The sequence below is a fragment of the Leptospira kirschneri serovar Cynopteri str. 3522 CT genome (genome assembly GCF_000243695.2).
Classification (GTDB): domain Bacteria; phylum Spirochaetota; class Leptospiria; order Leptospirales; family Leptospiraceae; genus Leptospira; species Leptospira kirschneri.
Genome location: NZ_AHMN02000007.1, coordinates 230686 through 322500 on the forward strand (window position 1 = coordinate 230686; position 91815 = coordinate 322500).

86 protein-coding genes and 1 pseudogene (2 of these 87 cut by a window edge) are annotated in these 91815 nt (G+C 36.8%); 33 read left to right on the forward strand and 54 right to left on the reverse strand.

Annotated elements, in window-relative coordinates:
* The 10 genes from LEP1GSC049_RS216365 to LEP1GSC049_RS216320 form a co-directional block, all read right to left on the reverse strand.
* Positions 1–1214, reverse strand: partial view of a BatD family protein gene (locus LEP1GSC049_RS216365; RefSeq protein WP_004756509.1) — the 5' portion only. Its footprint begins 430 nt before the window's first position; 1214 of the gene's 1644 nt are visible here — the first part of the coding sequence; it begins with the start codon at positions 1212–1214; the stop codon falls past the left edge of the window.
* Positions 1211–1909: a TPR repeat-containing protein BatC gene (batC, locus tag LEP1GSC049_RS216360; RefSeq protein WP_004756308.1), complete on the reverse strand. Its 699-nt coding sequence runs from the start codon at positions 1907–1909 to the stop codon at positions 1211–1213. Before batC ends, LEP1GSC049_RS216365 begins: the two co-directional genes overlap by 4 nt.
* Positions 1906–2949, reverse strand: a complete 1044-nt coding sequence (gene batB, locus LEP1GSC049_RS216355) for a VWA domain-containing protein BatB (protein WP_004756439.1) — start codon at positions 2947–2949, stop codon at positions 1906–1908. Before batB ends, batC begins: the two co-directional genes overlap by 4 nt.
* The gene (gene batA, locus LEP1GSC049_RS216350) at positions 2946–3884 is read right to left on the reverse strand and encodes a VWA domain-containing protein BatA (RefSeq protein WP_004756478.1); all 939 of its coding nucleotides are present in this window, start codon (positions 3882–3884) and stop codon (positions 2946–2948) included. The genes batB and batA overlap by 4 nt, the downstream gene beginning before the upstream one ends.
* A complete protein-coding gene (locus LEP1GSC049_RS216345; RefSeq protein WP_004759955.1) occupies positions 3881–4750 on the reverse strand; it encodes an LB_053 family protein in 870 nt (289 codons plus the stop codon). Before LEP1GSC049_RS216345 ends, batA begins: the two co-directional genes overlap by 4 nt.
* Entirely contained in the window at positions 4747–5577 is an 831-nt protein-coding gene (locus LEP1GSC049_RS216340) for a DUF58 domain-containing protein (RefSeq protein ID WP_016560689.1), read from the reverse strand. Before LEP1GSC049_RS216340 ends, LEP1GSC049_RS216345 begins: the two co-directional genes overlap by 4 nt.
* A gap of 5 nt (positions 5578–5582) precedes the next feature.
* Positions 5583–6557: an AAA family ATPase gene (locus tag LEP1GSC049_RS216335; RefSeq protein WP_004756283.1), complete on the reverse strand. Its 975-nt coding sequence runs from the start codon at positions 6555–6557 to the stop codon at positions 5583–5585.
* A 209-nt stretch (positions 6558–6766) separates the two neighbouring features.
* Complete coding sequence (locus LEP1GSC049_RS216330) at positions 6767–7381, reverse strand: LIC20036 family protein (RefSeq protein ID WP_004756277.1); 615 nt, start codon at positions 7379–7381, stop codon at positions 6767–6769.
* A gap of 650 nt (positions 7382–8031) precedes the next feature.
* Entirely contained in the window at positions 8032–9351 is a 1320-nt protein-coding gene (locus tag LEP1GSC049_RS216325) for an LIC20035 family adhesin (protein WP_016560698.1), read from the reverse strand.
* Positions 9352–10202: 851 nt separating this feature from the next.
* On the reverse strand, positions 10203–11273 hold the full coding sequence (locus LEP1GSC049_RS216320) for a DUF1574 domain-containing protein (RefSeq protein WP_004757459.1): 1071 nt from the start codon (positions 11271–11273) through the stop codon (positions 10203–10205).
* Positions 11274–11445: 172 nt separating this feature from the next.
* Here LEP1GSC049_RS216320 and LEP1GSC049_RS2000000228935 point away from each other — a divergent pair, with 172 nt between their 5' ends.
* Positions 11446–11580, forward strand: coding sequence for a hypothetical protein (locus LEP1GSC049_RS2000000228935; protein WP_269745910.1), 135 nt, complete (start codon positions 11446–11448; stop codon positions 11578–11580).
* Positions 11581–11596: 16 nt separating this feature from the next.
* On the opposite strand, the gene LEP1GSC049_RS216315 is transcribed toward LEP1GSC049_RS2000000228935, so the two are convergent.
* From LEP1GSC049_RS216315 to LEP1GSC049_RS216305, 3 genes are all read right to left on the reverse strand, one after another.
* Entirely contained in the window at positions 11597–11968 is a 372-nt protein-coding gene (locus LEP1GSC049_RS216315) for a hypothetical protein (RefSeq protein WP_004756380.1), read from the reverse strand.
* A 62-nt stretch (positions 11969–12030) separates the two neighbouring features.
* A complete protein-coding gene (locus LEP1GSC049_RS216310) occupies positions 12031–12453 on the reverse strand; it encodes an SRPBCC family protein (protein ID WP_004756301.1) in 423 nt (140 codons plus the stop codon).
* Positions 12454–12462: 9 nt separating this feature from the next.
* Complete coding sequence (locus LEP1GSC049_RS216305) at positions 12463–13266, reverse strand: SDR family NAD(P)-dependent oxidoreductase (RefSeq protein ID WP_004757449.1); 804 nt, start codon at positions 13264–13266, stop codon at positions 12463–12465.
* 240 nt (positions 13267–13506) lie between these two features.
* Between LEP1GSC049_RS216305 and LEP1GSC049_RS216300 the strand changes: the two genes are divergently transcribed.
* The 3 genes from LEP1GSC049_RS216300 to LEP1GSC049_RS216290 all read left to right on the forward strand — a co-directional run bounded on the left by LEP1GSC049_RS216300 (position 13507) and on the right by LEP1GSC049_RS216290 (position 14897).
* Entirely contained in the window at positions 13507–14115 is a 609-nt protein-coding gene (locus LEP1GSC049_RS216300) for a hypothetical protein (RefSeq protein WP_016560716.1), read from the forward strand.
* A 178-nt stretch (positions 14116–14293) separates the two neighbouring features.
* Complete coding sequence (locus LEP1GSC049_RS216295; RefSeq protein WP_004767390.1) at positions 14294–14536, forward strand: hypothetical protein; 243 nt, start codon at positions 14294–14296, stop codon at positions 14534–14536.
* Positions 14517–14897, forward strand: a complete 381-nt coding sequence (locus LEP1GSC049_RS216290) for a PIN domain-containing protein (protein WP_004756211.1) — start codon at positions 14517–14519, stop codon at positions 14895–14897. Before LEP1GSC049_RS216295 ends, LEP1GSC049_RS216290 begins: the two co-directional genes overlap by 20 nt.
* 79 nt (positions 14898–14976) lie before the next feature.
* On the opposite strand, the gene LEP1GSC049_RS216285 is transcribed toward LEP1GSC049_RS216290, so the two are convergent.
* The 4 genes from LEP1GSC049_RS216285 to LEP1GSC049_RS216270 all read right to left on the reverse strand — a co-directional run bounded on the left by LEP1GSC049_RS216285 (position 14977) and on the right by LEP1GSC049_RS216270 (position 18057).
* Positions 14977–16245: an NAD(P)/FAD-dependent oxidoreductase gene (locus tag LEP1GSC049_RS216285; protein WP_004756416.1), complete on the reverse strand. Its 1269-nt coding sequence runs from the start codon at positions 16243–16245 to the stop codon at positions 14977–14979.
* 28 nt (positions 16246–16273) lie between these two features.
* The gene (locus LEP1GSC049_RS216280; protein ID WP_004756179.1) at positions 16274–16825 is read right to left on the reverse strand and encodes a low molecular weight protein-tyrosine-phosphatase; all 552 of its coding nucleotides are present in this window, start codon (positions 16823–16825) and stop codon (positions 16274–16276) included.
* Positions 16801–17547 carry an SDR family oxidoreductase gene (locus LEP1GSC049_RS216275; protein ID WP_004769407.1) on the reverse strand — a complete coding sequence of 249 codons (747 nt, stop codon included), beginning with the start codon at positions 17545–17547 and terminating at the stop codon, positions 16801–16803. Before LEP1GSC049_RS216275 ends, LEP1GSC049_RS216280 begins: the two co-directional genes overlap by 25 nt.
* 150 nt (positions 17548–17697) lie before the next feature.
* A complete protein-coding gene (locus LEP1GSC049_RS216270; RefSeq protein ID WP_001093846.1) occupies positions 17698–18057 on the reverse strand; it encodes a cyclic nucleotide-binding domain-containing protein in 360 nt (119 codons plus the stop codon).
* Positions 18058–18152: 95 nt separating this feature from the next.
* Between LEP1GSC049_RS216270 and LEP1GSC049_RS216265 the strand changes: the two genes are divergently transcribed.
* From LEP1GSC049_RS216265 to tcmP, 3 genes are all read left to right on the forward strand, one after another.
* The gene (locus tag LEP1GSC049_RS216265) at positions 18153–19307 is read left to right on the forward strand and encodes an acyltransferase family protein (protein WP_016560717.1); all 1155 of its coding nucleotides are present in this window, start codon (positions 18153–18155) and stop codon (positions 19305–19307) included.
* Positions 19308–19570: 263 nt separating this feature from the next.
* Positions 19571–20362, forward strand: a complete 792-nt coding sequence (locus LEP1GSC049_RS216260) for a DUF5131 family protein (protein WP_016560739.1) — start codon at positions 19571–19573, stop codon at positions 20360–20362.
* Positions 20363–20371: 9 nt separating this feature from the next.
* Entirely contained in the window at positions 20372–21661 is a 1290-nt protein-coding gene (tcmP, locus tag LEP1GSC049_RS216255; RefSeq protein ID WP_016560724.1) for a three-Cys-motif partner protein TcmP, read from the forward strand.
* Positions 21662–21828: 167 nt separating this feature from the next.
* On the opposite strand, the gene LEP1GSC049_RS216250 is transcribed toward tcmP, so the two are convergent.
* The 5 genes and pseudogenes from LEP1GSC049_RS216250 to LEP1GSC049_RS216235 all read right to left on the reverse strand — a co-directional run bounded on the left by LEP1GSC049_RS216250 (position 21829) and on the right by LEP1GSC049_RS216235 (position 26663).
* On the reverse strand, positions 21829–22587 hold the full coding sequence (locus LEP1GSC049_RS216250) for a hypothetical protein (protein ID WP_016560747.1): 759 nt from the start codon (positions 22585–22587) through the stop codon (positions 21829–21831).
* A gap of 123 nt (positions 22588–22710) precedes the next feature.
* Positions 22711–23463 (reverse strand): annotated as a pseudogene (locus LEP1GSC049_RS2000000227890) (hypothetical protein).
* A gap of 880 nt (positions 23464–24343) precedes the next feature.
* Positions 24344–24946 carry an NADPH-dependent FMN reductase gene (locus LEP1GSC049_RS216245; protein ID WP_004756285.1) on the reverse strand — a complete coding sequence of 201 codons (603 nt, stop codon included), beginning with the start codon at positions 24944–24946 and terminating at the stop codon, positions 24344–24346.
* A 99-nt stretch (positions 24947–25045) separates the two neighbouring features.
* Positions 25046–25753: a ParB/RepB/Spo0J family partition protein gene (locus LEP1GSC049_RS216240; RefSeq protein WP_004756366.1), complete on the reverse strand. Its 708-nt coding sequence runs from the start codon at positions 25751–25753 to the stop codon at positions 25046–25048.
* The gene (locus LEP1GSC049_RS216235) at positions 25746–26663 is read right to left on the reverse strand and encodes a ParA family protein (RefSeq protein ID WP_004756215.1); all 918 of its coding nucleotides are present in this window, start codon (positions 26661–26663) and stop codon (positions 25746–25748) included. The genes LEP1GSC049_RS216240 and LEP1GSC049_RS216235 overlap by 8 nt, the downstream gene beginning before the upstream one ends.
* 208 nt (positions 26664–26871) lie before the next feature.
* Between LEP1GSC049_RS216235 and LEP1GSC049_RS216230 the strand changes: the two genes are divergently transcribed.
* Together LEP1GSC049_RS216230 and hemH are read left to right on the forward strand one after the other, a co-directional pair.
* On the forward strand, positions 26872–27969 hold the full coding sequence (locus tag LEP1GSC049_RS216230) for a putative porin (protein WP_004756377.1): 1098 nt from the start codon (positions 26872–26874) through the stop codon (positions 27967–27969).
* 69 nt (positions 27970–28038) lie between these two features.
* Positions 28039–29136 carry a ferrochelatase gene (gene hemH, locus LEP1GSC049_RS216225; RefSeq protein ID WP_080593319.1) on the forward strand — a complete coding sequence of 366 codons (1098 nt, stop codon included), beginning with the start codon at positions 28039–28041 and terminating at the stop codon, positions 29134–29136.
* 340 nt (positions 29137–29476) lie between these two features.
* Here hemH and hemG read toward each other — a convergent pair whose 3' ends face one another.
* From hemG to LEP1GSC049_RS216175, 10 genes are all read right to left on the reverse strand, one after another.
* Positions 29477–30745, reverse strand: a complete 1269-nt coding sequence (hemG, locus tag LEP1GSC049_RS216220; protein WP_004756505.1) for a protoporphyrinogen oxidase — start codon at positions 30743–30745, stop codon at positions 29477–29479.
* A gap of 98 nt (positions 30746–30843) precedes the next feature.
* Complete coding sequence (locus tag LEP1GSC049_RS216215) at positions 30844–31827, reverse strand: LA_0442/LA_0875 N-terminal domain-containing protein (protein WP_004757532.1); 984 nt, start codon at positions 31825–31827, stop codon at positions 30844–30846.
* 80 nt (positions 31828–31907) lie between these two features.
* Positions 31908–33257 carry an oxygen-independent coproporphyrinogen III oxidase gene (gene hemN / locus LEP1GSC049_RS216210; RefSeq protein WP_004756405.1) on the reverse strand — a complete coding sequence of 450 codons (1350 nt, stop codon included), beginning with the start codon at positions 33255–33257 and terminating at the stop codon, positions 31908–31910.
* A complete protein-coding gene (locus tag LEP1GSC049_RS216205) occupies positions 33254–34276 on the reverse strand; it encodes a uroporphyrinogen decarboxylase family protein (protein WP_016560740.1) in 1023 nt (340 codons plus the stop codon). Before LEP1GSC049_RS216205 ends, hemN begins: the two co-directional genes overlap by 4 nt.
* Positions 34266–34958, reverse strand: coding sequence for a response regulator transcription factor (locus LEP1GSC049_RS216200; protein ID WP_004756331.1), 693 nt, complete (start codon positions 34956–34958; stop codon positions 34266–34268). Before LEP1GSC049_RS216200 ends, LEP1GSC049_RS216205 begins: the two co-directional genes overlap by 11 nt.
* Complete coding sequence (locus LEP1GSC049_RS216195; protein ID WP_004756346.1) at positions 34955–35872, reverse strand: sensor histidine kinase; 918 nt, start codon at positions 35870–35872, stop codon at positions 34955–34957. Before LEP1GSC049_RS216195 ends, LEP1GSC049_RS216200 begins: the two co-directional genes overlap by 4 nt.
* Positions 35872–37203: a glutamate-1-semialdehyde 2,1-aminomutase gene (gene hemL, locus LEP1GSC049_RS216190; protein ID WP_004756514.1), complete on the reverse strand. Its 1332-nt coding sequence runs from the start codon at positions 37201–37203 to the stop codon at positions 35872–35874. The genes LEP1GSC049_RS216195 and hemL overlap by 1 nt, the downstream gene beginning before the upstream one ends.
* Positions 37200–38153 (reverse strand): porphobilinogen synthase, encoded by a 954-nt coding sequence (gene hemB / locus LEP1GSC049_RS216185; protein WP_004767887.1) that lies wholly within the window; start codon positions 38151–38153, stop codon positions 37200–37202. Before hemB ends, hemL begins: the two co-directional genes overlap by 4 nt.
* Positions 38122–39750: a type 2 periplasmic-binding domain-containing protein gene (locus LEP1GSC049_RS216180; RefSeq protein ID WP_004762681.1), complete on the reverse strand. Its 1629-nt coding sequence runs from the start codon at positions 39748–39750 to the stop codon at positions 38122–38124. Before LEP1GSC049_RS216180 ends, hemB begins: the two co-directional genes overlap by 32 nt.
* Positions 39735–40604, reverse strand: coding sequence for a glutamyl-tRNA reductase (locus LEP1GSC049_RS216175; RefSeq protein WP_004757652.1), 870 nt, complete (start codon positions 40602–40604; stop codon positions 39735–39737). Before LEP1GSC049_RS216175 ends, LEP1GSC049_RS216180 begins: the two co-directional genes overlap by 16 nt.
* Positions 40605–40712: 108 nt before the next feature.
* On the opposite strand from LEP1GSC049_RS216175, the gene LEP1GSC049_RS2000000226145 reads away from it, so the two are divergent.
* Entirely contained in the window at positions 40713–40931 is a 219-nt protein-coding gene (locus LEP1GSC049_RS2000000226145; protein ID WP_078131353.1) for a hypothetical protein, read from the forward strand.
* On the opposite strand, the gene LEP1GSC049_RS216170 is transcribed toward LEP1GSC049_RS2000000226145, so the two are convergent.
* Both LEP1GSC049_RS216170 and LEP1GSC049_RS216165 read right to left on the reverse strand, forming a co-directional pair.
* Positions 40902–41762: a Cof-type HAD-IIB family hydrolase gene (locus LEP1GSC049_RS216170; protein ID WP_025175974.1), complete on the reverse strand. Its 861-nt coding sequence runs from the start codon at positions 41760–41762 to the stop codon at positions 40902–40904. The two genes, LEP1GSC049_RS2000000226145 and LEP1GSC049_RS216170, sit on opposite strands and share 30 nt — an antisense overlap.
* A 504-nt stretch (positions 41763–42266) precedes the next feature.
* Positions 42267–42797, reverse strand: a complete 531-nt coding sequence (locus LEP1GSC049_RS216165) for a DUF1564 domain-containing protein (RefSeq protein ID WP_004419442.1) — start codon at positions 42795–42797, stop codon at positions 42267–42269.
* A gap of 1103 nt (positions 42798–43900) precedes the next feature.
* Here LEP1GSC049_RS216165 and LEP1GSC049_RS216160 point away from each other — a divergent pair.
* Positions 43901–44725, forward strand: a complete 825-nt coding sequence (locus tag LEP1GSC049_RS216160; protein WP_016560709.1) for a 1,4-dihydroxy-6-naphtoate synthase — start codon at positions 43901–43903, stop codon at positions 44723–44725.
* A gap of 281 nt (positions 44726–45006) precedes the next feature.
* On the opposite strand, the gene metF is transcribed toward LEP1GSC049_RS216160, so the two are convergent.
* The 5 genes from metF to LEP1GSC049_RS216135 form a co-directional block, all read right to left on the reverse strand.
* Positions 45007–45888: a methylenetetrahydrofolate reductase [NAD(P)H] gene (gene metF / locus LEP1GSC049_RS216155; protein ID WP_016560688.1), complete on the reverse strand. Its 882-nt coding sequence runs from the start codon at positions 45886–45888 to the stop codon at positions 45007–45009.
* 10 nt (positions 45889–45898) lie between these two features.
* Positions 45899–48415, reverse strand: a complete 2517-nt coding sequence (locus tag LEP1GSC049_RS216150) for a discoidin domain-containing protein (protein ID WP_016560756.1) — start codon at positions 48413–48415, stop codon at positions 45899–45901.
* 25 nt (positions 48416–48440) lie between these two features.
* Positions 48441–49331, reverse strand: coding sequence for a helix-turn-helix domain-containing protein (locus LEP1GSC049_RS216145; RefSeq protein ID WP_004756173.1), 891 nt, complete (start codon positions 49329–49331; stop codon positions 48441–48443).
* 473 nt (positions 49332–49804) lie between these two features.
* Positions 49805–50650, reverse strand: coding sequence for a ParB/RepB/Spo0J family partition protein (locus LEP1GSC049_RS216140; protein WP_004756357.1), 846 nt, complete (start codon positions 50648–50650; stop codon positions 49805–49807).
* Positions 50634–51386 (reverse strand): ParA family protein, encoded by a 753-nt coding sequence (locus tag LEP1GSC049_RS216135; protein ID WP_004756497.1) that lies wholly within the window; start codon positions 51384–51386, stop codon positions 50634–50636. The genes LEP1GSC049_RS216140 and LEP1GSC049_RS216135 overlap by 17 nt, the downstream gene beginning before the upstream one ends.
* Positions 51387–51621: 235 nt before the next feature.
* Here LEP1GSC049_RS216135 and LEP1GSC049_RS216130 point away from each other — a divergent pair, with 235 nt between their 5' ends.
* The 6 genes from LEP1GSC049_RS216130 to LEP1GSC049_RS216110 all read left to right on the forward strand — a co-directional run bounded on the left by LEP1GSC049_RS216130 (position 51622) and on the right by LEP1GSC049_RS216110 (position 58927).
* Complete coding sequence (locus LEP1GSC049_RS216130) at positions 51622–52986, forward strand: helix-turn-helix domain-containing protein (RefSeq protein ID WP_004756350.1); 1365 nt, start codon at positions 51622–51624, stop codon at positions 52984–52986.
* Position 52987: 1 nt separating this feature from the next.
* On the forward strand, positions 52988–53998 hold the full coding sequence (locus LEP1GSC049_RS216125; protein WP_004756352.1) for a hypothetical protein: 1011 nt from the start codon (positions 52988–52990) through the stop codon (positions 53996–53998).
* A gap of 80 nt (positions 53999–54078) precedes the next feature.
* Complete coding sequence (locus LEP1GSC049_RS216120; RefSeq protein ID WP_016560705.1) at positions 54079–55068, forward strand: hypothetical protein; 990 nt, start codon at positions 54079–54081, stop codon at positions 55066–55068.
* Between the two features lie 48 nt (positions 55069–55116).
* On the forward strand, positions 55117–55491 hold the full coding sequence (locus tag LEP1GSC049_RS216115) for a phosphatidylinositol phospholipase (RefSeq protein ID WP_004756421.1): 375 nt from the start codon (positions 55117–55119) through the stop codon (positions 55489–55491).
* Positions 55492–56160: 669 nt separating this feature from the next.
* Positions 56161–56376, forward strand: coding sequence for a hypothetical protein (locus LEP1GSC049_RS0205890; protein WP_016747924.1), 216 nt, complete (start codon positions 56161–56163; stop codon positions 56374–56376).
* 1102 nt (positions 56377–57478) lie between these two features.
* A complete protein-coding gene (locus LEP1GSC049_RS216110; RefSeq protein WP_004756231.1) occupies positions 57479–58927 on the forward strand; it encodes an MBOAT family O-acyltransferase in 1449 nt (482 codons plus the stop codon).
* Here LEP1GSC049_RS216110 and LEP1GSC049_RS216105 read toward each other — a convergent pair.
* Positions 58898–60463 (reverse strand): hypothetical protein, encoded by a 1566-nt coding sequence (locus LEP1GSC049_RS216105; protein WP_004756257.1) that lies wholly within the window; start codon positions 60461–60463, stop codon positions 58898–58900. The two genes, LEP1GSC049_RS216110 and LEP1GSC049_RS216105, sit on opposite strands and share 30 nt — an antisense overlap.
* Positions 60464–60982: 519 nt before the next feature.
* Here LEP1GSC049_RS216105 and LEP1GSC049_RS216100 point away from each other — a divergent pair.
* From LEP1GSC049_RS216100 to LEP1GSC049_RS216080, 5 genes are read left to right on the forward strand one after another with little or no spacing between them, the layout of a single operon-like run.
* Complete coding sequence (locus tag LEP1GSC049_RS216100; RefSeq protein ID WP_004762659.1) at positions 60983–62575, forward strand: hypothetical protein; 1593 nt, start codon at positions 60983–60985, stop codon at positions 62573–62575.
* A gap of 51 nt (positions 62576–62626) precedes the next feature.
* On the forward strand, positions 62627–63676 hold the full coding sequence (gene asd, locus LEP1GSC049_RS216095) for an aspartate-semialdehyde dehydrogenase (RefSeq protein WP_025175976.1): 1050 nt from the start codon (positions 62627–62629) through the stop codon (positions 63674–63676).
* 12 nt (positions 63677–63688) lie between these two features.
* Positions 63689–65650 carry a hypothetical protein gene (locus LEP1GSC049_RS216090; RefSeq protein ID WP_004756266.1) on the forward strand — a complete coding sequence of 654 codons (1962 nt, stop codon included), beginning with the start codon at positions 63689–63691 and terminating at the stop codon, positions 65648–65650.
* A 38-nt stretch (positions 65651–65688) separates the two neighbouring features.
* On the forward strand, positions 65689–67149 hold the full coding sequence (gene pyk / locus LEP1GSC049_RS216085) for a pyruvate kinase (protein ID WP_004756489.1): 1461 nt from the start codon (positions 65689–65691) through the stop codon (positions 67147–67149).
* Positions 67146–67544, forward strand: a complete 399-nt coding sequence (locus LEP1GSC049_RS216080; RefSeq protein ID WP_016560743.1) for a hypothetical protein — start codon at positions 67146–67148, stop codon at positions 67542–67544. The genes pyk and LEP1GSC049_RS216080 overlap by 4 nt, the downstream gene beginning before the upstream one ends.
* Positions 67545–68294: 750 nt before the next feature.
* On the opposite strand, the gene LEP1GSC049_RS216075 is transcribed toward LEP1GSC049_RS216080, so the two are convergent.
* The 5 genes from LEP1GSC049_RS216075 to LEP1GSC049_RS216055 form a co-directional block, all read right to left on the reverse strand.
* Entirely contained in the window at positions 68295–68735 is a 441-nt protein-coding gene (locus LEP1GSC049_RS216075; RefSeq protein WP_004769382.1) for a DUF1761 domain-containing protein, read from the reverse strand.
* Positions 68736–69161: 426 nt separating this feature from the next.
* Positions 69162–69629, reverse strand: coding sequence for a cytochrome oxidase (locus LEP1GSC049_RS216070; protein WP_016560757.1), 468 nt, complete (start codon positions 69627–69629; stop codon positions 69162–69164).
* Between the two features lie 194 nt (positions 69630–69823).
* Positions 69824–70084: a hypothetical protein gene (locus tag LEP1GSC049_RS216065; RefSeq protein ID WP_004756401.1), complete on the reverse strand. Its 261-nt coding sequence runs from the start codon at positions 70082–70084 to the stop codon at positions 69824–69826.
* Positions 70081–70455, reverse strand: a complete 375-nt coding sequence (locus tag LEP1GSC049_RS216060) for an LBF_4227 family protein (protein WP_004756296.1) — start codon at positions 70453–70455, stop codon at positions 70081–70083. The genes LEP1GSC049_RS216065 and LEP1GSC049_RS216060 overlap by 4 nt, the downstream gene beginning before the upstream one ends.
* A gap of 16 nt (positions 70456–70471) precedes the next feature.
* Entirely contained in the window at positions 70472–70750 is a 279-nt protein-coding gene (locus LEP1GSC049_RS216055) for a DUF883 family protein (protein ID WP_000157329.1), read from the reverse strand.
* A gap of 231 nt (positions 70751–70981) precedes the next feature.
* Here LEP1GSC049_RS216055 and LEP1GSC049_RS216050 point away from each other — a divergent pair, with 231 nt between their 5' ends.
* The 4 genes from LEP1GSC049_RS216050 to LEP1GSC049_RS216040 all read left to right on the forward strand — a co-directional run bounded on the left by LEP1GSC049_RS216050 (position 70982) and on the right by LEP1GSC049_RS216040 (position 73186).
* Positions 70982–71395, forward strand: a complete 414-nt coding sequence (locus LEP1GSC049_RS216050) for a hypothetical protein (RefSeq protein ID WP_001104042.1) — start codon at positions 70982–70984, stop codon at positions 71393–71395.
* Positions 71396–71454: 59 nt separating this feature from the next.
* A complete protein-coding gene (locus tag LEP1GSC049_RS0205900; protein WP_016747928.1) occupies positions 71455–71856 on the forward strand; it encodes a hypothetical protein in 402 nt (133 codons plus the stop codon).
* A 339-nt stretch (positions 71857–72195) separates the two neighbouring features.
* The gene (locus LEP1GSC049_RS216045; RefSeq protein WP_004757537.1) at positions 72196–72504 is read left to right on the forward strand and encodes a 4a-hydroxytetrahydrobiopterin dehydratase; all 309 of its coding nucleotides are present in this window, start codon (positions 72196–72198) and stop codon (positions 72502–72504) included.
* 145 nt (positions 72505–72649) lie between these two features.
* Entirely contained in the window at positions 72650–73186 is a 537-nt protein-coding gene (locus tag LEP1GSC049_RS216040; RefSeq protein WP_004757534.1) for a hypothetical protein, read from the forward strand.
* A gap of 418 nt (positions 73187–73604) precedes the next feature.
* On the opposite strand, the gene LEP1GSC049_RS216035 is transcribed toward LEP1GSC049_RS216040, so the two are convergent.
* Entirely contained in the window at positions 73605–74330 is a 726-nt protein-coding gene (locus LEP1GSC049_RS216035; RefSeq protein ID WP_000849259.1) for a response regulator transcription factor, read from the reverse strand.
* A 227-nt stretch (positions 74331–74557) separates the two neighbouring features.
* Between LEP1GSC049_RS216035 and LEP1GSC049_RS216030 the strand changes: the two genes are divergently transcribed.
* The gene (locus LEP1GSC049_RS216030) at positions 74558–74953 is read left to right on the forward strand and encodes a DUF4279 domain-containing protein (protein ID WP_004756229.1); all 396 of its coding nucleotides are present in this window, start codon (positions 74558–74560) and stop codon (positions 74951–74953) included.
* A 425-nt stretch (positions 74954–75378) separates the two neighbouring features.
* Here the strand turns inward: LEP1GSC049_RS216030 and LEP1GSC049_RS216025 are convergent, their stop codons facing one another.
* Entirely contained in the window at positions 75379–75708 is a 330-nt protein-coding gene (locus LEP1GSC049_RS216025) for a hypothetical protein (protein ID WP_004757397.1), read from the reverse strand.
* A gap of 241 nt (positions 75709–75949) precedes the next feature.
* Here LEP1GSC049_RS216025 and epmA point away from each other — a divergent pair, with 241 nt between their 5' ends.
* From epmA to LEP1GSC049_RS216010, 3 genes are all read left to right on the forward strand, one after another.
* Positions 75950–76906: an EF-P lysine aminoacylase EpmA gene (epmA, locus tag LEP1GSC049_RS216020; protein WP_004757536.1), complete on the forward strand. Its 957-nt coding sequence runs from the start codon at positions 75950–75952 to the stop codon at positions 76904–76906.
* 193 nt (positions 76907–77099) lie between these two features.
* The gene (locus LEP1GSC049_RS216015; protein WP_004762754.1) at positions 77100–78248 is read left to right on the forward strand and encodes an OmpA family protein; all 1149 of its coding nucleotides are present in this window, start codon (positions 77100–77102) and stop codon (positions 78246–78248) included.
* Positions 78249–78519: 271 nt separating this feature from the next.
* Entirely contained in the window at positions 78520–80793 is a 2274-nt protein-coding gene (locus LEP1GSC049_RS216010) for an aconitate hydratase (protein ID WP_004756434.1), read from the forward strand.
* A gap of 51 nt (positions 80794–80844) precedes the next feature.
* On the opposite strand, the gene LEP1GSC049_RS2000000228940 is transcribed toward LEP1GSC049_RS216010, so the two are convergent.
* From LEP1GSC049_RS2000000228940 to LEP1GSC049_RS216000, 3 genes are all read right to left on the reverse strand, one after another.
* Entirely contained in the window at positions 80845–80973 is a 129-nt protein-coding gene (locus LEP1GSC049_RS2000000228940; protein ID WP_004762692.1) for a hypothetical protein, read from the reverse strand.
* A gap of 677 nt (positions 80974–81650) precedes the next feature.
* Positions 81651–82340: a TetR/AcrR family transcriptional regulator gene (locus tag LEP1GSC049_RS216005; protein ID WP_004756379.1), complete on the reverse strand. Its 690-nt coding sequence runs from the start codon at positions 82338–82340 to the stop codon at positions 81651–81653.
* 425 nt (positions 82341–82765) lie between these two features.
* Positions 82766–83368, reverse strand: coding sequence for a lytic transglycosylase domain-containing protein (locus LEP1GSC049_RS216000; protein WP_016749789.1), 603 nt, complete (start codon positions 83366–83368; stop codon positions 82766–82768).
* A gap of 55 nt (positions 83369–83423) precedes the next feature.
* Between LEP1GSC049_RS216000 and LEP1GSC049_RS215995 the strand changes: the two genes are divergently transcribed.
* Together LEP1GSC049_RS215995 and LEP1GSC049_RS215990 are read left to right on the forward strand one after the other, a co-directional pair.
* The gene (locus tag LEP1GSC049_RS215995) at positions 83424–85739 is read left to right on the forward strand and encodes an ATP-binding protein (RefSeq protein ID WP_004757490.1); all 2316 of its coding nucleotides are present in this window, start codon (positions 83424–83426) and stop codon (positions 85737–85739) included.
* Complete coding sequence (locus tag LEP1GSC049_RS215990; RefSeq protein WP_004756452.1) at positions 85740–86396, forward strand: LIC_20245 family lipoprotein; 657 nt, start codon at positions 85740–85742, stop codon at positions 86394–86396.
* A 1115-nt stretch (positions 86397–87511) separates the two neighbouring features.
* Here LEP1GSC049_RS215990 and LEP1GSC049_RS215985 read toward each other — a convergent pair.
* Genes LEP1GSC049_RS215985 through alr form a run of 4 tightly spaced genes read right to left on the reverse strand, consistent with a single transcriptional unit; the run spans position 87512 to position 91561 of the window.
* The gene (locus LEP1GSC049_RS215985; protein ID WP_004759944.1) at positions 87512–88300 is read right to left on the reverse strand and encodes a magnesium transporter MgtE N-terminal domain-containing protein; all 789 of its coding nucleotides are present in this window, start codon (positions 88298–88300) and stop codon (positions 87512–87514) included.
* The gene (locus LEP1GSC049_RS215980) at positions 88297–89208 is read right to left on the reverse strand and encodes a hypothetical protein (protein WP_016560694.1); all 912 of its coding nucleotides are present in this window, start codon (positions 89206–89208) and stop codon (positions 88297–88299) included. The genes LEP1GSC049_RS215985 and LEP1GSC049_RS215980 overlap by 4 nt, the downstream gene beginning before the upstream one ends.
* Positions 89209–89228: 20 nt before the next feature.
* On the reverse strand, positions 89229–90371 hold the full coding sequence (locus LEP1GSC049_RS215975) for a 1-acyl-sn-glycerol-3-phosphate acyltransferase (RefSeq protein WP_016560737.1): 1143 nt from the start codon (positions 90369–90371) through the stop codon (positions 89229–89231).
* A 50-nt stretch (positions 90372–90421) separates the two neighbouring features.
* Positions 90422–91561: an alanine racemase gene (gene alr / locus LEP1GSC049_RS215970; protein WP_004769402.1), complete on the reverse strand. Its 1140-nt coding sequence runs from the start codon at positions 91559–91561 to the stop codon at positions 90422–90424.
* Positions 91562–91674: 113 nt separating this feature from the next.
* Between alr and LEP1GSC049_RS215965 the strand changes: the two genes are divergently transcribed.
* Positions 91675–91815, forward strand: the start of a protein-coding gene (locus LEP1GSC049_RS215965; RefSeq protein ID WP_004750172.1) for a DUF2505 family protein. Its footprint extends 348 nt past the window's final position; the window shows 141 of its 489 coding nt (coding positions 1–141); the start codon lies at positions 91675–91677; its stop codon lies beyond the right edge, outside the window.

The following is a 91815-nucleotide window of genomic DNA, read 5'->3' on the forward strand; positions in this document are numbered from 1 at the left end:
ACAGAAGGGATCTCAAAAGAAACCGTCCGATACGTTCTCGCATCTGGATCGAAAAAAATAAAATCCTTCGGTTCTTGTTTCCAAACTCCCACGGTTCTCATCGGAATGCCATATTCAAAACGGGCTACGGAATAAAAACCATATCCTCCGTTTTCCAGCTCAGTGAATTTCCAAGAACGAGAAGTGTCATACAACGTTACTTCTGGAATACAATTTCTTCCTTCTTTACAATTGGAAATCGGTTCCGTCACAGAAGAAAGATTCCCCTCTCCTTCGATCGTCAGTTTTAGATACAAGGTTTCTCCTTCTTGGATCGTCTTTGGATCGTTTTCGATCTTTACATGAGTTTTAAACTTACCTACCGCTCCGCTGAACTTCCCCTCAAATTTAGGAAGTTCTTTTACACGGATTTGATTGGGAGTCGTAGGAATCGTTTTTACGTTGAAGTAGGATTGAAGCTGACCTTCTAAAGCGAAGGTGGTTTTACCGAGTTGAAATTCTCCCGCTCTCAAAGGAATTAAAGAATAAACTTCTTTGTTATATACCGCAATATCATATACGTTTCCTTCATATAAAACCTGATCTGGAACTTTTACCGCAACTCCGGAAATCACCTCACTGCGAAAATACGGAAAACGAATGGAGTCAGCAGGATTTCGATCGAAATAAGGTTTACGCACGTCCCTATAATACAAAGTAAAATAACCGATAAGAGGTTCTCCGACCCAAACCTCTTTTTTACTCGTTTGAAAGAGTACTTTCAAATCCGCGTTTTCAGGTACAGCTTCTTCTTCAAAACGAAAAAAACGATCAAAAAAAGAACCTCTTCCTCTTTTTGCAGTTTTAGATCTTTCTAATACTTGAATCTTTAAAGGAGGAGGAGAAAACGTTTTACCGTCCACTTCAATGCTGAGAGTTGGAAGTGTAAACACACCTTGTTTGGAAGCCTGGATTCTAAACTTCAAAAGCCTTTTTCTAAAAACTTGAAAATTGATAAATGTAGTGTTCTCTTCCGAACCCGTGTAAAACACAGAAACGTCCGAATTGGAATAAGATTTCTGAAGGATCGAAAATCTGGAATTCATATCCAATTCAAAAACGGCATAAGATTCTTCTCCGAGAGGGAACGTGTTTCGCGTAACGTAAAATTTAGCCTCTTCTGCAGAAAGAGAACCGATCCAAAATAAAAAAAGGATAATCCAAAATCGGTTCACCAGAAAACCTCTCTGTCTTTGGTTCTTCCGCTTTTTCTGCGTACCTTATTTAAATCTAAAGAATCCAAAATCCTTTCCGTTTCTTCTTTAGTAAGGCGATCTTCTTTATTAGGTGAACCATCCGTGTTCTCCTTTCCGTTCTGACCGTTTTTCTGTTTTTTATCGGAGAAGGAATCCGTTTGATTTTTAGAACGATTTTCCTTTTTAGAGTTAGGATTTTGCGGATCTGAATTTTTAGAATTTTGAGAAGGAGGTGGGGTTTTACGAAGATATTCTAAATTTTTTCTGGCTTCCTTTAAATCCGGATTGAGTTTTAAGGCCTTGATATATTCTTCTGCTGCTTTTTTACGATCTCCGGCGCGCATATAACTGTTTCCTAAATTAAACCTGGATTTCCATTGAACTTCGGGAGAAGTGGAATCTGCGGACTTCTCAAAATGACGAATCGCCTTATCGATGTTACCCGATTTGAATTCTGCAGTTCCACGGTTGAATTCTAATCTAGAATCCTCAGGAAAATAAGGTTCTGCTTCCTGATACCTTTTCAAAGATTCCAGGTATTCTCCCTGATTATAATATTCTAAACCTTCTCCGACTCGATTCCCGCCCGGATCCAATTCGATCGAATACAAAGATGCCGTTAGACTTAAACTAATTAGAATTATAAAATATTTAAATATACGAATTTGTTTCATGTCACAACTTTCGATTTCCGTCCGGAAAACAGAAAAAATTCCACTAAAATCCAATCCAATAATAAGAAAAAAACGGCAGCGAATAAAAATTTACCAGAACCTTCCGCACGTTTTAGATCCTTTTTTCTAGAATATAAATTTTCTTCTAAAGAAAAGATTTCTTTTTGTAAAATTGTAGAGCTGGGCGGATTTGAATCCAGTGAATAAAAACTTCCGTCGTTTTTATCCGCGAGATTTTTTAAAAAAGTTCGATTCATTTTAGAATGAATGATTTCAGGGGAATTAGAGTTTGAAGTTAGAGTTCCGTCCTTCAAAAGAAAACCGTTCAAACCAGAGTTTTCATCGTTATAAACAATCGGACCTCCGCCTTCCGTTCCGGCCGCCCAAACTTGAAAACTCGCCGGAAAGGAAACAGTCTGTGGATCGTTTTGATCTTCTCCATCGGTCACTAAAATCAAAATTCGATTTCGAAACACTTTTTCGGAATGAAGCAACGCTTCCGCCTTTGCAAAAGCCTGACTCAAATCGGTTCCACGATCCCCTACCATATCCACATCCAATCCCCGCACATAATCCGAAAATGCGGACACGTCCGAAGTCATCGGGCAATATAAAAACGGACTTCCGGCAAATACGATCATTCCAAATCTGTTTCCGGACAAAGAAGGCAACATCCTAAGTAATACTTCTTTAAACTTAGCCAAACGAGTGGGAGAACTATCTACCGCCTGCATAGAAAGACTTACGTCCACTAAAAAGAGTATATCCACTCCTTTGAAAGATTCTTCCTTTTTTTCGTCCTTCATTTCCGTTTTTAAGCCTGCAAAAAAGACGCAGACTAAAACCGCAAAGATCAATAAAATTCTTATCAATACCAAACGAGTATCCGGAAACAAAGAGGAACGCTCCAAACCTGGATAAAAAATTCTCCATTCCTTTATTTTAGAAATTATAAATATTCTAATAACCGAATATATTGCCCATACAACCACAAGAGCAAAAAAAACGTTCTTTAAATTGGCAGAAAACTCTTGATTCATACGTAATATCTCAGAAAAAATGCGCGTAATATCAGATCTAAAAGTAAAACCGCCAAGGCTCTGTAGAGCCAGATTTCATATTCAGTTTCTCTTATTTCTTTGGGAGGACTTTGCAGAGGGTCTTTTTCAAGTGAATCGATCGAAGAAAGAACTGCTTTCATTTCCTCCGGATCTTCTGCCCTAAAAAATCTACCTCCTGTGTTGGCAGAAAGTTCCTGTAAGATTTGGAAATTAATTTCATAAGAACCGTCTTCTTTTCCAATTCCGATAGAATAAATTTTTACTCCGATTTGCTCCGCGAGATCAGTCGCTGTCACCGGATCGATTTTACCCGTATTGGAAACTCCATCGGTGATGAGTACGATCACTTTGGAACGAGCCTTAGAACGTCTCAATCTATACGTAGAAAGAATGATCGCATCTCCGATCGCGGTTCCTTGCTCCGTTACGGTTTCTTCTTCTATGGTTCCTAAAATTTCAATCAACGATTCACGATCACCAGTGAGAGGAGCTTGTAAATAAGCAGCGCCTGCAAAAACCACTAAACCAAGACGATCGTTATTTCTTTTTTCGATAAATCTTCTTAATAGTTTTTTAGAAACTCCTAATCTAGTTTCCGGAAGAAAATCCCTACTTCTAGACATGGAACCTGAAACGTCCAAAGCGATTATTATATCCACTCCTTCTTTTTCGTCGGGTAGAAAGGTAATTTTTTTACCTGGTCCGGAAAGAGAAAGTATCATCAGACTAATCGCGATCGGGCGAAGTATCGGCAAAAATTTTCCTAAGTTCTCGAATTTGGAAAAAGCGCCCTCTCTTCTTCCCGGAAAACGGATCTCCATTCTTTTTAAGTATATTTTATTTTTATAATATATAAATGTCCAGGCCCAAACTGGAATCAAAAGCAGAAGCGCGTAAGGATATTCAAAATTCATTTTTGATCCCAAATCCCTTTCCAATATAAGAATTTCGTTTGAGCTTCTTCCTTGGATAAAAGAACGTCTTCGGGTCTAAACTTTTTTTCGGTTAAAAATTCCTTCCAAACCATAAGTTCTTGTTTTTCAAAAGGGAATTGATCGTATAAAAAACGGAACAGCTCCGTTTCCGTAAAAGAAGAGGTTTGTTTTCCGGAAAGATTAGATGACTTTTCTCGAATATAATAAGATAATAATCTAGAAAAGTCTCGGGCCGAAATCGATTCCCGTTTTAAAAGTTCGTTCAATCGAATCTCGTAAATTTCAACCTTTTCCAAAGTTGGCTCTACTTGAATAATCGCATCCAAAGGAAATTTTTTACTCGTATAAATATGATAAGCATAAATACCAAATCCTATCAAAAAACCGATCAGGGCCAAAAGGATAGACAATCTTCCCCAATACGATCCCGAAAAGGTCAGAGGTGGAATTATATCCGCGGGTCCCGTATCCGAAGACGGAATCGAAGACTCGATCAGAATTTCCTTTTTAGAAAACTCTTTTTTTCCGTTGGCATCTGTCCAAAAAATCGGAACCGTAAATTTTCCCGTAACATAGAAAACGAAATCCACAACAAGGGAGTTGTCTTTTTTCTCGGAATATAAAATTTCAAACCAAGGTATATCCGGAGAATCTTCTAAAAAATGGATTCCCATTTCCGGAATTTGAATGTCTTTTACTTCTTCTAAATTCCATTTTAATTGGTATCGGATCTTTTCAGCGACCAAACCTTTTTCCGGAAAAACGGATTCTACGGACTCCGCAGCCAAATGGAAAGAAAACATTAAGATATAAAAATATACTATAATTCGAATTTGTTTTTTCATTTCGAAAAATACCGGATCAAGTCTTTGGTTTTTAATTCGTATTCCGTCAGATTTAACAGAGAGGTCTGAAAAAAAGAACGTAACGATTTTAATTCGAATTCCGGAGAAAGACTTTTTCCTAAAAGGCCTCCGCTGGATTCTTCCGGATCTCTAATATAAAAAAAAGATAATAGTGATTTAGGAGGATTTATCTCTAAAGGATCTCTAAAACGAACCGCGTGAAGAGAATAGTTTTTTTTAAGGCTAGAACATTTTTTTAAACCGTGGATTCCTATAAAGTCGCTTAACAAAAATACGTCCGCGTATCTATGAACTCTATTTTTCAAATACCGAAATGGTAAAAGAGGTTCCGACTTTCGAGGAATCAATTCTTTAGAAGAAATTTTTCGTAACACAGGAAGCAGTTCGTTTCTGGAACGTAAAAAATCAGTTTCCCATTCCACCCGATCACAATAGAGAACGATCTTAACCCGATTTCCCTTTTGTACATAAAGTAAAGAGATAAGAGCTAAAACCTGAAAAGCATTTTCTGCTCTAGAAAATTCTCCCGAACCCCATTCCATAGAAGAAGATACATCGTAAAAAACGATGGCTTGCCTTTCCTTTTCTTCGTAGAATTCTCTTACATACAATTCCCCAAAACGAGATGTTACGTTCCAATCGATCAGTCTTGTATCGTCCCCAAAATCGTAGAGTCTTACATCTTTAAAATCCAGTCCCCTTCCTCGTTTAGAGCTTTCCGCATTTCCGGCCTTTACTTTAAAAGAACGGGATTTACGTTCCAACTCCAAATTTGATAAAATTGATAAGAATTCTTTACGGATCATACAAACTAAGGAACCGGAGTCGCCTCTACAACGGTCCGGATCAAAGATTCTACATTCAATTCTTCTGAAATTGCTTCGAAGGTGAGTAGTATTCTATGTCTTAATATTTCCACAAGAGACATTTTTACGTCTTCCGGAGTCACGTACGTCCTGCCGCTCAAAAGGGCATTTGCTTTAGAACTTTTTAATATACTTAAAGAAGCTCTCGGAGAAGCCCCGTGTCGGATATACGGAATGAGTTCCGGAATGGTCCTTTCCTCCGGTCTTGTATTTCGAACCAATCGAACGATGTAGGACTTGATCTTTTCTTCGATGAATACTTCGTCGAGCATAGAAGATAGCCGTAAAATTTCGGAGGAAGAAACGGTTTTTTTGATCTTTCCGTTTGCCGAGCTTAGTTTTCCGTGTTGATCCAAAATGGAAACTTCCTCTTCCAAAGTGGGGTAATCTACGTTGATCTTCATCAAAAATCGGTCCATCTGAGCTTCGGGAAGTGGATAGGTTCCGTCCTGATCGATCGGATTCTGAGTTGCGATTACTAAAAACGGTTTATCTAGTTTATAAGTTTTGTCTCCAATCGTAACGGTCTTTTCTTCCATACTTTCTAGAAGAGCAGACTGAACCTTAGCCGGGGCTCTATTGATTTCGTCCGCGAGTAAAACTCCGGTAAACACTGGTCCCTTTCTAGTTTCAAATTCTGTAGTTTTTGGATTGAACACTACTGTTCCGACAAGATCGGCAGGTAAAAGATCCGGTGTAAATTGAATTCTTTTGAAATTTAAATCCAGCGCACTTGCAAGTGATCTTGCAAGTAATGTTTTTGCGAGTCCGGGCATCCCTTCCAAAAGTACATGCCCTTGACAGATCAGACAAACCAATACGTTTCGAATAACCTCATCCTGTCCTGTAATTTCTTTTCCCAGCTCTTGTTTAAGAGTTTCCAGTTTAATCCTGGCGTCTTCCAGTGTTTCTTTTTCCATAAGGTAAGAATTCGATAACCTAAGATCTGCTTCAAGCGAATTCAGAGATCTAAGAACAGTGTCACCACGATGTAGCTCCTACAGAAGACAGAACTGCAACACAAAATTTCCCAGCGATACCAATCCATTATATCTTAATTTTTTAAAATATAGATCCGCTACTTATTTTTCGAAGGGGAAGATTTGATCCTTTAGTCATTAATTTTGTGTCATTTTTTTGCATCCCAATTGCCGGAACTATTATTACCTCGGTAAGTGCCTGAAATCGATCTGCCTTCTAAAACTCCTATGTATCTTTGAGAAAATGGAACGTTGCTACCTATCTCGGAACATTTTATACCTACACAAGAACGAACGAATTGGATTTGATTTCCTTTCGTAAAAACTCCATTCAAAAATTCTGATTTTCCTTTTCCCCAGTTTGAGAATTTTAGAACCCCGTAGAGTTTTCCGTTTTTTCCGCCAAAAAATTGAAGGGTTCCTTTGTGAGGACCTACGTTCAATTGATATGTGCCTACGAATAATTTATCGTTTGCGGAAAGTTCGGCAGAGTCGGAAGATTTTTCTTCAGCTATAAATTCTATCTTTTCGATTAGATCCGTCTGAATTTCCTGATCCGGTTCGGTGATTTTTAAAACCTTAGAATCTATAGAAACCAATATACCTTGCGTAAAAGATCCGTTATACGTCACCTTTGCGGTTCTTTGAATCCCCGAACCACAGTTTCTCAAATAAAAACCCAAAATAAAAAACAAAATCGCTGTGGGGATAAAAATCACCAAGTCTCGTTTCCAAAAGGATCGAAAAGAATTTTCAGTGTTCATACGACATTTATCGGTAAGTTCTAAAAAAACGTTCTCCCCTAAAATCCGGTTTTTGTTTTAGGAAATTTTTATCAAGAGATTACTGGAAAGCCTAAAACTAGGAACTACTGTATTTTTAGGTTTTAGTCGGAACTATATACAGAGCAACCAATCCAATAATTTAACGTGAGTAGGACGTAAGAAATCATGATTCTGAAAAAAGTGAAATCTGAACTTTATAAATCGATTCCTTAAATGTGGGAACTACCACGATTTAAAAAAGAAGTTTATAACTGTCGTATTCAAGTGTGGGAACTCATACTTTTAGAAAAATCTTTCTCAACTGAACTCACATTAAAACGAATTTTAATGATGGTCGCAAAACAGCGGTTTTGTGCAAAAATTGGATTGGACAATGATTCTTTTTGTATTTTATAGTAGTTCCCACAATTTTCAAAGTTTAATTGGTATTTGTAAGAGTTCCCACAGATTCAGTCGCATTACAAATATTTATTTTTTACGAAAAACAGATATACCGAAGTCACATAATTAAATGAGAATATATAAATTCTTGAATATAAAAAGCTCTCAAATACAATAAGACGGTTGTTTAGAAAACGCCTTTGAACTTAAAAAAAATAAGACGTTTTCTAAACTAAATCGTCGATTGGTTATTTACAACCCTGCATCTCCCCCATTCTTTTGTTTTCGTTTCCGTTGATGTAATATACTTTTCCAGAACCAACCGTCCAACAGCCGTTTTTCTTATTCGTTCCGATCATGATGGCCCCCTCTCCGATTTTAGAACCGTTGTCGTCGTATTCGATTGCCTTAGAATCGCTTACGATTTCGAATTGTTTTTTACCATCCTTATAATACGTAAACGGAATGTCTGGTTTATAGCTCGCTTTGAGTTCGTTTGTAGCCTCGTCTATGTTCATAATCGAAAACTGAAGTTTTCCTTTTCCGATCAACTGTCCTTCTTTGTTATACGCTTCGGCGGAGGACATCATAAACTCGTTCATCATCTCGCCTTTATAGGCGGGATTTCCATTGCTCCAGTTGAATTTCCAAACTCCTTTCCGAGTATGTTCTCTCTGGCCTTCTGCAAATACATTTCCATTTTTATAATATTCTTTCCAATAACCGGAACGAAGCGCTTTTTTTTCTTTCGGATCTTTTTCTTTTTCGGTTCCGGGTTCTAACTTAGGTTTGTAACCTCCTTCCATCTGAATTGAACCGTTGTCATAATAGGTTTTCCAAGTGCCAGTCTTCAGATCGTCTTTGTAAGAACCTTCACTTTGAACCGTACTTCCGTCCTTATGATAAGAAGTTTCCTGACCTTGTTTCAAGCCGTTGGAATAGTTAGAAATTTTTTTCTTAGCGCCGTTCTGACCGGGGTCCGCATAATATTCCGTCCAAAGACCATCTTTTAGATCATCCTTGTAAGAACCTTCTTCGTCCATTAAACCTTCGTTATTCTTTTTCCAATAAGGTCCGTTTTTTTTATCAGCTTTATAAGTAATACTCTCTGTTTGAACGCCATCTCTTTTGAATTTTTTTTCTTCTCCTTCTTTTACACCACCTACGTAAGGAGTGTCACGCAGAACCTCACCGGTTTCGTAAAGAGTTTTCCAAGAACCTTCTCTTTTATCATCCTTATATTCACCGGTTCGAATCAGAACAGAAACTTTCTTTTTCGTAGCGGAATCTTCTTTTTCCTGATATTCTTTCCAAGTTCCGTTCTTTTTAAACTTTTTGATTTGATCCGGTTTTAAACCGTCCAACTGTTCGGGGGAACAAGGTTTACCACTACAATCAGTGACAACCGGACCTTCCGCTTTCATGTTGAAAGTTTCTTTATACTTTTCCACACGAATATTTGGAGGAAGAATTTGAACTTCTAAATCTTTACCTTTGTTTTCCACATTGGGAGTGGAGTTACAATAAGAAATCGCAATCGCAAAAATAGCCAAACAAAATCGTTTCATCATTATTCCTTAAAAGTTTGAAAACTTCTCACAAACGTAAAAAAATAGAATTCAAAAGTCAAGAAAATCCGAAGTCACAAACGAAAGTGATCCATTTATAAAACTATAAGAGGCTTTACGAAAATCATACCCAAAAAACCGTACATTCTTACAAAAATGTAGAATCACACTATTCTACTGATCTCTATAAAATTGAGTACCTTTAATTTTATCACAAAACACTGATCCCATACAAAATAATAGGTACTATATTATATAGTTATGAGTCAGAGAGTTCAAAGACTTTAGTTACTTCGATCGCCCTAGAGAGTTCGACGGCTTTAGTTTGAGAAAGTATTCTTGAGTTCCCTCGCATCGACCCTTTCGCATTAATTCACGTTATTTATGCGTCCGAGTAATATCGGTTAAGAATCTCATATTTTAACTTTTATTCAAAACTGAAACCGTGGATTGATTCTACTTAACGTGAGCAGGGCGTAACGCGAAAGGGATCGATGCGGGGTCAATAAATTGAATCTAAAGACGATTGTTGTATTATGTTTCCTGTATGCAATTTATTGACCAGAGCTAAGAGCCCGGTCCGGCTGCCTGTGGCAAGCCGGATTCGCCCCGGTTTTCTTATGTCGAACTCACGTTACTTAGAACTACGTAATAAAATACTTATTTAATAGTTTAAACTTTAATCATGTGAATTTAGGAAAAAGAGAATCTTGGCAAATTAAAAACTCAGGTGCAACAATTTTCTAAACTCAACAAAACTCTTCTCTTTTAACTTACCACAACCCAGTGACGACTATACTCAGTAAAATCGCTTCCGCGAACAGAAGCTCATACTTTTAGAAATTCAATTTTTATTTTGGATCTAAATAGTAATGAAGCAAAATAAATCGAATAAAAGGACGATAACAATCCAAAGAGATATGTCCGCTGTCTGCGTAAGAATTACAAGCGTAGTAAGGATCTTTACTCATATCGATAAGAGGAACTTTCCAATCGTCATGAATCGGTTTTATTCTCTGCAACCAAGTTTCAGGAATTTTTAATTCCTCTAAAACCTTTTCCATAGGAGGAGAAACCCCAGGCTTTACGAATAAGATCCTTAGATTTTCTTCTCTTTGTAGTATAAAAATTTTCTTATAAAATTCATACTGCATTGGAGAAGGAGCATAAGAAGGATAGATCCAACCGATCGTTTTACGTGCAGACTCTTGAATTTTACCAAAATCTTTTTCCACATAAGCGCCCGCCGGAGAGATTGCATTTCCTTTATCAGACTTTAGAGTGGCGATCGTCATCGTTTTTAGCAATTCACCCATTGCAGAATTTTCGTTTTTGAAACGTTTGATAACGTTTCCTATATAAGGTTTATTGTAACTAACTCCGAAAAGAAAATTCGCAAAGTAATAATTCACGTTTTCTTTTCCAAAAGTCCATGCATATTTTAGAATGAAGATAGGATCAAAACTATTTGCTAAATTCGATTTTTTGAATGTAGTGCTGTTCTTATTAAACTGAAACGGATCCGTTTCTATCACGATCAGATCGGGATAAACCCCTCCGTCTTTTACGAGTTTTTCGAGAAAGTATAAATAATAAGCCGGAGTAGTAACCGCGGAAGAAAGATTATAAATATCCCAATCCGGATAAAACGCCAAAAGATCTGAATTTTGAAAATAGAGCATTCTAGAAGATCCCATAAGGATCATTAGCTTTTTCTTCTTTTCGGGGTTTTTAGTATATTCTCCGTTGGGACCATATTTGGAAACGATCTCTTTGAGAAGTTCCTTTTTGACGTCGTAATAGATATAAGTAAATTCTTGTTTTACGTAATCCCGAACCTGGTCCAAAAAGAAAAGTTTATCGAACAAAAAAATCGCAAAAAATAATAGAACTGGGTACCAAAGAAACGGTTTTGATTTCAAGAGATTCTCCAGGTCATAAAATTATACTTTTTGCAACTAAAAATTTTTTGAAACTCATTGTAGGAACTACTACATAGGATTCGACTTCTATTTTTAAAATGTGGGAACTCACATAAAATTATATTCAACTGTAAAATCCTGGTCCATCAATCACTTTCTCTCAGTTACAACAATGAGTTTCGTAAAACCAGACGTTTTTACCTCGCAGAGATCAGTTCTAACAAAGGACGTTCTGGCAAGAAGAGATTGGAGTTTGAAACAAATCACAAAAAAAGAGCCGGTAGGAACACCGGCTCAAATTTTATAGAAAGTGAAAGAATGTCTTAGGCAGTCACCATATCTTTCTGAAAGAATTGTCTGCGTTTCTTTTGCAACTCGGCAAACCATTCTTCCGCGTGTTTATGATAGGCAACCAAACGTTTTACATACATTCTTCTTTCAGGCATCAAAACTCTTCTCGCTTCATGAATGATTTCTTCCACGATCTTAGTATGAAACGTAAAGTGGCTGGAAAAAAGATTGAAGTAATCTCTATCCGAAGTCTCCCAAGGTCTGGAAGTGATGTCCACAAAATATTGTTCTAACTGTCCTATATCAAAATCAAAATCTGATTCGTAAGGAGAATTGACAACCGCAATCGCATCAGTAAGATCAGTGAGGGTTTGAAAGTAAGTCTCTAATTCAGGTAGTTCCACAGGTAAAAATCACCTTTTCCTAATAGGTTCTTTTTACCATCCTTTTAAGAGGCCTTAGGCGTTCAAGATTTTTTCAAATAGTCCTTCAAATGTTTTCCCTCTTCCTCCCAACCTTCAGAGGCAGCTTCTACCCATACGTCATACTTATCTCCAAGCGGATAACCTGAATTTGTAACTATCAATTTAGAGGAATCTTCACCTAAAGAATGAAATTCCAATTTTAATTCTATTTCTCCCGCAGGATGATCTTGCCAAAGTAGTATCAATTCTTTAAAAGGAATTATCTTTTTATAAATACCGTTAGTCGTAAGATCTCCTTCCATTCCGAGTCTCCAAGTCCAAGCAAAATTCGCCCCTTCTTTAGGACGACCAGTCACCTTATCTGCAAGCCAGTGAATCAATTCTTCGTTTACGGTAACCGCATTCCAGACCCTCATAAGAGGATAATCAAATTGAAATTCTTTGACAATACTTCTCGTTTCCATGCTTTCCTTCTAGTGAAAATCTTTATAAAGTTTTTTGAATAGAGTTCTTTCTAAAAATGCGGGTGCAAAATTTCTCAGCCATTTTAGAAAAAAACCGGAACTGTCCATGATGACCAATCTAGATTCTGGATCTTCTACAGAATCGATCATCTTAGACGCGACTTCTTCGGGAGATTTAATCTTGTTATTAGGATGTTGAGATTCGTTCAAAACGTTTCCGTCTCCGTCCAAACCGGAAGAACGTAGTTTTGTTTTAGTATAAGGAGGACAAAAAATGATAAACGACAAACCTTCTTCGGAAAGTTCGATCCTTGCCGCTTCTAAAGCAGAGTGTAACGCGGACTTAGAAGAAGAATAAGCGCTTCTTCCTGGAATCCCGTAGAGCCCGCTTACAGTAGACGTAGCGATTACAGAGCCTCGATTCAGTTTGATCTGAGGTAATAATCTTTGAATGAGATAAATAGGACCGAAAAAATTAATATCGAAGGTTTTGCGAAAAGTTTCAATCCGAGTAGAATCAAAACGAGAATGAGTTGTAATACCAGCGTTTGCAAATAAAACGTCTATCCCTCTATAATCTTTAGAAATTTTTTTAACCGCTTTGTCTATTTCCTTCTCGGAACTTAAATCAGTAGAAATATGAATCAAATCGGCGGCGATACCTTTTTTTTGTTTTAAAAGATTCGGTTCAGTTCTAGAAAGATTGATCAAAGTACAATCTAATTTAGATAGAATCCCTAAAATCGCCTCGCCGATTCCAGAAGAACCACCAGTTAATACAATCGTTTTACCCGACCAAAATGAAGGATTCATATCACGGAGCATTCTCAACGTAAGAAAGAAGGATTCAAGGATTTTTTCAAGCGAAAAGAAGAACATTCCGTTACCTCCTCCAGCATAAAACGCCTTCCTTGTTTTCACTGAAAAAAGAAAAACAGAATCATGGAAAAGACTCTGTTTATCAAATATAAGATTGATGAAATGCAAACAAATCTATTTTATAGAATTGTTATTAACCGACTCAAAAAACTCCGTTTTTAATTTCTAAAAACTATGAAAAAATATAAAATCCAAATTCTTCTATTTTCGTTGATGATCTCAATCGCAGGTCTTTTAATATTTTATAAACTGAATCTGAACGAGATTCCGAATCCTATCGATTCAAAAAATCAAACCGAATCAGAGATACAAAAAGTATGGATCCAATTTGCAAATTCAATTCTTACAGACGATCTCAAAGAAACAAAAAGGCTCTCTACGAATTGCATTTATTGTCCGGAGTGTTTGACCAATACTCCGGAAGAAGAATCCCGATTGGAGAAATATCAGGATTCGAATTATGATAAATTGTATTCCGATCTTTCCTATATATCAATTGATACCTTTTTGGAAAAAGACAAGCCCCTATTCTTAAATGCCGAGATAAAAACAAAACTCTTAAATCCAAACAACTATAAAATCGATTTGGAAGATCCAATTCCAGATCGATTCAATCGTCCTTGCATTCTCTCAAAAGAAGAATTTAATACTACAAAGGTCTATGCTGTTTTAGTAACCGTTCAAAAACCAACTTCCAATTCAGAAGGGGATCTGCAGAGGAAATTTACTTTTATTCGAACTAAAAAAGGATTACGATTTTGTGAGTATTTAAGCATTCCTTAAATCTTTTTTTTCGAATTTATGTTTGTTCAGACAAAGTATTTTATCATTAAAATTTTTGGAAAAGACCTCCGCCTAATAAACTTTTACCGCAAATTGTTTTCTAAAATCGTAAAAATAATCAGCTTGAAACGATTCAGATGGTTCATTCTTAAAATTCGATTTTTATATTGACATTCGTATGTATTTTGATACAGATCGGTTTATGGCCGCGCAAGCATCCGACAAAAGAATCACCGCCAATCTCCCCGAAAAACTTTTAAAAGAGGCTAGGAACGTTACCGGAAAAGGTATTACCGAAACAATTGTGATCGGGCTCGAATTGATTCGAAGAAGCAGAGCTTATGATAAAGCCCAAAACTTAAAAGGTAAGATCAAAATAGAAATCGATTTGGATGTAAGTCGTGAGCGCCCTCGTAATTGATACTTCTAGTTTTATCAGTTATTTTTCCCAGGGAAACGAACACATAGACGAGGCGCTCAAAGAAGGAAGGGCCTATCTTTCTCCGGTAGTAGCCGCGGAACTTTTAAGCGGAATCCGTTCTAAATCAGATCAAGAACGAATGAAGGATTTTTTAGAAGATCTTCCCCTCTGTGGAAACGAAATACAATCCTGGTTCCAAGTCGGGCTTCTCAGATCCAAACTCTATTCTAAAGGACTTTCCGTTTCCGTTGCGGACGCACATATTTGCCAGTGCGCTCTCGAATTGAAAGCGCATCTAATTACGGAAGATAAAATTTTTTCGAAGATTTCAAAACTCATATCCTTGAAGTTAATTCACTAAACAAAGTCGAACGTAGGAAGGATAGAAAGAAGACTAACTCACAAAAAAAGATCACCGTTAAAATATCTAATTTTCATATTCAACCGTTATTCGCGCTGATCTCGTCTTGGATTACTCTTGCCTCTGCACGAAATGCGATATAAGACCAAACCCAGGTGATTAAAATCGTAATCTTATTTTTAAATCCCACCTGATAAAACAAATGAACAAAAAGCCAAGCCAACCAACCGAATAGACCTTTCATCTTCAAAATTCCCACCTGAGCGACCGCGTCCGTTCTACCAATCGTAGCCATAGAACCTTTATCTATATAATGAAATGGTTTTCGTTTTTTATTTTTTAGATCGTTTTGAATCAAAGAAGCGACGTATCTTCCCTGTTGCATTGCAACGGGAGAAACCCCCGGCAACGGACGTTCTAAACCTTTAGAATAACTGGCGATGTCCCCGATTACAAAAACTTCGGAGTGACCTTCGATGTTGCAAAACTCGTCCACGATCACCCTACCTCCTCGGTCCAAAGTAGTGCCTAACGTGGATGCGATACTATTGGCCTGGACTCCTGCCGCCCAGATCACAGTTTGGGTAGGAATCATTTTTCCTTCGAGTTGAACCCCTTGTTCGTTAATATCAATCACTCTGGTGCCGGTCAAAACCTCCACTCCCCTTCTCTCCAGACGTTTTTTTGTAAACTCCCCTAAAGAAGGATCAAAGGTCATCAGTAATCTAGGAGAAGCTTCTATCAAAGTAATCTTAGATAAAGCGGGGTCAATCTTATGAAATTCATCTCGAATGATCTGATGGGAAAGTTCTGCGATAGAACCCGCGAGTTCCACTCCAGTCGGGCCACCGCCTATAATCACGTAATTTAAAAGAGACTTAACCACTTCCGGATCGCCGGATAACTCGGCTTTTTCGAACGAGATCAAAAGTTTATGACGAATTTTTAATGCGTCCTTTAGATTTTTAAGACCTATCGTGTATTTTTCCCAGTGATCGTTTCCGAAATAACTGGACTTAGCGCCTGCGGATAATATTAGATAATCATAATTTGTTGAAGTATTTTGATAATAAACCGTTTTTGTCTTGGGATCTATTTTAGTCGCTTCCCCCAATACCACGGTCACGTTTTTACTTTCTCCTACCAATGAACGTGTAGGAATTGCTATATCCGCCGGGCTTAAAACTGCGGTAGCCACTTGATACAGAAGCGGCTGAAATAGGTGGTGATTTTTTTTATCGATTACCGTAATGTCTAAATTGTCATTTTGAGATAGTTGTTTAACGGCCTGTAAACCGCCAAACCCCGCGCCTATAACGACTACTTTCTTTTGATTGGATTCACCCATTTGTGAATATTCTCTCCCGCTTCTTGATTTAGGTTTTTAAATCCAACTTTCTAGAAAGCAGGAATTCAAGAAAGTCTTCTGCGGCATCCGAAACAATATTTTGTACTTCTTCAAAGTCCTTCAAAGTTCCGTAATACGGATCTGGAACCTCGGAATCTTTTTTTGAATCTTTTTGAAAAAACCGAAACAACTGTACCTTTTTTCTTTCCTCATCCGAAGACGCGAGAGATAAAACGTCTTTCTGATTGGACTTATCCATCGTCAGAATGTAGTCGAATTCCTTAAAGTCTTCTCTTCTAAACTGTCTCGCTCTATGAGTCAGTTCGATTCCTTTTTTTCGAGCGACCTGTCTAGTTCTAGGATCAGGAAGTTCTCCGATATGATATCTAGAAGTTCCACAAGAATCTACGAGGAAGGAAGATTCTAAATTTCTTTTTTGAATCAGATCTAAAAAGGCTCCTTCTGCGGCAGGAGATCTGCAAATATTTCCAAGACAAACGAATAAAACCCGGATGAGGTTTTTACCTTTCGGATTCTGTTTTTCAAAGGGTAAATTTATTTCAGACTGATCTTCGACCATAAAAATTCTGGAATGTGTTTCATAAGATAACCCAGGAAAACCCATGGGAACCAAGGAACTGTAGCCGATAAAACTTTGTTTTCAATTCTTTTAAATATTTTTTGCGCACCTCGTTCTACTGAAATTACAAAAGGGCGAGACTTCATCCGATTGTTGATCGGAGTATCTATAAATCCGGGATGAATTACGCTGACAAAGATCCCATATCGTTTTACTTCTCCTCTAAGTGCTTCCATATAAACGGACAATCCCGCCTTGGAAGAAGAATAACTGGCAGAACCAGGAAGTCCTCTAAACGAGGCGACAGAAGAGATCGCTACAATTTGACCCGATTTCTGTTTTTGAAAAATCGGAAGAACCGCTTCTACACCCGCCATAGCACCAATCAAATTGGTCTCAATCACTGCACGATCCGCTTCAAAACTTCTTCCTCCAAATGAAGAAGTAGTTGAAATGCCCGCATTTAAAACGATCAGATCTAAACCTCCTAGCTCCTTGACCAATTTAGGAATGACCTTAAAATTTTGGTCCGTATCAGATACATCCAAAGTAGCGAAAAGAATTTTACCCTTCGCTCCGGAAGATTTCAATTCTTCTACAATTTTTTTGAGAACGTCCTTTCGTCTGGCCGTAAGGGCTACGTTGGCTCCAGTTCGCGCGTAGAGTTTGGCCAACTCCTTTCCTATTCCGGAACTTGCACCTGTAATGATCACGTTTTTCATAGAAGACAACTTAACTTAGAATTGTAACCCGCTTCAAACATTAATTTCAAGGAAAATCCATTTATTTAATTCTTCTGTAAATACAAAGTTTTATAATTATAGATATACGCCTAATTTGCGTTAGGTTAATAACAAACGAATTTTTAAATGTTACTCTTCCAGTTTTGAACCAAGGATTTCATCCGTATGCGCCAAACGATCCGCAAGAATCCGAACCATCTTGGCAGAAAAATCCGGGTTTTTAACTAGAAATCTTTCTAGCTGTTGCCTACTTTCTATCACGGCAAGTCTACAATCTAAAATTGCTTTTGCGGTCGCGGTTCTAGGCATGGCACGAAACAAAGCCATTTCCCCAAAGAAATCACCTTTTTTCATGACAGCAAGACGTTGGATTGTATTTTTCCGAGTAAAAAAAACTTCGACGGAGCCGGAGAGAATTACATACATCGCGTTATTTGTATCTCCTTCTTTAAAAACGATTCCACCAGCTGGAATCTCCAACGTATTCATTTTTCAAACCGCCTAAAAGATTTACTTCCTTATCATAAAATCGCATCTTGACGTTTAAATATTAATTTTATCTTTAAAAAAAGCACACTCTTTTTATGATTTCTAACCTTTCATTACTTATAGATACATTCGGACTTTGTATACTAGTCCTAATATACATCACCTCAGAAACACCTTCTCAAATCTTACTTTCTTTTCCGAAAAAAGAAACTTCAAATAACAGAAGTCAATCCGTAGATTTCATCCGAGGACTTGCCATCACTGGAATCGTTTTTATTCATGTGAACTCGTATTATCAGTATTTTGGTCCGAACGAAAGTGCCTCTTCATTTACTCTTTTTCTTTCCAACTTATCCAGGTTTGGAGTTCCGGCGTTTATCATTTCTTCCGGGATTTTTTTAAAATTCACGAACTGGAAAGATTACTGGAAACCAAAATTAATTTCTTTTTTGATCCCCTACTTAGGTATAAGCCTTTTGGCTTCTTATATAAAATTAGGAACGTTTCCGGAATTAATAGAATTTCTCAAGGGAATTTTGCTCGGAACCTGGTGCGCTCCTTATTATTTTGTTCCTCTACTAGTTTCCTTTTATGGAATATTCCCTTTTTTGAAACTATTTATATCCAATTTAAAATCTTCAAAAGCAGTTTTGACCTTTCTTTTGATCGCTCTTGTGACAAATTTTTTATCGAATCATTTTTTTCATTACGTTGACAACCCGGTTTTAAAAACCATAGAGCCGATCTTACCCACCGGATTTTTTTTCTTTTTCGTCTTTGGTATGTTCGCCGAAAAGTGGTTTAAAGAACCTAAAAATTTTTTACTACTTTTCGAAAAGACCGGCCCTCTACCCTATTCTTTTAGTAAAATTCTTTTTTCCGGAATTTTGTTGTACTTAGTTGTAGTGGGTATTATAGGTTATTTTTGGAAATTTGATTCTTCCAATCATCTTATCTTTTATCCTCTTGTTATGTTTTTATTTTTATTTTTTTGGGCGGAAAGTTCTCAAGAAAACAACAAACATAAAAGGTTCATTTCCATTTTCGCGTTTATAGGCAAAAATAGTATGGGGATTTTTTTTCTACATCCTATACTGATTCATTGGATGCACGCCCTAAATCCTTTCGATTGGGGCGCCTGGCCTCTGATCTTTATCGTCGGCTTTTTGAACGTAATCCTTCCTCTTGTCACTTGGCTATTTTTTACGAAAACGATTCATTGGGTTCTTCAAAAAATCAAAACATTCTAATACTCTTATAAGTATTTAAGAATGTATGCCGCTAAATTAGAATTGTCAGAAAGATGTGTTTTTATAATACTCAACTATCTATTGTTATCCGATTCAGTGATTTAGAGTTAGGCGTCGCCCTCATTTAAGACGCAAGCCATCCGTGATTGGCTTAGTTATGTATTGCGAGGCTATAAGTTTATTTTTTATTCAATCTAGGATATAGTGTTGAAATTTTATTTAATTCTAAAAATATTAATTATAATATTATTTCGGAAATCAATATGAGTATAGTATCCAATATTGAGTGGACAGATTCTACTTGGAATCCAACTAGAGGTTGTTCAAAAGTTAGTGCTGGGTGTAAAAATTGTTATGCGGAAACTTTTGCTGAAAGATTTAGAGGAGTTAAAGGTCATCCATTTGAGTTTGGTTTTGATCTTAGGATAATAAAAGAAAAACTTTATGAACCTATCAAGTGGATTAGTCCAAGAAAAATATTTGTGAATTCAATGAGTGATTTGTTTCATGAAAATGTTGATGATGAATATATTTATAAAGTATTTTCGGTAATGAAGATTGCCGATTGGCACACTTATCAAGTTCTAACGAAAAGACCCGAAAGAATGAAGAAACTTTTTTCTTCAACACTGAAAGAGTTTTCTAAATGCAAGCATATCTGGTTAGGTGTCAGCGTAGAAAATAAGAAAAGTGGAATAAAAAGGATTAAAACCCTTCAACAGACAAATGTCGTAATGAGATTTTTATCCATTGAACCTTTGTTAGAAGATATTGGAAAACTTAATTTAAACAAAATTGATTGGGTTATAGTCGGTGGGGAAAGCGGCCCCCGCGCTCGTCCGATGAAAGAAGAATGGGTAATTCCAATACTTGAAAGTTGCAAAAAAGCTAAAATTCCTTTTTTCTTTAAGCAATGGGGTGGTGTTCGAAAACATGAGACTGGGCGCACCTTAAAGGGAAGAATATATAATGGATTTCCAAAAATTGAATCTAAAAAAGCTCCTGTCCGGCAAGTTATCGTAGATAAACTTAAGGCTGCAGCATCCTTTATTTAAGAACAATTTATGCATTTAATTAGCAAAGATAATAAAACTTCTTGGTCATCTGATCGGACTAAATATCCAATCATTGAGCCACATACAAAGGAAAAACATTTAATTTTAGAAAGTTATTTGCGGGACTGGATCATTACACTCTGCGCCAATCATCCTGGAAATTCAAGTGTTCTTACCATTGTAGATGGCTTTTGCGGTGGCGGTTTTTATCTTGATCCCGAATCTGATCAGTTCTGGGAGGGGTCTCCAATTAGAATTCTTAGGGTTGTTGAGAGCGCAATGCGTGAAGTTCGTGAAAAACGAGGTAAGCCACGTTTTATTCTCAATATAAAAGTTTTCTTTATAGATAATGAAGATCAGCATACTGAATGTTTAAAAGGTTATCTCAATAGCTTGGAGGATAATGATAAATTCGTTAAATTTCATTATCAAATAATAACAAAAGAATTTTCTGATGTACTTGATTATTGTTTAGACGATATAAAAAAAAGAGGGGGCAGTTCTTTCTTCTTTGTTGATCCTTTTGGCTATACCCAATTTAGCATGTTAGATATACAAAAAATTATGTCTTTGAATAAAAGCGAAATACTACTAACTTTTATGATAGATTTTATTCGAAGATTTTTAAGTAATAGAGAGGATAGTCTTAAGAGTTTTGATAACCGACTTGATGCAAAAGGTTATTTTTTGAAAGCTAATATTGATGGAATAGATACACTGCCACAACAGGCCTATTTGAGAGATGAAACATTAAGGTTATTCCGTGATAAAGGTAATGTTAGGTATGTGTATACTTTTGGAATGCTGAAAACTTCAACAATAGTAACATATTATTTAATTCATTTTGCGAATCATCGCCGCGCTCAAGAAGTTATTAAAGATACCCTTTGGCGCTACAACAATATTGATTTAAGCTATCAGTTTTCATACGGCATATATGGATTAGGGTTTAGGACTCCAGAATATTTTGAAGAGTCACTGCGATTATTTGATATAAAATCAGAAAACCATAAACAATGCGTTATTGATATGCAGAAAGGAATTATTCCTCTAATTTATGAACATAAGGATGGGGTCAGATTTCGCGATTTAGTGGATTTAACTATTCAAATGAACCCGGCCAACCTAGAAATTTATAAGGACTTTATTGTTAAATCTAGAGAAGATATGGAGTTAAAGGTAAAAAGAAATGGTAAGGATTCTAAAGCAAGGCATTTGAAACCTGATGATATTATTATAAAGTCTAATGATAAGCAATATTTTCTTTTTCCTGATATGAAGCAGTTTTATATCAAATGAATAAATTTTAATCTGCTTGTCACAGTTCTTACAATCGTAAACGTAAAAATCGCCCACCCGAACGCTTTGTGATCAGGTGGTTGAATAACCGCTCATGAATTCACTCTGGAGTCAACATCGTATCGCGATCACACTCGGGGCTACGACTTTTTCTCTTAGATCATTTGTCACTGGAACGTTTCGATTTCCCACTTGGTTTCCTGAACAGAACCTTCTCTTTCGGAAGGAGAAGAGATATCTCCATCGAAAACGAACTTTGAAATTGATTCATCCTCTAAGACGAATCGATCCTTGTGAATTTCAAAGTATTGGAAATTCGCACCCCGATAGGATTGTGCCAAAAGATATCGATTTTTTTCCAGGGGAAGAAAATCAAAATCCGAATTGGAAACCGAAAAGCAATCCAAAATCTTCGATTCTCGAACCAAACACAGCTCCCTAACTTCCAGGGTAGTCTCGTTTGAAAAAGCGGAATGCAGAATCATTTTTGTACGGACATCGACAGAATGATCCATAAGCGATCGAATGAAAAATTCAGGATAGGCAGTTGTCCGTAGTTTGATTTGTTTTTTCAATTCCGGATTCAAATCGGATCGTGTTATTTGCGAATCCGACCGAGTCAACTTCCGCCCTTCGTTCGGGAACCAATCCTCCCAAGCGTCGATTCTTCTAACCTCGTATAACGTGCGTTTGGTTAGAATAGGCCTATTTTTAAGTAAAATTTCCGCTTCCGCAACCCGAATCCATTGTCTACACGCCTCACAAGTGGAAAACGTATCCCGATACCAAATCCGGATGATACGAATAGTCCGACCCTCGATCTCTATGAAAAAAGAAAGATCCTTATTTCCGGAAGCGGTAAATATTTTTCTAGAATCGAGATCGATCTTTTGGCAGGAATAAACGAATGAGCCAAACAAAATCATCAATAAAGCGGAATTCCCAATCCAATTCTTTCACATTATAAACCGTCGAATTCCTCAATGAATAAAATAAAATTTAAGGCTTTCAATAATTCCAGAATTTTTTCGAAATCGAGACGTACTATTTCAGCGATCTTTGTTTAATACGATCAAATCTTTTTTGTAAGGACTCAGCAAAGGACCCTCGTGAAAGGACTGAATGTTTACCCCGAGATACAACGCTACGCCGGAATATTTAAGAACGTTCGCTTTTTCTTTCTTTTGTGCGAATAATCGCGCCAGGTTAAAGGCAAGAGCATCAACGGAGATTTTCTCGGGAACCAATTTAAGGGCTTGAAGTTCGTCTTCTTTCATCTGCGTTTTAATGGCAAGTTTTACCGCAGAGTTAGAGATTGTCTGGCTTAAATTAATCATTAAGGAATTTTCCGAAAGAGGCACCAAGGACTGCCATTCACTTACATAAATCTTTAACAATGTTCGACAACTCTGTTGTCGAGGTCATAAAAGTTGTTCAAATAAGTAAGAGCGCATAAAAGATCGTGTGCATTATAGTCTTGTTTCGATTGAACTTAACGGCACTCCGAATGAGAGAAATAAACGATTCAAGATCCAGATCAACATAGGGGTTGAAGCCTCGTATGGATTTCAAAATATCGTTTTCAGATTTTTTTTGTGGATTCGATCGAATGTATTTTTCGAGATTCTCTTTTTTGTCACGGTAAAATTGCAACGCTTCGTCGAATGATAATCCCATTTCGCCAAAATATCTTCAACGTGTTCCTCATCTTTTCCCTGTTTCAGGATTTCCAGCGCCTCCTCGCACGCGGAGATTTCTTTCATTAGGATTTCCGTATCACTGGAGTTCAATTTATCTTCCATTTTTTAAACAAGTTTCTCCCTTTGGGATGATCGCTTTCATAGCCCACATTCTATTTAAAGATCCGGCCTACAATCGTAAAGTTCAAGACGGATTTCGATTTTTCCGGATCGAAAAGAGACGCAAATTTAACTACGAATCCTTTTAATATTACCATTAAAAAGTAATTTAACGTGAGTTCGGCGTAAGAAAAATTTTCTAAAAATATGAGTCCTTATAATTTTAGAATTTATTCGTAAAATCGTGATTTGAGAGAGTTCCCACATTGAAAAAATCGATCTGTAAAGTTCAGATTCCAACTTCCAAAATCGCGAGTTCCTTAACACTGAACTCACTTTAATTTAAGATTATCGTTTGTAAAATAATACTCTTTGGGCTCATGAAAACGGTCCAAAATTAATAGATAATTAGAGTTGTTGAAAAATTCCATAGTGAAAATTCGTAAAATTGCTTCAATTGTTCATTCAATCCAATACAAACAGATCAAGAATTAATTTTTCAACAACTCTATTCTACAAAAATATAGAAGTTCTCAAAAATTATATCTAATTCTGAATTGTTGTTTTTTTGAAAAAGACTTCATATTCTACTTTTAAAACAAGCTCATCATAGTGCTCTTTTCATAGATTCCGAGCAGCAAACGTATTTCTAAAATTAACACTCAAGTCGATAGAGTTATCGGAAATAAATTTTCATTTCGTTGAAATGGGAAATTGAAGCGGTTTTGTTAAATTTCACTATTAAATTTTTCGACAACTCTAATATTAATTACTATCATTCAAATTTAGAAATGAGAACGAGTGGGGCTGGATTCTCAAAGGAACTTCCTTAAGACGGAACCATTAGAGCATTATAAATCCCTTAAGTAGATTTTTTAAAGCTCTACATCCCATTTGAGAATTCTTTCTGAAAAGTCACGCCGGAATCTCGAACTTGTTTCAGAGCTTCTCCATAACCTGCCAAAATTTTGAGTGCAAAATCGATTCGCCTTCTAATATAAGTATCTTCTTGACTTACGGGTTCGGGGCCATTAAGAACGTGTTCCGCATCTCTAACGATAATATGTTCGGGAATGTAACAGAGCCTGGTATTTTTATAACTGCTCATCCTAAGTTCGGCAATTGGATAGGCCCCTCCCCTACTCGCGGAAACCGCACATATCAAAACCGGTTTGTGACCAAGTAGAGTAGAGTTACAATAGAGAAGGAAGTTTTTTAGGCCGGGAGAGGCCATACCGGAATATTCCGGAGTTACAAAAACAAAAGCCTCCGCGTTTTTAAGTTCGGCTTCTATCGGTTTCCAAATCCTATCCCAAAACTCCCCACCTTCCCAAAAGGAATCATCCCAAACCGGAAGTTTATGATTTCCTAAATCAAGAATCCAACTCTGATGACCTAAAGATTCAAGTTTATTTCCTACCCAATTTGCGACCTTAACCGACTGTGAAATTTTTCTATGAGGACCGGCTATAATAGCGAACTTCATGTTTTCTCCATTTAAAGAATTTAATTAAAAATCATTTTAAAATAGTTATTTATCGTTTTTTCTAAAACCATAGCAGACTTTGGCTTTCGAAGTGTTTTTTTAATCTTTGATTCCGTATTTCTTTTTTAAAGAAGAAAGTTCTTTTAAAAATTTTTCCCTCTGTTGTGAAGAAAGTTTCCCGATCTGTAAAACGATCTTAGACTGAACCAATTTACGGGATGAAATGATTTCACCCCCCCTGCCTTCTTTTTGTTTTAAGAGTGCTTCCAGGTTTTTTACAGAAGTATCCTTTCCGGACTTAATCAGATCCGCCACCGATTTCTGATCGAGCCTCGCAATGGAACTCAATTGTTTTACGTATCTTTCGGTAAAACCTAAAATTTTAGAAACTTCTTCCGCCGTTTTTCTTTTTTCTTTTCTCAAAAATTGAATCGCACGTCCTACTTCCCAGGGGTTTAGGCTTTTTCTTTTTTCATTTTCCGCGAGAGCCATTTCAAAACATCTGTCTTCGGATGCCGAGGTTTCAATCGCAGGAATTGTATTCCATTTAAGAATTTTTGCAGCCTGGTATCTTCTTTCTCCCGCGACAATCTGATACTTTTTTCCGGACTTTCGGACTACGATCGGCTCGATCAATCCCAAGCGTTTCATAGATTCCACAAGATCGGAAACTTCTTCTTTTCCAAAAATCCTAGGCTGGGATGGATTGGGCACTATATCGGAAAGTTGTATTTCCGCTTTAGAAGATTCTTTTTCTCCAAAAGCGGTAAGAAGATCCATTCCCGCAAAATCAGATCGTTTAGCCATTTGAAATCCTCTCCATTAATTCCTCCGCTAAAGAAGAAAACATCTGCATAGCTTTGTTGTCGTATTCTCCCAAAAGTTTTTTCTTGGCCTGAGCCTGCGGAATCGATTCTCTTCTATAGACAACGGTATCAAAAACTTCAAAATATTTTCGAATGGCGTCCGCAAGTCCCGCAAGAGCACGCGCGTCTTCATACTGATTTAGAACGGCCCCCAAAAGATTGAGCGATGGATTTGCTTTTTTTTTAATTTTTAAAATTGTAGAATGTAAATCCTTTAGACCTTGAACGCTAAAAGCTCGTGTTTGAATCGGTATCAATACGTGATCGGCGGCGATCAAAGCATTTTCTAAAATCAGACCCAACGAGGGCGGACAATCTATGATAATATATTTATAACTAGAACGAACCGGTTTAAGCGCGTCTTTCAAAAGTTCAAAATCGTCCCTTTCATACGGAGTTGTAAAATTGGCCAGATGGATGGAAGAAGGTAATAAATCCAAATCCGGGGCGAGCCTAATCAACAATTCTTTTACTGGAATCTGATTCTCTCCCTTATAACCCAAAGAATGAAACACGGAATTTTCCACGGCACCAAAAAAAAGTTGAGTGATATTGGCCTGAGCGTCCCAGTCCACGAGGAGCACGGGTGCTGACTTAGAAAGCGCCTCCGCCAAACATACCGAAACCGTGGTTTTACCTTCTCCTCCTTTTTGGTTGGAAACTGCGATGATAGAGGAATCGTAGGTTTGTTTTTCGGTTTTTTGAAAATATTTTTCTATTACTTCACGATCAAATTTTCCTTTTCCGGCAGTCGGAATTTTCCATTCCTTCACCTTGGATAAGAATTCATCTTCCGAGGAAATTTCAAACTCATCTAAAATCTGTCTGATTGTTAGATTTTTAGAATTCATGAACCTTTAGTCTCTCCAGATCAATTTCATTTAGACAGATATACTCTGTCAAATCAAACTATGTCGCATCGATTTCAAAAACACTAAAAACTGTATTGCGTGGGTAGGGTAGGGCGGGTTAATCTGTCTTGATCCGTCAATTCAATCTTTCGGGGTGAAATGATTGCACCCCAGAATTGTCGGTAATTTAAACTTAGATAATAAACCTATGAAAATAAAACAAACTTCCTTTCTAATTTTAGCTTTACACTTTTTTTCGTTTTCACCGATTTACTCTCAAATCTCCACTTCGAACTCGGATGAAACTACCAAACCTTTTTCTACAAAAGAAAAACCCATTATAGCCGAAGAAACTTTTTTTAAAAAACTGATACGACAGTCTTCTTTTACAATACTCGCCGGAAGAAACGGAGGAGACAACATTTTCGAAACCGGTACCAAATACCCAAACCTTTCCGGACTTAAAGGAGGCTCTAGAATCACGTATGCAAGAGACTTCAACTACGCCGGGTTGGGGTTTACTCTTCGTTGGGAAAAATGGGAAGCCGATCTAAATCTAAAAACCACCGGACGTTATGTAAACGCAGGAGAGGGCAGGGACGAAGATTTCTTTTTAGGAGACCCGACGGTAGAAAGAGGAACCAAAATTTCGACGAGGGAATTCTCTTATTATGACACTCCTTATACTTTTATAGGTTCTCGAAATTTTGCGGACGGGAAGGGGCGTCTATCCATGAAAAACAATAGTCAATCTCTCATCCTAAGAAGATACTTCGGAGACGGAGAAGCCGACTATAGAAAAGAAGGAAAAGGATTTTATCTTACCGGCGGATTTCAATATACGTTTATGAAATACATTCTTTATGACGTGTTTCAATTTTTCGATTCTAGTCCGGTTTTTTTAAATAGAATAGGACTGGGTCTCAGTTTTTCATATTCTACTTACGAATTTCCTTTGGGTTTAGGATATAGATATTCAAATGGAGAATGGGTTTTTGAAACTTCTTTTTCCGGAATTTTTTGGACGGGACATTTTCGGGACTTTCACTATCAAAGGGCTCTTAACTTTATCGGAGACGTTTCGGGTTTTGGAATCGACTTCAACATAGGAGCGGGAAAAATTTTCGGGAACTATCTGATGTTTCTCAAACTCAACGAACACAGACTTTTCGGTGACGGACATTTTGTTACCAAAGGTGGACTCAGTGAAAGCGACATTTTATCCCAACATCTAGGCCATTATAAAAATTATATGAATCTAAAAGAATGGAACATAGAACTGTCACTGACCGGATTTTTGTACTAAGGAAATTCCAATTCTAAGTTTCCCGATAAAATCGGTAAAATTTAAAACCAACTTCAAAAGGAAAACGATCTGAAAAATAGAATTCTATTCATCAATCTAGGCGGCCCACGTAACGAATTTGAAATCGAAAAATTTCTAATCGATCTTTTTGAAGACCCTTTTGTTTTTGATCTTCCACTTCCGGAATGGATCCGAAGACCTTTAGGAAAATGGATCGCAAAAAAAAGAACTCCCAAAATCGCAAAGACCTACGAGTCCATGGGATTTGGAGGAGGTTCTCCTTTAGTTTCTGAAACCAACAAACAAGCGGACGCCATCACACAGACCCTCAAAAAAATTACGGGAGAAACCTGGGAAAGTATCGTCACTATGACCTGTGGTCATCCAAATATTAGGGACATACCTAGAGAATTTATGATTCCAAGTAATAAAAATATTATATTTCCATTATATCCTCATTTTTCTAGATCCACCGTTTTAAGTACCGCCAAACTTATAGAACAAAACGTTGGATTTTGTCCGTTAGGCGTCGAAGGTTGGGTTACACCTTTTCATTCTTCTCAAATTTATCTGGAATCGATTTTGAATTTGATTTTGGATTTTTTTCAAGGTAAACTGAATCAGAAAGACTTTTTACATTCCGATTCTTTTCGAAAAGTTCCCGACTGGGAAACGATCGACTTAGTTTTTAGTGCACACGGAATTCCGATCCGCCTAATCCAAAAAGGTGATCGTTACAAGGAAGAAATAGATTCCAACGTAAAAAACCTTAAAAAATTACTCTACGAAAATGGATTTTTAGGAAAATGTCATATTTCTTTTCAGAGTAGGGTAGGGCCTTCCAAGTGGACAGAACCAAACACGATCCAAATGTTAGAAGGATTAGGAAAAAAAGGAGTCAAAAGAGTAGCCATTTATCCGATCAGTTTTGTAAGCGATCACCTGGAAACCTTAGAAGAAATCGGAGAACAATTCAAAAAAGTAGCTCACCAAAATGGAATTTTAGAATACTACCGAATTCCGGCTCCCGGAATTTATCCTAAATTTATAGAAGCGATGGCAAAAATAGCGTTGGAATCTTCCCAGACCTCAAGAAAAGAATGTCTCTGTAAAAAACTGGGAGGTTTTAATTTAAATTCGGCAGAATGTACACGTCTGATTTCTTAAACAAATCTATATTACTCAATCCTAAAATCAAGTCCTCATATAATTGCCGTTTTACGGTAAGTGTCCATTTAAAATTCAAGATGATTTCGTTTTAAATTTTTAGCTTAACGTGAGCAGGACATAACAAATGCGAAAGCGATTATTATGCTGCGATCCATAGAGAGCCATAACCAACCCCACAAGTTGAATAGGATTTTAGAATCAAAATTGAACTAAAGCACAACGCTCTATGAATCGCGTTGTGGGGTTGGTTATGATAGAGAGCAGCACCTTAGTTTGAAAAATTCCGAAAGAATTGGAGCGAAAAGAACTCACTCACGTTAACTTATGTGCGTCCTTATTAATTCCGCATAACGTTCCAGGCTCTTTCCAAAATGGAACCGAGGCCGATACCGTATCTAAAATTCCCTTCTACAAAAATTCCTTCCGGCAGACTTCGATCTAATTCTTTGTTAAATTCAAGAAGAGCTAAATCGTATATCGGAAGAGCCGATTTCCAAATCGTAACATAATGATTGAGTGGCTCTTCATTTTGAATCGTTATCTTTTTTCGATCCTCTTCTAATACGTTTATAATTTCCCTTTCTTTGAATTTTACGATTTCTTGATCTAGAGCGCCTCCGAAAATAAAAGTTTCCGAGTAATGTCCTTTAGAAACTCTTCCCGAAAAAATAGAAGAATTGAACAAAACTCCTCGAGCTCTAAAACCAGAATCGGAAGGAAAAAGAATTCCGAATCCGTTCTTTTCTCCGAGCAAAGGTTGATTACCAAATCGAGTGACGGTTACAATTCCTAGAGTTTTACATAACTTTTCATATCTTTTAAATACTGGAAAACTGGATGATAGTAATTTTAAAGAAGATTCTAAGCCACAAGAAAGAATAATTTTCGAATTAGGATATTTTTTTCTAATCGAGCTTAGAGTAGGGGATTCTTGCGAATAATATATCTTAGAATTTGGAGACGATTTAATTTTCGCTTCCATTGCGTTTAAAAGTTCTCCTAAACCACCCCTAAAACTTACCGTTCCTCTTTTTTGTTTTGGATTTTTTGTTTTTATTTTTTTAATTCTACGAATATTCTTCAGTAAGGAGCCCTTAGAAGTAATCCAACCTCCTAACACAAGTTCGGCGGACATATCCTTTAGATTTCCTGCGTAAATTCCGCCTAGGCCTGGTTCCAATACGTTTTTTACCGCACCTTTCCCCAATACACGAACTCCCCACTGATAAACGGATTCTCCCGTTCGAATCTCGGCGGAGATCACTAAAATTCCATATAACACGCGCAAGGTGTCTAAAAAAGAAAGTGGAAATCTTGTAGGAGATCCATTTTTCCAGATAAATCTTTTTTTTGATTTTTTTTCTGCAGTAAGAATTTTCAAACCAAGCGTGGAAGCAAGCTCCTCGAGTTGATACGAATTTAAGACTCCATTGGCCGCAGTTTCTACAAGTCCAAAAGGTGTTTGGATGGATCCTACCAATCCTCCGGACCGGTTCTGTTTTTCGTAAAGAAACACAGACTTTCCCTCTAAAACGGCAAGAGTAGAATAAAGAAGTCCGGTAAAACCCGCTCCGATGACTATATAATCCGGTGATTGTGTTCTCACGGATCTACTTTGAAAAGAATCGAAAGATTGTAAATCAGCAATCGTAAATTCTTTTTAGTATTCTTAAAAGAATTATTGAGTTCTAATATAATCCAATCTTAGAATTGATACCTGTATCCGAATGTGTATTTGGACTCAAAGGTAGGCCCATTCGTAAAACCGCCGTTTGTCGTTCCGGAATTCGCCATCGGATTGTAATCAAAAATCAGTCCTTTTGTCGCTCCGTTTGAAATTCCTACCGTGGAAGAAATTTGTCCGCCAAAAATAAACGCATCCATCAAGTTGATGACATAGATTCCGGCTAACACACCTATGCTGGCTTGCAGATTTTTATAGGCCTTATCTACTGCTTCCCTTTTATCCTGGTAAGGACTTAACTCCTGATTGTAAAAATGAAGAACGACCGGATCGGTAATCACGGGAGGTAACTCCGGATTGGGCATTCCCAAAGCGGCGAGTGCGAGAGAACTATTTGAGTATGGATTTCCGTAACTCTCGTATTCTCTTTTGGCAACTACATACTTGCGATTATTCTCATATACTGCGTAACCAGCAGCCAGAAAAAGAGTAGGATAGATGATCGCCGCAAACTTTCTTTCGCTTGCCCATTGTCCCCAACCTGGAAGCACTACAGATCTTGCAAGGGCTCCGACTCTGGAAACTTCCGGTTGTTTTTTAGGTGGAGGAGGCGGGGGTGGAACCGGTTTATTTTTTTCCGCAGCCTCTCTTTCTCTTCTAAGTCTTTCTTCTTCCTCTTGTTGTTTTTTTAATTCTAGATTTCTTTGTTTTGTAAGTTTTTCTTCTTCTAATCTTTGGATTTCAGCGTTGCGGACTTTTTCTTCCTCTTCTTCGCTTACATCTTTATAAATTACTTTTAAAATTTCTTTTTTAGATATTACGTGTTTACCGTGTTTTGTTTGGATCGTAAGCGTCTTTTGATTTTGTGTAATTACCTTACCTCGATAACTTCCGCCTTCCTGAAGTAAAACGGTCTCCGCCGAAATCGAAAAAATGAATATAAAAAGTATGCCAAAAACTAAAACGAGTTTTTCCAAAGATGATTTCAAAACGGACCTTCCCACAATAAAAATACAACCTTTGATTTTAAGATTGTACTTCTTATCTATAATTTATTGGACAACTTTTTTGACCGAAGATCGAATCAAATCGAACTTGAAAAAACTCTCAATTCAGGACTTTTTCTGCGCAACCTCAAATCCAAACTTGTACAAACATTCCTAAGAAAAGGTCTACCTTTATCGGTCAAAGAGAGAAGATTTCCTTCCCATCTGACTAAAGTATCGTCCTCCATAGAGGCCAAATACAGCCTCACTTCTCCCAAAATTTCCTCCGGTACTATAACCTTTCCACTGGTCGATAATTGCAGAATCAAAGACCTTTGTATCAGATCTTCCTCGTTCAACTTATGTCCCCGAAGTGTGGCGAATCTTTCGGCGTGGATACGCTTTTGATATTTTTTGACAATTTTCTCGTTTTGATGAAAACAATCCCAACTATCAGAAATTGCGGAAACTCCAAGCCCCAAAAGCATATCCGTTGTTTTAGCAGTGTATCCCATAAAGTTTCGGTGTAGATTTCCGTTTTTGACAGCTTGAAAAAGTGAATCCGATTCCAACGCAAAATGATCCATTCCGATCTCGATATAACCCGCCTTTAAAAACATTTCTCTGGAAACTTCGTATAATTCCCGTTTTGCGGAACCGGAAGGTAAATCTATTTCCGTAAACAATCTTTGAGACGCCTTAAGCCAAGGAACGTGCGCGTAACTGTAAAACGCGATTCTATCCGGACGTAACTCTAAGGTTTTTTTAACGGTGCGTTTCATGTTTTGCAGATTTTGTTTCGGAAGTCCGTAAATCAAATCGAAGTTTACGGAAGTATATCCTAGTTTTCTAGAAAGTTCAGTGATTCTTTCCGTCATCTCGAAAGGTTGTGTACGGTTGACCAATCTCTGAACTTCCGGATCAAAATCTTGAACTCCTAAACTGATTCTCTTAAAACCGAAATCACGTAAGATTTTTAGTTGTGTATCTCTGGTTCTGCGGGGATCTACTTCGAGAGAAAATTCGTATTTGGAAGATAGATTCATTTTTTTTAATATTGAATCTAAAAGAATTTCCAAATTCTTCTCCGATAAGTAAGTAGGAGTCCCTCCTCCCAAATGGAGCTCTTTTAACTCTCTTTTCTCTATTTCCGGAACCTCTTTTACATAATTAGAAAATTCTAATAGAATAGATTCTATATACGGATCTTCCACGGAATGATTTTTTGTGATCGAAGTATTACAACCACAAAAAGAACAAAGAGTTTCACAAAATGGTATATGCAAATATAAAGAAAGCGATGAATGTTCAAAACGAAGACGTTTTCTTACTTTTTCCAACCATTCTTCCGTGGTAGGATTTTCGGACCAGTAAGGTACAGTAGGATAGCTAGTATATCTAGGTGCGGGAATATCATACTTTGCAATTAAATCTTTCACAGCAGTCATCGAAACGTATCTCTCACAATTTCTACAAATGTTTTCACATTGTATTCTGGCGTTTTTGGCATCACTCCGTGTCCCAGACCACAGACCCAACCAACTCTTTCTGCGGGGGGAAGTTCTCTAAAAGGTTTTAAATAATTCATTAGAACTTTCTTAAATTCCTCTCTTTCTAAAAATAATAAGGACTGATCAAAATTTCCTTGGATCATTCTATTTTCAGATTTAAAAACCTCTCTTAAATTCCATCTATGATCAAATCCAAAACCTGCGAGTGTGGCAATTTCTCGAATCATTTCAAAATGTGTAGATGAAGTTCCTCTTCCATAATATCCGACCTTTCCAGGATAAAAATCGGATAAGGTTTTTATTCCCGGCACTACGATCTCTCTAAAAAGTTCAGGGGAAAGATCTCCTCCCGCGGTATCAAAGATTAAAATTAACTCTGCTCCGGCTTCCAGTTGGATGGAGATATTCTTCTTTAAGAATTGAATTATCTTTTCTAAAAATTCTTTTCTTATTTCCGTCAAGGTTTTAGGAAGAAATAAATTTCCTTCGTGTTTTCCACAAACCGCATACGTAAACAAAGTCCAAGGACCGCCCACAAAACCAATCAGTGATTTCTCTTTTGGCAATCTTTCTAGAGTCAGTTGTATCGCCGTCTTTTGAAACTGCATAAAAGAAATTGAATCTTCTACTGACTTCAATTTGTTCAAATCCTCTTCAGAACGAATTTCTAAATCTAACACCGGACCTGAATCCGTATAATGAAGCCCCATCCCCAATGCTTCTAAAGGAAAAAGTATATCGGAAAAAAGAATCGCCACGTCAAAGTCAAATTCGCCTACGGGACCGTAGGCGACCTCCGCGGCCAAATCCGGATTTTTACATAACTCTTCGAAGGAATATTTTGCTCTGAGAGTTTGGTAGTGTTTATGATAACGACCCGCTTGTCTCATCATCCATACAGGAGGAATTTTTTGTGCGATTCCGCTTAAAACGTTTGTATATCTCTCATTCGGCATTTTTGATTTCTCCGGTCCACTGATAACCGACTCCTCTCACAGATCGGATTACTTTTTCTCCTTCTTTTCCGAAAGCCTGCCTGAGTCTTACGATCGAATTGTCTATCGTTCGATTGGTAGGAAAACTTTCTTCTCCCCAGAGTTTATCTAAAATTTCTGCACGACTGACCGTTCTATTTCTTTCGCTCACTAAAAAATGGAGTAGGGCACAGTCTCTTTTAGAAAGAGGAAATTCTTCAGCTCCTCTTTTGATCTGAAATCCTTGAAAGTCCAACATAAAATCCTTATATAGAAATCTGGTCTCTTCCAAGGAATGTTTATGAGATTCTAATACGTGTTTGACTCTTAAAAGTAACTCTTTGAGGTGAAACGGTTTTGGTATAAATTCCTCAGCGCCTAACTCAAATCCTCTGAGTCTTTCCGGAGCGCCTGCCTGTGCGGTTAAAAATAAAAACGGAGGACAGTCCTTACTTTCTTTCAACTCTTCCGCAAGAGTAAAACCGTCCCCATCCGGAAGACGTACATCTAAAAGAATTAGATGAGGTTTTTCTTCCTTAACCAACTTTTTTGCAGAAACAGCGGAGACGGTCCAAAGAACCTCGTATCCTTCTTTTTCCAAACGTTCCTGTAGAGTTTCTCCAAGGGAACGGTCGTCTTCGACTAACAAAAGTTTGGCTCTCATCGAACAGGTTCCTCCGGAAGAATCAAATCTACTCTAAACCCGGAAACTTGCGGCATGATCCGCATGGAACCTTTCATTTTTTTCATTAACTTTTTTATAATATATAAACCAATGCCGGTCCCACTTGTACTTCCGTGTTTTTGAAATGGAATTCCCAAGTTTTTATACTTTCCGTCAAAGCCGGATCCGTTATCCGTAATCGTTATCAAAATCTGATTTGGTATTTGTTTTTCTGAAACCACTTTTAAGACGTTCGCTTTTCCGTGTTTTAAGGAATTTTCCGCTAGATTTTTAAAAATACTTTCCAATGCTTTTCTATCTGCAGGAACAAACACATCCTCCAAACGAGAAAGGTCTATTTTTAATTCCGGGAAATCCTCACCTACAGAAAGAAACACGGAGCGTACATTCGTTCTTTCTATATAAAGAATTTCTGATCTTGTCAGGCTTGCAAGATACATCGCACGATTCATTTGAGATTCGATTCGTACCGAGTCTTTAAGCAATCTATGAATGAGTTTTTTTTCGTGACGATTCGGTGACTCTTCCTGTAGACTTTCCGCCTGAAGCCTAAGACTGGCTAAAGGAGTTTTCATTTCATGTGTTACAGTAGAAAAAAAATCGTGAATCATTTTGTTCCTACGAACGTCTCGATAGGATAACCAAATTAGTGTTATACCTCCTAACAAAAGCATGGAGAGAAAAAAAGTACCTTCCATTTTGATCATTCTACTCTGTCTTTCCAAAACCAAAAGACTTTCCGAAGCCGCGGACGCGTCTAGTTTTGCGCTGAGACCGGCCACAGTATTTGTAAGTTTAAGACCCAGCAAAAACCACCATATTCCCAAAGAAACCGTGATCAAAAGCCAGATGATCGCAAAAAAAATCCTAGAATTTTTCCAAAGATAAAACATTAGAACGTTTTAAGAGCCTTATCCGCAATCTCTAAAGTTTTTGCGATAACGTCATCATTATGCGCCCAAGATAAAAATCCCACTTCGTAACCGGAAGGAGCGAGATAAATTCCGTTCTTTAGAAAAGTATGAAATACTTTTGCAAAACTTTCCTTATGCCCTTCTGGAATCAGATCGATTCTACGCACTGGTTGTTGTGTTTTTTTCCGAAACCAAAATAAGGAAGAATGTACCACGGCCTCCCATTCTTGATCTGATCTTTTGTTCAGAAGTTTGATCATTTCGTTTGTAAAAACCTTAGTTCTATCATCTAACACTGAATAAATGGAATCTCTTTGTGCTTTTTTTAAAGTGGCGAGCCCGGCCCTCATTCCAAACGGATTTGCGCTCAGAGTACCCGCTTGATAAACCGGACCAGAAGGAGCGACCAGATCCAAAAGATCCCTTCTACCCGCGTAACAGCCGACAGGAAATCCTCCGCCTATAATTTTGCCATACGTAACTAAATCGGGACAAATTCCAAGTAAACCGGACATACCTTGAAAACCGGTCCTAAATCCGGAAATAACCTCGTCAAACACAACTAACGTTCCATACTTTTTAGCGATCTCTACGATCTTTAAAAGGAATTCCTTTCTTTGGACCAACAAACCATAGTTAGCCGGAAGAGGCTCTATGATCAAAGCGGCTATATTTTTTCCTTCCGTTTCAAACACTTTTTCTACGGAAGTCTCGTCGTCCAAAGGCAACACTAGAGTGTTCTCAATAGACATTGCAGAAATCCCGGCGCTATCAGAAGAAGATTCTCCTGCAAGTCCGGAACCGGCCTTTACAAGAAGAGAGTCTAAATGACCGTGATAACATCCGTCGAATTTTAAAATTTTTTCCCTCTCAGTAGCGGCTCGTGCAACACGAAGCGCACTCATCACCGCTTCGGTTCCTGAATTTACAAAACGAACTTTTTCTGCCCAAGGAACTTGACTTGAAATCAATTCCGCCAGTTCAAGAGAGTAGGGCTCTGCAGCTCCGAAACTCCAGGCAATTCCAACGGTATCACGAACCACTTCTTCTACTTCCGGATCTCTGTGGCCCAAAATCAAAGGACCAAAACTCAAACAGTAATCAATATACTCTTTACCAGATATGTCGGTTAACGTTGCTCCTTTTGCCGAAGCAAAAAATACGGGTGTACCTCCCACTGAGCGAAACGAACGGACCGGAGAATGAACTCCTCCGGGGGAAACTTTTTTTGCTCTTTCAAAAAGTTCTTCGGAAGTTTTTCCTTTCCAAAAATCGGAGATCAATTTAGAAGCTGGTTTGTTCTGGCTCAAGATAAAACCTCCTTACCTCTTCTAGCGGCATACGTAATCAGATAAGAAGCTCCTGCCCTCGAAAAAATCTGCCAGGTTTCGGATAACGCAGAATCAAAATCACAAAAACCGTTTTGTGAAAGATAATGGATCGAAGCGTATTCTCCACTAACTTGATAAACTCCCGTGGGGAGTCCCGTTTTTTCACGGATCGGACCGATAAGATCAATGGAGGTCATTCCTGGTTTAACCATCAGAAAGTCCGCACCTTCTTCTTTATCACGTATAGAAGAAAGAACGGCGTCCTCCCGGTTTCGAACGTCTATTTGATACGAAGAACGATCCCCTTGAGCCGGAGCAGAATCCGCCGCCGCACGAAACGGCCCGTAAAAATTACTTTTGAATTTAGTAGAATAACTTAAAATTGGAATATTCGAAAATCCGTTTACATCTAAAATCGCACGATGACTTTTGACTCTTCCGTCCATCATATCACTTGGTGCGATTCCGTCTGCGCCGGACTGCGCGTAAACCAAAGCAATATCCGAAAGATGTTTTACGGAAGTATGATTATCGATACTTCCATCCGAATGCAAAAGTCCACAATGACCGTGAGTGGTAAGAGAACACATACAGGTATCTATCCACAGAAAGGTTTCTGGAAATTTTTTCTTTAAAGAAAAAATGGAACGTTCATAGAAAGACTTAGGAATTTCCGAATTGGATTTAAACTCTGGAATAAGAAAGAGTATAAAATGAGTCACTCCCACTTTGAGATCCGATTCCACCTGTTTTAGGACAGAAGATTCTGTATCTCTGAAAACCCCAGGCAGAGAATCCATTTTTTCTTTTTCTTTCAAACCCTCTACGATAAAGATAGGCTGTATTAGTTTTTTTGAATTTAAACTTTCCGAAGACGCAAGATTTCTAAGTCTAGCGTTAAGGCGGATTCTTCTGTGTTTGGTTTCCAATTTTTTTTCCTTTGAATTCTTCCAGTCCCAGACTTGCAAGCCAGGACTCGTAACGTATAAAGATAGATAAATTTGCGGATTTTCCCAAAACCTTTCGGATATGAGAGTAAGTGATTCCGGGACCACAAGCGTGAAACCCGTTGCAGATTTGAGGAAAAATAGAAAGCGCCCTATCAAACTGAGACGCGCTCATCCAAAAAAAATGGGTCTTTTCGGAAAGATCAGGGTGATCTTCCATCGCCTGAGTTTGATACGTAAGAACTCTTCCCAAGTCGGAAGCGATCTCGGTAGAACCTATATGAGTACATTTTACAAAGTCCAAAGACTTTCCAAAAATGGAATGTTTCGGGAGTTCATCTTCCCCAAGAGCGTCCAAAGAACCATGAACCCAAATATCTCTTTGAGCAAGTTGGAACCAGGTTTTTAGGCCGGAAGTCCAAATAAGACCCGTATGTTCTAAAACAGGATTTAAATCGGGGAATGCATTGCCTCTAGTTACAAGCCAATCCTTTAAAATCAACTCCGCCGGAAGGATTGTTCTATCTTTTTGACCATCTTCGGAAAAGATCAATCCATTAGAAGAATCTAATGGAGTTCTTTTTTGTTTGACCGCTTCTCCTGGAACTGGATATACCCTATATACGGAATCCGCAGGAGGGGCAGAAATTTTAGAAAACTGTTCTTCAACTTCTAAAACCTCGCCGGAATCGGAAAAACCTCTTTGGTATAGAATTTTTCCATACGTTTTCTGAAGAATAGAAACCCCTATCTTTTGATGACAACCGCCCCCGAAACGTTTTAAAATTTTTCTCTCTTCCTCCACCGCCAAAACAACTTCCGATTTGCTCAAAGTTCGAATCCTATCTAAAACCCAATCGTCTTCGGTCCGCACCTCCGCAGCAATCGCACCCTGTCCCGGAGCGGTGGGGTTCAAAGAAAGGGGAAAAATCTGATAGACGGATTCATCCAAAGAATCTTTTAAAAACTTTCGTATTTCTTGATATTCTAATTCGTCCGAATTTAAAAAATCTTCCGACAAAAGCCGATCCAAGGCCGCCTTAGCAAGAACGAGACCGTCCGAATCCGATTCTTTCCATTTGCGGATTCTAGTCTGAATATTTCCACGGATGGGCAAAAAAACAAGAGACGAATTGGCATAACGAGAAGGCAAAGAAGAACTTAAGAATTTTCTTAAGTTATATTCTCTTCTCGGAGAAGACGTATGGATTTTTAAAACCGAAGGAGAATATTTAGAAAGGGAGGATTTTTTCCAAAGAAGAACGTCTCTTGGATCCGCACGGTCCAAAACTCCTACGACCGTAGTATCCGGACGCTCTTCCAAATCCAAGTCCTTCCAAGAATGAATGACTATATCCACTTTTTTTTCTACAAGATCCGCGGTAAGGTCTTGTGTAAAAACTCCTTTGGTTCCCATTTTCCAAAGAGGAGTTTGTAAGTCCTGATCCCCGGAGGCTTCTCGGAAAAAAAGTTCTACTTTAATTTCAGGAAACTTTTTCTTTAAGGCTTCGAGTACAAGATACGTTTGAAGTTTCGCAAGTGAACTTTTACGAGAACCTATCTTTAAAACGCGGGACAAGTCAGTTCTTCCCAACCGAAAATGAATTGCTGAGCTTCTAACTCTCTTTCTTCTATAAGTTCGTCTAAAAACGGCTGGAGCATTTTTCGAATCCGCCAAGTTCTTTCTTCGGTCTCACGAATAGAATCCAACATTTCGGCGAAAGATATATACGAAATCGTATCAGGCCAATCTTTTTCCAGAGGAACTTCCCTAAAATCTACTACAACCGTACCTCTCGTGATAGAATTCATACAACTGCTAAGATCGATAGGAGCCGCAATCACGATTGCTCTATCGGCAGGATCCCATTCGTTTAATAATTTTATAGACACGCTAAATTGTTTAGAAAGTTCTAATATACGTTTTTGATTCCGACCAACAAGAAGTACATTTCGATGTTTTAACCAAGGAAGAATTTTTTCCGCGAGTTGTCCCGTTCCTAAAATAGAAACGGAATCGTAGTCCTTGAGATATTTATTTGCAAGCCCACCGTAAGATTGTTCCCCTATATTTTGAAGATAACGGGAACGGACACTTCTCGAATCTTGAATGAGAGAATCTCTGAGTCTTGCAAGATATTCTCCAAAAGCAGAGGAGGGGAGAATTTTAAACTTATTTCTAAATTGAGAGAGAACTTCCGTTTCACCTAAAAGTTTGGAATGAAGGCCAGAGATAACCTCTAGAACAAAACGGTATCCTTGATAACCGGAATATTTTTCCAAAGTAATCGGAAGACCGGAAGGTTCACGATGAATTCTACTGTCTGTGATCCAAATTGTACGCATACAAGTAGACCAAGAATAAGAACCTGGAATTTCTAAATTTTCCCGATCTTTTTGAGTCGAATGATAAACTCTCAGAGTGGACCACATACCAATAAAAGAACTATACCAGTTTTAAAGCGTTGATTGTCAAAGAAGTGTCATTCTTATAAAAAAGTTTCTGTTGACTTTATTGAGACTAATTTTCAATTTGGGCTTATGCACCTAAGTCTGCAAATACAAGATTGGATCGTATATGGAATCGTTAGCCTAACGGTAATTCGGCTTTTTTTTCCGTTACTATCCGTTCTTCGAGAACTGGTCGGCAAACCGACCCGCTTAAAAGAAGAAGACTTCGGTTGTTATAACGGAGCGTGTAAAAGTTGCGATGTCACGCCGTCCTCTACTTCAAAAAAGAACGACCCTATTTTCCACTAAAGCCAGGGCGACCCCATCCTCTTCATTGCTATATCGCGTAACGTGTCTTGTGGAATTTTTGATTTCAGGAATCGCGTTTTTCATCGCAAAACCGACGCCGGAATGAAGAATCATTTCAAGATCATTCCTTTCGTCTCCGAAAGAGATCACACCTTTTCCATCCAAACCTTTTAAGGAAAGAAATCTGGAAATCCCAGACCACTTAGATACAGAGGCATTGATGATTTCTACACAATAAGAAACACCAGGAATTTTAGTGAGAATACATCTAAGTTCACACGACTCCGGAAGAGAATGAATTTTACAGATGAGAGAATCTAAATCTTCTTTATGAAGAGAAAGAAAACAGACGACTAAAATTTTTTCAAGATCCGCGGAAAGAAAATCTCCGATCGCCTTTGTTCTAGAGTGATCTCCACCGGAATAATTATGATATGCTTTATGGGTAATCGGAATTTCGGTAAGCATATCCACACCTTCTTCAAATTGATCTACGTGTAAGATAGGAGGAGTATGAAACTCTTTTCCTATTTGAAGAATTTTTTGAACGACTTCTAACCTCAAATAACTTTCGGAAATTCTTTCTGCACTCGGAGATTTACGTAAAATCTGTCCATTGTTGGACACTACGTGAAGTTCTCCTTTGAATTCTTTTGCAAAACCGAAAGTGGAATAGAATCTTCTTCCAGTAGCGATTACTAAATTTTTTCCTTGATCAATCGCCTTTTGAAGAACTGCGTGTGTTAAAGAAGAAATTCTACTTTTAGAATTGAGAAGGGTTCCGTCTAAATCGACTGCGATGGTATGAATTTGAGTAGGGTCAAAAGACATAGATTTTTTCAATTCACCAGAATCTAAAAATTTAGAGAATGATTTTTTTAAATCCAATCATCATGTTTTTACAATTAAAACGCCTCGGTTCGTTTTTTATTGAACTTTAAAAAAATTTAATAAACCCAAAAAAGGCGACGGACCGCACTTGAACTTCAGTCAATCAATTGCATAAAAGAAACATAATACGATATTTCGTCTTTAGTTATAATTTGTTATAGAATGCAATTCGCAGAGAGCCATAATCAATCCACAAATTTTGGATCCCGAAAACGCGACCCTTAGGAGAGCGTTTTGCTGAGTTCTTTAACGCGATCTGTCGAGCGCCCGTAGAAACGAGACGCTGAGTTTGATAGAGGCGGCTTAAGTTTAACACATCGATCCCTTTCGCGTCATGCCAAATTCACATTAAAATAGGTATGTAATAAGAAATTTCTTTTGGTTCCTGGTCAGATCCTTTTTATGGAAGAATTAGAATTCTTTTATATTAAATCTGAGTGATTTTTATTCTTTTAGGTAGTATGGGTATTTATCCGTCATCGGGTTTGGTTCGAATTTTAATTCTCTTGAAATGAGATTTTGTCTCCTGTTGATCTTCCAAGTCATTTCGTAAGTCCAGTGAAAGCTAGGAACTCCCCGGTTCAAACTTTTCACAAAAAAATCCTCCTTTCCACCAAGGTCTTCCAGCCAAAGCATATAATTAAAAAGATAACACCTCGAAACCCCATGAGCCGCTGCCAGCACACCTAAAGTAGCCCAAACACCGGTATGAACTCGAATACTAAACTTCTTCATTTTACCAACGTCTCGATTGTATTTGATTTTACCCGCCCGGTTATGAAGACGTTTCATAGAAGCGATCTGCTTAGAATATTTTCTCAACAAAAAAGGAAGTTTACCCCGAAGCGCTTTTCTTTCTTGAAGATTCAAACGATTCCAATAAACATCTGGAACTAAAAGAGAATCTGTACCAACAGAACCTTCCACCAAAGCAGATTCAATTTTTTGACCGTCGTCCAATAAAAGAATGTCCATACCAGAAAACGGTTCTGCGAACTTTCCAAGCGGAACAGTTTATGAAGAAATTTTAACGTGACGGTGTAAGAAAATTTTGTCGAATAAAAAACTCAATGTTGCTCCTTATCATAACCAACCCCACAAACATTTAGATCTCAATATAAATCTATCCGGGATTACTACAAGTCCTCTGTAAAACTTTCGCCCTAGAACGCGACCCTTAGGAGAGCGTTTTGCTGAGTTTAAACGCGATCTGCCGAACGATTCATGGAGAGTGAGACACTAAGTTTGATAGAGAGCGTTGCATGAGTTTTCCCTAATTTTGGGTGGCAACTCAATGAATTGCTTCCCATGGGTCGCAATTCAGGTGGAAGTTAGAAAGATTTGAGAGACTTTTCTCTATCAGAAAAACATACTTTTTGCAAGTAAAAAGACTCATTCTTGTCGGAACACTTGAAAAATGTGCGTTGATTCTAAAATCCTATTCAATTGTCGGTAAAGTTATGATAGAGAGCGTAGCTTGAGCTCCTTACGTTTCAATCGCTTTCGCATCGGGGTTCTATAGAACTTACGCGAAACGGCGGTTTGTAATAAAGATCGTGGTATTATATTATAATGCTACTTTGAAGTTTTTACGAAAATTAAAATCTTCCGTAAAAAAGTCGGACGTGGGAACTACCACATTTTACAAAAAGTTCATCTGTAAAATAATTGTAGGAACTCATAATAAATCCAAACTTTATCCTGCAGGATTACTCCAAACTTTGAAATTACTATTCAGATGTATAAAAAGAATACTATGATGAACTGTTTCAAAAGTTAAAATGTCGAATTATTTTGAATCAGACGCGATTTTTGGAGACTTTGTATTTCTGTAAAATCACTCTTCATTTTTTGATACCGTTTTCCGCACTCGAGCAGCAAATCACGAAAAATGAATGTTTTAAAAAACGCAAAACGATTATTTGTAGTAATTCCAACTTTTGAAAACTTTTTCTATCAAAAGCGCAAGCGGATTTTACAGTTATTTTTTCTAGGAAGTATTACAAATTCAGGAAAAATAAAATTGTAAGAAGAGACTTTCTTTTTAAGACAAAAAATTAAAACCTAGTAAAAATATTATGGAATTCAGTTTAGCCTATTCTCCCTGTCCAAACGATACGTTTTTATTCTACCACCTAACGAAAGGCAAGGCGACGGAACAATTTCAAGTTCGCGAAGAACTTCACGACGTAGAACAATTAAACCGAGCCGCATTCCAAGGGAAATACCAAGTAACTAAACTTTCTTTTGCAGCGTATTTTTCGGTAATGGATCGATATTCCATATTAGATTCCGGCTCCGCGCTGGGCAAAAATTGTGGACCGATACTCGTTTATAAAAAAGAAAAAAATCCAGGAAGCCCCAAGGGAAAAAAAATTCTCATTCCGGGAGAATTGACAACTGCGAATCTTCTTCTAAAACTTTTTCTAAATAACGATTTTCATCCGATTCCGGTCCGTTATGACAAAATCATTCCACTTCTTTTGTCGGGAGAATCGGACTTAGGAGTTTTGATTCATGAAGAAAGGTTCACCTATGAAAAACAAGGTCTATCTAAACTACAAGACCTAGGAGAATGGTGGGAAGAAACAACAGGCAAACACATTCCGTTAGGCGCCATTGCGTTCCAAAGAAAGATAGAAAAAAGATGGAAGGAAAATTTCGATTCCGCTTTAAAATTAAGTCTAGATCTTGCTTATAAAAATCGAGAAACAACTTACGCATACATTCTCAAACATTCTCAGGATACTACACGAGAAGTCGTAGATTCACATATCGATCTTTATGTGAATCAATTTACCCGTTCTCTTGGAACCGAAGGCAGAGACTCAATTCTCACATTGTATCAGAAAGGGGTAAGCGCTGGTTTTTTACCACCCGGAAAAGAAAAAGAACTCTTTTAAATCAAACGAAACCGATCACTTTAAAGGTAGATTCCTCATCTATTTCAACGCAAGTTCGGTGTAAGCAATCCGTTTTTATCTTAACGTGAGTTCGACGTAAGAAAATTGGGGCGAATAATAAACTCAGGTGCTGCTCTCTACGGATCGCGTTCTAAATTGAAACTAAAAACTATATGTTGTATAACGTTTCTTGCATGCAATTGATTAACCAGAGAGCCGGGCCAGTTGTGGCAAGCTCTCTATCATCAACTTCTCCAAAGGAGATTGTACATTCTAAGTTTTTAAACAGATTCACCTTTGAGTTCTCTTACGATGTCGTAACTAGCGTGCGATTGATTGAGAGTATAAAGATGAATTCCGGGAACTCCCATCGCCAACAACTCTCTACATTGTTTTACGGAAAAGTTTAAACTTCTTCTGTAAAATTCCTCGGGACGATGTTCCACTTCTTGCAAATCTTGGATGAGAGAAGAGGGGAACTCACAACCGGCCATAGAACGAAATCTATCTATCTGAGAAAAAGAAGTGATCGGCATTATCCCTGGAATAACAGGAACTTGAATTCCGACCTTTCGAACTAAATTCAAAAAGTTTTCAAAAATAGGATTCACAAAAAAAAGTTGAGATACTAAAAAATCAGTTCCTGCGTCCACCTTTAGTTTTAAATTTCTCACGTCTTCTTCTAAAGTTTTTGCGTTCGGATGTTTTTCAGGATAACAACCGCCACCGATACAAAAATCCAACTTTTCAGAACGAATAAAAGAAACGAGTTCAGTTGCATTCTCAAAACCATTTTCTACTTTTTTAAATTCTCCTTCTCCTTTTGGCGGATCTCCTCGCAATGCCATCAAGTTTACAATCCCGGATGATCGGATCCATTTTAAAGTTTCCAAAATCTGGCCTTTGTCACTCCCCACACAAGTAAAATGAGAAACCGTAGGAAAAGAATAATTCTTAGAAATCCGAGATAAAATCTGTGCGGTTTTGTCTCTTGTAGAACCTCCCGCTCCATATGTAACCGTAATAAAGTCCGGATTGAGTAGTGATAACTCTTTCACGGTCTCCATCAATTTCAAATCTCCTTCCGGAGTTTTTGGAGGAAAGAACTCAAACGAATACACCGGTCCCTTTGTAGAACCGTAAATTTCAGATACTTTTTTCATAAACTCCCGATTATTGAAAACAAAGAAGAATTTGGATTTGTCCTCGGCCGCTACGAAGAGAAGTTAGAGCTTTTCCGAAAAGCGAACCTGGACGTAAAGATTCCGCCGAAATTCGAACAGCGTGCCCACCAGTTAAACCGGTCACCAATAAATTTCCGGGTTGAATCGGGTAGGAAGATGCGTCCGCATTTACAGTCGTAACTCCTGAAACCGCAACCAACCAATGAGGTCCGTCAGAAGAAGAGGGCTGGCCGCCAAATAAAAGCGCCGCCGATTTCACGGCGACTCCGATCGTATGTGTTGCGTTAGCCGATTTTGCTTTTTGCAATCTACCATCTTCCCCCATCACCAAAATATCCCCCTCGGAAATTACGTCTGATGGATTTACCGGAAAAAATCGGGCGATACAATCCGTATTTTTTCCTGTCGAAATTCGGACAGTACCCAAAAATTCAGATTCTCCTTCCGCAAGAAGTGCTTTTCCGGATCCAGTTTCTCCTAAAGAAGGAACTCCTTTTCCTGTTGCCAAAAGGGCAACGCCTGATCTGGAATGGAAAATTCCACCAAATCCGCGTTTGGCGAGACCGATGATACCTGCAGAATCTTTATCTACCGAAGAAGAATCTCCTCGAACCCCAAACTTTTCGCCATATCCAATGAGTCCCGTGTTACGGGCAACACCTACAACACCGGCTCCTTTTTCACTTTCATTTCTTCCGTAAATTGGAGAATGATTTTCCGGAGGAGGAGAAATATTTGCATAGGTGGCTTCGGTATTTCCTTTTACTTTCAGCAAACCAGTGTGAGAGCTAAAGTCATGACCTATTGGCGCATAATTGTGAGTGTGAGGTTTAGGATCTCTTTTATCAGATAATCTAGGATCATCCGCAGAGACTACTTTCCCTGGCACTGAATTGCCAAGAGTTGCAAATTCTACGATTCCAGGATAAGAGGTAGTGGCATTTCGAAGTCGTTTATCATTTCCTTGAACTACAACTCCTTCTTTTGATTCGCCAGATTGTGCCAATTGAACAATTCCATAGGTTTCGGCTGTGGCGATTTTTAGTCGTTTATCGTTTCCTTGAACTGCGGCCTCTGAAGATTCTTCTCCGTTTTTTGCGAAACGTACAATACCAGGAAATTCCGTACCAGCTTTTCTCAATCTAGGATCATCCGCAGTAACTGCCTTTCCCGGTTCAGCTCCACCTGGTTCCGAAAGAATCGCCAATCCATATTTTTTTGACGTGGCAATTTTCAACCGATCGTCATTTCCTTGAACCACAACTCCTTCCTTTGTTTCCCCATTCTCAGCCAGCTCTACAATTCCAAGACTGGATATGGTAGCCGTCCGCAAACGGTCATCATTTCCTTGCACAACTCGATCCGCCCGATTTTCGCCATTAGATGCCAGTCTAACCAAGCCATATGCCAGCTCAGTGGCGTGTTTCAGTCGTTTATCATTTCCTTGTACAACAAGCCCTTCTTTTTCTTCTCCATCTCCGGCAAGTTCTACAATCCCTTTATATTCAGTAGAAGCGTCTCTAAGTCTTCGATCATTTGATTGAACCGCAGCTCCTTCTGAATTTTCTCCATCTACCGCAAGACGCACCAATCCGGATCTTAGAACCGTCGCGTAGGGTAGAGGCTCAGAGGTAGGCTTGTTTGTCAAATCGCTAAGATGCGGAGTCGCATACAATTCTAACTCTACAATTTTAGTTTGATAAAATTCCTGATTTTTTTTCTCTTTTTGCCGTGCAACTAATTTCAAATAACGTACGTTTGTTGGCAAAAATCTCCACTGATACCAGACTCCTGGTTCAGACAGGAATTGGTTTTCTTCCAACAATTGATTCCAAGAAAGATCGTCTTCGCTGTAATAAACCGTAAAACTCTCCGGAAAAAAAGTAGGATCGAGCTTTGGAGTAAAAAGACGCAATTCGTTTACTCGACTGATTGATCCCAAATCGATCAGTAAAAATTCTTCCCCCGGTTTTGAAACTTCTTTAGAGGACCAACCATAGTCAGATCTTTGATCTATTAAATTTTCTTTTACCCAAAATCGGTCTTGTTCGGAACTGACTTGAATTTTAACAATTCCTGAAATACCGACTTCCAACTGACCAAGAGAAATTTTATATTTCCCTGAATTATCTTTTTCCGAAACCTGACTGATTAATTTCAGGTATTTCGCTTGAACGAGTGAAAAATTCCATTGACCCGTTTTTTGATTCAAACGTTTGAATCCAGTCTCTTGTAAAATTGGTTCCCAAACGATTCCGTCCATAGAAATTTCAAATCGAAACGTATCTGGAAAAAAAGCGATTTCTTGCGAATTCGAGTGAAGGCGAATTTGATTGAGGCTGGAGACGCTGTCAAAATGAAGCGTTAGTGAAGAAATCCCTGGTGAATTTTTGATTTCGGAGTAGCGGAGTAATTTTCCATCTTTTAGATCATAAGTTCCTGTCGATTTGATTTCACGGATTTTGATCAAATCGGGGTGGCTGATTCGAATTGATTCAGAATTCATTCAAGATTTTTCCTGGTTTTCTTTTTTAGTGTTTTGTGGAAGTAATTCGATTTTCTTCGTTTTTCGCGGAAAATATAACCAATATCGGAGGACGGATTTCCTCTGTGAAGTACTTTGCTATAATCATCCGCAAGGATTCTGTAACTGGGTCCAAGATACAAAGTGTTCTTCCATCTGGCTCTACTCTAATCTTTTCCAGTGTCTCTATACTAGATTTAGCTAATCGTTCTTTTGACCAACGTAAAAATCCATTCCAACTTGTTTCTCTCTCATTGTATCTTTCTTGATTTTGATTAAATTCCGGCATAAAATCGTCTTTGGCTTTTGTTAAATTTTTACATATTCCTTGCACATACCTTAAGTTGGTTTCCATTCCTCGTCCTCTAGCGATAGTAAGTGCTTCTGTTAGAGTTGTAGATCCATATTCTTTTTCTAATTCATCTAAACTTACTTGTTTTTTTCTCTTTTCTGGTTCTTGGTGCTGGTTATTTGTAATTGTTATATTTATATGGTTTGGGGCTACTTCTCCAGACCCCTGAGGACCATTTTTCCCCACCCCCTGGGTTTCCGTTTCCCCACCCCCTGGGTTTCCAAAATTATACCCCTGGGGTGGTATTTTGGATCCAGGGTAGTTAAAACAAAAATAATACCGTGAACTTGTGTGCCCTGTTCCAGGCGTAACTTGAAGTAGTCCTGCTTGAATCAGGTCTCTTTTTCCTTGTATGATTGATTTTTTTGTTTTAAAGCCCGTTAGTCTTAACAGTATTTCTGTACTTGGCCAGACTGGCTTAAAATGCTGATCACTAAATTTAAGCAGCACTAAATAGAGTGTTTTTGCTGCTGACGATAGATTGGCCCAGACTCCAGACTCTATTATGTCTGCAAAAAATTTTATGTATGGATAATGCTCACCCATCGGCTTTCGGGATCCTTCCTTATTAGAAAGTACATTAATTTTAAGCAAAAATCCCGAAGATAGTTGACATTATCTGACATAATGATAGTTATGTCTCATCCAACAACATTCCTTCGGGAGAATCCGGCCCCTGGTTCAGGCCAGGGGAATTTTTTTATCCGGATTTTAATAGCGCGGGTTCGATTTTGACCGAGTTGAATTTCTCGGCTCTGTCAGTGGATCTAATTTGGTTATCTTGTTGTGATTTCCGCATTCATTTTTTTATCGAACTCACGCTAAATAATATTTTTAAGCTCCTCTCGCTGGCGAGAGGGTACTATATTTCCGTTTACTATATTATGTCACATTAAACATTTCAACTGTGGGTTTGTCAACCCATTGGTTTATTTTTCCCTTATTTTTAATTTTTTCTTTTACTAAGTACTTGTATGTACTTTTGATGTCGCTTAATCATTTTGTTAAGCGACATCAATTTACGAGACTTCGAATTTTTTGCGGATTTCTTTTTTTATCAATTTTAAAATCTCACCTAACAATGCTTCATCGTGGGAGGTAATTTGAATGAGCCCTTGTTTTTTGGTGATTTTATATTCTGCTGACTTTGGATTTGATGTTTTGGAATTTGTGCTGGATGTAATTTTAGGGGTGAATAAATTTTCTTCTTCCCGGTTAAAAGATTTTGCATCTTTTACAGTTTTTAATGCACCCGTCTGAAACAAATTTAAGAATTCGGCAAACGTTCCTTTTCGAGATGCAGCAACTGCTTGGATTAGTAGATTTTTACTTTCAATTCCCGCTTCTTTACAGGATCTAAGTTCCTCTTTGTTTAAATTGGAAATTCCGAGGAGTTCTGTCATATAACTTCTGCTTTTCCCAAAAAGAGTTCCTAGTTCTTGATCTGTGTATTTAAAACTTGTCTTTAAATGTGACATGGCCTCTATTTCTTCATAAGGCGATAGATTTTCTCTTTGGAGGTTTTCTATGATGGCAAGTCGGAATGTTTCTTTTTCGTCTCGGTCTAAAATTTTACATTCTACTTCTGCCCAGCCTAATTGTTTTGCTGCGTGATATCTTCTTTCTCCGGCTACGATTTTGTAGTTTTCGTCTTCCGGATTTTGTTTTGTTACGATGATCGGTTGTAAAAGCCCATCTTTTTCCAGGCTTCTTGCAAGGTCGTCTACGCCTTTTTTTCGGTCTTGTCTAGGCTGGTTTTCCGACGGAAGTATTTTATCAAGTCGAATTTTTCGAACGGTCCCTTCCAGTTTTTCTGCTTGAAATACATCCGCGAGGGAGCCGAGTCGTTTACTTTTTGAGCTCATTTAAAAACTCCTCTATAAATCCTTCGTATTCTTGGGCTTGTTTGCTTGTTTTGTTATACTCAAATACTGATTTTTTAGCTAAATGAGATTCTCCGACTGCTACTCCGTCTGAAATGCTCGTTTCAAAAATTCGAAAATATTTTGTCAAAACGGGGACAATTGTTTTTGTCAATAAGGTCTGGGGTTTGAGTTGTGTAACTAAGGCTCCTAAAATTTCTAAATTTGGATTAATTCTTTTTTTAATGCTAGTGATTGTTTGTTGGAGTCCTACAATTCCATCGACCGAAAATTTTTCAGCCTGAAGTGGGATCAGTACATAGTTGGAGCTGACGAGCGCGTTGATCGTAAAAATGGATAAACTAGGTGGACAGTCTATGATACAAAAATCTATTCCGTCTAATCCTTGTAATGAGTCTCTTAAGATATAAGGCGCGTCTACTGAGCTTCCAGAAAGTGTTTCCACTTCGGCAAGATTCATTTTAGAAGGTGCTAAAAAGAGATCTGGTTGTCTCGTTTTTATCATGATTTCTTTGATTGTCATTCTTGAGTTGAAAACTCCGTGCATAGATTTCTCTAAACTTTCCGGATTGGTAAAGATGCCCGTTGAATTTGCCTGGGGATCTATGTCAACGAGTAGGGTTTTTTTCCCTCTTCTCGCCAGCCCCATAGATAAGTTGAGGGAAGTTGTAGTTTTGCCTTCTCCACCTTTTTGATTTGCTATAGATACGACTATCATGAATTCTACCTTATGTTCTATTGTCGGATATCCGACATTGAATCCTTATCTTTGCTGGATTTGATTTATAGAAATTTTGTTTTAAGAATTAAATAAACCGTCTTGTTTTTGGTCTTATTTCCAGATGGGATTATGCTTTTTTTATATTCAATCATTTATCTAAAATTGATATTTTTTCCTGCAATTTATTCAAAGTGTCGGACGTCCGACATGGCTTCTGTACTTAGTTGACAGGATGCTTAATTTTAAACATCTTTCTTTTGTGCACCCGTCTTTATTCAATCTATTCTTTTCTGATTCTTCTTCCTCTAAAAGTAAAAAGGAAGATTTTTCAAATGTTTTGGATGAATGGATCCGTTTTTCCAACGGAGTTTGTGGGGTTCTTACTCTGAGTTTTGATAAAGGTAAATCCTTGGAAGAAATTGCCAGCGTTGGTTATGACGAAGATGGCTTTTTTTATTCTTTTTTATCTAGGTCTACTGGAAATTTGGATAAACTTAATTCGAGTTCTGATTTTTTCCCATTTTGGTTTTCTTCTTCTGAACATGATCTTTTTCATCCTAACTCTGTGGGCTGTTTGGTTGGCGCTATTCGAGGTGATTCTTTTTTAGAAGGTTTCTTTTTGGTCGAATTTTTAGAAAAACCTTCTGACGCAATCATTACACTTTGGGCTTTACTTTCAAAAGTAATCTCTGATAATTCTCGTTCGAATATTTCTGTTTTGCGTGCTCGTTCTTCGGTTCGTACCGATTTTAAAAAAGAGAACGTTGGGGAATTTTTAGCTGAAGCGTGTGGGATTTTGCCTTTGCCGGATTGGCTTAAAAATAAAAGTTCTTGGGTTAGAATTTCGGGTCTTCCTGGTTCTGGAAAAAAGACTTTGGGTAAATGGTTACATCGAAATCTCAGTCCGGAAAAAGGAATTTTGGTCATTGGTTTTTTACCAGAACAGATTTCTAAATTGGAAAAGTCTTTGGACGAATGGATTCGTATGACTGATTCCGGTTCTATTTTAATCGAAGGTACCGAAAAATTTTCTTCGATTCATCAAAAGTTTTTTTTCAAACTTCTTTCTGAAAGGGCTATTGATTATAGATTAATTTTTACGGAAACTCAGGGCGCTGAATCTTTCGAAATTTTCAAACCTTTTCGGGAATTTTTGCTGCAGAAAACGATTTTTATTCCTAGTTTAGATTCGTTTCATTCTCCACAAATGAATTCTTTAATTCAATTGATTTTAGAAGAATTAAAAGTATCTATGGGTCGCGAAGATCTTAGATTGTCGGAGAAAAATTTGCAAAAGATTCTTAAAATGAATTTTGATAGAAATCTTTCTAGCTTGCGTAATCTTTTAGAAGAATCTATTTTGAGTTCTTCCGGTTCAGAAATTGAAATTTTAGACCGAAAAGAAATTCGAGATAGGGTTTTAACGATTCCGGACTCTGAGGATCTCGACCTCCGAACTGCGGTGGAAGCTGTCGAAAGGCAGAAAATTCTTCTGGCTCAAAAATTATTCGGTGGAAATCAGATTCGAATGGCGCGTGCCCTCGGTATTTCCAGAGGGTCTTTGCAGTACAAACTTAAACAATTGGAGATTGGTTAACGTGGATCTCGATTCTCTTTATGAAGAACGAAAAACTCCAGGCGGATTTTTAGTCAAAGTTCGTCTTGCAAAAATGACCTATGTCGTTTTTACCCAAAGAGGACCAGAGGTTCCTCGGGGTTCTAAAAATAATTCAATCGTAGTTTCGGTTCCTCGGATCGCTTTTTTGGGATCTCAATTTAATCTTTCTCATTTTCGTTTGGGTGAATTGAGTTTCGTAAACGTAAAACAGGGTAAGCTCGTAATTCCCTATCAACATTCTAATTCCGGAAACGAAGTTCGAACGATTTTTTTGAACAGTGGAAGTGATTGTGACGTTCTTCCAGTTGTGGTCTATCATTTTCAAAATAGCGAAGGTTTGATTCGATCTAAAGACGAGGGTATAGAAATGCATCATCTTGTTTTGGATGAGTCGTATCCACGTCAAGATCTGATTGCATTGAAGATTCGATTCCCGTCTTTGAACATGTTGATCGTTCGGAAAAAAGTAGTTTCTCATAAAACTTCTGAAACTTCCACCGAAACGGACAAAGGGAAAGAATCTGGAATTGTGGATTTCAACAAAGTTCGAGCCGCGGACATCATGGATTCTGGAAATTTAAATATTCATTCTGGAAATCCAGTCTTTTTAGCTCGGATTCATTTAAGAAGAATGGATCTTGAAAAAGTAAAACAATTACTTTTGGATTTTCAATTAAAGCCGGAAGAAGTTTCTTTTATTCGAACTTTTTTTGCGGTAATGATTCGAAACGAGTTTGAAAAAGACGAGTTAAAACAAGTAAAACAAAAACTTCTCAATTTGGACGAAGGTTTTCGTCTTGCAGAGTTAATTCTTGAAATGAAAATTCACGAGTTTGAAGTGGAGCTTGAAAAAAACTTTGGACCTGAAATTGCAAGTATGTGTTACGCGCTTCTTGAAAAAGAACAAGATCGTGCGCAAGAGGAAGAAAAGGGGATTATTCTCTGGGAATGGAAACTTCGAGTAAAGCGTCTTTTTCGCAAAAGCGCCTGAAGAATTCTTAAAAAACTTTCAAAAAATACTAAAAAAAGCTTCCTTTTTCTTGAAAAACAGGCAAATTATAGAAAATTACTATGTTTTTTAGAACAAGAACATTCTTTTTGGCACAATTCTTGCTTTCATTTTTGGGGCTTGGTTTGTTCCATACGTTGTACGCTTCTGAAAATGATATTTTAGAAATTTCAGACATTCTTGTTCATCAAACGGAAGTGAATCGTGTTTTATCGGTTCCTGCTTCTAATTCACTCTCAGCTTTAGACCATGAGGATTTCTTTGTTTTGGATTTAGATACTGTTGGTGTAACAAAAAGTAATCATTCATCAAATTTGGCTCGCAAGAAAGTTTCTCCTTTAGATTTAAAAGATCAAGTATTTCCGATCTTAATTGAAAATCGGTTTTTACATTTAAACGGTTTTAATTTTGACATTCCTTTTTTCTTTTACTGGAGTTCACAAAATTTTATTTCTTCGGTAACAATTTTAGCAAAGAATTCAGTTTCGTTTTTAGAAAAAACAGATGTTTGTCTTTTTGTCTTAGATAGACGTCAGCTTTTTAATTCAAAAAATTGTATGTTCCTATTTTTACTTAAGAAAGATCCGTTTAATTCAAAACTATTTATAGCACTTGAGGATTCTCTTTTGTATTTTATTGGATTAGAAAAAAATACAATGGCGTCGCAAAACAACGAGTTTCATTTAGCGCGAAACCGAAAATTTTTGACCGATTCTCACCTAAATTTAGATGTACAAGTGGAAAGGTTGAAGTCGTTTTTACTAAGGTCGGTGGAATTTGAGGAAAAACTTTCTGCTACTAATTGGAAACAGAAGAATGAGCCATTTGTGTTTTGGCAGGCTGGGAGTAGGGTTTGTAATTTCATTGATCGTTTGTTTTGGAAGTTAAGAAATGATAAGGTTGTGTTGACGAAAGGATTTAAAACAAAGGTAATTTCTGTGAACGTTAAAGTTCCTCTCAATGTTCGATTATCTACTAACAAATCTATTTGTATTCAAAATTCTGTTTTCCAATTCAATAATCTCTTCTATCAGAATTCTGTTGTCGGATAAAATTCTAAATTTGTTTGTTTTTCAAGCCACAGTTGAAAATCTTTGTTTATGGCTTCCAAAGTGAAACGATCTTCTTTTCAGAAATTGCTAAACGCGATGAAAAAGATGTCTCTTGAAGTGAACGATTATGAGATTTGCAGACGTTTAGAAACGATTATGATGACGAGTAAAGAAGATCTAAGCCAAGTTGTTGTAAAATCTCTTTTGGACAATCCTTTGGACTTTGATCCAAAAACGTTGCCTGAACCTTATGGACAGTATATTCGACATTTTGTATATATGGTTAAAAGAAATAAAAAACAAGGTATCGATACAAATTTTGATTCACCAATAAATAGTACTAAATCTTCTGAAAAACAAACAACCGAACTATTAAAAACACCTTTCAAAAAAGAAGGGTCTAAAAAAGCCTCAAAACGTTAAAAAAGTCCTGTGCTGAGCACAGGACAAAAAATAAAATTTTAAATGCCGAAAAAACGTCATTCAATGGCGAAAAATTTCTCAAAAAGAACCGCTTTTTATCAAAAGAGCCGTTTAGCGGGCAAATAAATAAATGCCTAAAAGTAATCATGCGGCGTAGGCGGCATAAGGATAATATTGTATTTAAAAGTATAAAACAATTGAAGAATTATTAAAGGTAATAGGGACTTCTGGAAAAATTGAATAGAAATAGAAATATAAAGATATTGAATTTATTTTCTGGCATTTCTGCCGACAGTGCCAAGCAAGTAGAAATAGAAAAGGAAATATGTCACTTAAATAAATAAGTGACCAAAAGTAAGCAAAAATAGAAAATAAACGACTCAATTCTTAAAAAATTTGATATTATATTTGGGATTTGAGGTGAACAAGCTGGGATTACTATAAATTTTTATGTAATAGGCCGAACATTCAAGCCTGTCTGTGGGCATTTTCAGATGATAAAATACTTCATGCAGCGGAATGGGTGAAATTTGCTCTAAAAATAAAAAGGAGAAGAACAAGAGAGACATGTCAATTTGTCATGAGCATGGGAAAAACATAGGAATGCAAAAACGGCAGAAAATGATTTACGATCTGCGGGGTATTTAAGAGAATAGAAGCCAGAAATATATGGCTGAAGTAATTAAATTACGGGTAAAATGCCACGCCTGTTCTTATATGATAGAGGGTTCCGCTAAATATGGAGCGGGTCATTATGTCCCAGAAGGGGTAAATTTTGAATTCGTAGCGATTGGAAAAATAGAAACTCCAAAAGGCAGAAGAGTGAAAGCTGAAATTTCAGCAATTTGTCCTAATTGCGGGGTTGCAAATAAATGGACGGTATAGGATTGATTCAAATTATACGTATGATTAAAAATAATCTATTTTATAATATATAAAATAATCAAAATGTAGATTTAAAATTAAGCAATTATGAATTTATAGATCTCCACTATTATTATGATTAATTTTGATTAAATGCTACGATTTAATAGTCAGTAGAAAACAGTCATTCTATTAATCCTATCGGATTTATAAAAAACGGATACTAAGCCTGCTTGGCAGCCGAAAAGGTTTTGTTGGGGTCGAGGAAGTGGCTGGATTGGATTCGTTCAGATTTTCTTGATGTTGAGCTTGCGATAGCATTGGCGGGAGGTAAAAAGTAGTCCAACGAGCTATAATATTTGATTAAATTTAGTCAAATTTATTTATGATTAAATATAATCATAAATAAATGAATTAAAAAAAGCAAAAACTTAAAGTGAAATGTAAGAAAAAATTTTCTAGAAAAATAAATTCCCACAATTTTTTCATGAAATCGTGATTTATAGTAGTGCTACCCACATCTTAGAAATTGATCTGTAAGTAAGGCTCAGCCCAATTTTTTTACAAAAAAATGAATCATGAATTCCTAACACGAATTCGTGTTCAATAAATTTAAATTCTATAAAAGAATTTTGTTTCTTATCCATTCAAGTGAACGAATATGTCCTTTTGCTAATGTTAGATGAAATTTTAAATAACGTGAGTAAAGCATAACAAATGCGAAAGCGATTATTATGCTGCATCCGTAGAGAGCAGTACCTGAGTTTGAAAAATTCCGAAGGAATTGAAGCGAAAAGAACTCAATGAAACGCTTTTTACGAAAGCGTTTGAAATTCAGTAAAACGCTCTCTACCATAACCAACCCCACAAGTTGAAGAAGATTTTAGAATCAGAATAACTCAGCAAAACGCTCTCTACGGATCGCGTTTTAGGTTGTGAGCCATTTTAATTATGAAATTTGCGAGCTGCGACGGACCCGTTGCACCTGAGTTTTTTATTCGCACAGATTTCTTACATCGAACTCACGTTGAATATCGTAAGAACAGTTATTCTTAGCTAAATCGTAATTGTTGAAAAACGGCTGAAGAATTTTCGTTTTACCCAAATTTAGGATACAACTTAGATGAATTTTACTACTCCGCAATACTTTCTGTTTTTTGTAATCGTTTGTTGTATTCGATGGATTTTTACTTGGATCTTTCCGAAAAAAAAATCTATTGTTCTTTATTTTTTACTTTGTGTCAGTTATTTCTTTTATTTTTCCTGGGACTATCGATTTGGAACTTTGATTCTTTTTACTACGGTTTTGGATTATTCCGTGGGAATGGCTTTGAATTTTCAAGAAACACATTCAAAACGAAAACTTCTTCTTATTCTTTCCTTATTTGGAAATCTTTCCGTTTTAGGTTTTTTTAAATACTTTCATTTTTTTACTGATTCGTTTTTGATTTTGTTTCATTCTTTAGGCTGGGAGTTTTCCGCGCCGAGTTTAAAGGTAGTTTTACCGGTTGGGATTTCGTTTTATACGTTTCAATCGTTGAGTTATTCGATAGACGTTTATAGAAAACAAATTCCGGCGGAAAAAAATTTTTTCCATTATGCGCTATTTCTTTCTTTTTTCCCTCAACTTGTCGCCGGTCCGATCGTTTCCGCGAGAATCCTTTTGCCTGCTTTGCGAAATATGTTTTCTTGGAAATACGTTCCTATTCGAGAAGGACTTTGGTTGATTCTTTCGGGTCTTGTAAAGAAGGCTGTGATAGCGGATAGAATCTCCACCATTTCCGACTTCGTTTATCAATTTCCGGAATCGGTTTCCACTCTCTTGGCTTGGATGGGAGTTGTCTCTTATTCTATTCAGATCTACTGCGATTTTTCCGGTTATACGGACATCGCGATCGGTTCGGCTCTTCTGTTAGGTGTTCGTTTACCTGAAAATTTTAAACTTCCTTACACCGCCACGAGCTTTTCGGATTTTTGGAGGAGATGGCATATTTCTCTTTCAGGTTGGCTTAGAGAATATCTTTACATTCCTCTCGGAGGAAATCGTATCTCGAATCTTATTACGTATCGAAATCTTTTGATTACTATGATTTTGGGCGGACTCTGGCACGGTGCGAGTTGGAATTTTATAGTCTGGGGTTTTTTACATGGAGTTTTTCTTATTTTGGAAAAATGTGTGCAAGACTTGATTGATCTTTCTTGGAAAGAAGATTCTTTTTTAATCCGCGGTATCAAATTAGTATATCAGATTTTTGTGATTCTTTCCATTTGTTTGATTTGGATCTTTTTTAGATCAAAAACTTTTTCTGGATCGATTGAACTTTTGAAAACTCTATTTTCATTTCGTGGTGGTATTGAACCCACTTATACCATGCAGAATCAGTTTTTGACAATTTTTTTCTTTGTGTTTTTGGCTACTTGGATTGGAAAAAAAGAGGAATTATACGGGGTTTTTTCTCGTTTTAGAGAGAACCTGTCTTGGGTTCTATTTTCTTTTGTAAGCGTTTTAGGTTTTATGATAGCTGTGGTTTTAACCGCGGAATCAAAGCCGTTTCTCTATTTTGTTTTCTAAAAAAGGTCTGCGTAAGGCCTCTTTAATTTTTTGACGATCCTTATAGAGATAAAGTTTTCTTTCTCCACATTTGGTTATGTAGAATGGTGTTCCATAAATTTCCAATATACGATTTTCTCCTAACCCTTCCGTAAAAACCGCGATGATCCCCGGACTATCTTTAAAATACCATTCTCTATTTGAAATCGTATGAGAACCTTCTAATGTTCCGTATGAAACATGAACCGACTGAATTTTTTCTTTGGAAAAGATACGGATCTTTTTTGCGGTCCAAAAATCGGAAATAACAAGAGAAATCGAGGTTTTTCTTGTTATTTCGTCCATACACGACGCTTCCTGTGGTATCGTCCGGAAAAGTTTAAAAAACGCATTTTCGATGTTTGTTATCTTTTTTTGTCCGATTATGCATAAGAATATAATAAAAATTAAAAGTGGTAGCACCCGTTTTGGAAATCCTGCTAAAAAGGCCAAAAAAAACGGAGCTAATATCAGGGAAGGTGTCGCATAACGCATACTATATTCATCTATATACGATCCGGTTAGGATTGGAGAAAAAAATAATATTGCTAAAAAGAAAAATAAAAAAGAATTCGTTTTTGTTTTTCGAATTTTTATAAAACCGACTATCAAAGAAATTATTAGAATCAAAATTAGAATCGCGGCTATTGGTACGTTTTCTTGAAATCCGGAAAGTATCCAGGTTTGTGCTCGGGTTAAAAATAGGGTGACGTCTTTTATCGCCTGAGTTATGGAATCCTGGATCGGAATTCTTCCCGGTTTTTCTATAAATAAAAAAGATTTTAAAATCCTATGTAAAATTAAACCAGTAATTCCAGATATAAATAAGATCTTTGAACTTTCCGGCAAAAAACGTTTCCATTTAGAATCGACTCTTGTTTGAGTAGTGGATGAAAATCGCGGTTGTAAAAATCCCGCCAATATTCCTGGAATGATTAATTCTACGATTAGGATTTGATCGGATGCGATTGTAAGCACAATCCATATGTATAAAATCCATACTTTATATTTTTGGAATGTTTTATGTATCGTTGGCCAAGCGTATAACGAAGTCAAGAACGCGCTTGAATGGATAGAAGGTAAAAATAGGATATAGAGGGCTGGAAAATTTTTTGTCATCAAAAGTATAAAAGACACTAAAACCAATACCCAGGATTTGATCCGTTTTGTTTCTTTTAGGTTTAATGGTTTTTGTTTTGTTTCTTCTTCCGCAAAAATCCAAAATCGTTCCATCAAAACCAAGAACAAAACCGTTTGTATGAATGCGAATGCGACTAACGCTTTTTGTGCGTTTTCGAAAATCAATAGCAAAATGGAAATGATCGGTAGGTCCGGAAAAAAATAAGGCGAGGGTGTAAAAGACCACGAAAAAAAATTACCTCCGTCTCTAAATACGTCCAACACAAGAGTTGGAAGATAGAGTATGTCCGAATTGAGGTAGATTTTTTCTGGACTGAGAGCCAAAGAAAAAAAAAGAGAAACTAAAAATAAAATCAGACTAAGTGTGTATTGTAACATTCTGTTAAAAAGTGATATTCGATTTGCAAAACGAATTTCTTTTCGAGCACGCTTCAAGTCAAGGGTAAAGCTAAAAAGAAGTTCCTGGACATAAAGTTTAATTCTAAGAATTTGTTGTTTTGCTGATCCTTATAAAATTAAGGATTGTGAATTTTTATCTTAAACCCTGTTTGAGTAAAAATGTTAGATATTCTATTATATAGTTCCGAATAGTAAAATTTTATAAAGTGATGCAAAGTTAATGCGGAATCGATTGAATCTTTGAGCTAAGTTAGAATATTCCGATCTGTTGTGTTTGACACTGCTAGAGTTGTTGAAAAATTCTATAGCAGCGATTAACAAAATTGCTTCAATCGACCATTTCATGAAACAGTAACAAGATGGAGAATTCGTTTTTCAATAACTCAAGCAGAATGTTTCTTTATGAGTCGACATACGTTTTCACTTTATGATGAAGATCGCCAAACAACACTTTTACGTAGAGATTTATAGGATTTTTTATAAAAAGGAAATTATACTTTGGCTCAAATAAAAAATACGATTTTTAAAACGACATCCAAACGAACCAACCACGGATTTATTTTAATCGTTGGGATGTTAATCTTATTTCTTTTGGATTTTTCTTTTTTCCGAGTTTTGATCTGGAAAGTTCCGAATGAATCTCCTTGGAGTTCCAATCACTTCTATAATTTTTTATACGAATATTTTTCTCTTCAACAAAAACAAAAAAGAAATTATAGAATTCTAATCGTAGGTTCTAGTATCGCTCATTATTCTTTTGATCGAGAAACCTTTGAGAAAGAGATTTTCGATAAATCCGGTAAAAATGTGGAAGTAGAATTTCTTTCCTACGCGGGAATGACTCCTTTGGACGCTTGGCTTTGTCGTCAGAGAATCGTGGAGTTAAAACCAGATTTTGTAATTTTTCCGATTAACTTTATCGATTGGAGATTGCACCGCGCGTATTCTCTAAACCCAGAGTATAAAAACGAAACGATCGATTCAAAAATTCTGCTTTTGGACGCGCTCGATTTTTTTGAAGCTCCTCAATCTAGATTTATCTTTCCTTTAGAAACTGCGATTGAATTTTTTTCGGAACTTGGTTTTGCAAAAACCAGCGAATACATTTCCGCGTTTCTTTTTGGTTTTTATCGTTATAAAGATATTTTTTGGAAAAATCTTCGTTCTCTTTACGATCATCGTTACGGTAGAAACACTAGTTATCACGGATACAACGGAGTTCAAATTCCGGAAAGAGTAACTTCTTTGGGTTGGACCGGTAAGAAATTCTCTTTTATTCTTACAGAAAAAATGAAAACGGAAGGTTTTTTAGTTCAAATCGTACCTGAAATTCTTTCATCCGGTCCTCTGAAAATCACATTCAAAAAAGAGAATAAAGTTCAGTCCTTCTCTTTTACGGAACCCGGTTGGAAGAAAATCATTTTGGATCATTCCTTTGTGACTGAAAGTCCAAATTTATTAATTACTGCGGAACTTTCCTCCACCTGGATTCCCTTTTTTGCGTTAGGAGAAAACAAGGATTGGAATTACGACCGGCTGGGGGTTCGGCTTCAACAAACCTTTGGAACCGAGGTTCCTAAAAACGGTATGCAGTATATCAGGGAGGAAAGGCTTGAAGACATTCGTTATTTATATATGAGTGATCTAGAATATTCTAAATACTTTAATTTTAGATTGCTCGAAGATTTTGATCAACGACCCGGGATCGGTTACTTGATCGCACTTAAGGACGCAAAACTTAGAATTCGAGAAGAGAATTTTGTTCCCGTTCTACACTTTCAATATTTGCGGAAATTTTCCGGCTTTTTAAAAGAGAATAAAATCCCTCTTTGGATCGTAAATAATCCTGAAAATCCGATCAGTTTGGATTGGTACGTAAAATCTAATTGGTATAAGGATCATCTTATATTTTTAAAAGGACTTTCGGGGGATTTGGTTTTTTTCAGCGATTTAAAAGATTCTCTGTCTATGCAGGATTTTAGTGACTATCATCATTTTACATTTCCGGGTATGATGAAGATGAGTCCGATTTACGCGAACGAATTTGTCAAAATTTCTGAAAGACAGAGTATGAATCTTTTAAAACCATGATCTTATAAGCCGTATTTGGCGAATTACAGTTTGGAGGCGTTTCATTTTTCTATGAGTAGGGTCAAAGTTGCCGTTTTAGGCGCCACCGGTTCCGTTGGTCAGAGATTCATTCAATTGTTGGATCATCATCCTTTTTTCGAAGTTACGCACCTTTGTGCTTCCGAGAATAGTGCCGGTAAAACATACGGTGAAGTAATGAAAACTCGGTGGAAAATCTCTTCCGATATTCCTGCTTATGCTAAAAATTTAGTAATCACTACTCCCGATCCCGCTAAAATGAAAGAAGTTGTATTAGCCTTTTCTGGTTTAGATTCTAACATCGCAGGCGAGGTGGAAAAAAATTATGCGAACGCCGGCATTCATATCATTTCCAATTCTAAAAATCATAGGATGGATCCGACGGTTCCGATTCTTTCTGCAGAAGTGAACTCCTCTCATCTGGAAGTTTTAACTTCTCAAAAAACAAAAGGTAAAATTATTACCAATTCAAACTGTACGATCATGGGCGTTACAATTTCTCTCAAACCTCTTTTGGATCGTTTTGGAATTGAGTCCGTTATGCTCTTTTCTATGCAGGCGATCAGCGGCGCTGGTTATCCTGGAGTTCCAACGATGGATATTTTAGGAAACGTAATTCCTCATATCGGAGGTGAAGAAGAAAAAGCGGAGATAGAACCTCTTAAATGTTTAGGTAAGGTTGAAAATGGAAAAATTTTACACGCCGATTTTTCAATTTCCGCACATTGTAATCGTGTCCCCGTTTTTGACGGTCATACGGTTTGTGTTTCCGTTCAATTTAAAAAGAAACCTTCTAGGGAAGAAATTATTTCCTCCTGGAAAGAATTTTCCGGAGAACCGCAGACGTTAGGCCTTCCTTTAGCTCCAAATCCAGTCATTTTCTACAGAGAAGAAGATGATAGACCACAACCTAGACTAGATCTGGATACGGGTAAGGGAATGACTACAGTGATAGGTCGTCTTAGACCGGATCCTATTTTCGATTGGAAATATGTCGTTTTAAGTCACAATACAATTCGAGGAGCGGCGGGTGCTGCATTATTAAATGCAGAACTTCTTTACAAAAAAAATTTCTTAGGATAATAATGTCATTCCATGCTGGAGCCTCAATCCCCTGAACTCAAAGTGGCGGATTATAATACCGCACTACAATTGACTCAGTCGCTTGAGGCCAGAAACGATTTCCAATATAAGAAAATTCATAAACTCTTACTTATTATCTCTGATTGGACAGATAAGTTTCTCGCTAACAGAGTGCTTCCTAATGTGGATCAATTGTCCAAGGAATTGAGTCTTGATAAAGACAAGACATTACAATTCCTCAAAGAACTTTGCACAAAATACAACCCTCCGATCATTAAAAAAATCTGCATGGTGGATTTGAATCCTAACGGAGATATGTCCGACGGTACCATCGAATCTTGTCTTAAAATGAATTCTGTATTCGCCAGACCACAACAGGCGGATATTTCTACAAGTCATCGTTACGTGGACGGCGTAAATCAACTTACATTCAATTCGATTTCTCGTTGGATTCGTGAGAATAGAACTTCTTTAGGTAAAAATGAATTTATCAAACGGATTCATTCCGCAATTTCGGAAAATAAACTTTCTAGTACATATGCTTCCACGGAAATCGGTAACCTTTTCAAAGATCCGTTTGACGTCAGTCCCGAGTTAAAACAAATCACGATCAATATACATCTTAAACCCGTTCTGAAAAAATTGGTGGAACAAAAAGTTCTGTTCTTTTTTAGAAACGAACAGGCGGTCAATCCAGGAAATCGTTCCGTATTTTATTATAATATTCATGCAGAAATTTTGAATAGAATCGAAGCATATAAAGTTTTTCTAATGGATCATATCGTTCCAGAGTTACAAAAGATTGGTGCGATAGGCGTTTTATCCGATGAGGAAAAAGAAAACACTCGTTCTCTTGTCAATTCCATCATGCCATATTTAAGTCCAGCATATGGGGATCAAAAAACGGCGATGGAAGAATTGATGGTTATGCTTCACGTTGAGGAAGAAGATAAGGAAAAAAAAGAAAAAGAAGAAAAGAAAGTTAAGTTAGGAGAAATCGTGGATTACGTTAAGTCCGCCAATCGTCTCGTGGATTTAAACTTTTTACGCTTTCGAGGTCAACAGATCGAAGAAGAGATTCGAACTTTAGTTGCCAATCACGATCAGATTCTTCATACGGAGTTTGCGGATAAAAATACCCTTTATCATTACGTTCTTCATAAACTTGCTGTCTCAGGCGCTATCGAGGCGGCGAGAAAAACTTTCGCTTCCACTGGAAACGACAACGAAATCCGAATCTTGGATCGAATGAGGATAAAAGATTTTATCGAAGATAAAGAATTAGCTATATCCTTTGATAAATTAGAAATGTCTAGTTTATTTAAGTATCTTCCTTTTTTTACGAGACTTTGGAGGAATATTTTCGGAAACGTTAAGGTTCATAAATCCGAAGCCGATCAGATTAAGGCTCAGAATACGATCGAGTTGAATAAAAAGATCGTCGAAGTTAGGAGTAAAAAGATTCAAGAAGATGCGACTAAACTCGCCGAAAAAAGACTGAAAGAAAAAGACGCCAAGGAACTTGCGGAAAAAAATGCTCGTAAACAACAAACCGTAAATCTGAAACAGGAAAAAACTCAGACTACTTCTAAGGAAGTAGATCCACAGAGTGCAAAACTTTTAGAAAGGGTTTTAGATATTTTAGACGACTATTGGTCCAATTTACAATATCCCGATAGAAACATTCTTTTGTATGAGATGGACGGAGAAATAGACGAAGACGGTATGATCAACTTTCTTAAAAAATTCGGTAAAAATGATATTTATTCTTTTATGGTGAGAAATCAGGAAGATAAATACACGTTTCCGATTTTGATTACAAAACGTTATTTAAAGAAAAAAGGAAAGGAGCTTTTGGAAAAAGCTTCTTCGATCATAGACGAACAAAAAAACGCAAGTATGCCCGATCAAGACTTGTTCGACTTTTGTATTTCTCTCGAAGCCTTTCTGCGTAAAACCCTACCTAAAATCTGAATTGTCCTAAGTTGTGCTCTCCCGAATAAAGGTATTTCATGAAGAGCGAATCCTCCGTTTTTAGAAAAACCAAAATCATCTGTACAATTGGTCCTGCGACCTCGGATAAAAAAATGATTCAGGCTCTTGCCGAAGCCGGAATGAACGTAGCACGTTTGAACATGTCCCACGGAAACCACGACTTTCATAGAAGTATCATTCGTAATATTAAGTCTCTCAATAAGGACGTGTTGAAAAATCCGATCGCGATTTTACTCGATACACAAGGACCGGAAATTCGAACTGGAGATCTTCAAGTGGATCATCTGGATTTAAAAGTAGGTGAAACCTTTACGTTTCATATCATTCCGGGAGAAGAATCTGAAGAACAATCCGTATTTGTAAACTATAAGGATATAGTTAAGGACTTAAAAGTAGGAGACCCAGTAACCGTAGATAATGGTTTGATCAATCTTGTAGTAGAAGAAATCAATGATTCCGCTCTCAAGTGTAAGGTGTTAGACGGTGGAAGACTGGGTTCTAGAAAACACATCAATCTTCCGGGAATTCGGGTCAATCTTCCCTCGATCACTCCAAAGGATCATAAGGATATTCTGTTCGGATTAGAAGAAGACGTGGATTTTATCGCACTCTCTTTTGTTCGTTCTGTGGAAGACATCAATCAGTTAAAACAAATTATAGAAGAGAATGATGGGCACGCGCAGATCATCGCAAAGATAGAAGATCAAGAAGCAGTGCGGAATATGAAAGAAATTGTGGAAGCCGCGGACGGAGTGATGGTTGCAAGAGGAGACTTGGGGGTCGAAGTTCCGATTGAAGAATTGCCGATTTTACAAAGAGCCATCATTAAAGAATGTGCTCTCAAAGGAAAAAGGGTGATCGTAGCGACTCACCTCTTGGAATCTATGATCCATAATCCTTCGCCTACGAGGGCGGAGGTGACCGACGTTGCCAACGCGATTTATGAAGAAGCGGATGCGATTATGCTTTCGGGAGAAACCGCAGCAGGTAAGTTCCCGATTCGTTGTGTGGAAATGATGGATAAGATCGCACAACGTGTGGAAAAAACCGGCGGTGTGGATTACGTTAAAGATAAAATTCCACAGGATAAAAAAGAACAGATGGCAAGGGCGGCGGCTAAACTTGCAGATTCTCTAAAGTGTCCTGCGATTATAGTGATTACAAGAAGGGGGACCACCGCGTTGAACGTGGCCGGTTTTCATCCTCATTATCCTTTGATTTATGCGTTTACGAATATGACCACTGTTAGGCGAAAGCTCTGGTTGACTCGAGGAGTGATCCCGCATAGAATTGATTTTTCCAAAGATCCAGAAAAGACGATTCGACTTGCAATCGAAACTTTGAAGAAAACGGGAAGGATCGAGGATGGGGATCAAGTTGTGATTCTGTCAGACATCATCGCGGGAGAGGATCGTGTGGAAACGATTCAGATTCGAGAAGTGAAGACATATTTTAATTCGGAAGTGGAAAAACTTTGAAATTGAGTATCTCACTGATTTTATCCTCCTTATTTTTAAACTGTTGTCTACAAAATCGAAAACCTTTTGATTTTCAACATGCCAATATCAAATCAGTAATATTTCGTAATCATCAATTTGAATTTCGTAAAAACTTAAAAACGGAATCTGAGATTGCAGAATTTAAAAGCCTTGAGATGGTTACCGAAATTCCTCAAAACTATGGGGAGAATTGGACACACAAGATTGACATTGAAGCAGCAGACGACGATCGCAGAGTTTATAGTGGTAGATGGCTTTATGATTCTCATGAAGGTAGTTTCGCACATCTCAATTATGAATTAAAACCACGGTTTCAGTTAAAAAACTATAGAGAATTTAATGAATATTTAATCAGAATAGGCGTTGTACCATAAAATTGTTCACGTTTTATATATATTAAAAAAATTTAATATATAGATTCTTATATAAATCATTTCCCGATCTTAAATTTATAACTGAGTTTAAAGTCATTTACAATGTTATCTTAAAGTTAGTTTGATCGATTTTTGTGAAGTATAGACAAGAATGTTGCCAGTAAATTAACGTGAGTTCGATGTAAGAAAATCCGTTTTATCTTTAGGTCAATTTTTTTGTAAAAAAATAAATGTGGGAACTCTCACAAATCGTGGATCTACAGTTAAACTTTGAAAATTGTGGGAACTACTATGAAATATCAAAAGAATCATCGATCCATTCGATTTTTGTACAAAACTGCTGTTTTTACGACCATCGTCAAAATTTAAATCCCATTTTAATGTGAATTCGGCGCCAGAAAATATTTCCTAAAAGTAGTAGTTCCTACAATTTAGAATTTGTTCGTAAAATCGTGATTTGTGAGAGTTCCCACATCATTTTACAGATGAACTTAAAAGTTTTGTAATAGTTCCCACACTTGAATACGACAGTTATAAACTTCTATTTTATAAATTGTGGTAGTTCCTACAGATTAAGTCTCTTTTTATCTTTTTTGCGATTTTAAATCATACTTTTCCGAACGAAATTTTGCAGTAGCTCCCACTCGATCTATAAAGTTCAAGATTCTAACTTTTTTCAGAATGATGGAGCTTCTTACATCGAACTCACGTTAAAATACAGTTGAAAACAAACGCGAGTAAAAACTGGAATTATCTCCAGTAAGAAAGAATCATCGCAACTGCTTGAAGAGCGATTAAGTTATAACCAGCGCTGATGAAAAAAAATCTCCAGGATCTGCCTTCGAAAGCGACCACATTGAGGAAAACCGGAAAATAAAATCCAATCCAAGTATAAATTCCGGAATAGAATCCATATACCCAGGCGGCTTGATCTTCTCCTGCGTTCCAAGAAGAGGCTCTCCAGACGTTCGTAGTGTAAAACAAAACATAAGCGGTGCAAAATGCACCGATCACCATGATCCCCATCGCTTTCAATACTTCCTTTTGTTCTGGTTTGAAATCCAAAGGAATATTCATCTCTTTCCTCCAAGCCTTACCAAAAATCGGTCCGTACCAAAGGAATCCTATGATGACGTTGACAAAGACAGCAACTAACACCGCTAAAAAGTTGATATGTAATTCTGGATGCATAATTATTCTTCCTTTTTAAAAAGGTATTCATAAAACGGAATGAAGCTAATGTCAAGTTCTTCTTTCGAAGAATCCAAATCAAAAAAAATTAGTTATTAATTTGTTCGTAAGCATCTATTCAAAAATCATAAGTTTTTTTAATTTAAAAAGATCCAAATACTTTTGTTTAGAAAATTAAAATTATCTAATGCTTTTCGCCATAGTTTATAGGATATGATTTAAATTTACATCGAAAAATCTTAATTGTCCTTTGCAAGGAATCGGAAAAACAGTATTGGATCTCGCAAAGCATAACCATATTTGCCAATGAAAAATTTTAACTTAGATTCCAGTTACGCATCCGGAAAGGATAGAATATACATCTTCGAAGATTGTTTTTTTGACTGCTTTAGAAACGTAGTGTGAACATATCTGGGAAGTCGAACGTTATGATTGTTTTAAGCGTTTTTTATAATAGATTAAAAAAAGAAATATCGCGATACCATAACAAGGAATAGCCCAAGCAATCCATAACAATCTTAAATGCCACATTTGGATTCCATCGAACAAATAACCTCCGCATTCATAATCGACATATAGATTATGAAAGGGTATAACAGGAACAAAATAAGTCAGCACATCGGCGGCATGATAAAATTGTTCCCTTAAAAAAATATACCACAAAGAATTTCCTAACGCGCCAATTATGAAAAGCAAAAGTAAAAATTGGAAAATACTTTGTAATTTAGACATTAAATTAACTCTACTCCAGTGAAACAGAAAGGCAAATCCTGTTATGGTAAGGGAACTTACTATAAAAACGACTGCGAAAGAAATTCCTCCAAAAATGATATAAAAAAATAATTCTATGAACTGTTGCAAAAGAGTATCAATTAAAGTATTCATATAAAGCATTTAATAAGTTGATTGAATCCTATACAATTAATTGGCGTCATGAATTTCCAAACTTTGTATTTTCATTATATAATCTCAAATACTTATCCGGAATCGTATTAAAGTTATTGAAATTTATTTTCTTCCGTTTTGTCATTAAAACAAATGGAAAAAATCGTTTGTAGATATGGATTTTTTTAACTCTATTCAAAAAATCAAATGTCTTCCGAAGAACCCACGTTATCCGAAACTTTTAAAAAAGACTGAAGAAATTCTCCCATCCCTAACTTTTCGAGTGCGTCTAAAACCATACTAGTATAGTTGATTGAAGATTGGAACTTTTCGAACTCCAAACGCACTCTAAGTTTCTGGATATGTAGATAGAGTTTCAATTCTTCTAAGCTCATATCGGAAGGATTTTTTCCGAGAAATTGATCACTTCCTTCAAATGGATTTAGATCCGGAAATTCTTTCATGATCGATCCTTTATCTTAAAAGAAGAGGCTGAGAGCCAAAGAAAGAAAAGAGAGAGAAAAAAACTCACAGCACCAACACCTAAGCTGGAGAGTAGAAGGTCTCCTCCTGAGATTCTATGTAAAAAGACAAAGAAGGCTCCTAAAAAACCTAAAGAGCCAAACGCAAGAAAGAGGAATCCGATCTTCAAAAAAATGTAGGCTTGAATTCCCGCTTGAAATCTTTTCGTTAAGAATTTTTGTCCATAAAGAAGAAGGGTTTGGAAGTATTCCAAAATGGAATCTACCAAAGCGAGAAAATGCGATTTGAGGTCGTTTCCTCTTTTCGTGTTATACGATTCCTCTGTGGAATCTGATTTTCTTTTTTTTGCCATTGATTGAAACGGTATTTTATTTTCTGCGGATGAGCATTCCTACAAGTAGTCCGATACCAAGTCCTACTCCTAGGCCGATCAACGCCGCCTTTTGTGGATTTTCTTTGATATAAGCTCCGGTCTCATCAATAATTTGTTTAGCCCTTTCGGAAGTGTCACCCGAGATTTGTTTGATTTTTTCTTTAAAATCGGATACGTGTTCCAAATATTCTTCGCGGGCTTTTCCGGTGATTTTTTTTGCTTTGTCTTTTAAAGACTCCACTTCCTCGTTAAAATCTTCCGTTTTGGATGCCATTGTTTGATTCCTCCCAATTCTTTTTCTAAGTTTTCCGTTGAGGAATCAACTACTTTCGCCGTTTTGGAGATAGCTTTTTTCTCTCGAATTTTGAGGTCTAATAAAAAGGATGGAAAAATTCATCTCAGAAAGAACGAAACGTCTCCGGCAGTTAGATCCTAAAAAAATTTATATAAGATGGGAACGTTTTAAGGTGAAAAATTTTTTGCAAAAAATGATCGGGACAAGTGTATGAATTGGATTATGAAATTGATTCGTCTGAGAAGACGTCAAAAACAAAGAATCTTCAATAAAGCCTACAGACAAGCGTTGAAGTTGATGAAGAAAGAATTTAAGGCAGAGAGGGATCGTCATCTACAAGCCGAAAAAGAACTGGAAAAATATTATAGAAAAGATGTGGACAGCGAAGCTAAAAAAACCAGAAAGAAAATTCAAGAATTAGATAATTTTAAACTCTTATTGGAAAGAAGAGAAATGGAGTTGGATTCTAAAATCGTATTTTTAAATGAACAACTCCAAAAGATAGAAGAATTAAAAGCAAGAATGGACGGAGCGGTCAATCTGATGGCAAGAGCGGGTTCTCTTTCCAATGGTGCAATAGACGACGCTGAAAAAATTAAACAAACTCTCAAGAAAGTTTTTTAAGTTAGGCGAAATCTTTGCTTACGAATTCTCAATTTTGATTTTAGAATGGCAAGCAACGAATGAGTCGGAAAATACAAAAAAGAACTCTAATCGTCAGCATCGTACTTTTTGGCGTATCATTGTTTACTCCCTCGCTTGAAGAACTTAATTTTGGCACTCACCGCGAGATAATGCCGGGCTATTTAGTACTCGCCTGGGGATGGAATTCTATAGCCTTTTTTCATCCTGCGTGGTGCGCTAATATCACCTGGATCGTTGGTAATATTCTTTTCTTCAAGAGAGAGTATCGCGCCAGCTTTTGCCTGAGCATACTGACATCGTTACTTTCGTTAGACAGTTATGCGTATCCCGCCAAAATATACCTTGGTTTTTATCTGTGGAATGTTGCGGTAAATTTACCTTTGGCGATCCATTTGGTCGCCCTTGCTGCTAACCGATTGAAACCAAAACCTGGTGACTGAACTTTCAATGAAATTTAGTCTGCGGAAAACACCACGGCGATGCCGTCGCGGGGGAATTATTGTTAGATTGGTATATTAAAATAGAAAAACAGCGTGAAGTTTGTGGTTCGCCAAAGGTGTGAAGTACGCAAAGATATAGGAAAAATATGGAATTATAAAGTTGTTTACTAAACGTTAACTTGATGTAAAAAATAAAAAAGATAAAACAAAGTAAAACCGTAGTAAGTTCTTACATTTCAGTTTTTTGAATACAAGTTTTTCACCGGAATGTCAAATCCTAAGTTTTCTTGTTTTATAATAAAACAAAAATGAAATGTAATACATTCCGGGAGATCTTTTATGAGCGATTTAAATAAAGCAGACTTGGAACTCTTTAAACAAAAAGGCTGGGAAATTAGATTTCGAACAGAAATTCCGCTATTATCTAAAACTTTTCTCTTTTCAACTTATTTAAGCGGGTTGGAGTTTGTAAATTCGCTTGCACAAATCGCTGAAAAATTGAACCATCATCCGGATCTTTTTTTAGGTTATCGAAAGGTTACGGTGGAAATTTTCACACATTCTAAAAATACAATCACCGATTTGGATCTTCTTTTTGCGGAAGAAGCCGAAACAAAATATAAGGATTCAGAATATTATAATTTTTGAATACAATTGAAGCCAATCCTATCGAATGTCCCGTGAGATAAGGCCGAAATCGCGGAGTATTACCAAGCGCCCGTAGAAGCGAGGTTGAGTTTCAATCGTAAGCTCTTTGCGTAGCAAAGAATAGAGCGATGTGACGGAATGAGTTGTGGCTTTGGGAAATTTAAAGTCGATATATAAAGGTTCTTATTTAGTGGATATAAGAATAATCGACGATTTAGAACTAGAAACCATTTTAAAAACAGAACTAGAAGAAGTTGAATTTGACGAATACGAAGACCAAGTTGGAAGTTTGGATGGAGGAATTGTTATAAAAAGTGAAAATTCAATTATCATAACTCCTATGTGTTGTGGAGATATTGGGAATCTTAGAGAATGGGAGAAAATTTTAGAATCACAAAACAACATTTGGAAACAATTGTGGATTGGACATCCTTGGATATTTTACAGAAGAGCGAATGGATTTATAGAAATCTCAAATTATACAGAATCCAATCTTGACGATTTCAATGATATTCAAGCGAAATATAAATTATCCGAAAAAGAATTCGTTTTAGAGCTAAGAAAAATAAGAGAACAACAAAACGAATTCGAAAATCAAATCTACCGAATATTAGATAAGATGAAAATTCCCAAAGCAAAAGAAATTGCAAAACTGTTGACTGGAAATCTACAATTACAATAAAACTATGTCTTTATCGTATTTTCGCTTTTTCAATTGAGTCGTTAATTACTCAGTGATTTAGAGGCATTTCGTTTTTTCCAAAAAAACATCTTTAAGTCTGAAATCAAATGTTTATCTACTCTTTACTTAGACCAAATTCACATTATATTTTACTTATAGAAAGTTCTATAACTTACCAATTAACACCAGAGACAAAAGGTGATCATAAAAAAATACACTCATTTTTTATAAATCACGTGAGTTTGGGAATCCATGGTTCATTTTTCTAAAAAAGTGTTAAAATAGCGAATAACGCAAATAAGTTCAAGTTCATCTTTCTAATAAAAGTGGAAAGAATATGACTCTAACCCATAAAAAAGCCCGGTTTATCCGGGCTTTTACATTTTAAAAAGTACGGGAGAACTTTTTAAAATAAAATTTAATCTGGGATTACAATGTTATCATAATTGTCAGTAAATCTATAACCGATTCCCCAGATCGTTTCGATCCATTCTGGTTGAGCTGAATTTTTTTCCAGTTTAGAACGAATTCTTTTAACATGAGAATCGATCATTCTTTCAAAACCATCCCATTCCATTCCCCAGACCGCTTCTAAGATCATCTCTCTGGAAAAAACTTTTCCGGGAGAAGCCGCCATCAGTTGCAGAATATCGAATTCTTTTCTGGAAATATTTACTATATTGTCTTTAAGAGTAACTCTTCTGCGGACCGGATCAATTTTCAAAGCGCCTCGAATGATTTCGCCGCTGGCACCTACATTCGGTTTGATTCCCGCTTTTTTATCCCATCTGCGAAAGAATACGTCTACCCTCGTTTTCAGTTCTCGAACGGAAAATGGTTTTGTGATATAATCATCCGCTCCTAGCTCAAGTCCCATAATTCTATCGATTTCTTCGTTTCTTGCCGTTACAATAAAAATAGGAGTATTTTCGTCGTTTCGTCTAACGGTTCTACAAACTTCAATTCCGTCTATGTCTGGAAGAGAAAGATCTAAGATAACCATGTCAGGATGATTTGCTTTGTAAAATTTAAGACCTTCTTCTCCGCTTGTTTGTAGAGTCGTCGAATAGTGAGCCGAATCCAAGGATTTTCGGATTAAATTTCCAATATCCGGATCATCTTCTATAACTAAAATTGTTTTCATTGCCAAACTCCCGTGAAATAATTAGAGGATAAAATTACCTTATCTGCAACAGATAAAACCAATGAAATGTTAATAAAGGAATTTTTTTTGTTAGCCATATTTTTACTGAATCTCTTGTCTATTTTCGATTTTAAAGATCAGAGTTTCTTTGAATAACTGTGGTAAAATCATGAATTGTGTTAAATTAATATCAAATATCATTAAAGTTCGAAAGTGTGTAAAAAACTATGAGTAATCCATTTACTTGGGCAATTCTTTCTGTAAACGAAGATGGCCTTGATTCTGAATCTGCGACCCGTGAATTAGGTCTTGAACCGGACTTCAGTACTCCGATAGACGTCACCGATAAGGAAGGAAAACCTCTTGGCTTTGGTCATTGGCAATTACATTCTACTTTGAGTGCCGAAGAACCTTTAGAAGAGCATATCTTACAGATATTGGAAAAGGTATTGCCTTCGCGTCATAAGGTGAAGGAATTCGGAACCAAACATTCCCTTTGTTTATATGTTTCTGTAGAGTTTTCGGATTTTTCAAAACAAGAAACGGAAATTTCTTCTCGTATCCTTTTGCTTTTGGGAAATTTAGGAATTAAATTGGTCTTTCAGCCTTGGCAGAAAGAGTAGACGTTTTGATAAGTTCTCATTCGTAAAATGACCTTTGAGTGTCTAAGAATTTAGTTATATTAGAATACTCTAAAATAATTTACATAAGTTCGTATAGTAAATTAAAAAAGTGAATTTATAAGTAAGCGTAGGAACATTGATGTGAAAAAACTATTCTATGTTTCAATGCGAATCAATTGGTGGGAACTCTCACAAACCTATATTTCACAGTAAGATTTTTGAAATGTAGGAACTCTTACTGAAAATATAAGAGATGACTAATATTTTTGGGAAATTTTGCCATAAAATGGATTGATGATAAAAGTTAGAGTTGTTCAAAAATTCCATAGTGGAAATTCGCAAAATTGCCTCAATTGTTCATTTCAATACAACAAAAACGGATGGAGAATTAATTTTTCAACAACTCTATTTTTGAAAGAAAAAGTTTAAGAAAGGACTAAAATGACTCTGTCCATTCTATAGAATTGAATCAGTTTTTTCAACGAGTTGCTTGCTCCCGAGATAACTAACGTTCTATTTTTAAGTCTGAGGTCGAATGCAAAAGAAATCAGTTTCATTACGGCCGGAAGAGGCAGGGCTTTGACTTCGTTCAGATTGATTTTTACATGAAGATTAGACTGATAAAATAAAAGAGCGAGCACGGATTTCAATTCGTCTAAAGAGACTTCATCAAAGGACGAGATCAAAGGAGTCACTTCCGTAGTTTGACGATTTCTTTTAATTTCAAAACGTTCGTATCTTTGGATTGGATTCATGTCGGATCTTTTTAAAAATCAACTCTTTGATTTCAAGAAAGAGTTGTTTCAGGAAATGAAAATTCAACGACAATTTTTTTAAAACTGATTCTTTTGTTTTCAAAGAAAATGTGGGAACTACTACTTATTATTAAATGAATTGGTTTTCTTAGGAGAAGAGGTTTTTTCGTATTTGTAAGAGTTCCCACATCTGAAAAATTCGATTGCTCTTTTAAATCATAGAGAACCGACAAAAAGTAAAATGAATGAATTGAGCCAAGAAATTTTAATCCAGAGAGCTAAGTTTTTATCCGTTCTCCGAAGATTTTTTGAAAAAAGAAATTATTTAGAAATGGATACTCCTTGCTTAAAGTCCGTTCCTTCCATGGAACCTTATTTGGATCCTTTTTTAGTACGATCTCCTTCCGGAAAAGAAAAAGGATATTTGATTACTTCTCCCGAATATTCCCTTAAAGAGATATTATCCAAAGGACTGGAAAGAATATACGAAATTACTCATACGTTTCGTTCCGGAGAAGAAGGAAGTCCGTTTCATAGCGCCGAGTTCTTAATGCTCGAATTTTATACCGTTGGAATTTCACTCGAAGGTTTGATGGATTTTTGTACGGATCTTTTGGAAGTACTGGATCAAGAATTCCATTCTTATGGATTTGATCGAAATCAGATTCAAAGGATGTCCGTGGAAGAGTCTCTTAAGAGATACGCTTTTTGCGGAATTTCTAAATCGGAACTGGACAGAGTAATCACGGAACATGCGTTAAGCGAAATTTCTCCGGAAAAAAGAGCTTACGAAGATTCGTTTTTTATTGTATTCTTAAATCTTGTAGAAAAACATCTACCAAAAGGATTCACTTTTTTATACGACTATCCTCCGGAGTTAGCGGCTCTTTCTAAAATTCGGTCCGGTTTCGCAAAACGTTTCGAACTCTATTTTGGAAATTTAGAGTTGGGAAATGCATTTGAAGAATTGACCGATCCTATTGAACAGATTTCACGGTTCCATTCTGAAAGAGAACTGAGAAAAAATTTAGGAAAGGAGGTCTATGCAATCGATTCCGGTTTAAAACGAGCTCTTCAGGAAGGGATTCCGGATTCCTGCGGGATTTCGATTGGTTTGGATAGACTCCTTCTTTGTATTTTAGGAGGAAGTTCTTTGAGAGAAGTTAGTCCTTATTATGGTAAGTTTTTGAACTTATAGATCGGGTCTGAAGACTGACCTATAAAATTTAACGGGACATTTTTTATGGATCGCGTGAACTAAAGCAAAACGCTTTCTATGGATCATGTTTTAGTTCAATTTTTGAATGGTTGATACCGAATTTATAAAAAGAGAACAAAACTTTAGTTGCAGGGAATAAATTCTTCTCTAAATTTTGGTGCGGTAAAAGATTATGGCGAAGCAAGAAAACTACTATATCACTATCAAAGGTAGAAAATACGATCGTAAGTTGATCCAGCTTGCGGAAGAATTTACTTCCGGTAAACGGGATGGTAAGATTTCGATCAACGACGCAAAACGTCTTTTAAGAATTGTCAAGGATAACAACGCTTATACGGACATAGAAAAACATACGATCGAATACATTCGTGAAAATTATAAGTTCACCGAAAAATCGGACGAATGGTTCCGTTCAGAAATCCGTAAATGGGCCGCTAAAAAAGTGCAAGAAGCAAGAAAAAAAAGTGATGTGGAATCCATCTTAGTTGATGATTCTGAGGTTCCGGAAGTAAATTTTCCTTCCAGTTGGGGAGAAGACAAAACCGAAGTTGAAATCAAGGAGACTTCTACAAGAGGTTGGAGAGAAAATTCCAATTTTTCATCCACAACTTCCCACTCTAAAAAAAATAAAAGGCTTGTTCCGACTTTAATTTTTCTTTCTGGTTTTCTGATTCTTATAGGTCTGGTCTATTTTTTCCGAACCCTATTTTATAGGGAAGATTCCGAGCAAGTCGTAAAAACGAAATCTGAGATCGTCTCTAATTCAAAAGAAAAACGATCCGACGTTTTGACGGAAAAAGCAGAATCTACTCAGGAAATCAGAAAAAAAAGCGTAAGGTCTAAAAAAGAGGAATCGGAAATTCCAAAAAACGCTCTTACAATTCTAAAACCACAAAACGGAAAAAAGTTAGAATCTAAATCCTTATTCTCTTCGTTGACAAATAAAAATTCCACAGAAGAATTTTCTTCTAATCCTCAATTTAGAGAAATTGAATCCAATGTAATTCGTTTTGAAAAAAACAGCATTCAGATTCATAAAGAATCGAGACCAAGTCTCAACCGTTTGGCTCGCTGGATGAAACAAGATTCTTCGATCCGAGTCAAAGTTATCGGCCATACTTCTTTGGAAGGTAGCGAAGACGCCAATCAAAAAGTTTCTTTTCTTCGTGCACAAACGGTTCGAAATTATATTGCTGGAAACGGCATTTCCAAAGATCGTTTTGAAATCATCCCCAAAGGTGCAAGTGTTCCTATCGGCGATAATTCTAAAGAAGAGGGGAAGGAAATGAATCGTAGAGTGGAACTTAGAATTTATAATTGAATAGATTTACTCAAATCTTTTTGTCGATTTAAACTTGGGTTTGATATAAGAAAGTTTGGTGAGAATTCAGACCTTGAGGTTGTAATTGCTTTCACGATTTCAAGTCGAGTAGGTTGTAAAATTCTTTCTTAGGCTTTCAAAATCCTATTTTTCAATCTTCCTGTGAAAAATTCTATACAAACTAAATGCTTGCAACAGCATGAATTTGTAACTTGTCTTATTCTATCGATGAACTGGAAGGACAACTCGTAGAAGGACTCAGGAGAAAACAATGGCATTCGATATAGAAATGATTCGCGCCCGATATGATAAGATCGGGGTTCTTGTTACAAAAGCAAGAAACGTCGTTGGAAGACCTCTTACTCTTACCGAAAAAATTCTTTATTCCCATCTCTGGGATGGCGAACTCCAAGCCGCTTATGAAAAAGGAAAGTCTTATGTGGATTTTGCTCCGGATAGAGTCGCTATGCAAGACGCTACGGCTCAGATGGCTCTTTTGCAGTTTATGTCTGCAGGTAGAAGTAAGGTCGCAGTTCCGTCCACCGTTCACTGTGATCACTTGATCCAAGCGAAAGACGGTGCAGCAGAAGACTTAAAAACGGCAAACACAGTCAACAAGGAAGTTTATGATTTTCTTTCTTCCGTTTCTAACAAATACGGAATCGGTTTTTGGAAACCGGGCGCTGGGATTATCCATCAGGTCGTTTTAGAAAACTATGCTTTCCCTGGTGGAATGATGATCGGAACCGATTCTCACACTGTAAATGCGGGTGGTTTAGGCATGATCGCAATCGGAGTTGGTGGAGCCGACGCCGTAGACGTTATGGCGGGTATGGCTTGGGAATTAAAATTTCCAAAACTCATCGGTGTAAAACTTACAGGTAAACTTTCTGGTTGGGCTTCTGCAAAAGATATTATTTTAAAAGTTGCTGGGATTCTCACCGTAAAAGGTGGGACCGGTGCGATCGTGGAATACTTCGGCGAAGGTGCGGATAGTCTTTCTTGTACCGGTAAAGGAACGATCTGTAACATGGGTGCGGAGATAGGAGCCACCACTTCCGTGTTCGGTTATGATCGGAACATGAAGGAATATCTTTTAAAGACAAATCGTAAAGACGTCGCTGATCTCGCAGATAAAATTGCAGAACACTTGACCGGAGATAAGGAAGTATATGCCGATCCTTCTCAATATTTTGATCAGGTTATAGAGATCAATTTGTCAGAACTTGAACCTTATATTAACGGACCTTTTACTCCCGACCTTGCAACTCCTCTTTCTAAGTTTAAGGAAGCGGTTCAACAAAACGGTTGGCCCACCAACTTGGAAGTAGGTTTGATCGGTTCTTGCACGAATTCTTCTTATGAAGATATTACTCGCGCCGCTTCTGTAGCAAAACAAGCGGCGGATAAAAATTTAGAAGTAAAAGCGGAATACACTGTAACTCCCGGTTCGGAGATGATACGTTATACGATCGAAAGAGACGGTCTGATAAAAACGTTCTCCGATATAGGAGGAGTGGTTCTTGCAAACGCCTGTGGTCCTTGTATCGGTCAGTGGAGTCGTCATACAAAAGATCCGGAGAGAAAAAATTCGATCATCACTTCGTTTAACAGAAATTTTGCGAAACGTAACGACGGTCTTGCGGGAACTCATGCGTTTGTTGCGTCACCCGAAATTGTGACTGCTTTTGCAATTGCTGGTAAATTGGATTTTAATCCGATTACGGATTCCTTAAAAACCAAAGATGGAAAAGATGTAAAACTAGATCCACCAACTGGTCTTGATTTTCCTCCGAACGGTTTTGACGTAAAGGACGCCGGTTTTATCGCACCTGCTGCGGACGGTTCTAAAGTAATCGTTGCAGTGGATCCTAAATCGGATCGTCTTCAACTTCTTTCTCCATTTACTCCTTGGGAAAAAACGGACTTAAAAGGTTTAAAACTTCTCATCAAGGCCAAAGGAAAATGTACTACGGATCATATTTCTATGGCGGGTCCTTGGTTAAAATACAGAGGGCATTTAGATAATATTTCCAATAACCTTTTGATCGGAGCGGTGAATTCGTTTAACGATAAGACCAACGAAGTCAAAAATCAACTTTCAGGAGCTTACGAATCGGTTCCCCAAACCGCAAGAGCTTATAAAGCTAGAGGGATCGGATCTATCGTGGTCGGAGACGAGAATTATGGAGAAGGTTCTTCCAGAGAACACGCGGCGATGGAACCTAGACATCTTGGAGTAAGAGCGGTGATTGTAAAATCGTTTGCTAGAATTCATGAAACGAATTTGAAAAAACAAGGGATGCTTGCTCTTACATTTGCGGATAAGTCAGACTATGATAAAATTCAAGAAGAGGATTCTATCGATATTTTGGGTCTGACTTCTTTCCAAGAGGGAGTTCCTTTGACTCTCGTATTGCACCACAAAGACGGTTCTTCTCAAGAGATTAAAGCCAATCATACTTTCAATTCACAACAGATTGCTTGGTTCAAGGCGGGTAGTGCGCTCAATCTAATCAGCGAAGAACAAAAGAAGAAAGGATAACTCGAAAGATTTGTTCGTGTAAATTCCTAAGTTTTCCTTTCAAATTTCGACTCAAGAAGTTTCGGAAGGAAAACTTTTATCTCTAAAATCATCAATCGCGCAGAATGTATTTTTGTCCGGACTAATTGGACGAATCCGGCTCGCCACAGGCAGTTGGACTGGCTCTTTAGTTCTGGTCAACAAGGTTTATGCAAGAAATGTAATGTAAACATATCGCCTTTAGTTTCAATATAGAACGCGATTTGTCGGACGACCCGAAAAACTCAAGCGAATGATCGGTATTCAGGAAGTGATACATTTTCAGGGCGTGAGACGCTGAGTTTTTTCGCATCGATCCATTTCGCGTTATGCCGAATTCACGTTATTTTACTGTGAAATCATGAAAATGTGGGAACTACCACGGTTTTCCAGAACCGAAGAACTTTCAAAAAGAGTAATGAATCTAAAATGAGACAAAATCTGTGGGAACTATTACAAATCCGAGGTTTTACAGTAAAACTCTAAAAATGTGGGAATTCTTACAAATCAAGATTTTACGAACAACTTCTAAAATTGTAGGAACTATTACTTTTAAAAAATTCTTTCTCAGCCGAACTCACATTAAAGTGGGATTTAAATTTTGATGATGGTCGTAAAACAGCGGTTTTGTGCAAAAATCGGATGGATGATGATTCCATAGTAGTTCCTACAATTTTCAAAGTCCAACTGGTAAATTCACGATTTGTAAGAGTTCCCACATCTATTTTTTTACGAAAAAATTGATTTCTCCACGAATTCACGTTAAACTATTTTACTTTTTTAAAATGTAGGAATTGCTACTTATAAAAAAGTTCTATCGAACCTATATTAAACTTATGTTATTTAGATCTTTTTTTAAGAGATTCCGGCTCTAAACCTTTTCTAAAAATCCTTGCAGCTTCTTTAATGGTGGTTTGTATTTCCGTGTGAGGCATTTTATACACACACTGACCCATAAAACCTAAAGCAAAAGTAAGAGAAGAGATCGCATACGCAACCGATTTTAAATCTGCCTTAGAATCTACCTTACCCATTTTTTTAAATTTTTCCAACTCTTCCATAAATTCAGGAATAATTTTTGTATAAATTTTCTTTTGAATGATTCGACTCACTTCAGAATCTAAAATGACCTGACTTACTGCAACTTTCATAAAGTCTTCGGCTTCTTTGAAATCTTTACATTTACGACTAATCATACGTTCAAGACTTGCTTCTAGATCTAGATAACTTTCTGAATTTTTAGGAATGCGGCGAGAATTTTCTTTTTTAATTTCTTCCGATCTGGTTAGGATAGCTTCTAAAAGTCCTTTTTTATTTCCAAAGTATCTGAAAATTAAAGCTTCATTTGCATTTGCGACCTTGGCTATGTCTTTAGTATTCGCACCATCGTAGCCTTTTTTTGCAAAAACTTGAATGGCCGCTAAAAGAATAGCAGTTTCGGTGGCGACACGATCTCTTTTGCGAATCATCGCTTCAGAGATAACGTTATCCTTCGTTCGGACGTTTACCTTTGATTTAAGCGATTTCATTTTGCTCCCTATAAAAGTTAAAACGGTAGATAGTGTCACTCACTATTTCGAAAAAGTAACTGAATCTATTTTAAATTGCTTATGGGATCTAAATTAAACGTGATGAAAGATCGTTAAACTTAAACATACACACTTTAATTTCTAAAAACGCAGAAACTATCATACAATCCATAAATATGAAAAAGATATTTTTCAATCTAAGTTATTCGTGTCTTAACTTATAAAAAACGACATTCTATTTAGATTACTTTACAAAGAAAAATTGAATATGGTCTGATGGAAAAGGACTCGTTTGAATTCTAAAATAATCTTAAAATCCGAAAAAGATGTTTTGTCTTTGATGAAATAAGATTAATCAATTATTAAGTTTATTGTAAAATTAGAATATACGATTATTTAAAATTTTAAAGGGATTATGAAATTTTTTATTCAGTCTTGGAAGAATAAAACTTTTTTACTTTTTCCACGTAATTACGAGTTTCTTTATAGGGAGGAATCCCCGCGTAACGATCTACGGCGTTGGGGCCCGCATTGTAAGCAGCCAGAGCGTGATCTAAATTCTTATATTTGTTCAAAAGGTCGCTCAAAAATTTAGTTCCTCCCGCCACGTTTTCCGCAGGATCAAAAGGATCTTCAACTCCAAGTAGATTTGCAGTGGAAGGCATCAGCTGCATCAGACCGATTGCACCTTTGGGAGAAACTGCATCTGTTTTAAAATCAGATTCTGCTTTGATAACACTCTGAACTAGTCTAGGATCAAGATTGTTTTTTTCGGATTCCTGGCGAATAATTTTGGCGAGACTCGGTTCTATGTTTTTTAGATCTTTGCTGAAACTTTTTTCTTTTTCAAGATCGGAGATGGATTTTTCCTGTTCCGCTTTTAAAATAGAATCGAACGTTTGTTTTTTCGATTGGGTTTCTTTTACGAAACGATTTTCAATCTCGTGGATTCTACTTAAGACTAACTGCACGTTTGGAATTTCTTCAACTCTCATATTATGTCTCTCGGAAGATTCCCCCAAAACCATGATCTTTTTTTGACTTTTTCAAGGGATTCTTGATAAATCTGCAGCTTAGGAAATATTGTCTTTTGTGATTGAAATTGCCGTCACATCCAGAATATCCGCGTTCCCAATTTTATACGCTAAATCCAGAGGTTTTTTCGAAAGAGAAGGAATTCAAGTCCAGATTCGAGTTTTAGAAAGTTACGACGCGATCTTAGCTTTTTTAAGTTCAGGAAAGATAGAAGCGGGAGAAATACCGTTTACTACTTGGCTGGATCTTCATTTGAAAAAAACCATACCGAATAAATCCATCTTTCGAGGGATGATTCTCTCGAGAATGATTCATTCGTTTTATTCCAGATACAATTCAAGTACGGATTCCATCTTAGAAGGAACCTCGTATCTAATACCTGCATTACAAAATACTTCGGTGGATAAGTTATTGGCTCGAGAGTTTATGAATTCCAGCCGATTTCGTAAAAAAATTTCTTATAGATTCGTTTATTCCAGATCTTATCTTTTGGAATATGAATTTGCTCAGACTACAACTCTTGGACTTATCGGTTCAGTTCAAGAATTTCACTTTTTAAATAACGGATTTAGAATTTCAGAAGGTAGGGATTTACCTCCGTATCGTCTTCCAGTCAATATGCTTGCGTTTAACGGAAAGTTTGCGAAGACATATCCGGATAGAATCAATAAGGTTCAGACCGCTTTGTGTCGTGCAATCGAAGCTTTGATCGAAAACACAAGCGATTCTACGGAACACGTAATTCAAGAAAACGTACCTGGTTTTAAAGTGGAGTTGGAACAACTGCATTATTTTTATAAACAACCTTCTCAGGACCTGAAAGAGATTCTTTCTCCGATTGCAACACTCGAAGAATTAGAGTATTTAGGAAGTATCTATTGGAGAGCTATAGAACATCTAACGGATCCTCCGTCGGTTCTTTTAGAGGCTCTTGATTTTGCAGCTAAAGATCCAATTCCTACGTATCCTGAAGGATTGAAAGTAAAGAAGACAGCACTGATGGAAGAACACTTCCGCAGAGAAGACGAATCTAATCGAATTCTAGAAAAAACCGGAGATCGAAGAGAGTTAGGAGATTTAGTTTCAGATATTCATAATTTGGTTTTGAATATCTACAATTCTAAAAAAGGGGTACGTTTACCTGTATTACCTCTCAAAGGAACTGCATCCGCAATTAGAACCGGAATCAATTCTATATTAGATTTTTTATTTCAGGATATTAGAGCTCAAGAGGTCCGATCGTCTGCAATTGAAAACGTTCTGATGATGCAGGGACTTGAGATGGATAAAAGAAATATAGAACTTCAGTTCTCGGATGACCGTTTTAATTATTTATTCGAATTTTCTCCCATTCCGGTGATTTTACTGGATTCTGTTTCTGGAACGCTGATTGCGGGAAATTATAATTTTCGAAGTCTTACCGGTTATAGTAAGGACAACGTACATAATTTGAAATTGGAAGATCTGTTCCCTGGTATCAAGGAGATGGGAGATTGGTCAACTCCGGCTAAATCTTTGGAAACGATGCTTCGTGTAGATCAAGCAAGAATGAAGTTGAGGGATAAGTCTGAGATGGACGTTTCTTTGAGTATCACGGCTTTGTTTGAAAGAGCCAGAAAGATTTATCAGGTTCATATTTTATATGACTCTGAAAAGAAGGAAACGGAACAGGCTAAACACGAATTCATTTCTAATATCAGTCACGAACTACGTTCTCCTATGACGAACATACAAGGTTACTTTGAACTTCTAAGAACTGAGATTAATACTTCCTTATCCAAAGACCAAAGTGGAATGTTGGACGTGATTGAAAAGAACATCAAACGTCTCAATCACCTGATAGAAAATCTTTTAAAATTTGAAGAAGTTCGTGGAGAAGATAACTCCGGTTTGATTGAAAACTTTGATCCAGCGTTGGTAATCGAGGAAGTGTTATATTCAAATGAACCTTCCGCAAAAGAAAAAGGTCTGATCGTAGAACTTGATCTAATCAAAGGACTAAAGGTTCGCGGGATTCGTTTCGAATTTTCTCAGGTGATTACGAATCTTTTCGTAAACGCAATTAAATATACAGAAAAGGGAAAAATCGAAATCAAAATGATGAAATCCACCAGTGGAGACAAATTAGAAATCAATATCAAGGACACAGGAGTAGGAATCGATCCTAAATATATCGAAAAAGTGTTCGAGAGATTTTTTCGAATTCCAAACGATCGAAACAAAAGGGTCGGGGGCACTGGATTGGGGCTTTCGATTTCTAGAACCATTCTTCACAAAATGAATGGAGAGATTACTTTAGAATCCAGAGTAAACGGAGGAAGTAATTTTAAGGTTTTATTACCTCTACAGTTTTCTAATTTTTAGATGAACAGAAAAATATTATATTCGATTTTATTAATTTTCTTATGTTTTACGGCGTCTCTATTTTTTTTAGAAGAAGGGAAAAGTTACAAAAGTAATTCTTCTGAAAACGTAAGATTGTCAAACGGGCTCAGTCGAAATACAGTAATTAGAAAAGAAGATTCTCTATTTGAATCCGGAGATTTTTTGAACTTTACCGAATCGGAAGATTTGGCCGTTACAGATATTTCTTCGATAACTACGCCAAAAAACGAATATTCTACTTTATCCCCCGAAGAAAAAGATAGAATTCGGAAAGAAGTGATTCAAAGAGTAAAATCATTTGCGGATCGTTTTCCGGATAATTTGTTGATTCCTAGAGAATTGACCAAAGCACAAGAAGACAAACGTAAAAAAGACGAAGAAAGAATGTCGGAAGTTCGAATTGCATTGTTGGAAGGAAGGGAAGTTGTAAAACCCGAAATGGAGTTTTATCTGGATTCTAAAATCAAGAAAACGGAAGATATGGTTGAGATTTTAGAATATAGTATGAAATTTTTTCAAGATTCGCGTAAAAATAATCAGGGTTCTTCTTTAAAACTTATAGAAGAACGTTTGGTTTCTCTTCAAAAAAGTAAAGAAGAATTAACGTTTGCGAAAAAGAATTTGAATGTTCCTTAAAGAGACATGCCGTTAAATTATTGTTTGGCGGTTTTGATTTGTGAATTTTAATTTGCTGATTCTATTTTTAGAAAGTTTGAGTTCAGAAATCCTGTTTTTTATATGAGATTGCCGTTTTTATGTCATTACAAAAGTTAAAACCATTTTGATTTTTATAACGTTAAAAGTTTGAGACTGTTTTTGGTTCTACTGAATATTTATAAAAGTTTCTATTTTGATACAAGAGAATTTTCCCGAGCTTTTTAAAGTTTGATTGTGAATTGTGGTAGTTCCTACATCTTCAAAGTTTTATCGTAAATCTAAATTTTGTGAGAGTTCCCACAAATTAAGTCACATTACGAATTTAAACATTCATTTTTCGTGATTGAACTTTGTATGAGTTCCTACATTTTATTTTTACGGAAAATTAAGTTTTATAAAACGAAACTTTTGCGTTGGACGTGAATTTTATATAAGGAATCTGTTTTTTAAAATTTCGTTTTACCGTGAAAAAATGGATGTGGGAACTACTACTTTTAGAAAACCGAGGCGAATCTGGCTCTTTGGCTCTGGTCAATAAATTGCATGTAGAAAACGTAATGCAATATATCGTCTTTGGTTTTAATATAGAACGCGATTCATAGAGAGCGTTCTGCTGAGTTTCAAACGCGATTTGTCGAACGACCTAAAACGCTTTCCTAAAAAGCGTTCTGCTGAGTTACTTCGAGCGCTCGTAGAAGCGAGACGACTTTAGTTTGAGAGAGTTATAGGTCAACCCCACAAGTTGAATAGGATTTTAGAATCCAAATTGAACTAAAGCAAACACTCTCTAAACGCACATTATTCAAGTGTTCCGACAAGAATGAGGTTTTTTACTTGCAAAAAGTATGTTTTTCTGATAGAGAAAAATCTTTCAAATTTTCCCACCACCCAAAATGCGGGTGAGAACTCAGTTTTACAGAGGATTTGTCGTAGTTCCGACAGATTTATATTGAGATCTAAATACTTGTGGGGTTGTTATGATGGAGAGTGAGACGTTTTAGTCTGAGAGAGCGTTCTGTTAAAGTCCCTCGCATCGATCCCTTTCGTGTTAACTCACATTAAATTAGGGTGGAATTTCTACATTTCAAAATAAATTAGAATTTTCTAATATTTTTCTTCCAAGAAGAAATTTTCTTCTGTGGTTGTTTAGGGATTTTTTTAGAAACCTTTTTTTGCTTTTTGTCGGACGTGGATAAGCCCGGAAGTTTCATTCCGGAAATAGTATATGCAAGTTCGATTAATTCTTCCAGACCAAGAACGTCCATGATATGAATGTTTTTTTCAAAACCGAGGGTTCTTAAAAAGACTAATAGGTTTTGAACACCAAACGCTTCGATCAATTTGGGAATATCTCCGATTCCTCTTTTACGAACCCAAGCTCCGGATTGTTTAGGGGTCAATTCTCGGACGATAGGAATCAATTCAATGGTAGGAACTTTTAACGAAAGTTCAATGAAGTTTTGAATACCCACTTCGTTTAACAATTCGATGGATTTTTGTGTTCCTATATTTTTTAAAAGTTCGGTGGCGGATTCTTTACCGGTTTTCAAGGACATTTCTGCAATGAATTTAGCGGGAATCGAAGTGGACAATAAGACGAGATCATCCATAGGAATACTATTTGCGAAATACGTAATGTCTTCCGGGGGAATTTTCGAAATAAGATCGACTAACGTTTCTTCCGAAATGCGATTTAAAAATTCTATGATCGTTTTCTCATCCAGATTCTGGCTGATATAAAGAAGATTTTTATGATCCACTTTTTCGGAAAGAGAGTATAACTTTTCATAACCTAAGGAACGAAATAGTTGAAAGGATTTACCGGTTCCTAGTTTATCCAGATATTCCAAAGCTTTGCCGATTTGGTTGATTACTTTTTTCATCCGAGTACGTCCTCTAAAAGGCCGGCAATCAGTTCAGTCAGAGGTTTTTGTTTATGAATGGCGAGAATGTTTTCGGCGGTGGTTTTAGAGATGGAGTCTCTAAAAAGAATATATTCTTTTTCGGAATAACCTAAAAATTCTTTTAGAGTTTCTCCTCTGTATTCATTTAGGACGGCGTCTCTAAGATTTTCGTAGAATTTTTCCAAATTTTTTTCTAAAATGGGATCTTTAGAAATCGTTTTCTTGAGTTCTTCCAGATGTTTTCTAAAGTCGGAAGATTCTAAATGACCTAAATCGGAAAAACCGGTTTGAAAAAGAATTTTCAACGTGTTAGAAATAAAAATTTTACCAGTTTCACTTTCGGAAGAGTTGTGAATCAACTCCGCGATCTTTTCGGTAAAACCCGGAAGTAAAGTGGAAAGGAAACCTGAGATTTGTTTTTCAAAACCAGCAGCTTGAAACATACCCGCCAGAGGATTGAGTTTTTTATTAAATTCTAATAATATTTTTTCTAAACCTAAAGAAAACATCTCTTGGACGGGAGATTGATTTAGAATTTTCATCAGAAAAAATTTGGACGGAGCCGCTACGGTTCCGGTGGCGAATTTTAAAATCGCTTCTTGAGTTTCCAAATTCATAACATCCGAAGCGGAGCGAAAAGGAAAGGTATCTTGAATATTGATTTCTTTTAATATGATTTTAATCTTATCTTCCGGAATTTTGACACCATTTAAGGATTCCAAAGAAAAAGAAACTTTCTCGGGCATTAGTTCTTTGAGAGTGGAATTAAAGAGTAAATCTAAGATTCGATGGATACTTTTCTGTAATTTCTCCGAATCTTCGATCCAAATTTTTGCCGCGGATCGATATTCTCTTTTTGAGGAAAATAACCGCTTCCAAAAACCCATTTTGATTTCGTATCCTTGATTTAAATTAAAGAAACAAAAATTTTGTCCAGCTCAGACTTATGATAAGTAAGCTGATTTGAGTGATACAGAAGTATATTTCTTTTTTTTAAATTTCTAATATCTCCTTCTTGCTGAACCAGTTTTTCGGTTCCGAGCACCTCTCCGTTTCCGTTCAATTGCAGAAGTTTACTTTCCAACCCTTTTTTTAAAATGTTCTGAAACGTATCTTCCAAATGAGATGAGAACAACTTTCCAGAAACGTGAATTTCTTTTCCTTTTCTTTTGATTTCTGCGGCAAAGTTTTGCAACCGTTTAAAAAGTACTTCCTTGCCGACCGCTGCTTCGGTACTCAGTCGCATTAAAATCATCGAAAGAAGATTGCCGGGAGTAACTACATAATTCTTTCCTAATCTTTCCTTTACGATGTTGATCACTTCGTCGCTATTTGCATTTTCGGGAATATCGAAATTCTCTCCGTAGGCGATATGGAGTTGTGTTTTTTTTGCAGAGATATAATCGTATGTGAGGGTGAACGAAATAAAATGAACGTCTTTAATTTTTGTGCGAATAAAATAGACCCCTTTTTTGATCTGATTTAGATAACCGTCGTGATTGTAGGTTCCTTCCGGAAATAAAAAAAGATTTCTACCGGAAGAAACTCTCTCGATTAAAGAATTCCATTCTTGGTCGACCATGTTTCTGAGTTCTCCACTTTTTAGAAGTTCTCTAGCGTTGTCTCGAAACGGACGTTTGACTGGGAAACATCCAATGTATTTTAAGAAAATCGGAATTAGATTTGTTTTATCAATCATTCCTAAAATCAGTTTTAAAGTACCTTTAGGTCTAAATTCTTTGACTAAAAAATCTTTTTTTAGAATGTCTTCTCTTGCGGGAATTGCAAATTTAATTTTCGGTTGAACTATCCTATGGATTACTGAGAGAGCGGGAACGTCCCCTTCTTCAACGTGATTTCCCATAATGACGGTAGGATAGGGGGCTCGTAAAATTTTATCATGATTGTTTTGAGAAAAATATTCTTCGATAGAATCAAAAAAAATACCCGTAGTTTTATATACGATACCGATCAGCCAGTTATAAGTATTTGTGGAATGAACAATTTGGGACGTATTTAAATTTTTGTCGATAACTGAGTTCTCTTGCATGTAACCCTTGTCATTTTGGAATACAAGATAAACTAAGAAAGGAATCGTTTCTAGTCTACTACAATCCTGGGAATGGATTCGCTGATTCTGGTTATGATCTCATAGTTAATTGTATGAGATCTATCTGCTAAATCGTCTACAGTGATAGATTCTTCTCCGTCTTGTCCGATGATTGTTACGATACTACCTACTTCCGCGCCAGGAATATGAGTAACGTCTAACATAGTCATATTCATACAAATACGGCCGATGATTCTGGCTTTTTTGCCAAGAACCAACATATCACCGTTACTAGAAAGTTTTCGATCCAGACCTTCGTAATAACCAACAGGAATAATAGCAACTTTTGTAGGATACGAGGTTTGAAATGTGGAACCGTAACCGATATAACTGTCAACGGGATGATTTTGGATATGAGCGATCCTGGACTTCCAAGAAAGAATGGGGTTCAGTTGAAAATTTTTATTTCCGGTAAGGTTTAAAGAAAGTCTGGTCTGGATACTAGGCCAAAGACCGTACAAAGAAATACCAATTCGTACCATATCAACGTGAGCGTTTGGAAACAGCATCGTAGAAGCGGAGGCGCAAGCATGTCGGATTAAATTATTATAACCGAAGGACTTAGCAAGAAAAATTGCTTCTTCGAACTTTTGAATCTGCATAAGAGAATATTTATGTTCTAATACATCTTCCGTGCTGGCAAAATGGGTGCAGATCCCGTCGAGTGAAATTCCTGCATTTTTCAATTCGCCTAACGTGTGTTTTAAGATTTCTCCGTGGTTACCTAATCTACCCATACCGGTATCGATTTTAAGATGAAGTTTAGGAGCAGGTAAAAAGGAAGAAAGTATGCGAGCTGTTTCCGGTCTTGAAAAAACGATCCAGAAATTAGGATCGGATAACACATCCTTTCTTTTTTCCGGATTTTGAATTTCTCCCATGATCAAAATTGGGATTTTAGGATCGATGTTACGTATGAGAAGTGCTTCTTCGATCGAATTGACCCCGATGCGTGAAATCCCCGCTTCGATACAAAGTCTGGTCATCGGTTCGATACCGTGACCGTATGCGTTGGATTTTAAAATTGCGGTCAATGTAGAGTTGGGGCGTAGAATGGATCGAAAGCTATCTAAATTGTTACTCAGAGAACGTTTCGAAATTTCAATCCAGGAAGAATAGGTATCTTTCATTGAACTACTACCAGAATTAATGTCTTGCAAATTCTTCCTATAGTTTTTTATTAACTGGATTGAAAAACAAAACGTTCCTGAAGGAATGTGCGAGAACTCATCGAGAGGCCCGGATGAAATATAAGGTAGTTCAACAATTTCCTGTCCCGTTGCAAAATCTATTAAAAGCAAGAGAAGATCGATATAAATATTTAGATAAATTCCCAGAATTAAAAAACGTAGAACTTATAGAAGAGAAAAAAGAAGGTAACTTA

What these genes read in the sequence shown, in the direction of transcription:
- batC (WP_004756308.1), bottom strand. Translation starts at nt 1,909, where the DNA reads ATGAAACAAATTCGTATATTTAAATATTTTATAATTCTAATTAGTTTA.
- batB (WP_004756439.1), bottom strand. Translation starts at nt 2,949, where the DNA reads ATGAATCAAGAGTTTTCTGCCAATTTAAAGAACGTTTTTTTTGCTCTT.
- batA (WP_004756478.1), bottom strand. Translation starts at nt 3,884, where the DNA reads ATGAATTTTGAATATCCTTACGCGCTTCTGCTTTTGATTCCAGTTTGG.
- LEP1GSC049_RS216345 (WP_004759955.1), bottom strand. Translation starts at nt 4,750, where the DNA reads ATGAAAAAACAAATTCGAATTATAGTATATTTTTATATCTTAATGTTT.
- LEP1GSC049_RS216340 (WP_016560689.1), bottom strand. Translation starts at nt 5,577, where the DNA reads ATGATCCGTAAAGAATTCTTATCAATTTTATCAAATTTGGAGTTGGAA.
- LEP1GSC049_RS216335 (WP_004756283.1), bottom strand. Translation starts at nt 6,557, where the DNA reads ATGGAAAAAGAAACACTGGAAGACGCCAGGATTAAACTGGAAACTCTT.
- LEP1GSC049_RS216330 (WP_004756277.1), bottom strand. Translation starts at nt 7,381, where the DNA reads ATGAACACTGAAAATTCTTTTCGATCCTTTTGGAAACGAGACTTGGTG.
- LEP1GSC049_RS216325 (WP_016560698.1), bottom strand. Translation starts at nt 9,351, where the DNA reads ATGAAACGATTTTGTTTGGCTATTTTTGCGATTGCGATTTCTTATTGT.
- LEP1GSC049_RS2000000228935 (WP_269745910.1), top strand. Translation starts at nt 11,446, where the DNA reads ATGAGTTTCGTAAAACCAGACGTTTTTACCTCGCAGAGATCAGTTCTA.
- LEP1GSC049_RS216310 (WP_004756301.1), bottom strand. Translation starts at nt 12,453, where the DNA reads ATGGAAACGAGAAGTATTGTCAAAGAATTTCAATTTGATTATCCTCTT.
- LEP1GSC049_RS216305 (WP_004757449.1), bottom strand. Translation starts at nt 13,266, where the DNA reads ATGAATCCTTCATTTTGGTCGGGTAAAACGATTGTATTAACTGGTGGT.
- LEP1GSC049_RS216300 (WP_016560716.1), top strand. Translation starts at nt 13,507, where the DNA reads ATGAAAAAATATAAAATCCAAATTCTTCTATTTTCGTTGATGATCTCA.
- LEP1GSC049_RS216295 (WP_004767390.1), top strand. Translation starts at nt 14,294, where the DNA reads ATGTATTTTGATACAGATCGGTTTATGGCCGCGCAAGCATCCGACAAA.
- LEP1GSC049_RS216285 (WP_004756416.1), bottom strand. Translation starts at nt 16,245, where the DNA reads ATGGGTGAATCCAATCAAAAGAAAGTAGTCGTTATAGGCGCGGGGTTT.
- LEP1GSC049_RS216280 (WP_004756179.1), bottom strand. Translation starts at nt 16,825, where the DNA reads ATGGTCGAAGATCAGTCTGAAATAAATTTACCCTTTGAAAAACAGAAT.
- LEP1GSC049_RS216275 (WP_004769407.1), bottom strand. Translation starts at nt 17,547, where the DNA reads ATGAAAAACGTGATCATTACAGGTGCAAGTTCCGGAATAGGAAAGGAG.
- LEP1GSC049_RS216270 (WP_001093846.1), bottom strand. Translation starts at nt 18,057, where the DNA reads ATGAATACGTTGGAGATTCCAGCTGGTGGAATCGTTTTTAAAGAAGGA.
- LEP1GSC049_RS216265 (WP_016560717.1), top strand. Translation starts at nt 18,153, where the DNA reads ATGATTTCTAACCTTTCATTACTTATAGATACATTCGGACTTTGTATA.
- LEP1GSC049_RS216260 (WP_016560739.1), top strand. Translation starts at nt 19,571, where the DNA reads ATGAGTATAGTATCCAATATTGAGTGGACAGATTCTACTTGGAATCCA.
- tcmP (WP_016560724.1), top strand. Translation starts at nt 20,372, where the DNA reads ATGCATTTAATTAGCAAAGATAATAAAACTTCTTGGTCATCTGATCGG.
- LEP1GSC049_RS216250 (WP_016560747.1), bottom strand. Translation starts at nt 22,587, where the DNA reads ATGATTTTGTTTGGCTCATTCGTTTATTCCTGCCAAAAGATCGATCTC.
- LEP1GSC049_RS216245 (WP_004756285.1), bottom strand. Translation starts at nt 24,946, where the DNA reads ATGAAGTTCGCTATTATAGCCGGTCCTCATAGAAAAATTTCACAGTCG.
- LEP1GSC049_RS216240 (WP_004756366.1), bottom strand. Translation starts at nt 25,753, where the DNA reads ATGGCTAAACGATCTGATTTTGCGGGAATGGATCTTCTTACCGCTTTT.
- LEP1GSC049_RS216235 (WP_004756215.1), bottom strand. Translation starts at nt 26,663, where the DNA reads ATGAATTCTAAAAATCTAACAATCAGACAGATTTTAGATGAGTTTGAA.
- LEP1GSC049_RS216230 (WP_004756377.1), top strand. Translation starts at nt 26,872, where the DNA reads ATGAAAATAAAACAAACTTCCTTTCTAATTTTAGCTTTACACTTTTTT.
- hemN (WP_004756405.1), bottom strand. Translation starts at nt 33,257, where the DNA reads ATGACTGCTGTGAAAGATTTAATTGCAAAGTATGATATTCCCGCACCT.
- LEP1GSC049_RS216205 (WP_016560740.1), bottom strand. Translation starts at nt 34,276, where the DNA reads ATGCCGAATGAGAGATATACAAACGTTTTAAGCGGAATCGCACAAAAA.
- LEP1GSC049_RS216200 (WP_004756331.1), bottom strand. Translation starts at nt 34,958, where the DNA reads ATGAGAGCCAAACTTTTGTTAGTCGAAGACGACCGTTCCCTTGGAGAA.
- LEP1GSC049_RS216195 (WP_004756346.1), bottom strand. Translation starts at nt 35,872, where the DNA reads ATGTTTTATCTTTGGAAAAATTCTAGGATTTTTTTTGCGATCATCTGG.
- LEP1GSC049_RS216175 (WP_004757652.1), bottom strand. Translation starts at nt 40,604, where the DNA reads ATGTGGTCCACTCTGAGAGTTTATCATTCGACTCAAAAAGATCGGGAA.
- LEP1GSC049_RS2000000226145 (WP_078131353.1), top strand. Translation starts at nt 40,713, where the DNA reads ATGCACCTAAGTCTGCAAATACAAGATTGGATCGTATATGGAATCGTT.
- LEP1GSC049_RS216170 (WP_025175974.1), bottom strand. Translation starts at nt 41,762, where the DNA reads ATGTCTTTTGACCCTACTCAAATTCATACCATCGCAGTCGATTTAGAC.
- LEP1GSC049_RS216165 (WP_004419442.1), bottom strand. Translation starts at nt 42,797, where the DNA reads ATGGACATTCTTTTATTGGACGACGGTCAAAAAATTGAATCTGCTTTG.
- LEP1GSC049_RS216160 (WP_016560709.1), top strand. Translation starts at nt 43,901, where the DNA reads ATGGAATTCAGTTTAGCCTATTCTCCCTGTCCAAACGATACGTTTTTA.
- metF (WP_016560688.1), bottom strand. Translation starts at nt 45,888, where the DNA reads ATGAAAAAAGTATCTGAAATTTACGGTTCTACAAAGGGACCGGTGTAT.
- LEP1GSC049_RS216150 (WP_016560756.1), bottom strand. Translation starts at nt 48,415, where the DNA reads ATGAATTCTGAATCAATTCGAATCAGCCACCCCGATTTGATCAAAATC.
- LEP1GSC049_RS216145 (WP_004756173.1), bottom strand. Translation starts at nt 49,331, where the DNA reads ATGGGTGAGCATTATCCATACATAAAATTTTTTGCAGACATAATAGAG.
- LEP1GSC049_RS216140 (WP_004756357.1), bottom strand. Translation starts at nt 50,650, where the DNA reads ATGAGCTCAAAAAGTAAACGACTCGGCTCCCTCGCGGATGTATTTCAA.
- LEP1GSC049_RS216135 (WP_004756497.1), bottom strand. Translation starts at nt 51,386, where the DNA reads ATGATAGTCGTATCTATAGCAAATCAAAAAGGTGGAGAAGGCAAAACT.
- LEP1GSC049_RS216130 (WP_004756350.1), top strand. Translation starts at nt 51,622, where the DNA reads ATGCTTAATTTTAAACATCTTTCTTTTGTGCACCCGTCTTTATTCAAT.
- LEP1GSC049_RS216120 (WP_016560705.1), top strand. Translation starts at nt 54,079, where the DNA reads ATGTTTTTTAGAACAAGAACATTCTTTTTGGCACAATTCTTGCTTTCA.
- LEP1GSC049_RS216115 (WP_004756421.1), top strand. Translation starts at nt 55,117, where the DNA reads ATGGCTTCCAAAGTGAAACGATCTTCTTTTCAGAAATTGCTAAACGCG.
- LEP1GSC049_RS0205890 (WP_016747924.1), top strand. Translation starts at nt 56,161, where the DNA reads ATGGCTGAAGTAATTAAATTACGGGTAAAATGCCACGCCTGTTCTTAT.
- LEP1GSC049_RS216110 (WP_004756231.1), top strand. Translation starts at nt 57,479, where the DNA reads ATGAATTTTACTACTCCGCAATACTTTCTGTTTTTTGTAATCGTTTGT.
- LEP1GSC049_RS216105 (WP_004756257.1), bottom strand. Translation starts at nt 60,463, where the DNA reads ATGTTACAATACACACTTAGTCTGATTTTATTTTTAGTTTCTCTTTTT.
- asd (WP_025175976.1), top strand. Translation starts at nt 62,627, where the DNA reads ATGAGTAGGGTCAAAGTTGCCGTTTTAGGCGCCACCGGTTCCGTTGGT.
- LEP1GSC049_RS216090 (WP_004756266.1), top strand. Translation starts at nt 63,689, where the DNA reads ATGCTGGAGCCTCAATCCCCTGAACTCAAAGTGGCGGATTATAATACC.
- pyk (WP_004756489.1), top strand. Translation starts at nt 65,689, where the DNA reads ATGAAGAGCGAATCCTCCGTTTTTAGAAAAACCAAAATCATCTGTACA.
- LEP1GSC049_RS216075 (WP_004769382.1), bottom strand. Translation starts at nt 68,735, where the DNA reads ATGCATCCAGAATTACATATCAACTTTTTAGCGGTGTTAGTTGCTGTC.
- LEP1GSC049_RS216070 (WP_016560757.1), bottom strand. Translation starts at nt 69,629, where the DNA reads ATGCTTTATATGAATACTTTAATTGATACTCTTTTGCAACAGTTCATA.
- LEP1GSC049_RS216065 (WP_004756401.1), bottom strand. Translation starts at nt 70,084, where the DNA reads ATGAAAGAATTTCCGGATCTAAATCCATTTGAAGGAAGTGATCAATTT.
- LEP1GSC049_RS216060 (WP_004756296.1), bottom strand. Translation starts at nt 70,455, where the DNA reads ATGGCAAAAAAAAGAAAATCAGATTCCACAGAGGAATCGTATAACACG.
- LEP1GSC049_RS216055 (WP_000157329.1), bottom strand. Translation starts at nt 70,750, where the DNA reads ATGGCATCCAAAACGGAAGATTTTAACGAGGAAGTGGAGTCTTTAAAA.
- LEP1GSC049_RS216050 (WP_001104042.1), top strand. Translation starts at nt 70,982, where the DNA reads ATGAATTGGATTATGAAATTGATTCGTCTGAGAAGACGTCAAAAACAA.
- LEP1GSC049_RS0205900 (WP_016747928.1), top strand. Translation starts at nt 71,455, where the DNA reads ATGAGTCGGAAAATACAAAAAAGAACTCTAATCGTCAGCATCGTACTT.
- LEP1GSC049_RS216045 (WP_004757537.1), top strand. Translation starts at nt 72,196, where the DNA reads ATGAGCGATTTAAATAAAGCAGACTTGGAACTCTTTAAACAAAAAGGC.
- LEP1GSC049_RS216035 (WP_000849259.1), bottom strand. Translation starts at nt 74,330, where the DNA reads ATGAAAACAATTTTAGTTATAGAAGATGATCCGGATATTGGAAATTTA.
- LEP1GSC049_RS216030 (WP_004756229.1), top strand. Translation starts at nt 74,558, where the DNA reads ATGAGTAATCCATTTACTTGGGCAATTCTTTCTGTAAACGAAGATGGC.
- LEP1GSC049_RS216025 (WP_004757397.1), bottom strand. Translation starts at nt 75,708, where the DNA reads ATGAATCCAATCCAAAGATACGAACGTTTTGAAATTAAAAGAAATCGT.
- epmA (WP_004757536.1), top strand. Translation starts at nt 75,950, where the DNA reads ATGAATGAATTGAGCCAAGAAATTTTAATCCAGAGAGCTAAGTTTTTA.
- LEP1GSC049_RS216015 (WP_004762754.1), top strand. Translation starts at nt 77,100, where the DNA reads ATGGCGAAGCAAGAAAACTACTATATCACTATCAAAGGTAGAAAATAC.
- LEP1GSC049_RS216010 (WP_004756434.1), top strand. Translation starts at nt 78,520, where the DNA reads ATGGCATTCGATATAGAAATGATTCGCGCCCGATATGATAAGATCGGG.
- LEP1GSC049_RS216005 (WP_004756379.1), bottom strand. Translation starts at nt 82,340, where the DNA reads ATGAAATCGCTTAAATCAAAGGTAAACGTCCGAACGAAGGATAACGTT.
- LEP1GSC049_RS216000 (WP_016749789.1), bottom strand. Translation starts at nt 83,368, where the DNA reads ATGGTTTTGGGGGAATCTTCCGAGAGACATAATATGAGAGTTGAAGAA.
- LEP1GSC049_RS215990 (WP_004756452.1), top strand. Translation starts at nt 85,740, where the DNA reads ATGAACAGAAAAATATTATATTCGATTTTATTAATTTTCTTATGTTTT.
- LEP1GSC049_RS215985 (WP_004759944.1), bottom strand. Translation starts at nt 88,300, where the DNA reads ATGAAAAAAGTAATCAACCAAATCGGCAAAGCTTTGGAATATCTGGAT.
- LEP1GSC049_RS215980 (WP_016560694.1), bottom strand. Translation starts at nt 89,208, where the DNA reads ATGGGTTTTTGGAAGCGGTTATTTTCCTCAAAAAGAGAATATCGATCC.
- LEP1GSC049_RS215975 (WP_016560737.1), bottom strand. Translation starts at nt 90,371, where the DNA reads ATGCAAGAGAACTCAGTTATCGACAAAAATTTAAATACGTCCCAAATT.
- alr (WP_004769402.1), bottom strand. Translation starts at nt 91,561, where the DNA reads ATGAAAGATACCTATTCTTCCTGGATTGAAATTTCGAAACGTTCTCTG.